The sequence below is a fragment of the Nocardia sp. NPDC055165 genome (assembly GCF_053606985.1).
Window position 1 is genome coordinate 55,995 of record NZ_JBSGSS010000020.1, and the last position, 86,009, is coordinate 142,003.

The window sequence follows — 86,009 nt, forward strand, 5'->3', positions numbered from 1 at the left end:
CCGGCCGACACCGAACGAGCGCGCGAGCTGCGCCTGCCACGCGGTGGCCACGGTGATCCCCCACGATCCGGCCACGAGCTGCTCGCGCCACAGCTGCGGCGCCATCGTCGTCTTGCCGTGCGGGGCGAGCGCGACGCCCGCCGTGGCGGTCCACTCGGCCATGAGGTCGCGGTTCGCGTCGAGCCTGCCGCGGTCGAGGGTGAGCAACGGCGTCTGCCACTGGTCGAGTCGCGGTGCGCCGGCGAGATATTCGCGCACGGCGCTGCCCCACGCCGCAGGCGGCGCACTCTTGTCGTGGGGTCCGAGCAACTCGTCGGCGAGGGCGTCCACGACGTCGTTGTCGATGATCACAGCATCCCTTTCTGTCGACCGAGCCCGGGATGGCGGCTCGATCAGTCATATCGAACAAACATTGCACAGTATGCAACGGTGGTTGCGCTGAATGTTTCTGCTCGTTATTGTGCATCTCGAAGGCAGTGACCGCAAGCACGAAAGGGCGAACAAGGTGACCCAGGCAACATCCACTCCGCCCAGGGCGGTCACTGTCGGCGAGGGGCTGGCCGTGCTGATCGCGGGCGCGGGACCCCTGGAACTGTCCGCGCGGTTCGATAGGGGCGCGGGCGGCGCGGAGGCCAATGTGGCCGTGGTGCTCGCCCAGCTCGACGTGTCGGCGGCCTGGCTGTCGCGGGTCGGCGACGACGGATTCGGGCGATATCTGGTCGCCGAGCTCAGCGCGCAGGGCGTGGATGTCGCGGCGGTCGCGGTCGACCCGATGCGGCCCACCGGCCTGTACGTCAAGGAACGTGGTGCGGGCTCCGGCCTGGCCAACGATCTGGACGCCGATGCCAGCCGCATGCACTACTACCGCACGGGTTCGGCTGCCAGCGCACTGTCGCCCGCCGATCTCACGGACCGGGCGGAGTTGCTCGAGGGCGCCGATCTCGTGCACTTCACCGGCATCACCCCGGCGCTGTCGGAATCGGCGACCGAACTCACCCGCGCGCTGCTCGCCAGGCCGCGTCGCGCGCTGGTCAGCTTCGACCTGAATTATCGTCCGGCAGTGTGGGGTTCGCGCGTCGACGAGGCCACCGACGAACTCGCCGCGCATCTTCGCGGCGCCGATGTGGCGTTCCTCGGCGCCGACGAGGCCGAGGAGATCTTCGGCACCGGCGAACCGGCCGCCCTGCGCGCGTTGTTTCCCGAACCCGCCCAGCTGATCGTCAAGAACGACAAGCACACCGTCACGGGATTCGACGGCGATTCCTCGATCGAGGTGCCCGCGTTGACACTGGAGATCACCGAGCGCATCGGCGCCGGCGACGCCTTCGCCGGCGGTTATCTCGCCGCCCTGCTGCACGGCGCCGACCTGCGCACCCGGCTTCGATACGGCCATCTGTGCGCGGCGGCAGCGCTGACCGCGACCGGCGATTCGGCGAAACTGTCACCGCCCCAAGATATTCAGCGCCTAGCGCTGCTTCCTGACGATATCTGGGCCACGCTGCGCTATCCGGCGGCACTGGATGAAACGATCAGCGCATGAGTCAAAGCGTGTCGCGGGCCCTGTCCATTCTCATCGCCCTCGGCGAGAACTCGCAGTCCCTCGACGAGTTGGCTGTCCGGCTCGGCGTCCACAAGTCGACAGTGCTGCGCATACTGCAGACCATGCAGGCCGATCGGTTCGTCGTGCGCGACAACGCGCACCGCTACTCGCTCGGCACCCGCATGTTCGAATTGGCCAGTCGCGCACTGGAGAACCGTGACGTGCGCACCGTAGCCCGCCGGCATCTGAGTGCGCTGGGCGCGGCCACCGGGCAGACCGTACACCTGGCGGCCTACGAATCGGGCGACGCCGTCTACATCGACAAGGTCGACGCCGAGCAGGCGGTGCGGATGTACTCGCGGATCGGCAGGCCCGCGCCCCTGCACTGCACCGCGGTCGGCAAGGTGCTCGTCGCCGCGCTGCCACGCAGCGAATGGGCGGCAGTGGCAGCCCGATTGGACTACCACCCCTTCACCACCCGTACCCTGCGCACCCCCGAGCAGTACCTGGCCGAACTGAAACTCGTTGCCGCGCAGGGCTTCGCCGAGGACCACGAAGAACACGAGAGCTTCGTCAACTGCGTCGGCGTCGGCGTCCGCGACGGCATCGGCGCCGTCGTCGCCGCCGTATCGGTCTCCGTTCCCGACGTGCTGCTCGACCATGACCAAGTGCTGGCACTGTTGCCGCAGCTCAGGGCGACGGCCGACGCCATCTCCACCGAACTCGGCTGGGACCCCCGCCGAGACGTCACCGCGAGGAAAGGCTGAACCCATGTCCGACAAGACCGCCGTGCGCACCTCCGACGCCCCGGCACCCGCCCACACCTTCTCCCAGGGTGTACGCAAGGGCCCGTTCGTCCAGGTGTCCGGCCAGGGACCCGTGGACCCCGAGACCAACGAGTACCTGCATCAGGGCGATGTCGCCGCCCAGACCACGCGCACCCTGATGAACGTCAAGGCGATCATCGACGCGTCCGGCGCCACCTTCGACGATGTGATGATGCTGCGTGTCTACCTCACCAAGCGCGAGGACTTCGCGATCATGAACGAGGCATACGGCGAGTTCGTCACGAAACACACCAGCAACGGCGTGCTGCCCTCGCGCACCACCGTTTTCACCGGCCTGCCGCGCGCGGAGATGCTGGTCGAGATCGACGCGATCGCCGTCGTAACCGGCTGAGCCACCGCGAATCCCGCCATGTCGTGGACGCCGTCGGCGCATCGTGTTGAGATGGGGTCGCCCCCGCACGGGGGTGTTCACCCCGTTCTACCCGAGGATCAGCCTATGTTCGCCAAGATCGCCCGCCCGCTCGCCGTCGCCGCCCTTGCCCTGTCCGTGACCGGGATCGGCGCCGCAACCGCATCGGCCGCCCCCGCACAGCCGGTCGTCGGCTCGGTGTCGATCTGCACCGGCATCCCGGTCGGACCCTTCACCATCAGCGTCTGCCTGTAGCCGCTCACCCGAGTTGCCGCTACCCCGAGTTGCGCAGCGCGGTGGCCAGGCCGTTCATGGTGAGCAGGATGCCCCGCTTCACCAGTTCGGAATCGTCACCGCCGCGCAGCCGGGCCAGCAGGTCGACCTGGAGCTGGTTCAGCGGCTCCAGGTAGGGGAAGCGGTTGTGGATCGACTCGGCCAGCGACGGGTTGTCGCTGAGGAGTTCGGCGTGGCCGGTGACCGCGAGGTACATGCGGACGGTGCGGGCGTGTTCGTCGGCGATCATGGCGAAGATCTTCGCGCGCAGTGTTTCGTCGGTGACGAGCTCGGCGTAGCGGGCGGCGATGTCGAGGTCGCTCTTGGCCATCACCTGGGCCAGGTTCGACAGCACGGTATTGAAGAACGGCCACCGCTGGTAGAGGTCGGTGAGACGCGCGAGGCGGGCCGGATCGTCGCCGACCCAGTCTTCGAGCGCGGTACCGGTCCCGTACCAGCCGGGCAGCATGACCCTGGCCTGGCTCCAGGCCATCACCCAGGGGATCGCGCGCAGGTCCGAAACCGAATTGGTGGGTTTACGGGAGGCGGGGCGGCTGCCGATATTGAGGTCGCCGACCTCGGCGACCGGGGTGGATTCGCGGAAGTACTCGACGAAGCCGGGGGTGTCGTGCACCAGGTTCGCGTAGGCGGCGCGAGCGCGGGCGGCGAGGTCGTCGAGGAGTTCATAGGCCGGTTCGGCGTCGTCGCCGAGACCTTCCACGTCCAGTAGCGTCGACTCCAGGGTGCCCGCGATCAGCGACTCCAGATTGCGGTGTGCCGCACCGGATTCGGAGTATTTCGCGGCGATCACCTCACCCTGTTCGGTCAGTCGCAGCGAACCACGCACCGCGCCCGCGGGCTGCGCCAGGATGGCGTCGTAGCTGCGGCCACCGCCGCGACCGACGGTGCCGCCACGACCGTGGAACAGCCGCAACCGGATACCCGACTTCCTGGCCACCTCCACCAGGTCCAGTTCCGCGCGGTAGAGCGCCCAGTTCGCGGCGAGATATCCGCCGTCCTTGTTGGAATCGGAGTAGCCGAGCATCACCTCCTGGCGCATGCCCGCCGCCTCGACCAGCTCGCGATAGACCGGAACCTCCAGCACCGCGGCCAGCGTCGACGCACCGGCGCTGAGGTCCTCGATGGTTTCGAACAGCGGGACGATGCCGACGGGACAGCTCGGCGCGGTGTCGGCGGTGCCCGGATCGAGAATGCCGGATTCCTTCAGCAGCAACGCCGCTTCGAGCATGTCACTGACCGAGGTGCACATGCTGATGATGTAGTTCGGGACGGCGGCGGCACCGAAGGTATCGATGACCTCCTTGGCGGCGCCCAGGACCCCGAGTTCCTTGGCAGCGAGTTCGCTCAGCTGCGCGTTCGGCCCGAGAAGTGGTCGGCGCGTGCGCAATTCCGCGGCGAGCAGCTCCACCCGCTGGGCTTCGGACAGGCTCGGATAGTCGGGATGCACGCCCGACCACACCAGCAGTTCGGTGACCACCTGCTCGTGGACCTCGGAGTTCTGCCGCATGTCCAGGCCCTGCAGGTGGAAACCGAAGGTCTCGATGGCGTGGCGCAGCGCGGCCAGGCGATCGTCGGCGAGCAGTCCGTCGCCGCTGGCACGCATGGACTCGTCGATCGCGTCGAGGTCGTCGAGGACCGATTGTGGCGTCGGATACGGCGCGGCGCCGGTGTCGAGGCCGTGTTCGGGCAGTTCACCGAGCGCGAGCTCGGCAGTGGCACTGAGCCGGGCCCGAATCGCATGCAGCGCACGGCGATACGGCTCGTCGGCGAACAGGCCGGGGTCGGGGTAACCCGCTGCCGCGAGTTCCGCGACCCGGGGTGTCACCCGCACCAGGCGGGCCGATTGCGACAGGGTCTTCTCGAGTTCGACCAGCTCGTCCAGGTAGCGACCGAAGGCGTAGGCGGCGGCCTGCTCGGCGGCGGTGTGCACGACTTCGGCTGTCACGAACGGGTTTCCGTCACGGTCGCCGCCGATCCACGAGCCGGGGCGCAGGATCGGGCGCGGCAGGAGGTCTTCGGCGGGCCAGCGCGTCCGCAGCGCCGCGCGCACCTGCGCGTTGATCGCGGGGATCACGTCGTAGAGGGTCAGGTCGTAGTAGCGCAGACCGACGGAGATCTCGTCCTGGATCCGCAAGCGCGCCAACCGGATCAGCGCCGTGCGCCACAGGGTGAGCACTTCGCGGCGGATCCGCTGTTCGGATTCGTCGAGGCCGGGCTCGCCGGGTTCGAGGCGCCGGCGCAGGCGCATCAGCTCGGTGATCTTGGACTGCACGTCGAAGACGGTGCGCCTGCGGGTTTCGGTCGGATGCGCCGTGATCACCGGGGAGACGAGCGCGTCGGTGAGCAGGTCGGCCACCACGGTGCCGTCCAGGCCGGCCGCGTCGAGTTTGTCGTAGGTGGCGGCCAGGGAGGAGTCCTGGGGTGGCTCGCCCGCCGCCACGTGCACGGCGCGGCGTCGATCACGCTGGATGTCCTCGGCCAGGTTGGCCAGCAGCACGAAGTAGCTGAACGCCCGGATCAGCGGGATCGCGACCTCGGTGGGGGTGCCGTCGAGCATGTCGGCGACGGCGCTGCGCTCGACCTCCTCGCGGCGCACCCGGAACGCCTCGATGCGGACGCGCTCGATCAGGTCGAACACCTCGGGACCTTCGTGGTCGCGGATGGTGTCGCCCAGGATGCCGCCGAGGAAGCGGATGTCCTCGCGCAGCGGCCGGGTAGCTTCGGGTTCCATCTCGATTCGCGATTCGCCCATGGTCAAACAGTATTGCCGCCGGGCCGCGGGCGCGACCCGACGCCGCACCCGCACCGCATGTCGCGCTCAGCCGTGGTGGCGAGCGGTGAAGCGGATCTGATTGCCCCACGGGTCACGGAACGCGCAGTCGCGGCCGTATTGCTGGTTCACGATCTCCTGGGCGACTTCGGCCCCGGCGTCGCGGATACGGGTGAAGGTGGCGTCGATGTCGTCGGTGGCGAAGATGACGGTGGACTGGGCGCCGCTGTCGATGCGCGCGAGCGCGGCCGCCCGGTAGGCGGGGTCGGGGGCCATCTCCGGGACCTCGAGCACGAATTCCAGGTTCTTCTGGTCGACCGGGCCGACCGTCAGCCAGCGCGTGTTGTCGCCGAACGGCATGTCGGTGCGGACCTGCAGGCCGATCAGGTCCCGATAGAAGGTGAGGGCCTGGTCTTGGTCGCCCACGAGCAGCATGACGTGGGTGAGGGAGAGATCTTCGCCGTGGCGCATCCGGTCTCCTTCGGTCGGGCGTCAGCGGTGCGCAGGCGCCTGCGTTCCAGCGTAGCCAGCGAACCTAGAGTTGCCGGATCACCCGCGCCGGATTGCCCGCCGCGAACACCCGGTCGGGCAGATCGCGGGTCACCACGGCGCCCGCGCCGACCACCACGTCGTCGCCGATGGTCACACCCGGGCACACGATCACCCCGCCACCGAACCAGGCATTGTTCCCGATCCGGATCGGCGCCGCCGATTCCCAGCGCTGCCTGCGCTTTTCGTGATCCTGCATCGGATGCAGCGCGGTGAGCAGCTGACAGCGCGGCCCGATCGAACAGTCGTCGCCGATGGTGATCGGCGCGCAGTCGAGCAGGATCGCGTCGTAGTTGAGGAAGCTGTTCGCCCCGATCTCGACCAGGTATCCGTAGTCACACTGGAACCGCGGCATGATCCACGAACCCTCCCCCAGCTTGCCGAGGAGATCACCCAGCAACTCGGTGCGCCGCCCGGTCTCGTCGGGCCCGGTGCGATTGAACTCGTCGCACAACCGTTGTGCCCGTTGCCGTTCGGCCACCAGTTCCGGATCGTTGTCCTTGTACAGCTCCCCGGCCAGCATCCGTTGCTTCTGTTCGCCCACCCCGCCGAGTGTAGGGGTGGGCGAACACGGCGGGTTCGACCTACTTGGCCGGGTCGACCTCGAAGGTCTTGGCGATGTCGTCGAGGACCGCGTGGGCGCCGGTGAGGCCGACCGAGGTCAGCCAGACCAGGTCGTCGACCGGGGTGACCTTGCCGCGCAGCTGGTTCCACAGCGGGTTGGCCTCGGCGGCCGCCTTGCGCTGTGCGGCGGCGTCCTCGCCGTTGCTGGTGAGGAAGACGTAGTCGGCGTCGGCGTCGAGAAGCCGCTCAGGGCTGAGGGTGATCGAGAAGTCGTTCTTGGGGTCGTCGGACTTGTCGAGCTGGTTCAGACCGGCGTCGGCGAAGATGTCGCCGACAAAACTGACCCGCTGCATCAGCCGGTCTTCCTTGGGCAGGAAGCGCAGTAGCGACACGGTCGGCGCGTTGCCGCCGTTCTTCGCCTTGATCGCCGCCCCGATCTTGGTGGCACGGTCCTGGTACGCCGCCAGCTTGGCCTGCGCCAGGTTCTGCTTGTCGACCGCCTTGGCGAGCAGCAGCAGGTTCTCCTTCCAGGTGGCGCCGGTGGTCTGGCTGAACACGACCGGCACGGTGCCCGAACCGAGCTTGATGCCCTTGAACTGCTCGTACTGCTTCTCGTGACGCACCTTCGCCGACACGATCAGATCCGGCCGGGCGCCGGCCAGTTTCTCGATATCGGGGGTCTGCAGATTGCCGATGTTCACCGCTCGCCCGCCGCAGGTCTGGGCGGCCGCGCCGAGGAACGCGGGCAGCTTCTCGCCCATGGACTGGTAGGTCGTGTACGCGACGACTTCGGTGTTCAGCACCAGGGCGGCGTCGACGAACGTCTGATCCAGCGCCGCGACCCGAACCGGTCGGGTGGTGATGGTCGCCGGGTCGACGACCGTGCCGACATTCGTGCCTGCCTTGTCCTTGACCGCCCCGGCCTCGATGGTGCGCGGGTACGCGCCGCCGTCGAGGTTGCTCGCGGTATCGCAATCGCTGCTCGCGGCGCCGGTGGCCGACCGGTCCTGGCCACACGCGGACAGGCTCAGTACGGCGGCGGCGACTGCCGCGGCGGCGGCGAGCCGACGGCTCAGTGGGGTGTTCATCGAGGTCTCCCGAGTGGTTCAGAGTTCTTTAGGGTTGCTAACCTAGCGAAGCCTTACCTAATTACCAACTATGAAGAGGGACAGTGCCCGCATCGCCGCCCGGAGTCGTGTTCGCCAACACACGGTCTCGCCGGTTGCTACTCATCGCCGGACTCTTGGCCGCGGTGTTCGCGACCGTCCTGCTCAGTTTGGCCATCGGTTCCAAATTCATTGCTCCCCTTGATGTTCTGCACGCACTCGGCGGCACGACCGACACCGAGACCGGCGCCATCGTCAACGGTCTGCGCCTGCCACGCACGCTGCTGGGGGTCCTCGCCGGTCTCGCGCTCGGCATCGCGGGCGCGGTCATCCAGGGTCACACCAGAAACCCTCTCGCCGACCCCGCGCTGCTCGGCATCACCCAGGGCGCGGCGCTCGGCATCGTCCTGGCGGTGATGATCGGCGGCATCTCCAGCCTGTTCGGCTACGTGTGGTTCGGCTTCGCCGGCGCGCTGATCGCCACCATCACCGTGTTCGTCATCGGCGCGACGGGCCGCGGCGGACCGACCCCGGTGACCCTCGCGCTGGCAGGCGCCGCCGTGAGCTACCTGTTGCAGGGCCTGATCTCGGCGGTGGTGCTGTTCGACACCGACGTCACCGACATCTACCGCTTCTGGAAGGCCGGTTCGCTGGTCGGATCCAACCTGGACCTCCTCGGTAAGGCCACCCCGTTCATCCTGGTCGGGATCGTCCTCGCGCTGGCCAACACCTCCGCGCTCAACGCGCTCAGCCTCGGCGAGGACACCGCCCGTGCGCTGGGCCATCGCGTTTCCCTGGCACGCGCCGTCGGTATCGGCTCGATCGTGCTGCTCACCGGCGCGGTCGTGGCGATCGCGGGACCACTCGGCTTCGTCGGGCTCGTCGTCCCGCACCTGGCCCGCGGTATCACCGGGCCCGACTACCGCTGGCTGGTCCCGGTCGCCGGGTTGCTCGGCGTGGTCATGGTGCTGGTCGCCGACATCGCGGGGCGGCTGGTGCTGGACAAGGGCGAACTTCCGGCGGGCATCATGCTGGCCTTCGTCGGCGTCCCGTTCTTCATCGTGTTGGTCCGCCGCCGAAAGCTGGTGAGCATATGAGTACCGTCCGGGCGGTCCGGCTGGGACCGGTGTCCTGGCAACTGCGACTGCGCACGACGGCGGTCCTGGTCGTGGGGCTCGCGATTCTCGGCGCCGCGAGTTGCGTCGCGCTGGCGCTGGGCACCTACACGATGCCCGACGGCGGTCCGGTCACGCCGTGGGACGTGCTCGCGGTGCTCGGCGGTGGCGGCGACGACGGCCTGGCCTATGTGGTGTGGGATCTGCGGCTGCCGCGGATTCTCACCGGGGCGCTGGTCGGCGCGGCACTGGCGCTGTCCGGCGCGATCACGCAGGGCATTGCCCGAAACCCGTTGTCCAGTCCCGATATTCTCGGCGTCACGGCGGGCTCGAGCGTGGCCGCGGTCGCGGTGATCGCGCTGTCGGGCAGCCGTGGCCAGATCAGCGGTGCCGCCGCCGAGATCGGGGTGCCGGTCGCGTCCATGCTCGGCGGCCTGCTCGCCGCGCTCGGCGTTTTCCTCCTGGCCTGGCGCGGCGGTATCGAGGGCTATCGGCTCGTGCTCGTCGGTCTCGGCGCCGGTTCGCTGCTGTCCAGCGTGACCTTCTGGCTCCTCAGCGTCGGCGACGTGGACATCGCGACGCGGGCGGTGACCTGGCTGACCGGCAGCCTCAACGGCAGCAGCTGGATCCAGGTGACACCGGTGGCGATCGCCCTGGCTGTCCTGGTGCCGGTCGTCCTCGGGGGCACCCATCTGCTCGGCGCGCTGCATTTCGGCGACGACACCGCCCGCTCACTCGGCGTGCGGCTCAACGCCGCCCGGCTGACGCTCCTGGTGCTGGCCGTGTTGCTCGCCGGAGTCGCCACCGCCTCGGCGGGCGCCATCATCTTCATCGCGCTCGCAGTGCCGCAGGTAGCACTGCGTCTCACCGGTTCGGCACAACCACCGCTGCTCACCTCGGTGGTGCTCGGCGCGGCCTTCACGGTCGCCGCCGATCTGGTCGCGCGCACTCTGCTGCCCGCCGGCGAACTGCCCGTCGGGGTGATCACCGCTGTCCTCGGCGCGCCCTATCTGATCTATCTGTTGATGCGGCGCAATCGCGTCGGGAAAGCGGGCGTGTGATGACCGTTCGGCTGCAGGCCAGCGAGCTGACCCTCGGCTACGGGCCGACAACCGTCGTGGACGGTCTGGATCTGGACATCACCGGTGGCACCGTCACCGCGGTGATCGGGCCCAACGGGTGCGGCAAATCCACCCTGTTGCGCGCGATGGCCCGGCTCCTGCGGCCCGCCGGTGGTCATGTCCACCTGGACGGCAAACGGATCGACCGCATGTCGACCAAGGAAGTGGCACGCGTGCTGGGCATCCTGCCCCAATCCCCGCTGGCTCCGGAGGGTCTCACCGTCACCGACCTGGTCGCCCGCGGCAGGCACCCGCACCAGCGCTGGTACCGCCAGTGGTCCGACGACGACGAAGCCGCCATCACCGAGGCGCTGACCTGGACCGACATGGTCGAGTTCGCCGATCGCTCCCTCGACGAGTTGTCCGGCGGCCAACGCCAGCGCGCGTGGATCTCGATGGCGCTGGCCCAGAACACCGACCTGCTCCTGCTCGACGAACCCACCACCTTCCTCGACCTCGCCCACCAGATCGAGGTTCTCGACCTGGTCCGGCGCCTGCACGCCGACGCGGGCCGGACGGTGGTGATGGTGCTGCACGACTTGAATCTCGCCGCGCGGTACGCGCATCGACTGGTCGCGATGCGCGCGGGCCGGGTGGTTGCCGCGGGTACGCCCGCCGAAGTGCTCACCGAGGACGTGGTGGCGCAGGTGTTCGGACTGCGCGCCAAGGTGATCGACGACCCGGTCACCGGCACTCCGCTGGTGGTCCCGATCGGCCCCGTCGACGCCGGCGCCTCGACCGAATCCTGAACAGTAGGGTCATGGGGTGACCTCTGGGCGGACTCGACACAACTACACCGGCACCTCGGTCGCCGAACGACAGGTCGAGCGCCGGGCGCTGTTCATCGACGCGGGACTCACTGTGTTCGCGGAGAAGTCGTACGCCAACAGTTCGCTGACCGATGTGTGCGCGGCCGCGGGGCTCTCGCGTCGGCAGTTCTACGAACAGTTCGCCGGGCGCGAGGAACTGCTCGTCGCGGTGTACGACTCCGTGCAGGACAAGGCCGGGGCGGCGGTGGCCGCCGCGCTGGCAGCGGCGGACTCCGACGAACTGCGCACGCTGATCGACGCGGCCGTGCGGGCGTACACGACGGCGATCACCGACGACATCCGATGCGCCAAAGTCGCTTTCGTCGACATCGTCGGGGTGAGCCCCGAGATCGAGGCGTATCGGGCGCAGGTCAGGGATCGGTGGGGCGAGGTGGTCACCGCAATCGCGGCCGGTCGCGACGGGGTGCGGATGCCGCCCGGCGGCTGGCGGGTGCCGATGGCGGCGTTCATCGGGGCGGTGAACGGCGCCGTGCACCAGTGGAGCCTGGACGACCCGAGACCACCCGTCGACGAACTGGTCGACGTGTTCTCCACCATCCTGAACAGCCTGATCTCAGCGACGCCCCCCGGCGTGTGATTGCGATCTGCGCCACACCCATGTCATAGTTGCCGCTATTGAGACGAAGGCGTCTCAATTCATGTGAGGACTGTGCGCGATGAGATCTCCCTTCGTTCAGCGATGGCTTGCCCTTGCCACCGGTGTGCTCGCGGCGGCAACGGTGATGACCGCCGGGCCGGTCGCGGCCGAGCCGCCTGCGGCGCCCCCGCCGGTGATTCCACTACCGCCCGAATGGGATCCGGGCTTCTACCTACCGCCCGCGGACGTGGTGGCGGCGACCGCGCCGGGTGCGATCATCGCGGTCCGGCAGGTACGGATCGCCGATTTCGGTCTGCTGCCGATCGATGTCGACGCATGGCAGGTGTCGTATCGCTCCAACAACAGCCGTGACGAGGCGATCCCCGCGGTCGCCACCCTCATCAAGCCGCGTGGGCAGGCGCCGAACCCGCGCAAGCTGCTGTCGGTGCAGCTGGCCGAGGACTCGACCGCGGGCTACTGCGCACCCTCCTATGCGCTGCAACATCTCTCGGCGGCCGCGGTAGCGGGCCAGATCGTGGTGCCCGCCGAGTTCCTGTTCGCGCAGGCAGCGCTGTCACAGGGCTGGGCCGTGGTCGTTCCGGACCATCAGGGCCCAGATTCGGCCTACGCGGCCGGACCGCTGGCGGGCCGGATCACCCTCGACGGCATTCGCGCCGCGACCAACTTCGCCCCGCTCGAGGCGGGACCGACCGCACCGGTGGGCCTCTACGGCTACTCCGGCGGTTCCATCGCGACCGGTCACGCCGCCGAACTGCACAGCAGCTACGCGCCCGAACTGAACATCGTGGGCGCGGCAGAGGGCGGGGTCGGGGCCGATCTCGGCGCCGCCTTGAGCATGGCGAACAACCAGGCGACCTCGGGTCTGGTGTTCGCCGCCGTGCTGGGACTCACCCGCGAATATCCCGATTTCGCCGCCTACCTCGATCAGCGGCTCGATCCGCTCGGCAAGGCCCTGTTCGCGATCAAATCGCCGCTGTGCGTGCAGTATCAGTCGGCGCTGCTGCCGTTTCTGAATCTCACCGGCATGATCGGTTCCGACGGTAATCCCCTCGACGATCCGCCGGTCGCGGCGATGCTCGACGACACCCGCATGGGCAAGTCCGTCCCCGGCATGCCGCTGTTCGTCTGGCATTCCGCGTGGGACGAGATCCTGCCGCTGGCCGCCACCGACACCTTGGTCGACACCTACTGCCGCGATCCGAACACGTCGCTGACCTACACCCGCGACCACGCCAGCGAACACATCGTCGCGGAGGTGGTCGGCGGTCCGGCCGCGCTGATCTGGCTGCGCGACCGCCTCGACGGCGTCCCGGCCACTGCCGGCTGCACCACCTCCGACGCGGGCACCATGGCCGCGACCCCCGGCGCCCTGGACTTCCTCGGAGACTCGCTCGCCGCGAAGTTCGCGTCCCTGTTCGGCATGCCGCTCGGGAGCCGCTGACTCGACGAATCGGCGAACTCGGCGATACACATTGACGTTCGATGTTGATTTGTATCATACTCGCCGAGTTCGTCGATCATGAGCAGGAGGTGCCCCGTTGACCGACAACGCGCGGGCCGCGCTGGAGATTCTTCGCGATGCGAGCCAGTTCAAGTGGTATGTCATTCCGCTGTTACTGGTGGTCATCTACATCTACGCGGTCGAAGTCGAGCGGCGTAACTGGAATGTACTGTTCGCCGGGCTCGCACTCTGGGGCATGGACTGGTTCAACGAGATCTGGAACGCGCTGGTCTTCCACTTCACCGAGCGGGCGCCGGTCTGGGCGGCGAGCGGACCGACGGCCTACCAGATCCTGATCGGGCTGAACATCGAGATCTGCTTCATGTTCGCGATCATGGGCATCGCGGCGGCGAAGATGCTGCCGCCGAAGGAAACCCGGATCTTCGGGCTGCCGAACCGGCCTGTGCTGATCGCGGCCAACTCGATCGCGGCGGTGGGTGTCGAGATACTGCTCAACAAGGCCGGCGTGCTGACCTGGGATTGGTCGTGGTGGCAGCCGAGCTTCCCGTTCCTGATCTGGATCATCGGGTACGTGCCGTTCTTCGCGGCCTGCTTCTTCGTGCACGATCTACCGAGCGTGCGGAGCAAGGCGCTGGTGGTCGGCACGATCTTCGGGATCGACGCGATCGCCCTGATCGGTTTCGGTGCGGCGGGATGGCTGTGAGGCGCGGGCACGCCGTCCGGCGTACAGCGCTGATCGCGGCAGCCGGACTGGTATTCGCCGGAGTGACAACACAATCGGCGGCCATCGCCGATCCGGGGTGTCTGCCGGTGGGTACGGTCGGCACCCCGGAGGTGAGCGTCGACGCATCCGACGCCGGACTGGCGGCGTTCGCCCCGGCAACGGTCGCGCTGCCCGAGCAGGTGTATTTCCGCACCACCACCGAGTCGTTCAACCGCCGCTGGACCTTCGCCACCCGCGACGGTCAGGTGTACGTGAAACCGGCTGCCGCGCCGGGTGGTTGGCGCATGATCGCGCTGCCGGGCTGCCTGGCGGGCACGATCGCCGGTGTCTCGGCCGACGACGACGAAGTGATGATGATCGACCGCGACGGCCGGTTCGTCACGATGGATCACGCACTCAGCGCTCCCGCGGACTGGAACTGGAGCAGCCGCTACGGCGCCCCGCTGTGGACCGGGCCCGGCAACACGCTGCCGCCGGGCGCGCCGGCCTGGTCGTGGTCGGTGTTGTCGCCCACCGAGGATCACGTGTGGACAGATACCGCGGGCAACGAACACCCCGTCGGCGGGGCGAAGGTGTCGCACGTCTTCGCGCTGACCCACGGCGGTCAGCGGATCCAGTACGTCGACCCGTGGCTGCCGGTGGACCACAGCTACGAGATGAGCACTCCGCTCGGTGGGCGGTTCCAGGCTGTCGCGTTGTCCACCAGCGCGTCGACCTCGCTGGTCGTCAACCGGTACGGCGACTTCTACACGCGCCTCTACGATTTCGACATCTCCGGCGCGGACAAGGTCTTCTTCCGCTACTCCTACGAGGACCAGCGCGGCCTACCCGAAGCGCCGGACATGCTGTCGGAGCGCATCGATCCTCGCTACGCCGCCATCCAGCTGCCCGCACCGGACTGGGTCGCGCAGCCGAAGGTGCCCGGTGAGATCACCGACCGCATCTCCGTCCACCGGACCGGGCCCGGCTCGGCGGCGCGAGAGCTGCGCGTCGAAGGGCGCGACGGTGGCCGGACCGGGTTCTGGCGCAAGATGCTCACCGACGCGTCGTGGACCTTCGTCGTCACCGATCAGCCGCTTTCCGGTGCGGCACTGGAGAACTCGCCGGTGCACCGCGCTCACGAGACGCTCGGTCCTGTGTCCGAGTACGACTACCAGGGCGTTTCGGCCCAGGGATGGACCGCACGCATCCAGTCCTTCGATCCGGCCGTCTCCCCCACACCGCTGCGGATCGAATTCGGTGACGGGAGCGGGCTTGACGTCGTGCTGCACACCGTCGACGGCTTGCGGCAGACACCGCAGCAGCCCGGAATCACCGCGCAGCCGCGGTTCTTCGACGGGACCATCGAAGTGCCGCGGGAACTTCTCGCCTCGGTAGACGCGCAGCCGAGCACCGTGCGCGACTTCCTGCGGAACACGCTGGGCGCCAAGCGATTCACCGACACCTCGATCGATGTCACCGACACGCGGTTCCACCTGGCCCTGTCGGACCTCACACTGCATCGACGCTGACCGGTGCGACGGGAGGTGGGCTCAGCTCACCTCCCGCTGTCGGGGTTGGACGCGGTGCAGCAGGACCTGCTCGAGCAGCGCGACCAGGACATCGCGCACGGAGTCGCGGTCGCGGGCATCGCAGTCCAGCACCGGGATCCAGTCGTCGAGGCCGAGCGCTTCACGGACTTCACCGAGATCGAAGCGGGTCGCGTCGGCGAAGCGGTTCACCACCACGACGAAGGGCGTGTGGTGTTCTTCGAAGTAGTCCAGGACCGGGTAGCAGTCTTCGACCCGGCCGGTGTCGACGACGATCACCGCGCCGAGGGCGCCGTCGACCAGGTCGTCCCAGAGGAACACGAACCGATCCTGGCCGGGAGTGCCGAAGAGGTAGAGGATCAGCGACCGGTCGAGGGTGATCCGGCCGAAGTCCAAAGCCACTGTGGTCGCGGTCTTTTCGGCGCGGCGACCGGGGTCGTCGACACCGATGGAGACCTCGGTCATCGACGCTTCGGTGACCAGTGGCTCGATTTCGGAGATGGCGCCGATGAAGGTGGTCTTACCGACGCCGAAGCCGCCGCTGATCACGATCTTCACCGACGACGGCATGGCTGGTGCCTCAAAGTGCGCGGACAAGGTCGCGGATCCTCTCGATGGCGGCGGTCGACAGTTCCGGCGCGTCACGGACGGTCACATGCCCCGCCGCCGCCAGATCGCTGACGATCACCTTGGCGATGCCGACCGGAACCCGCAGGGCGGCACCGATTTCGGCGATGGAGTGCGGCGTCAGACACAGCTGCACCACGGTGCGTTCTTCGAACCGCAGCGGCGCCGACAGTGCGGACGGCGGTGCCTGGACGAGGGTTTCGATGCGCAGGCCGTCCAGCACCGGGACGGTGCGGCCCGCGGTGACCACGAACGGGCGAACGAAGCGGTCGTCGACATCGTCGTGGTCGGTGGGGGTCACCGGCACCGACGGGACGAGACCACGCCACCCCGCCGGCTGGTTCATCGGGATCATGCGCGGGTCCGGCAGCCGCGGGAGATCGAAATCTCTCATCTGCGCAACGACTCTCGCAATTCGCTGATCAGCAGCGGGTCCAGCAGTGATCCGGCGCGTTCGGCGAGGATCGCCATCTCGTAGCCGACCAGACCGACATCGCAACCGCCGTCGGCGATCACGCCGAGGCAGCTGCCGTCGCCCAGCGCCGACACCAGCAGGAAGCCGCGCTTCATCTCGATCATGATCAGTTTGAGGCCGTCGAAATCGTAACTGCGCGAGGCGCTCCGGGCGAGGCTGGACAGGCCCGACACCATCGCGGCGAGCCGGTCGGCGCCGGTGCGGTCGAGTCCGTCCGACATCGCGATCAGCAGCCCGTCGGAGGAGACGGCGACGGTGTCACGCACGCCGTCGGTATTGCGGACGAAGTTGCCGAGCAACCAGTTGAAGGTGTGTGGATCGGCGGTCGGTAGGTGGGTGGTCACCGGGTCTCCTGGGGTCTTGTCCGATCGGTCAGCGGGTGGGATCGAGTGGAGCGGAAGGGGATTCGGTCTCGCCGCCGCGTTCGTGGCCGGTGCGGAACGAGGAGAGCATGCTGCGGGTCTGGTCGGGGGTCCGTTCGACAACCGGGGGCCGGGCCTGGCCTGCGGCCGGATCGCGGCGGGGCCGCTCGGGCGCACCGGTGATCTTGGCGCGCTTGCTGCGTTTGACCAGGCCGTTGCGGGTGCGTTCGACGGCGGGTGCGCCGATGGACTCCACGGCGGGCAGTTCACGCGATGGCGGTACCGGCGAGCTGGTGTGTCCTCGGGCCTGCCCCTCCGAGCGTTCCGGGGCTACCACGCCGTAGTGGTCCTCAGCCGACGCCCCGTTGGGGGCCGCACCGTTGCGCGGACGCGCGGAATCGGTGGAACTGCTGAGGAACTGCGCGTAGACGGAGCCGGTGGACGAATGGTTCGCCGCGGCCGGACCACTGCCGTTGGTGCTGTTGCCGGCTCCCGATTCCGGATTCCGGCTGTGCCGCGACCGCCCGTTGGTGCCGGTCGGCGACGCCGAGCCACCGCGGATGGCGTGCGACGTCTCGCCGAGGAAGCCGACCGGTCGATCATCGCTGCGGTCCGCACCTGGCACGCCGGCCGGGGTCACGTGGTGTCCCGATGTCGCCGAACCGATCGTGGCCCCAGCGCCCGCAGGTGCCACCGCGTGACCCACGGCGACGGAGGTGTCCGTGCGCTCCAGGGTTGCGGGTTCGGCCAGATCCTGACTCGCGGGGCCGCGGGCGGCGCCCTCTCGCGGATCCGCTGCCTGCCCGGCTTTTCCGTCGGCGAGCAGCGACGGCGGGAGGAGCAGGCGGGCGACAATGCCGCTGACCGGTGACGTGTTCAGTTCCACGTCAATGCCGAGGCGCCCCGCCAGCCGACCGACCACGTAGTGGCCCAGGTAGCGGGTGGAGGCCACGATGAAGTCCTGCTCGCCGCGCAGCCGGGCATTGGCTTCGGCGAGTTGCTCGGCGGGCATGCCGACGCCGTGATCGACGACGGCGAGCAGGTAGCCGCCCGCGACCTTGCGGCCGTACACCTCGACCTCGAGATCGGGCGGCGAGAAGGCCAGCCCGTTCTCGATGAGTTCGGCCAGGATGTGCGCCAGTTCGCTGACGACGGCGCCGGTCACCGCGATGTCGTCGATCCGGCGCAGCACCACCCGCCGGTAATCGTCGACCTCGGACAGCCCGGCCCGGATCACGTCGGTGAGCGCGATCGGCTCGGCCCATCGACGCGGACTCGCCTCGCCGACCAGCACCAGCAGACTTTCGGCGTTGCGCCGCATGCGGGTGGCCAGGTGGTCGAGTTCGAACAGGTTCGACAGTGCCTTCGGGTCGAGCTCCTCGCGTTCGAACTCGCTGATCAATCCCAGCTGACGGCGCACCAGGTTCTGATTGCGGCGGGCCAGATTCGCCATCGATTCGGTAGTGTTGCGACGCACCAGCGCCTGCTCGGAGGCGAGGTCGAACGCGGTGGTCTGCACGCGATCCAACGCACCCGCGACAGCGGCGATCTCCACGCTCGCGCCGGGAGGCGTGCGCACGGAGGCGGGCGGATCGGGTTGGGCGTCGGCGGCACTGTGCCAGGCCGCGATCACCTCGGGTAGCCGGGTGGAGGCGACGTCGTCGGCTTCGGTCGCCAGCTGGGCCAAGGGGCGGACGATGGCCCTGATGCTGGCGAAGACGAGCGCGAACTCGGCGGCGATCGCCAACAGCGCGGCCAAGGCGAAGGCGGCCAGCATCAGCGCGGCGTCGCGGCGCAGTGTCTCGGCCCGCGCGCCGACGTCGTCGCCGATGACCTGCTGGACCCTGCGTTGCTCGTCGATGACCGCGGTCATCTGCGTCCACCACACGGCCGGGTCGACCGGCTGAACCAGCGGTCCCAGCGTCGAGGCGATCGCGACGTTCTCCGATTCGGTTGCCCGCGTGGCGTTCTCGCTTGCCAGCACCGCGTCCAGACGTGCCTGCTGGGCGGGCGTCGCGTCGTGGCCGAAGGCGGTGAGCGCGGCATTGCGGGCAGCGCGGATGTCGAGGAACTGCACGTACTCCCCCGGCGCGAATTCCCCCGCGGCGAAAACGCCGTTGAGGAAACCGCGTTCACGAGCCGCGAATTCCTTCGCGTCACCGAGCGCGTAGAGCGCTTGCAGGCCGTGCCGGACGGCCGGGTCACGCGCCTGGTCGAGACCGAGCGAGAGGCGGTTCAGCGCGTCGATGCCGTCGGTGTAGAACTGGAACGCCGCCTGCCGGGTGACATTGCGATTGTCGACCTGAGAGCGGATCGCGGGCAGACCCGCCAGATGACCCAGCGCCGAGCGCACCTCCCCCGCACCGGGCGGGTTCCCCACGACGGCGTTCACCAGGGCATGCAGGGCGGCGTCGGTACCCGTGCGCTGGTCGGTGACGGGTTGGCGCAGGCGCTGATCACCGCCGAGCAGACCGTTGCTCAGACCGCGTTCGCGCTGCGCCTGCTGCACGAGGTCCTGCGCGGCCAGCGCGACCGCCACCGAGTCCACGGTCTCCCCGCTGCGGCGGTAGGCGCTGACCTGTGTCGACATGGTCAGCCCGAGCAGTGCGAGCACCAGTACCAGCGACACCACCAGGATCCGGGCGAGCTGTCCGGAGATGGTGCGCGGCCGGATCAGCCCGGCGCCGGCCCGCTGCCCTCGAGCGCCGCCATCCGATCGGGTTCCGGTCGGGTTCGGCCGGGAACGTGCACGCACACCTACTCCTTGGCAATGCCACCGCAACGTCGGTCACGGTGGCTCACGGAAAGTCAGGTGCAAACTTGCACTCCGCGCAGTGCGCGGTCAATGCGGAACGGTGTAAAGCAGCAATTCGTGCACTGATCTAAACATGCCGGAAATCCAGCGGGCTTTGTGTAGCCGAATGCTCACAGCCGCACCGGCGGCGAGTTGGTCGGCCGGTTCACTGCCGGATACATACAGGTCACCAGAGAGCGTGACACACAGCACATTTGATGCGACCGATCAGAAGCGGCAATTCGAATGCTCGACATCACTACCGGTTGCGGCGATGTCACGCAAATCGAGAAGCAAAGTCGTATCGATCAATTCGCGTTACCGAACGGTATTCGAGAGAATTACTCGCCGCCGAGAATTCCCAGCACCTGATCGGAGTAGAAGAACGGCTCGAGCCGCTCCCGGATCAGCCCGGCCAACACACCGTTGCGCTTGGCCGCCTCGATGACAGCCGGCCCGTAGCGCAGGATCTCGGTACTGATGTCGTCGGCATCGAGACCGAGTTCGGGCAGCATCGCCGAGAGCGTGTGGTCGCTGTACCTGGCGTAGAACACCTCGACGCACTCGCGCACGAGCAGGCCGAAGTACTCCTTCTCCCTGGTCGTCACCGCGATCTCGTAGCAGATCTGGACCAGCTCGTTGAGGTCCTTCTGGGTGAGGTATTCGCGCAGGCCCGCGACGGGTTCGTCGGCGTGCAGGTCCCAGAATTCCATCGCCGCCGAGTGCACGGGCGCGTCGCGCAGCATGTCGCGGATGGCGTTGTTGGTGCGCTTGAGCGCGAACAGCGCGCCCTTGCCCGCGAGGTCACCGACGAAGGTGCTGTCGGCGGCGACCTTCTTGGCCCGGTTGGCAGCGGACTGACCCAGCGACATCAGCGAGGAGACGCCCGGAATCTTCTCGGCGCGCTCGCGATTGGCCTGCATGAAATCGCCGATCAGCTTGTCGACGAAGCGCGAGGCCACCGTGGCGACGAGCGGGCTCTCGGTGAGCCGGTCCAGGATCCGCTCCTGGGCCTGGTGCATGCCGAAGATCTTCTCCAGCAACGCTTCCACCGGTTCGCGGTCGACCACGTCGCCGAGGGTGTATTCGGTGTTCGAGGCGATGTGGTCGTAGATGGCGTCGGAGAAGATACCGACGGTATCGGCGATCACGGGGCTGCCGCCGATGCGGTCGAACACGGTGGCCACCGTCTGCTCGCCCTGTTCCAGGGAAACCACGTCACCGAACCTGATCGACTCGCCGACGGCCAGCACGGCGGCCACATCGCGGGCGATCACCTCGGCGAACCGTTCACCGGTCACCTCGGCGAGCAGGAATTCCACCTGCGCATCGAGCAGTCGGTCGGCGATCTGGCGCGCCTGCGTCATCTGTGTATCCACCCATCACGTCGTTACCGGAAGGGAGGACGCGTGGCTACTTCTCGCCGGAATCGTTGCCCTGCACCGATTTCCGGATCTGATCCAGCCGCTCACGCGCGGCCTTCTCCCGCGCCTCCCATTGCTCGTCGACGCTGCGACCCGCGGGAGTCTGCCGGTCGAGCTCGTCCATTCCCTGCGCGGTGCCGAAACGCTGCTCGACCTTATCCCGAACCGAGTCGAATGTCGGCACTCCGGAAGTGGAATATCCGCCGGTGGCGGTGGGTGCGCCGGTCACCGGTAGCCCGGACGGTACCGGCGGTACCGGCATCGCGCCTCCGACCTGCCCGGATGCGACGGGCACCACATCCGCGTCGATGACGTTCGTGTCCAGAGTCACAGGCGATCCGGTTTCGGCATGACCGATCTCAGCCTGGGCCAGCGCGGCGGCGACCGCGCCGAGCCCGGGGCGTCCGGCGACCGCGGCGCGCAGCACCGACACCAGCTCGTCGTCGGGCAGCGCAGCCAGGCGGCCGAGGAGTTCGCTCGTTTCGCTCATACCGCCAGGCTACGCAGAATCAGCGACCCTCGACGACGACCGGGCTGCGGCGTTATCGAGCCGCCCAGTCGGCGATGATCTTCGGCCACTGGGCGCCGAGCGTGTCGATCACATCGTTGTGACCCGCGCCGGGCACCACGATCAGCTGTTTCGGTTCCCGCGCCGCCGCGTACAGGCGTTCGGCGTGGCGCAGCGGGAGGAGTTCGTCGCGGTCACCGTGCATCATCAGGACCGGGACGCGCAGGTTCGCGATGTGCCGCAGGCTCGGATACGCGTTCGGGATCAGCGGCGCGGGCAGGAACGGGTAGACCGAACGCGCGGCGGCGCGCATGCCGCTGAACGTCGACATGAGGATCATGCCCGCGGGCGGATATTCGCCCGCAAGTTCGAGCAGTACCCCGCCACCGAGAGATTTGCCCAGGTAGTAGACCCGATCGGGATCGACTTCGGGTTGCTCGAGCAGGGCTTGGCGGGCAGCTCTGGCGTCGAGGTAGGTGCCCTGTTCGCTCGGGGTGCCCGTGCTGTGGCCGAAGCCTCGGTAGTCGAAGGCGAGCACGTCGAAGCCGGCGTCGACCAGCAGCGCGATGATCGAGACGCGGTCGCCGATGGTGCCCGCGTTGCCGTGCGCGTAGAGGATGTGACCGCGGGGGCGCTCGGCCCGCACGAACCAGCCGTGCACATCGACGCCATCAGCGGTGCGCATGGTCAGATCGCGATAGTCCAGGCCGAGCGCCGCCGGGGTCTGGGCGACGTGCTTGTCGGGGTGGTAGACCAGCGCGTTGAGCACGCGCGTCGCGGGATGCCGGATCATTTGCCGCGGCCCGCCTGGAAGCCGAAGTCCCAGTTGTACAGGCGCGCGATCTCCACGACACCGCCGCCCGGTTGCCCGGCGGGCGGGCGGACGAAGCTGCCCTCGCGGCGCACTACGAACTCGCCGTCGACGTTCTCCAGCGCGAACAGCACCGCGTCGCGGGAGTTGTCGGTGCAGCCGTCGAGCGTCATCTCGATGGGCGCGGAATTCACCGTGTGCAGGGTGACGGTGGCGTGCACATTGCGGAAATCGCTGGCACCGTCGTAGATCGAGGCGAACACGAGGATGCGGCGGATGAACTGGGTGTAGTCGAGATTGACCGACAGGTTCTCGCCGGTGATGCTGGCACCGGTGCGGTCGTCCTGATCGAGGTGGATGAACGGCGGTTCGTAGAGGGCGCCGAAGCGGCGGTCGAGGGCTCGCACGGAACCGATCGCGCCGTTGACCAATTCGAAGAAGCAGCACAGGTCGAGGTCGATGTTCTTGCCGCGGAGTTTCCCGAAGAGGCGGCCGGTGGCGGCCATCGAGGTCCAATTGAGGTTCACGCGCATGACGCCGCCGGTGGCGCCGTGTTTCGTCAGGGAGACCGACGGGGCTTCCTTGGTGAGCGAGACCTTGGCGAGGTCGACCGGAGGTGGTGTGGGCGGAGCGAACTGGGGGTTGCGCTGGGGTGGGATGCCGGGCTGGTTCGGCGGCGGCGCGTACTGCTGCTGATTCGGCGGGAACACCGGGGTCGGCGGGCTCGGCGGCGGGGTGTGGGGCCGGTTCGGCTGAGGCGCGGGGATGAAGGGCTGTGTCGGCGGGGCGTACGACTGTTGCGGAGTCGGCTGCCCCGAGCCGAACGGCTGCGGAGGCGCGGGAGGCGCGGGAGCATCGTCGACGGAGATGCCGAAATCGGTAGCGAGCCCGGCCAATCCGCTGTCATAACCCTGGCCGACCGCGCGGAACTTCCACGCACCCTGGCGGCGGTACAGCTCGCCGAGCACGAACGCGGTTTCCGTGGTCGCCCCGCTGCTGTCGAACCGCGCGACCTCGGCGCCGTTCGCGGTGTCGATCACCCGGATGTAGAGCCCGTGGAACTGACCGAAGGTCCCCCCGTCGGCGGACGCGGCGAGCACGATCGTCTCGATCTGCGGCTCGACCTGCCCGAGATTCACCGAGAGCGCGTCGACAACGATGTGTCCCTGCTGTTTTCCTTCGTGCCGCACCGCGCCCGAGGGATGCACGGCCTGGTTGTAGAACACGAAGTCGTCATCGGAGCGCACCTTCGCCCCGGCGAGCAACAGCGCGGACGCGTCGGCATCGGGCACACCCGGCCCCGACTGCCAACCCAATTCGACGCGGACCGCGGAAGCAGGCACCGCGACGTTGGCACCTTTCATCATCGACACACCCTCCAACCTAGCCCGCCCCCGGTCCGAGCCCAACCGCTCGCCCCCACTCCCCGCACACCACCGCCGAATTCCGGCGTCGTGCCGCGAAGGTGGATCCTTGCGCCGACCGCGCGTGCCGGTCGTGATCGGCGGCGCGCCACCGGTGAGCGACAGCAGCCGCACTCGCGTCGCAGCGCAGGGTTCGGGTTCGGGTTCGTCAGACGTGAAACAACCTGAGGGACAACCGCTCACGACGAAGGCCGCCCGGCGGAACCGGGCGGCCTTCGGATGTCGGGTGAGGATCAGCCGCGCAGTTCGGCGCCGACCGCGGTGGTGGCCGAGGCGACGGCGGCGTCGCGGGCGGCGCTGGCCTCGTCTTCGGTGAGGGTGCGGTCGGGGGCCCGGAAGCGCAGGGCGTAGGTGAGGGATTTGCGGCCCTCGCCTGCTTGGGCGCCTTCGTAGACGTCGAACAGAGCGATGCTCTCGAGCAGGTCGCCGCCGCCGGTGCGGAGCGCGGTTTCGACCTGCGCGGCCGGGACGGTCTTCTCGACGCTGATCGACACGTCCTGCAGGACTGCCGGGAACGCCGAGATCGTCGGCGCGGGCAGGGATTCACTCAGCGGCAGGGCGTCGAGGTCCACTTCCAGCGCGCAGGTGCGCGGCGGCAGACCGGCGCGCTCCAGGACGGCGGGGTGGAGTTCGCCCGCGTGGCCGACGACCACACCGTCGACGAGCAGTTCCGCGCAGCGACCGGGGTGCCACGGGAGGTAGGCCGCGGCCCGGCGTTCGATGACCACACCCGCCGCGTCGGCGATGTCGTCGACCAGCGCGAAGGCATCGGCGGCATCGGCCGCACGGCCGGGGCCCCACGGCCCGCGCGGATCGTGCTTACCGCTGAGCACCGCGACGACGTGCACCGGCTGAGCGGGCAGCGACGCTTTGAGCTCGGCGATCTGCTCGTCGGTGGGACGACGGTCCACCGGCAACGCCTCGACCGAGTGGGTCTGCGCGCCGGGCTGCACCACCTGGGCGATGCCGTAGATCGTCAGGTCACGCGCACCGCGCGAGATGTTGCGGGCGGCCACTTCCAGCAGACCCGGCAGCAACGTGGTCGCCAGTTCGGGGCGGTCGCTGTCGAGGGGGTTCAGGACGCGGGTGGTGTTGCGGCGCGGGTCGTCGGCGTCGAGCCCCCACACCTCGAACACGCCACCGGGCAGGAAGGCCGGCGGCGGCACCTCGACGGCACCGGCGAAGGCCAGCGCCCGGCTCACCGCACGACGACGCTGCTGCTGCGCGGTCAGACCGCGACCGCCGGGCGCGGTCGGCAGCACGGACGGGATCTGCTCGAGGCCCTCCAGCCGCAGGACTTCTTCGACCAGGTCAGCGGGCTGCGAGAGATCGGGGCGCCAGCTCGGCGGGGTCACCAGCAGCTGGGTCTTGCCCGCGTCGTTGACCTCGATCTCGACGCCCGCGCCGATCTGGGCCAGCCTGCGCACGGAGGTGCCCGCCGGGTAGGTGACGCCGGCGATGCGGTCGGGCAGGTCGATGTCCATCGCGATCGGCGCGACCGGCTCCAGCGGCACCCGGATGTCGGTGAGCGCGGATTCGATGGTGCCGCCGGTGATGTCGGCGAGCAGGGTGGCGGCGCGGTCGAGCGCGACGATGTTGATCTCGGGATCGACGACGCGTTCGTAGCGCTTGCCCGCCTCCGAGGAGAGCTTGTGCCGACGCGAGGTCCGGTACACCCGCAGCGGATTCCAGACGGCGGCTTCCAGCACCACGTCGGTGGTCTCCGCGCCGACCTCGGTGCTCGCACCACCCATGACACCGGCGAGGGAGATGACGCCGGAATCATCGACGATCACCACGTCCTCGGCGTCGAGGGTGCGCTCGGTGTCGTCGAGGGTGCGCAGGGTCTCGCCCTTGTGCGCCGAGCGAACCACCAGACCGCCGTGCAGCTTCGCGGCGTCGAAGGCGTGCAGGGGCTGACCGAGTTCGAGCATCACGTAGTTGGTGACGTCGACAGCCGGGGAGATCGGCCGCATGCCCGACAGCATCAGCCTGCGCTGCAACCACAGCGGGCTCACCGCGTTCGGGTTGATCCCGGTGACGCGGCGCACGCCGAAGCGGGTGCAGTCCGCATCGTCGTCCAGGCGAACGGGCCAGGCCTCGGAGTCGGCCTCCGGCAGCGTGCGCACGGCGGGGTCGGCGTATTCGAGGTCGAACCCGCAGGCCAGCTCGCGGGCCAGGCCTCGCACCGAGAAGCAGTAGCCACGATCGGGGGTGATGTTGAGTTCGATGATCGTGTCATCGGTCCCGAGCAGCACGTTCGCGTCGTCGCCGGGCTGCGCGGAACCGGGCTCGAGCACCAAGATGCCGTCGTGATCCTTGCCGATGCCGAGTTCGGCGACCGAGCAGATCATGCCGTTGGAGGTGTGCCCGTAGGTCTTGCGCGAGGAGATCGTGAACCCGCCGGGCAGCACGCCACCGGGCAGCACGACCACAACGAGGTCGCCGACCGCGAAATTGCGCGCGCCACAGACGATTTCCTGCAACTCGGGGTTGCCGACGTCGACCTTGCAGAAGCGGATCGGCTTCTTGAACTCGGTCAGTTCGGTGATCTCGGCGACGCGGCCGACGACCAGCGGCTTGTCGATACTGCCGCCGATCGGCTCGAGCTTGTCGACCTCTTCGACTTCCAAACCCACCCGGACGAAGCCCGCGTCGAGCTCTTCCGCCGACACCGACCACTCGGGGGTGGTGCGCTGCAGGATCTCGGTCAGCCAGGACTGTGCTACTCGCACTTGACGTTTCGCTCTCTCTCTAAGACCGGATACCGAAGGGCAGGGTGAACCGCACGTCACCCTCGACGATGTCGCGCATGTCGGCGATGGTGGTCTGGAACTGCAGGGTGCGCTCCATGCCCATGCCGAACGCGAACCCGGAATACACCTCGGGATCGATGCCGCTGGCGATCAGGACCTTCGGGTTGACCATGCCGCAGCCGCCCCACTCGATCCAGCCCGCGCCGCCCTTCTTGTTCGGGAACCACACGTCGACCTCGGCCGACGGCTCGGTGAAGGGGAAGTAGTTGGGGCGCATACGAGTACGGGTCTCGGGGCCGAACATGGCCTGAGCGAACGCGTCGAGGACACCGCGCAGGTGCGCCATGGTCAGGCCCTTGTCGATCGCCAAACCCTCCACCTGCGAGAACACCGGGGTGTGGGTGGCGTCGAGCTCGTCGGTGCGGAAGGTGCGACCGGGGCACGCGACATAGATCGGCACCTCGCGCTCGAGCATGGACCGCACCTGCACCGGTGAGGTGTGCGTGCGCAGCACCTGGCGCGAACCCTCCGGGGCGATGTGGAAGGTGTCCTGCATGGTGCGCGCCGGGTGGTCGGGCAGGAAGTTCAGCGCGTCGAAGTTGAAGTGCTCGGTCTCCACCTCGGGACCCTCGGCGACCTCCCAGCCCATGCCGACGAAGAAGTCGGCGATCTGCTCGGAGATCACGGTGATCGGGTGCCGGGCGCCCACGGGCCGACGACGGGCTGGCAGCGTGACGTCGATCTTCTCGGAGATGAGCACCGCCTGATCGCGCTCGGCCAAGAGCGCGGCACGGCGCGCCTCGAACGCGTCCGATACCCGCTTACGCGCGACGTTGACCCGCTTACCGGCCTCGGCCTTCTCCTCCTTGGGCACACTGCCCAGACCGCGCTGCGCGAGCGCGATCGGCGACTTACCGCCGATGAAGTCGGTCTTGGCGACCGCCAGCGCATCCAGATCAGCCGCCGCGGCAAACGCCTTCTCGGCCTCCGCCGCCGCTGCCGCGAGTGCCTCCTCGGTCAAAGAGGCGTTTTGCTCGACTCCACTGTTGTCGTCGGCCACGATCTTCTCGACTCTCCCCTGGGGATCGGTTCGCGGGCGCGTCATTGCCATCCCGCATCGGTGCTGCGTAAATCCTATGGGATGGGGTTGACGCGATTCATCCGGATTACTCGCGACGCGATCAGCGCAGGTCGGCAGGGTCGCGAGACAGACCGATCAGCGCACTGGAGGGCGCGGATCCACAGCGCGGGTCGCGCGAATTCTCGCACCCGGTTCCGGCGCGGGTTGTCGTCGACCGCGAACCACATGGATGCCACTCGAACATCCTGTGCGGGAAGTTCAGTGGCTCGCGAGCAAACTCGCGCCGACGTTCGTCGGTGAACCAATATCGATGCCGCCCCGTATCCGCGAGAACCGGTTGGGAACAAGCTTTTCCGACCTCACACCCGGTGCCCATGAGGTCGGTGTCGGCGGCATCCACGCCGACGCGCCGGTCACGACCGTCACCCGCACAGACCTCGTAGGGGATCCCGCAATCGCGGACTGACCGATCTGGTCAGGGGTCGTGGCGCGGCTACTGGTCGTATCGGGGCAGGCAGGCAGTGTCGAGGGACAACCCCAGGGGATCGAGGAGGCTGATCGGGTCGCCGTATATGCCTTCGATCAGTTCGGCGTAGCCGCCTGCGGCGGGACCGGCGAACAATGCCCAGCGGCCGACGCGAGGGTCGATGACGAGCAGGGCGCGCACGCCCGCCGCGGCGTACCAGCCGTTCTTGCCGTTGATCTGCGCCGCCCGCTCCGACTTCGAGATCACCTCGACGGCGAGTTCGACATCGAGGGGGTCGGCGAGCCAGTCATCGTCGGTGTCCCAGGTATCAGGGAGGATGACCAGGTCGGGAGTGCAGTAATCGTCGTCATCATCGGGCATCGCGATCGAGGTGACCTCATATGCGGCCAGCCCATTCGGCATCGATGCCTCCAACTGCTGACGCAGTCGGCGGATGGAACCCGCGTGTTTTCCACGTGGGGTCGGTGACATCACGAGCGCCCCTCCCAGAATCTCGACACGCAGACCGGTCGCGCGTTCGATCTCCTCGGCGACCTCACGAAGGTTGCCTGGCCGAGGATGCATCGCGGGAAGGGTCATGCGGTCGCTCCATTCGTGCGGACTGCTGTGGTCAACGATACCGCGACCTGGTCGAGCCAGTGATCAACCGGCTCACCGCGGTGACCTGGCAACGAATTCCTCCACGGTCCCCACGGAGCGCTCCGTACCGCGCGATATCGGAGCTGCGCGCGGCGTCGGGTGTTGTGCCTGAAATCGGCTGTTTCCCAGGGCAATCGGAAAGCAGTCCGAATTCGAGGGAACCGAATGGGATCGGGGCGCGTCCAAATGAGCAAACACACCAGCGTGTTCGACTCGAGAACAGGACGACTCGATGGCTGAACAGACCGGCGATCCGACGTCTGCGCGGGGGCGGCGTGCTCGACTCACCGCTGCGGGGAGCGGGCTTGCGTTGTGTGGCTTCGGGATTCGGCCCGTGGGGCGGCGTCCGTTCCCGCGTGCGGCGGGGTTGTGCGCGCACCGGCCCGAACAGCAGGCGGCGCCCGAGCAGGGCCAGCACCCGGACAGTGTCGGATGACAGGGCCGAGCGGCCGTCGGGTCACGTCGGCGAGCGCACTGTCCTACGTTCGATTCCAGGCTGCGCAGCCCAATCGACACGGTCGACATCCGGGCGTGTTCGGCCTGGTGAACGGGCTGTGGACCGCAGGGCACCTGAGTGCCGGGGAGGTGCGGTTCCGCCGGGGCGGCAACGATTGGTTCAGCGAGAATCTGACGAATCCGAGTGACGTCGACCCGGGGGTGTACGACCTCGCACGGCATCCAGGTGCCGCCTCGTGGTTCAAGGCGAGCGCGGTGTCGATGATCGAGCGGGTCGAGGGATACCTCGCGATCCTCGACGCGCACGGCGTCGAATGGGAGCGGTTGGACTCCGCCGCACCGGGCACCATCATCTATGACGATGCCGAGCAGGTGGTTGTCGTGCCGTTCGCCGACAACCACCTGCTCAGGGAACCGATCAGCGGCTATCGCGCGGGCTGAGTGTGCCGGGGCAGGAACGCTGCCACCACCGCTGCGCAGGCGACCAGGGCGGCACCCACCCACACCGCAGGGACGAGGCCGTCCACATAGGCCTGGGGGTCGGTGTAGGAGCCGTGGGAGGCGAAGACCGAGGCCAGGACGGCGATGCCCATGGCGACGCCAACTTCGCGAACGGTGCTGCTGATGCCCGACGCCATGCCCTGGTCGGCGGGGGAAGCGCTGGCCATGACGATGGTGGACGAGGGCGCGAAGGTGAGGCCCATGCCGATGCCGCCGAGGACGAACGGGGCGACGAAGGCGAGATAGGGGACGTCGGCGGTGGTGATCATCGCCATCCAGCCGAGGGAGACGGCCAGGCAGAGCTGGCCGATCGCGATGAGGGTGCGGGCGCCGACGCGGTCGACGATCAGGCCGGCCAGCGGTGCGACGACCATCGGGACCATCGTCCACGGCATCGTGCGGATGCCCGACTCCAGCGGTGAGTAGCCCTGGACCACCTGGAAGAACTGGGCGAGCAGGAAGATCGAGCCGAAGACGCCGGACGAGAACCCGAAGGACACGATGAAGCTCAGGCTCAAGCCGCGGGATCGGAACATGCGTAGCGGGAGCATCGGATCGGTGGCATAGGTCTCCCAGACGACGAACGCGACGAGCAGCACGGCGCCGCCGATCAGCGCGGTGAGAACCTGCGGTGCGGTCCAGCCGTCATCGGCACCGTGGATGACACCCCAGACCAGCGCCAGCACGCCACCAGCCGAGAGCAGCACGCCCAAGTAGTCGAGTTTCCGTGCGGCGCCCCGTGATTCGGACAACATGCGGGCAGCGAAGGGCAGCGCCAGCAGACCGATCGGGACGTTGAGCCAGAAGATCCACTGCCAGTTCAGGCCGTCGACCACCGCACCGCCGACGACCGGCCCGACGGCGACGCCCAAGCCGGCGATGCCGCCCCAGATCCCGATCGCGGCGCTGCGCATCTTCTCGGGTACCGCGGCGGCCAGCAAGGTGAGCGACAGCGGCATGACGGCCGCACCACCGACGCCCTGCACCGCACGGGCGGCGATGAGCATCCACGGCTCGGTGGCCAGCGCGCACGCCGCGGAAGCGACGACGAAGATGCCGATTCCGGCCAGGAAGACCCGGCGACGGCCGATCCTGTCGCCCAGGGCCGACGCCGACAGCAGCAGCGCGGCGAAGGACAGCGTGTAGGCGTTGATGAACCATTGCAGGTCCGACAGTGACGCTCCCAGTTCGGTTTTGATCACCGGGAGGGCGTTCGTCACGACGAGATTGTCCAGCGTGACCATGAACATCGGAATGCCGACGGCGGCGATCACCGCGCCGAGCGGCTTGTTCTTCGCCCCGGAGTTCGGTGGCGTCACGGCGGCTCGCGCGCCGCCGGATTCGAGTGTCTGCGTCATGCCAAACCCTTAGTTGTTATTGACTGATAACTTCCTCGCTTATCGTTATGCATCGACTGATAACATGTCAAGAGGCATTCGAACGAGGAGGCAGTGACGCCCATGACGAGAACCCGGATGACCGCGTCCGAGCGCAGCGCCCAGGTGCTCGAAGCCGCGATCCATGCCTTTGCCGAAACCGGCTATGCCGCAACGAAAACCGATGAGATCGCCCGACTGGCGGGAGTGTCGCAGCCCTATGTGATCCGCCTGTTCGGAACCAAGCAGCAGCTGTTCATCGCCTGCCTGCTGGAGGTGTGTACGCGCATCGAGCAGGTGTTCCGTGACGCCGAGATCGCCCCCGGCGCCGACACCTCGGAGGCATTGCGCACCCTCGGCCACGGCTTCGATGTCTTCCTGGCCGAACGCGAACTCCCCCTCGTACTGCTGCACGGCGCCGCCGCGAGCGCGGACCCGGCGATCGGCGACCACATGCGGGAGCGATTCGGGCGCATCTATCGCCTGATCGGCGAACTCACCGGCGCCGACACACTGGAATCGCGCCGCTTCGTAGCCACCGGCATGCTGCTCACCATCATGACCGCGATGCAGGTCGCGGGCAGCGATGCGATCACACTCCCCTGGGCCACCGAAATCCTCACCGACCTGCGCAGTGCCACCACCCCCTCGTGCTGAGGCCGGTCAGCGCGCGAGCAGCGCGGACCAGTTCTGCGCATCGGCCCAGTCCGTGAACGAATGCCAGGCGACGTCGGGGTACGCACGACGCAGGCCGCTGACATCGACGTCGAGGCCGACGGTGGCGAAGTAGTCGAACATGGCGGCCAGATCCTCGGAATGGCCGCGAACGTAGTCGAGCGAAACTTCGTGGTGCGCGATCGGACGGCCGAGGGCGACAGCCAGGGCGGCGGCGAGCCGGTCCGGGGTGAGTTCGTCGGCGGCGATGTCGATGCGGCGGCCCGCGAACTCGGCGCGGCGATCGAGGGCGAGCGCGGCGAAGGCGCCGATGTCCTCGGCACAGATCAGCGTGAGCGGGCGATCGGCGGGCATCGGCCAGGCGAAGGTGCCGTCACGGAGGCCGTCGAGGGTCCAGCCGGTGGCGTAGTTGTCCATGAAGGCGGCGGGCGCGATGACGGTCCACGGGACGCCGCTCGCCCGCAGATGCTCTTCGATCGCGAATTTGCTGTCGTAGTGCGGGATTCCGGTGGCGCGGTCGGCATGCGCGGCGGAGGTGAAGACGATGTGGCCGACATGTGCGGCACCGGCGGCATCGATGAGGGTGACGCCGTGGCGGGTTTCGGCGGCGGTGTCGGTGCCGAACGGCGTGGTTACGGCGAAAAGGGAGTCGACACCGGCCAGGGCGACGCCGAGGGAGCCACGGTCGTCGAAGTCGGCGTAGTGGATCTCGGCGCCGAGATCGCGCAACGCCACCGCGGCGGGGCTGTCGGGAAATCGGGTGAGCGCGCGGACGCGGCGACCCAGGGCGAGCAGGGCGCGAGCGGTGGCGCCGCCCTGTGCGCCGGTGGCACCGGTCACGGCGATGGTGAGCATGATGTTTCCTCCGGTATGATTTGCTGTGTGACACATTAACTGTATGACACAGCAATCTATCCGTTTTAACTGCGTCGCGCAGCTGATAAGGAGTGTGATCCGGATTACAGAGCAGAGTCGACGTGCCCGCTACGCGGAGTTGTCGCGCGTCTCACGGCAATACATGGCCTCGTATGTCCTGTTCAATCAGGCAGTCGCCGACCATCTGGGCCTCCACCCCACCGATCTGCAATGCCTGAGCCTGCTCACCGCGGAGCCGCAGCCACTCACCGTCAAACAGATCGCCGATCTGACCGGACTCACCACCGGCTCCGCCACCCGATTGGTCGATCGACTCGAACGCGACGGCTATGTGATGCGCGAACCCGACGCCGAGGATCGCCGCCGAGTGCTGGTCTCCCCCGTGCCCGAGCGCGTCGCCCGCGTCACCGCCGTCTGGGACGACCTCGGCGAGGGCTGGGAGGCGCTACTCGACACCCATACCGAGGACGAGCTCGCGGTGATCACCGATCACATGCGCAAGGCCGAGCAGCTCAGCCACACCCAGATCGACTATCTCCGGGCCCGCACCGCACCGGCGTGAGAACTACCTCGCGTGCTGGACGCGGGCGCTCGCATAGAGGCAGATAGCCGCTGCCGCAGCCAGATTCAGGCTTTCGGCGCGGCCGTGGATGGGGATGCGGATGCGGTGATCGGCGCGGGCGGCGACGGCGGGGTCGAGGCCATGGGCCTCGTTGCCGAAGAGCCAGGCGACCGGTCCGCGCAGGATGTCGTCGGCGGCGTCGAGGTCGACTTCGCCGTTGGCGGCGGTCGCGAGGATCGTCACGCCCGCGGCGGAGATCGCGTCGAGAGTCGCGGTGATGTCGCGGCTGCGGGCCACGGGGACGTGGAAGAGGCTGCCCGCGCTGGCGCGCACGCATTTGCCGTTGTGCGGGTCGACGGTCTCGCCCGCCAGCACCACCCCGTCGGCGCCGACCGCATCGGCGACCCGGATCAGGGTCCCCGCGTTGCCGGGTTCGGCGATCTCCACCGGGACGGCGAGCATCCGTGGGCGACCATCGAGAATCTCACCGAGCGGCACGTCGATGAGTTCGCACACCGCGACCAGGCCGGGCGCCGTGACGGTTTCACCGAGATGTTCGGCGGCGCGATCGCTGACCAAGGTGGTACGGACGCCGTCGGCGGTGGCACCGGCGATCAGCGCGTTCTCACGACCGGCGGCCGCGAGCGAATAGAAGATCTCCCGGACGCGGCCGGTCTCCAGAGCGGCGGACACCGCGTTGGCCCCCTCGGCGAGGAACAGGCCGGACTTGCGGCGCTGGGCCGCGCGCTGGAGCTTGACAGCGGAAACGACCCGCGGATTGCGCTCGGAGAGCGCGTCCACGGGCCGTTCCGACAGATCGCTGTGTGTTGTCAAGCTCAGGCAGCGGTGGCCGGGGCGTTGACGTCGGCCGGCAGCGCGGCCTTGGCGACAGCCACCAGGCCGGCGAAGGCCTCGGCGTCCGAGACTGCGAGCTCGGCGAGGATCTTGCGGTCCACCTCGACACCAGCGGCCTTGAGGCCCTGGATGAAGCGGTTGTAGGTGATGTCGTTCAGACGCGCGGCGGCGTTGATACGAGCAATCCACAGCTTGCGGAAGTCACCCTTGCGCGCCTTGCGGTCACGGTAGGCGTAGGTCAGCGAGTGGAGCTGCTGTTCCTTGGCCTTGCGGTACAGGCGCGAACGCTGGCCCCGGTAGCCCTTGGAGGCCTCGAGGATGGAACGGCGCTTCTTCTGAGCGTTGACGGCCCTTTTGACGCGTGCCACTGTGATAGTCCTTGATCATCTGGGGGCGCGGCGGCGCCCGAATTCGGTAGTTGTCGGCGTCCGGTTATCCCGGCCGCGGAATCGTCGGGTTGCGACGGTCGAGCTGACCGGAAAGGTCAGGCGAGACCGAGCAGCCGCTTCACGCGGGGGACGTCGACGGAAGCGACGGACTCCGTGCCTTCCAGACGACGAGTCCGGCGAGAGGACTTGTGCTCCAGGAGGTGGCGACGGTTCGCCTGCTCGCGAAGCAGCTTGCCCCGGCCGGTCACCTTGAATCGCTTCTTGGCGCCGCTGTGGGTCTTGTTCTTCGGCATGGATTCCTCTATCTAGTCGTTGAAATCGTTTTACTGCGGGTCGGCCGGCGCAGCCTGCTCGGCAGGCGCGGCCTGCTCGACCGGTGCGGCCGGTTCGACCGGCGCGGCCGGGTCTGCACTCGCGGGACCGGTCGGCAGCGGCTGACGTGTCGCCGCCGGCGCCGAAGAGTCCTGCTGGGCCTTCACCCGCGTCTTCGCACCCTTGTGGGGAGCGAGGACCATGGTCATGTTGCGGCCGTCCTGCTTGGCCGAGGTCTCGACGAACCCGAGATCGGCCACATCGGAGCCCAGACGCTGGAGCAACCGGAAGCCGAGTTCGGGACGCGACTGCTCACGACCGCGGAACATGATCGTGACCTTGACCTTGGACCCGGCTTCGAGGAAGCGAACCACGTTGCGCTTCTTGGTCTCGTAGTCGTGGTCGTCGATCTTCGGACGGAGCTTCTGCTCCTTGATCACGGTCTGGACCTGGTTCTTACGGGACTCGCGCGCCTTCTGCGCGGTCTCGTACTTGAACTTGCCGTAGTCCATGATCTTGCAGACCGGCGGACGGGCATCGGGTGCTACCTCGACGAGGTCGAGGTCGGCTTCGAGCGCGACGCGTAGTGCATCTTCAACACGCACGATCCCAACCTGTTCGCCGCCGGGTCCGATGAGACGAACCTCGGGAACACGGATGCGATCGTTGATGCGGGTCTCAGTGCTGATGGGGCCTCCTAGGTCAAGCGGTGTCGTCTTAACGACCGCACGCAATAACTGCAACCCCTGATTCAACACGAAAGCCCCGCTGCGGTATTTCTCCGCGACGGGGCCCGATGTCGACCGATCGCCCACAGCCGATGCCCTCACGAGCTCGGTTGTCGACCCCCGCGCGCCAGGCACACGGGAAACCCACCACAATGAGCGGGTGACCGGGACCGTTTATCCGAACGATGGATCGCCGGTAACGGTGGGAGTCGGGCTCCACTTATCTGCCCCACGGATGCATGACACATCCAGGGGCGGTCGTCAGCGGAAAGTCTAGCATGGCGTTGGGCTATCACCGAATCGGCCGGGCGCGAGCAACCGCGATCGGGCTCGCTATAGCCTGATCAGCATGACTGACGAGCTCGATCCTCCTGTGCGCGACCTGGCCGACATCCCCGCTGTCGAGGTGATCAGCCGGGCCGCCGTGATGCTGATGAGTTCGGCCGCGGAGAAGCTGGGCCTGGCAGGCGAGAACCCGGATTCGGGCGCGGGCGTCGACCTCGACGAGGCGCGCCGGGTGATCACCGCACTGGCCGGACTGGTCACGGCCTCGGTGGAGTACCTCGGCCCGCACGCGGGCCCGATCCGCGAGGGTTTGCAGGCGCTTCAGCGCGCGTTCCGCGAGGCATCCTCGGTACCGGACGCGCCGGGGACGGGACCGGGCGAGAAGTACACCGGTCCGGTGCACTGAGTTCCGCACAACGAAAAGATCCGCCGGCGCAGTGCGTCGGCGGATCTTTTTCTGTGCTGCGAGCGAACGTCGCGACTCAGACCACGGGGGTCGGAGTGGGACCGCCGGGGGTGACCGAGACGGCCGAGCCGGAGGAGATCATGTTGGCGAGTGCGGTGAGCAGCGCCGCGCTTCCGGTATCCATTACAGGCGTTCCTTTCGAATCCAGGTCAGACGGTCGGCTTGGTGGGCTCGTAAGCCAACGATGACCCGCCGGCGAGGAAACCGAGAATCTGGGCGATGAGCGCCGTGGTGGCTTCATCCATGAGGACGTTCCTTTCGAACTACACGACGATCGAGCCGTCGACAAACCGCTACTACCCGGCATTCCGGGGACGGTGAGGCGAATGTTACCCACGGCTGTTTCACTTCGTGGCGCTTTCGGAAAGTCCCTGCCGGAACGTCTCGAAAGGACGGTAGCCCGGCTCAGCGCAGCGCGGCCGCCTTTCGCGCCAACCGCTTGGCCGCGGTCGTCTCCGCCGGTGCCTTCTTCGCCGGGGCGGCTTTCTTCGCCGCCTTCTTCGCGGCGGGCTTCTTCGGCGCCGGCGCTGCCAGCACCTCCTTCAGGAACTGACCGGTGTAGCTGTCCGACACCCCGGCGATATCCTCCGGCGTGCCGGTGGCGACCACCGTACCGCCGCCGGAACCGCCCTCGGGGCCCATGTCGATGACCCAGTCGGCGGTCTTGATGACGTCGAGGTTGTGTTCGATGACGATCACCGTGTTGCCCTTGTCGACCAGTCCGTTGATCACCTTGAGCAGTTTGCGGATGTCCTCGAAGTGCAGGCCGGTGGTCGGCTCGTCGAGGATGTAGACCGTCCGGCCCATGGACCGTTTCTGCAGCTCGGCGGCCAGCTTCACGCGCTGGGCCTCACCGCCGGACAGGGTCGGCGCGCTCTGGCCCAGCCGCACGTAACCCAGGCCGACCTCGACGAGGGTCTTGAGATAGCGGTGAATCGAGGTGATCGCCTCGAAGAAGTCGGCCGCCTCGTCGATCGGCATGTCGAGGACTTCGGCGATGGTCTTGCCCTTGTAGTGCACCTCGAGGGTTTCCCGGTTGTACCGAGCGCCGTGGCAGACCTCGCACGGGACATACACATCGGGCAGGAAGTTCATCTCGATCTTGAGCGTGCCGTCGCCCGAGCAGGCTTCGCAGCGCCCGCCCTTGACATTGAACGAGAACCGCCCGGGCTGATAGCCGCGCACCTTGGCCTCGGTGGTGGAGGCGAACAGGGTGCGGATCTTGTCGAAGACGCCGGTGTAGGTGGCCGGGTTCGAGCGCGGGGTGCGCCCGATCGGCGACTGATCGACCTGCACCAGCTTGTCGAGGTTGTCGAGGCCGTTGATCCTGGTGTGCCGGCCCGGCACCTGGCGGGCACCGTTGAGCTTGTTCGCGAGAACGGTGGCCAGGATGTCGTTGACCAGGGTCGACTTGCCCGAACCGGAGACACCGGTGACCGCGGTGAGTACACCCAGCGGGAACGCCACGTCGACATTGCGCAAATTGTGTTCGGTGGCGCCCACGACGGTGAGCTTGCGCTTCTTGTCGATCGCGCGCCGCACCAGCGGCAGCTCGATCTGCTCGCGGCCGGAAAGATAAGCGCCGGTGAGCGATTCGGGCTCGGTCAGCAGCTCCTCATAGGGACCGCTGTGCACCACGCGACCACCGTGCTCGCCCGCGAGGGGACCGATGTCGACCACCCAGTCCGAGGCGCGGATGGTGTCCTCGTCGTGCTCGACGACGATCAGCGTGTTGCCCAGCTTCTTCAACCGCAGCAGCGTCTCGATGAGCCTGCGGTTGTCGCGCTGGTGCAGACCGATCGACGGCTCGTCGAGAACATAGAGGACACCGACCAGACCGGAACCGATCTGGGTGGCCAGCCGGATGCGCTGGGCCTCACCGCCGGACAGGGTCGCGGCCGCCCGCGACAGCGTCAGGTACTCCAGGCCGACGTCGAGCAGGAAGCCGAGCCTGGCCTGGATCTCCTTGAGCACCTGTCCGGCGATCGCGGTCTCGCGCTCCCCCAGCGTGAGCGCGTTCAGGAAGTGCGCGCAGTCGCCGATGGACAGTTCACTGACCTCGGCGATCGACTTGTCGGTGCCGTCCGAGGCCAGGGTGACGGCCAGGATCTCCGGGCGCAGCCGGGAACCGTTGCAGACCGGGCACGCCACATCGCGCATGTACCCGTCGTAGTGCTCTTTCATCTGCTCGGACTCGGTGTTCTCCATGCGCCGCTGCAGGAACGGCATCACGCCTTCGAAATCGGCGTAATAGGAACGCTTGCGCCCGTAGCGGTTGGTGTAGGACACGTGCACCTGGTCGGAGCTGCCTTCCAGCACCGCCTTGCGTGCCTTCGCGGGCAGATCGCGCCACGGAGTGTCCATCGAGAAGCCGACCGCCTCGGCCAGCCCGGAGAGCAACCGGTTGAAGTACTCGGCGGTCTGCCCGCGCGACCACGGGGCGATCGCGCCGTCGGCCAGGCTCAGGTCGGGGTCGGGCACCACCAGTTCCGGATCGACTTCCTTGCGGATGCCGAGGCCGGTGCAGTCGGGGCAGGCGCCGTAGGGCGAGTTGAAGGAGAACGAACGGGGCTCGAGGTCCTCGATGTCGAGGGGGTGGCCGTTGGGGCAGGCCAGACGTTCGGAGAAGCGGCGCTCCCGGTCGTGGGCGTGCTCGTCGCGGTCGACGAAATCGAGCACCACGATGCCGTCGGCCAGGCGCAGCGCGGTCTCGATCGAGTCGGTGAGGCGCTGCTTGGAGGCCGCCTTGACCGAGAGGCGGTCGACGACCACCTCGACGTCGTGCTTCTCCTGCTTCTTCAGCTTCGGCGGATCGGTGAGCGGGTACACCACGCCGTCGACCCGCACGCGCGAGTAACCCTGGGTCTTGAGCTGGTCGAACAGGTCGACGAACTCGCCCTTGCGGGTGCGCACCACAGGCGCCAGCACCTGGAACTTGAGGCCGTCGTCCATCGCGAGCACCTGGTCGACGATCTGCTGCGGGCTCTGCTTTTCGATCAGCTCGTGGCAGACCGGGCAGTGCGGCGTGCCCGCGCGGGCGTAGAGCAGGCGCAGGTAGTCGTAGACCTCGGTGATGGTGCCGACCGTGGACCGCGGGTTGCGGTTGGTCGACTTCTGGTCGATCGACACCGCGGGCGAGAGCCCCTCGATGAAGTCGACATCCGGCTTGTCCATCTGCCCGAGGAACTGACGCGCGTAGGCCGACAGCGATTCGACGTAGCGACGCTGTCCCTCGGCGAAGATCGTGTCGAACGCCAAGCTCGACTTCCCGGAACCGGACAGACCGGTGAACACGATCAGGCTGTCGCGCGGCAAATCCAGGTCTACACCTTTCAGGTTGTGTTCCCGAGCTCCGCGCACAGTGAGGCGTTCCGCCACCTGGTGAATCCCTTCTCCATCGTCATCCGCCGACCGGACATATTCCCCCGTCGTCAATGCTAGGCCGGGGGTCCGACAAGTTTCGGTCCGCAGGCGAGCGTCCCCGTCGACCCAGGGCTCTGCGCAGGGGGCGTGACATTTCTCGTTCGCCGACAGGCCCCACGACCGAGATACGCGGATTATGTTGGACCACAAGGGGGGATCGCTCGACATGATGAAGGAGCCGGCGTGCTCGAGGTGTTCCTGGTCGACGACCACGAGATCGTGCGGCGAGGGTTGATCGACCTGCTGGAAGGTGATCCAGAACTCACTGTGATCGGTCAGGCGGGCGGTGTCGCCGAGGCGATGGTGCGCATCCGCGAGGCCCGCCCCGATGTCGCGGTCCTCGACGTGCGGTTACCCGACGGCAACGGCATCGAGCTGTGCCGCAACCTGCTGGCCGAATTCGACGACCTGCACTGCCTGATCCTGACCTCGTTCTCCGACGAGCACGCCATGCTCGACGCCATCCTGGCCGGCGCCAGCGGGTATGTGGTGAAGAACATCGACGGGATGAAACTGGCCGACGCGATCAAGCAGGTGGGCGCGGGCCACTCGCTGCTCGATACCCGCGCCGCCGACGCCCTGCGCGCCCGGCTGCGCCGCAGCGCCGAACCCTCCGGGCCGCTGGCCGGGCTCACCGACCAGGAACGCCGGCTACTCGAACTGCTCGGCGAGGGTCTGACCAACCGGCAGATCGCCGCGCGCATGTTCCTCGCGGAGAAGACAGTCAAGAACTACGTCTCGCGACTGCTGGCGAAACTGGGTGTCGAACGCCGCACCCAGGCGGCCGTCCTGGCGACGAAACTCCGCGAGCCGTGACGGTTCAGGACGGGACGACGATGGTGAGGTTCCCGTCGTAGCGGCGGTAGAGCAGGTTGCCGCGGCCGGTGTGGCTGTCGGTGAAGAACAGGTAGGGCAGCCCGGCGGCGCACAGCGCGTCGGAGGCCTCGTCCTCGGCGAAGACGGGAGCCGCGTCCTGCACCACCCGGACCGGCATCGCGCTCGCGGTCAACGGCAGCTCGACCGAGGAGTCCGCCGCGGCGGTGAGCCGCTGCCTGGCCAGCGCGACGCCGTGCGGGTCGGCCCACGTGACGATGGCGTCCTCACCGGTATCGGCGTCGGTGAACAGGTAGGCGTCGTAGTCCATCGCGTCCAGCACGGTGCTGGCTTCCAGCGGCGTTCCGGTCATCAGGGCACAGTCCTTGCGACGGATGATCGGCCGCGTCTCGGTGATCTGGGCCAGCGGCCGACGGGCCGGGTCGGGCCACGCGCCGCGCGCTTCCTTGCCCGCGCGGCGGGCGAGCTGACGGTCGAGCCGTTCGGCGGCGAAGGTGACCGCGAAACCGCCGGGGCCGGTGACCTGGACACGGGTGAAGGTGTCGTTGGTACGGATATTGGCCTGCACCAGGGTCGGCTCGTCGTACCCCTGCGGCGCGGTGACGCGCACCCTGGCCGGACTGTCGAGATGATGCCTGCGCATCACGCGGGTGATGGCCCGAACAGCACGGGTGACGTCCTGGGCCGGCACTTCGCCACGCGTGGTCACGGCGAGCTCCGGGTCCGCGGCGGTCGTCCAGTGCTGGGTGCTCGACAACGAATTCATCATGTGCCCCACTTCTCGATCCCAATTCCCGGTGCCCAATGCCACCACTACCGCCGGTGCGAGTGAAGGGCCGAAAGTCCCCTCATTGCGGACTAGACTTTGCTTCGACTCACTCGAGGAGCTGCGAAGACGGGGTACTGCGATGGCGAACGACGGTCGGGGCGGCCGCTATTCGGCTGACCAGACGGTGTCGCGGCAGATGTTGCGCAGCCTGCTCGGCGAGGTCGCCGATCGGGTCGAAGTGATGATCGGTTCGCGCGATCGGATGGACGGCCTCGTCGAGGCCATGCTCACCGTCACCGCGGGTCTGGACCTGGACGAAACCCTGCGCACCATCGTGCGGACCGCGATGAGCCTGGTCGACGCCCGCTACGGCGCGCTGGCGGTCCGCGGCCACGATCAGCAGGTCGCGCAGTTCATCGACGAGGGCATGCCGGATCAGATCCGCGACCGGATCGCGCGATTACCCGCGGGCCACGGCGTACTCGGCGCGGTGTTCGCGCACAAGGCGCCGCTGCGGCTGGCCGATCTCACCCAGCACGAATCCTCGATCGGGTTTCCGGCGGGACATCCGCCGATGCACACGTTCCTCGGTGTGCCCGTACGCATTCGGGACGAGGTGTTCGGCAGTCTCTATCTGACCGAGAAGTCCGACGGTCAGCCGTTCACCGAGGAAGACGAAGTCCTGGTACTGGCGCTGGCGGCCGCCGCGGGCATCGCGGTCGACAACGCGCGACTCTACGAGCAGGCACGCACCAGGCAGGCGTGGATCGAGGCGACGCGCGATATCGCGACGGAATTCCTGGCCGGTACCGAATCCGATCGGGTGCTCGGTCATGTGGTCGATCACGCGCGCGGGCTCACCGGATCGCATCAGGCGTTTCTCGCCTCGGTGCCGGTGCCCGACGAATTGCCCGGCGAGATCAGCGAATTGGTGGTCACCCAGTGGACCGGCCCCGATGCGGGCCAGGACTGGCAGACCATCCCGATCGCGGGGACGGTGGTGGGCGACGCCTTCAGCAGACGCACACCGCTGCGCTTCGACGACGTGTCGAAGGTGACACTGGGCGTCGAGTTCCCCGTGGCCGAATTGCCCGGCGCCGGACCGGCTCTCGTGCTGCCGCTGTGCACCCCCGATGCCACCCTCGGCGTCCTGGTGACGTTCCGGCCGCCGGGTTTCGCGCCGTATTCCGACGAGATGCTCGAGCTGACGGCGGCCTTCTGCGATCAGGCCGCGCTGGCGGTGCGGCTGGCCGACGCGCAGCAGCGGATGCGCGAACTCGACCTCGTCGCCGACCGCGACCGGATCGCGCGCGACCTGCACGACCATGTGATCCAGCGCCTGTTCGCGATCGGCCTCACCGTGCAGGCGACCCTGCCCAAGGCAGTGGTTCCCGAAGTGCGGCAACGGCTTTCGACGGTGATCATGGATCTGCAAGAGGTGGTGCAGGAGATCCGCACCTCCATCTTCGATCTGCACGCCAGCGGCTCCGGTCACAGCGAAGGGCTGCAGCAGCGCCTCGAGGTGGCGATCCGGCGCCAGACCTCCGATATCGCCCTGCGCGCGACGATCCAGGTGTCGGGCCCGCTGTCGGTCCTCGATCCGCAGCTGGCCGACCACGCCGAGGCGGTGGTGCGCGAGGCGGTGAGCAACGCGGTGCGCCATTCCGGCGCCGACACCGTCGCCATCGTGATCGAGGTGGCCGACGATCTGGTGATCACGGTGTCCGACAACGGCTGGGGCATCCCGAACCACGTCATCCGCAGCGGGCTGCGCAATCTCGAGCAGCGCGCGCAGGAGGCGGGCGGGTATTTCGAGGTCGGTCCGGCCAAACGCCCCGACGCCGACGGCAACCACCCCGAGATGCCGGGCACACAGCTGCGCTGGGCGGTGCCCCTGCCCCAGGACGCGCCGACGACCGGCGGGTTCGCCCTCGCCGCCGGACCCGAGACGGGCGAGGATTGAGTCAGGCCGCGGCCAGGACCACGGCGGCGTTGTTGCCGCCCATTCCCATCGACAGTTTCAGCGTCGCGCCGTCGAGCAGCGGGGTCGGGCCGTTGAGCAGTCGCGGGTGCGCGGTCGCCACAGCCGGCGCCGAGGCGACGATGCCGCGCTCGTAGGACAGAGAGATCGCGGCGACTTCGACCGCCGCGCAGGCGCCTTGACAGTGCCCGGTGAGCGGTTTGAGCGCGGCGATGGCGGGCCGGTCGTCGAAGACGGTGCGCATCACGTGGCGTTCGGCGGCATCGCACTGCCTGGTCCCGGTGCCGTGCGCGTTGTAGTACGCCACGTCGCCGGCGTCGATCCCCGCATCGGCCAGAGCGCGCCGGACACACGCGATGATCTGGGCGTGGCTGGGATCGACCGAGACGACATGGAAGGCGTCGTTGGTCATCGCACCGCCGAGCAGCCGCGCATAGGGCCGCTCGACCGCGTCGGTGAGCAGCAGCGCCACCGACGCCTCGGCCATCGTGAAGCCGAGGGTGCCCTCCTGGAAGGGCCTGCAGGCGGTGAACGGGTCGGCATCGGCGATCGCGGCACCCAGACCGACGAAATGTTCGAGCATGTCCGGGGTAGCCGACAGGTCGGTGGTGATGCACAACACATCGTCGACCAGACCCGCGTCACGCCACATCTTCGCCGTCAGCAGCGCGACAGTGCCCGAACTGCACGCCGCCGACACGTTCATCGCGGGCCCGTGGAAACCGAACTCCTGCATCACCACCGAAATGGGTGTCGACGGCAGCATCCGCAGATAGTCGCGTGAGCGCCGGTGGCCCTCGTCACGACGGTAGAAATCGCGCCAATCGGCGACATCGCCCAGGGTGAACGCGTGCACGAGGCCGACGGTGCGCCCCTCCCGGCGCCACCCGCGTTCCTGCGCGTCGGCGATCGCCTCGGCGGCCGCGGCGAACACGGCACGCCCGAACAGACCGGTTCCGTAGGCTGCGTCACCACCGTCGGGAATCAGCCCGACCCAGGCGTGCTGATCACGTCCGGGCCCGTAACCGGGGTACAAACGGGCTGCCGGTTTGCACCCCAACAATCCCTGCCACAGCGATTCCCGACCCCACCCGTAACCGGAGACAACACCCATGCCGGCGATCGACATAGAATCGAGGCGGTGGGTCATGCCGCCCGTGAGCACATCCAGTGTCACATCGCTCCTCGCGGATCTTCATGAAGGATCACCAGACTAGTCCGGTATGCCGTTCGCAGACCAGGCCGAGATCGGGGGTTTCGCAGTGGGAGAAGGAAGGACCGACGCGGCGAGCGCCGAGCAGCTCGCGCAGCGCTACCGGTCGCTGGTCGAACACACTCCCGATGCCATCTGTGTGCACGAGTCGGGGACGATCGTCTACGTCAATCCGGCGATGGTTCGCCTGCTCGGCGCCCGTTCGGTGGACGACCTGCTCGGCTTGTCGATCACCGACTTCGTCCATCCCGATTCCGTCGCGGCCATGCTCGAACGGATCGATCAGCTCACCGCCGAGGGATCGGCCTCGCCGCCGACCGACATGGATCTCGTCCGGGTGGACGGGCGCACGGTGCCGGTGCAGACCGTGTCGGTGCTCACGGTGTGGCAGGAGAAGCTCGCGTTCCAGGTGGTCGTGCACGATCTCACCGCCCAACGCGCGGCGGAGGCGTCGGCGCGGCAGGCGGAGGCGTATTTCACCACCGTGGTGTCGCAGCTGGAAGAAGGCGTGCTCGTCGTCGATCGGCGCGGTCGCCTCGAATCGATCAACCCCGCAGGCAAACGCATACTCGGCATCGCCGCGGAGGCCGAGCCGGTACTCGGACTGCACATCGACGAACTGCCCATGAAAATGCTCGACCGCGACGGCCGGCCACTCGCGCCCGACCAGCATCCGATGGCGCGCACCCTCGCGACGGGAGAGGCGGTGACCCAGTTCATTTTCGGGGTCGAGCGCACCGACGGGCAGCTGGTATGGCTGTCGTGCAACTGCCGATTACTCAATCCGGACAGCCCGGAGTCGGCGGGGGTGTCCTCGTTCGCCGACATCACCGCGTTCCGGGCCAGCAAGCGCCAGCTCGAGTACCAGGCCACCCATGACGCGCTGACCGGGCTCGCGAATCGTTCCCTGATCCTGTCGCAGCTGTCCACGGCGCTGGCCGACGACGGCGGCACGCTGATCACCACGGTGCTGTTCATCGACCTCGACGGCTTCAAAGCGATCAACGACACCCTCGGGCACGCCATCGGCGACACGGTGTTGCAGATCGTCGCCCAGCGGTTGCAACAGGCGTTGCGCACCGAAGACCTGGTCGGGCGGCTGGGGGGCGACGAATTCCTGGTGCTGCTGGCCGGTCATCCGCAGCGCGCCGACCTGCCCGCACTGGTGGAGCGCCTGCGCGTGAAGATGGCGGAACCGATCATCGCCAGCGGTCACCGTCTCGAGGTGAGCGCCTCGGTCGGCATCACCGAACTCGGCCCGCACGAGCGGCGCACGCCCGAAGCCGTGCTGCACGACGCCGACCTGGCGATGTACCGCGACAAGCCGTCGGCCCATCGTGAGCTCGGTCTCGGTCAGAATCGACGCTCGAACAACACCCACGCCTCCTGACAGACTGGTCGGCGTGATCGTCGAACACGCGCTGTTACCCGTTCGCCCCGGCGCCGCCGCCGCTTTCGAAGCGGCCTTCGCGCAGGCGTATCCGATCATCGCGGGAATGCCCGGTTTCGGTGGGTTGTCGTTGTCGCGCTGTGTCGAGCGGCCCGACTGCTTCCTGTTGCTGGTGCGCTGGGAGCAGCTGGCCGACCACACAGTGGGATTCCGCGAGTCACCGGAATATCAGCGCTGGCGTGCGCTGTTGCACCACTTCTACGAACCTTTCCCGGTGGTCGAACACTTCACGCCGATCCTCGGCAACGAAGTGTTCCCGGTCGCGGCGGCCCTGCCCGCGGACACGTAGACTCGACAACTCTGTTCTCAACGCGGTGACAAAGGAGTCCTGTTTTGCCCGACCGCCTCGCCGACGCCTCCCCGGCCGCGCACAACCGCGAGATCGAACAGGAGCAGCAGTACCTCTCGGTGCTCTACGACCGGCTCGACGGCATGCGCGACTACGCGCAGAACCGGCTCAAGACTGTGCTCCTCGAATCCGGTGGCACACCGCAGGCGCGCAGTGAGCGCGAGTCCTTCACCCAGCTCTACAACGAGGACCTGTCCAAATACGACGCCGCCGAGCACGGTCTGTGCTTCGGCCGGATCGATCTGGAAGGCACCGAGGACGCGGCGCGCTACATCGGCAGGCTCGGCATCCTCGACGAGGACAACGACTACGAGCCGCTGCTGCTCGACTGGCGCGCTCCGCTGGCCCGACCGTTCTACCTGGCCACCACCGCCAATCCCGAGAACGTCACCCGGCGCAGGCACATCCGCTCGCGCAACCGCGCGGTGACCGCGATCAACGACGAGTACCTCGATCTCGATGCCGCCGAGCGCGACGGTGTGGTCGGCACCGACGACGGCGTCGGTGGCGAGAGCGCGCTGCTGTCGGCGCTCAACGCCGCCCGCACCGGGCACATGAACGACATCGTCGAGACGATCCAGAGCGAGCAGGACGCGATCATCCGCTCCGAGCACAAGAGCGTGCTCGTGGTGCAGGGTGGGCCGGGCACCGGCAAGACCGCCGTCGCGCTGCATCGCGCGGCCTTCCTGCTCTACACCTATCGGCAGCAGCTGGCCAAGAGCGGCGTGCTGATCATCGGCCCGAACGCCACCTTCCTCGACTACATCGGCCAGGTGCTGCCCTCGCTCGGCGAGACCGGCGTGCTGCTGTCGACCATCGGCGACCTGTACCCGGGGGTGAAGGCGGTGCGCGAGGATTCGCTGCGCGCCGGGGAGATCAAGGGCTCCCTCGACATGCTCGAGGTGCTCAAGCAGGCGGTGCGCGACCGTCAGGAAGTGCCGTCGGAGCCGGTGCGCCTGGCGTTCGACGGCTACCCGGTGACGCTGGACCGCAAGATCGCGACCAGGGCGCGTGGGCGGGCCCGCTCCTCGCGCCGCCCGCACAACCTGGCCAGGCCGATCTTCGCGTCGTCGGTGATCGACGCGCTCACCGATCAGCTCGCCGCCACGATGGGCGCCGACCTGTCCGGTGGCACGAGCCTGCTCAGCTCCGCCGACCTCAGCGAGATCGGCGACGAGATGCGCGCCGACCCGCACGTGCAGGCCGCGATCAGCGCGCTGTGGCCGGTGCTCTCGCCCCAGGAAGTGCTGGCCGACCTGCTCGCCGACCCGGCGCGTCTCGACCGCGCCGCCAAGACGTTGAGCCCCGAGGACCGCGCCGAGCTGGTGCGCTCCGACGACGGCACCTTCGGCGCGGCCGACGCCCCGCTGCTCGACGAGCTGGCCGAGCTGCTCGGGGTCGACGACACCGAGGAACGCGAACGCTCGCGTCGCCGGTGGCGAGCCCAGATCGAGGAGGCCCAGGACGCCCTCGACATCCTCACCGGTTCCGCCCCGCAGGACATCGAGGACGAGCTCGATCCCGAGATCCTGATGGCCTACGACCTGATCGACGCCTCCCAGCTGGCCCAGCGCCAGGAATTCGGCAACCGCCAGACCACCGCCGAACGCGCCGCGGGCGACCGGACCTGGACCTACGGGCACGTGATCGTCGACGAGGCACAGGAGCTTTCGGAAATGGCGTGGCGCATGGTGATGCGGCGCATCCCGAATCGCTGGATCACCGTCGTCGGCGACGTCGCCCAGACCGGTGATCCGGCCGGCGCGTCGTCCTGGCAGCGGGTGCTGGAACCGTATGTGGCACAGCGCTGGAAGCTCACCGAGCTCACGGTGAACTACCGCACTCCCGCCGAGATCATGGCGGTCGCGGCCGATGTGCTCGCCGAGATCGACCCGGGTACCAAGGTGCCGCGTTCGGTGCGCGAGACCGGCAATCCCCCACGCGCCTACCGGGTGTTGCCCGCCGACGTCGCGGGCGAGGTGGCGCGGTTGCTCGAGGTCGAGCACGGTCCGGGTACCTCCGCGGTCCTCGCTCCCGCGACCCTGGTACCCGAATTATCCTCGCTGGCAGGTGAATCCGTTCAGGTCCTCACCGTGCACGACGCGAAGGGCCTCGAGTTCGACCGGGTGTACCTGGCGGAGCCACAGGCGATCCTGGACGAGTCCCCCCGCGGACTCAACGACCTGTACGTCGCGCTGACCCGCGCGACCCAGCGACTGGCCGTGGTGCACACCGAGGACCTCCCCGAGGTGCTGTCCGCGCTCGAACCGGCCTGAGACACAAGGAAGGCCCCTGACCGCAGTCGGTCAGGGGCCTTCCTCGTCGAACTAGCGGACGGTGTGCACGATCAGCACGTCCGAACGGGACTTGCGGGCCACGTCCGAGGGGACGGAGCCGAGCAGGCGACCGGTGAGGGTGTTGAGGCCTCGGTTGCCGACGACGAGCAGGTCGGCGTCCACTTCGTTGACGAGGTCGAGCAGCGAATCGACCGGCTCGCCGACGATCGCGCGGTCGACGATGTTCTTCGCACCGGCGGCCAGCGCCTTCTCCCGGGCGACGTGCAGGATCTCGTTGGTCGGGGCCGAGCCACGGACCTGGTAGGCCTCGTCCTTGAGCACATCGGCGGCAGCGGCGACGTCGCGGTCGTCGGTCGGGAAGTAGGCGCAGGCCAGCACGAGAGTTGCCTCAGCGTCCCCGGCGAGCGCCGCGGCCTTCTCCACCGCCACGTACGACGAATCCGAGCCATCAGTACCGACGACAATGGTCCGGTAGGCGGTCATCTCTCCTCCAACTTGGTCGGTGCCAGCACCGAACCACTCGGGAATCGAGCGTCAGCGCGGCAATTGGCTCGACCCTAACGCCAAATCAGGCCGATTTATCAGAAATCGCAACAGATCACACCGGGAGTGTTGGCGCCCCTGCCCGATGTCACGGTGGCCTTCGCAACAATCGAGAAGATTCACCTGCGGCAACAAGACCGCAGTTCGAAGAAATTGTGGCCTATCACAACACGATCAACGACGTAGTGCGGCTGGGACTTTGATCACATCAACCGGAGAAACTGGGGAACCCGCAGGCCGCGCTTCCGGTGCCGGTATTCGCCGCCACGGTCACCGTGGCGGGGGTGATCCACCAGCTGTTGAGATAGCTGTCGACTTTCGCCGTCAACTGGTGCGAGCCGGCGGCGGCGGGACGCCAGGAGGTCTTGGTCTCGCCGATCGCCGGGATCGCGACCGTGTCGATCACGTCACCGTTGTCGTAGAAGGTCACCGGTGCGCCGGCGTGGCCCGAGCTGTAGCCGACGACGTTGACCGCGACCACCGTGTAGGAACAGCCGACCTTCGGATCGGCACTCGATACGCTGACCCGCTGGCCATCCGAGATGTCCGCGTGCGCGCCCGGCGCGAGCAGAGCCGTGGCGGCCAGCGCGGTCGCGAGGGCGGCGCCGAGACGGGCGGTCCGATCGAATGATGTTGTCACTGTTGATGTCCTGACTTCTCCACGCAGCAACGGCCGCTGCGAATGCGGTGACACTATCGACGAACACCGCTGTTCCAAGGTGGAACGCTAATATTTCAGACCCCCTACTTCTCGGGTCTGGACGCACCCGGTCAGCACGCCGTGGGGACAGCGCTCACCGCCTGTGCGCTGCGCGCGTATTCCGTCGGCGACATCCCGATCTCGGCGGTGAATTCACGGCTGAAATGCGCCTGGTCGAAATAGCCGAGCTGGGCCGCGAGTACCGCGAGATCAGGGCGGCCGTGCGCGAGCAGATCGGCGGCGTCCTGCAATCTGAACCGGCACAGCACCCACTTCGGGCCTGCCCCGATATAGCGGCGGAACAGGCGTTGCAGGGTGCGGATCGGAACGGCGAAACGATCGGTGACCTGGTCGACCCTGGTCAGCTCCGGATCGTTCGCCATGGCGGTGACGATGCGGGTCACCAGCGCGTAGTGCGGATCGTCGGTGCGACCACGGCCCGCGAAGAACTCCTCGACGATGTCGCGGCGGCGCTCGTCGGACTGTTCGGCCAGCACTCGGTCGGCCAGGCCCGCGGCCTCGGGCAACACCGCACACAGCGGGGCCGAATCATCGCGCAGCGCGCCGACATCCATGCCGGTGAAGGCACCGAATCCGCCGGGGGCGAACCGGATGCCGAAGGTCTCGCCTTCCCCGGCGAGCTCGCGCACGTACTTCGTCGTGCACACCCCGGTGACGAAGCCGCCGGTGCGGATGGTGCTGCGTTCGAAGGTGACGTTCACACACGGGAACGACAGCACCTGCGCCGAATAGCTGGGCCGGCCGCGCAGATCCCACCGCACCACCCAGTACCGGTCCGCGAACTCGGCCAGCGCGGGCCCGACCCCCAGCCGGTTCAGCGACCGGTGTCTCGCCTGCTCCTCCGGGTGCAGGATTCCTTTCACATCACCGGGATCCGGCGCCGCCGTCATCATCGGCCGATCTGTCGCGTTCTTACAAGACGGGCCGTCGGCAGCGGAGCAGGATCGTAGTCATGACCAATCCCGTTGCGCCCATTCCGGAGGGCTACCACTCCATCACCTGTTTTCTGGCCGTGCCGGACGGAAACGCGGCCATCGACTTCTACACCGCGGTCTTCGAGGCGAAGGTGCTCAGCCGCGCCGATCTGCCCGACGGCCAGCCCGCGCACGCCGAACTGCTCATCGGGGATTCCACCCTGCAGCTCGGAATGCCCATCCCCGACAACAATGTTCGCGCCCCCGAGGACTGGGTGCACACCTCGGTGGTGCACTACTGCCCCGACGTGGACGCGGTGATCGCCCGCGCGCTCGCCCACGGTGCCCGCAGCGCCGAGGAACCGCAGACCTTCGTCACCGGAGATCGCTTCGGCGTGGTGATCGACCCCTTCGGCCACCGCTGGGCGGTGATCACCCGCGTCGAGGACGTCTCGAAGGAGGAGGCGGACCGCCGCGTCGCCGCGTGGATGGCCGAGCAGGCGTAGCGCCTCGCCGGGCCGGGTCCGCAGCGGCCTCGCCTCCGAGCAGCACCCGCGCGATCGGTCGCGCGACTCGGGGGCGGGGTCGCCCGGGGACCGTGGCGCCGGCATGGTCAAGAAATCCCCGCGGCGTCCATCCCGCGCAGCTCCTTCTTCAGGTCGGCGATCTCGTCACGCAACCGGCCCGCCAGCTCGAACTGCAATTCGCGGGCCGCGTTCATCATCTGCGCGGTGAGTTCGGTGACCAGGGCGGCCAATTCGGCACGTGGCATCGACTTCACATCGCGTTCGGCGTAGATACCCGAGCTGGCCCGGCCCGGTTCGCCCTGGGCGCGCCTGCCGCGGCTGGCATTGCGGCCCGATCCGCCGACGGCCACCTCGTCCTCGGCCTCGGTGTACACCTGATCCAGGATGTCGGCGATCTTCTTGCGCAGCGGCTGCGGGTCGAGGCCGTTCTCGGTGTTGTAGGCGATCTGCTTGGCACGGCGACGGTCGGTCTCCTCGATGGCGTGCTGCATCGAGTCGGTGATCTTGTCCGCGTACATGTGCACTTCGCCGGACACGTTGCGCGCCGCGCGGCCGATGGTCTGGATGAGGCTGGTGCTCGACCGCAGGAAGCCTTCCTTGTCGGCGTCGAGGATCGCGACCAGCGACACCTCGGGCAGGTCGAGGCCCTCACGCAGCAGGTTGATGCCGACGAGCACGTCGTATTCGCCCAGGCGTAGCTGCCGGAGCAGTTCGACGCGCCGCAGCGTGTCGATCTCGGAGTGCAGGTAGCGGACCTTCACACCGAGGCCGAGCAGGTAGTCGGTGAGGTCTTCGGACATCTTCTTGGTGAGTGTGGTGACCAGAACCCGCTCGTCGCGCTCCGACCGCTCACGGATCTCGTGCACCAGGTCGTCGATCTGCCCCTTGGTGGGCTTGACCACGACCTTCGGATCGACCAGGCCGGTCGGGCGGATGACCTGCTCGACCACCTCACCGCCGACCTGACCCAGCTCGTAGTTGCCCGGTGTCGCCGACAGATACACCGCCTGGCCGATTCGACCGGCGAACTCCTCCCAGGTCAGCGGCCGGTTGTCGACCGCCGACGGCAACCGGAAACCGAAATCGACGAGGTTGCGCTTACGCGACATGTCACCTTCGAACATGCCGCCGATCTGCGGCACCGTGACGTGCGATTCGTCGATCACGAGCAGGAAGTCGTCGGGGAAGTAGTCGAGCAGCGTCGCAGGCGCCGAACCCGCCGGGCGCCCGTCGATGTGGCGCGAGTAGTTCTCGATGCCCGAGCAGAAGCCGACCTGACGGATCATCTCCAGGTCGTATTCGGTGCGCATGCGCAACCGCTGAGCCTCGAGCAATTTGCCCTGACGTTCCAATTCCTCGAGCCGCGCGGCCAATTCGGCCTCGATGTCGCCGACCGCGCGCTCCATCCGCTCCGGACCGGCCACGTAGTGGGTGGCCGGGAAGATGCGCGCCGAATCGACCTGGCGCACCACGTCACCGGTGAGCGGGTGCAGGTAGTAGAGCGCCTCGATCTCGTCACCGAAGAACTCGATGCGGATCGCCAGCTCCTCATAGGACGGGATGATCTCCACGGTGTCGCCGCGCACCCGGAAGGAACCCCGGGTGAACGACATGTCGTTGCGGGTGTACTGCACGTCGACGAGCAGCCGCAGCAACGCGTCGCGGTCGATCTCGCCGCCGACCTCGAGCTGCACCGACCGGTCCAGATACGACTGCGGGGTGCCGAGACCGTAGATGCACGACACCGAGGCGACCACCACGACATCGCGACGCGAGAGCAGACTCGAGGTCGCCGAGTGCCGCAGCCGCTCGACGTCGTCGTTGATCGAGCTGTCCTTCTCGATGTAGGTATCGGTCTGGGCGATGTACGCCTCGGGTTGGTAGTAGTCGTAGTACGAGACGAAGTACTCGACCGCGTTGTTGGGCAGCATCTCGCGCAGCTCGTTGGCCAGCTGCGCGGCCAGGGTCTTGTTCGGTGCCATCACCAGCGTGGGGCGCTGCAACTTCTCGATCAGCCAGGCGGTGGTCGCCGATTTACCGGTACCGGTGGCGCCGAGCAGGACGACGTCCTTCTCCCCCGCGTTCACCCGGCGCTCGAGCTCGGCGATGGCCGCGGGCTGGTCGCCGGCGGGCGAGTACTCGCTGACCACCTCGAATCGAGCGCCCGAGCGCTCGATCGTGCCGACGGGGCGGTGTTCGGAATGGGCGATCGGGTGACCCCGCTCTTCGTACCCTTCCGTCGGGATCTCGGTTGCGAATGCCATGGATCCAGCTTAGGCGCGACCACTGACACGTTTGCGCTCCAAGCGAGCCGCCGCCCGTCCGCCACACCCCGCGCCGCGCCGAGCGCCGCCGGTCGGGTCGTGGTCGTTCTGGTGAACTTCTGCTCATCGATGCCGTCGCGGCACTGCGCGACTGTGACGACAGCCACCGGCAAGCAAACCGTCGGCGACCCCCATTTCGCCTGGTCGAGGGGACCGCCCACGAACGCGGCGAATGCCCGGCACTTCGCGCGATGTCCGAAAAGTCCCTTGCGCCAAGGATATTCGACGATCGAGGCGCCGAATCGACCACGCCACAACTCCCGATGCGGGCGTACCCTGAGTTGATCATCGGACGTGGTGAAGGACAAGGCCATGAGCGTTCTACTTCCCCTGCTCGTCGCGGCTCCCGCGGTAACCGGATTCGCCGGCTATTTCGCCAGAGAGATACGCGGCCCGCTAACACCGACCACCGTCACCACGACCGTCGCCCCCTCTGCCAGACCCCGGGTCGAATACTTCGACCTGGCCGAGCTGACCAGCACCGACGCCAAGGGCTACATCCGCCCGGTCGACCGGTACGAAGTGCAGCCGTGGGGCATCTACCTGGCCCGCATCCTCGACCGGCCGCACGGTCGCTACGAGGAGTCGTGGATGCTGCCCGGCCAGGCCATTCGCGCCACTATCAGCCACGACCGGCCCGGCCATCACCGCAGCCACGACTACGTGCTCGACATCATCGAGTGCGTCCAGGTCGGGCCGAAACGGTGGCGGGCCACCGACTACTTCCTCGACATCGCGGTGCGGCGCGGCCGGTCCTCGACGCTGTCGGGGTCCAGCGAACTGCTCGCCGCGCACGCCGCGGGCCATGTCGGCACCGAGCACGCCGACCGGGCGTTCGAGCGTGCCGCGCGCGTGCTCGACGGGCTGGCGGCCAACGACCACGATGTCGAACAATGGTTGCGGTCGCAGGAGATCACCCTGACCTGGATGTGACCGGCGACCGGGCGCGGGTCGGCACGCGCCGGTAGATTCTGCGCTCATGACGCAGGCATCCACCGTGCACGTGCATCCACCCAAGGTCGAGTACTTCGACGTCGCGGCCGGAACGAACACCGATCCCAAAGGTTTCGTCCGGCCGGTGGAGATCTATCGGGTGGAACCGTGGGGCCTGTACATGGGTCGCCAGTCCGATCACGCGCACTTCCACTACCTGGAATCGTGGGTGCTGCCGGAGCTGTCGCTGCGGGCGTCGAAGCTGCACTACAACCCCGGCGTCGAGCAGTGGCAGGACATCTATGTCGATGTGGGCGCGTTCACCAGGGAGTCGCCGACGCTGTGGCGCTCGGTCGACCACTACCTCGACGTACTGGTCCGCACTCGGCGTGATGTCCGGCTCGTCGACGTCGACGAGCTGCTGGCCGCGCACACCGACGGCCTGCTGGACGCCGCGCAGTGTCAGGCAGCGATCGAACACGCCACCGCGGCGATCGACGGGATCGCCGCGCACGGCTATTCACTCGAGGAGTGGCTGAGCACCTTCGGGATGACGCTGACCTGGCGCCGAAACGACGAACCGCCCGGACCTCGGTAGGCGGGTCCGGGCGGTGCGGGGAGTCGGTGTCAGCCGGCCGACAGGCTCGGGAACAGATCCGCGAGGCCACCGCCGCACGACGCGCTTCCGGTGCTGCCCGCCGCACCCACGGTGACGGTGATCGAGTCGCTGATCAGCAGCTGACGCGCTTCGAGCTTGTGCTGGCCCGCCGTGGTCGGCTTCCAGGTGATGCTCACGGTGCCCGAGAGCAGCGACGGCGACACCGGGCTGCCAGGAATATCCACGCCGTTGTCGGTGAACTTCACCGAGGTCAGCCGGTCGACCTCGACGCTGGCGGTCAGCTTGTAGCTGCAACCGACCTTGTGGTCGGTTCCGGCCACGCCGAGATTGCCGACCCAGGCCGAGGCCTGCGGAGCGGCCAGCACGAGGCTGGCGGCGACGGCGCCGAGTGCGGTGATGCCGAAGCCCGCACGGCCGAACTGACGGTGATGTGTTGTCATACGCGCTACAACTTCCCTGTGAATCGAGTCACCCTGTAGTGACTTCGCACAATTTACACAGCGCGCGACAGCGTGCGGACAGTTTCCGAAACATTGATGTTTAACAGATTGGTACGCGGTTCACGCGCGGGCGGTGGCCCACTCGGTGACCACCGGATAGACCGCGTCGAACCACGGTTCCTTCACCACGTAGTAGGCGTCACCGGCCGCGTCGCCGGTCAGATCCGCCGCCGCGAGCTCGGCTCCGCGCTTGACCGCCAGGTACTCCGACCGCGCGCTCTCGTTCGCGCGCAACCAGTCACGCAGATCGAGCGCGAACCGCTGGCCGAGCGAATCCCGCACGCGCAGATGGATATTGGCCGGCCTTCCCGGATCGGCGTTGCCGTGCAGACGCTTTCCCCACCGGGCGAGGTCGGTTCCCTCGGGATCACTGTGGCTAGGTTTCGGATTGTCGTGCGTCACCTGGGGAGCGAGCGGGAACCCGGCGGCCGTCAAGGCATCAGTCAGCGATTCGGCCGTGGCCATGTCGGCCACCGTCACCTGGATGTCGATGATGTCCTTGGCGGGGAGCCCGTGCACCGCGGTGGATCCGACGTGATCGATGCGCACCGCCGACGCACCGCAGGCCAGGTGCAGCCGGGCGATGATCCTGCGCGCCTGCATATCCCATTCCGGGTCGGTGACGAGAACGTAGCCGGCTCGCGCCCGGACGCCCTCGCGCTGATTGCGCTCGAACGGCACCAGCCGTCGCGTCCACAGGTCACGAACCTGCGCCTCGACCACCTCCGGCGCACCGTTGTTGTCGAGCCACACATCGGCGACCGCGCGGCGCTGGTCGTCGGTGGCCTGGGCCGCGATCCTGACCCGCGCGTCGGCTTCGGCCACGCCGCGGTGTTCGACCAGCCTGCGCAGCCTGGTCTCCTCCTCGGCCCCCACCACCACGACGAGCTGCATCAGCGGCGCGAGCCCGTTCTCGACCAGGAGCGGAATATCCTGCACCACAACGGCATCGGTGGCCGCCTCGCCGATCAGATCCGCGGTGCGGGCGCCGACCAGCGGATGGGTGATGGCGTTGAGCTTGCCCCGCGACACATCGTCGGCGAAGGCGACCGCGGCCAGCGCGGGCCGGTCCAGGCTGCCGTCGGGGCTCAGAATGCCCTCGCCGAACTCCTCGACCAGCGCGGCCAGACCCGGTGTCCCGGGGGCGACGACCTCGCGGGCGATCGCATCGGAGTCGATGAGCACCGCCCCGAGTTCGACCAGCGTCCGCGCCACTGTGGATTTACCCGCTCCCATGCCTCCGGTGAGGCCGATCCGCAACATGGGCCCAGTCTCGCATCCCCGCCGCCGCGCCGTGGCACCTGCTCCGACACGCCCATGCCCGGAGCGGCGGAAGATCCCGGGCCGGGCGCGTCGCGTGGATTAATCTTCCGCGCAGGCGAGAAGGCCGCACGACTACCGGAGGATGATCATGAGTACCAGGAACCACCGGGCGGCTCGCCACCGCCTCGGTATGCCGGGCGGTGTGCACTGCATCGAATTCCCGGCTGTCGCAGCGACTCTCGCCGAGTACCGGCGCTCCTGGTTCAGTACCCTGCTCTCCCCCGCCAGACACAGCTTCGCCGCGATGCGCAAACGCCCGAGCATGGGCACCGGATACTGGTCGCCCGCCGCCGCAAGCTGACAGTGGGCCCGGCGCGATGCCGAGCCCACCCCCGGCTCAGACGCCGACGAGACCGCTCGGCGCGCGCCGCGCCCCCGGCTGCTGCGCCGGCATCGCATTCGGCGGCACCGGGTACGGCACACCCTGTCCGAGAGTGCCCGCCGCGATATTCGGACCGCACTGCGCGATCGCCGCGTCGGCCTTGTGGCGGGGGTCGGGCAGCACCGGTTTCGCGGCATCAGGCGCCGCGGCAAAGTCGAACGTGGACGTCATATCGCCGGTGACGCTGCGCCGCCACGCGGTCAGATTCGGCACATCGACACCGAATCTGGTTTCCAGCAACCGCAATTGGGACGTGTGGTCGAAGGTCTGCGAGGCGACCAACCCACCGCGGCTGTACGGCGAGATCACCATGCACGGCACCCGGTAACCCAGTCCGATCGGGCCGGTGATCCCGCCCGCGGCGGGCACCCGATCCAGTGGCACCGTCAGGAATTCGCCCGTGGTGCCGGGCGGCGGGGTCGGCGGCGTGACGTGGTCGAAGAAGCCGCCGTTCTCGTCGTAGCTGATGATCAGCGCCGTCTTCTCCCACACCGCCGGATTCGAGGTGAGGATATCGAGGAGCTGCACTATCCCGAGCGCACCGAAAGCCGCGGGCAGCGCGGGGTGTTCGCAGTGCAGCAGCGACGGCACCACCCAGGACACCGCGGGCAACGTGTTGTTGGCTACGTCGGCCTGGAAGTCGTTCGGGTAGGTCGGTGCGATACCGCGTCGTGCCAGTTCGGAATTCGGGTCGGCGGCCTGGGTGAAGCAGCCCATCATGCCGTCCAGGATCATCGACGAGGCCGGGCCGACATCGCGATTGCTGTAGATCTTCCACGGCACCCCACCCTCGGACAGGTTCTCCGGGTAGGTACGCCAGCTGTAGACGTTCTTCGGAAGCAGGGTCGGCGTCTCCACCAGCGGACCGCCCGCCAGACCGTCGGGGTCGATGCTCGCGCTCATCCAGTACAGCCGATTGGGGTCGGTGGGGCCGAGCACCGAGCAGTGGTAGTTGTCGCACAGCGTGAACGCCTGCGCGAGCTCGGTGTGGATCGGAATGTCTTCCGGCAGGTAGTAACCCATCGCCGCGGGCGCGTTCGCCGGCCCGACCGAGGCCACCGACATCGGCATCCAGCCGTCGTTGCGGCCGTTGTTGAATGCCTTGTGCATGCCCGGCCAGGTGTGGTCGGGGTCGTTGATGCACTCCCCGTCCAGTGTGGCGCCGCGGGTGGTGTCGAGCCGGAACGGTTCGACGAAACCGTCTGCGGTGGGCCCGATTCCGGGCGACCACCCGTACTGACGCCACGACGCGGAGGATTCGCCGAACCCACGCACCCCCGACAGGGTGCCGAAATAGTGGTCGAAGGACCGGTTTTCCTGCATGAGCAAGACGAAGTGCTCGATATCGCCGAGCCCGCCCATCCCCACCGGATCGGCGGCGAAAGCTCGGTCGATAATCGGATTCGCCCAGGTGGCAAGCGTTCCCACCGCACCGGCGGCCATCGCTTTCGCGAGGAACTGTCGCCGGTTGAGGCCGGCGAAGGGACCAGAACTCATCGGAGTGGAGCACCTTTCCCGTAGGGGATGGAGCAATCGCGCACACGCTACACCCACCGGAAAAGGCCGAAGGCCCCGGTCCGTATGGACCAGGGCCTTCGGTAGTGCAAAGGGTGATTCAGCCGTTACCGGTGAATCAGGCGTTGCCGCTGAGCTTCTCCCGCAGAGCCGCGAGCTGGGCATCGCTGGCCAGCGAGCCGCCCGTGGACTCGGCCGGACCGGAGGTGGACGCAGCCGCGCTGCCACCGGTCTCGGAGGAGTAGTTGCCCGCGACGGGACCACCAGCGGCGGCCTCGGCGGCAGCGTCGGCTGCCATCTTCTCCATCTGAGCAGTGTGCATCTTGTGGCGACGCTCGGCCTCGGCGTAGCGGCCTTCCCACTCTTCACGCTGCTTGTCGAACCCGTCGAGCCACTCGTTGGTGTCGGGGTCGAAGCCTTCGGGGAAGATGTAGTTGCCCGCATCGTCGTAGCTGTCGGCCATGCCGTACTTCGACGGGTCGAACTCGGCGTTGTAGTCCTCGTTCGCCTGCTTCAGCGACAGCGAGATACGACGACGCTCGAGGTCGATGTCGATGACCTTGACCATGGCGTCGTCGCCGACGGCCACAACCTGGTCCGGGACCTCGACGTGGCGCTCGGCCAGCTCGGAGATGTGGACCAGGCCCTCGATGCCCTCTTCGACGCGCACGAAGGCGCCGAAGGGAACCAGCTTGGTGACCTTGCCGGGCACGATCTGGCCGATGGCGTGGGTCCGGGCGAACTGACGCCACGGGTCTTCCTGAGTCGCCTTGAGCGACAGGGAGACGCGCTCGCGGTCCAGGTCGACGTCGAGAACCTCGACGGTGACCTCGTTGCCGACCTCGACAACCTCGGACGGGTGGTCGATGTGCTTCCAGGACAGCTCGGAGACGTGCACCAGGCCGTCGACGCCACCCAGGTCCACGAAGGCACCGAAGTTGACGATGGAGGACACGACGCCCTTGCGGACCTGGCCCTTCTGGAGCTGGTGCAGGAATTCGCTGCGGACCTCGGACTGGGTCTGCTCGAGCCAGGCGCGACGCGACAGAACCACGTTGTTGCGGTTCTTGTCGAGCTCGATGATCTTGGCCTCGATCTCCTTGCCGACGTACGGCTGGAGGTCGCGGACACGACGCATCTCGACGAGCGAGGCGGGCAGGAAGCCGCGGAGACCGATGTCGAGGATCAGGCCGCCCTTGACGACCTCGATGACGGTGCCCTTGACGGCCTCGTCCTTCTCCTTGAGCTCCTCGATCGTGCCCCACGCGCGCTCGTACTGCGCCCGCTTCTTCGACAGGATCAGGCGGCCTTCCTTGTCCTCCTTCGTGAGGACCAGGGCCTCGACCGCGTCGCCCACGGAAACGACCTCGTTCGGGTCGACGTCGTGCTTGATGGAGAGCTCGCGGGAGGGGATGACGCCTTCGGTCTTGTAACCGATGTCCAGCAGGACCTCGTCACGATCGACCTTGACGATGGTGCCTTCGACGATGTCACCATCGTTGAAGTACTTGATCGTTGCGTCGATGGCGGCCAGGAAATCCTCGGCGGAGCCAATGTCGTTAATGGCTACCTGCGGCGAGGTGACGGTGGTGGGCATATGTGGGTTTGCTCCGGACGGATTGTGGTCGGTTGCGGACATTGGATCTTTCGGTACGCTGCGAGATCACCGCGACGACGCGACGAAGGGATACCGGTAAAGTATCGCACGGACCGTCGCACTTGCCGCTGATCAAATTCAGCGTCCCTCTACAGCGTGCATCAGCCTACGCGACCCGCGCCGAGCCGGGCAAACCACCCCCCGCACCACGCCGATACCCTGTTGGCCGTGTCCGACGACGAACGCCACGCGCAGGCCAACGCGCTGCTGGGTACCTCAGCAACCACCCGAACCAAGATCGATTCGCGCGACAGCGAGCGCGCGAATCGCCGCTGGTGGGACGCCGACGCCGAGCAGTACCACCAGACCCACGCCGACTTCCTCGGCGTCGACTCCCCGGGCGGCGAGTTCGTGTGGTGCCCGGAGGGCCTGCACGAGGGCGACATGGGTTTCCTCGGCGACGTGACCGGCAAGACGATCTTGGAGATCGGCTGCGGGTCGGCGCCGTGCTCGCGGTGGCTGGCCGGGCACGGCGCGTTCCCGGTCGGGCTCGATGTGTCGAAGGGGATGCTGGAGCGTGGCGTGGCCGCGATGGATCAGGGCGGACCGCGCGTGCCCCTGGTTCAGGCGGGTGCCGAGGCGCTGCCCTTTACCGACGCGTCGTTCGATCTGGCCTGCTCGGCGTTCGGCGGGGTGCCGTTCGTCGCCGATTCGGCGCTGGTGATGCGCGAGGTGGCTCGGGTGTTGCGCCCGGGCGGGCGCTGGGTGTTCTCGGTGAACCATCCGATGCGCTGGATCTTCCCCGACGATCCGGGCGAAGCGGGTCTGACCGCCACGATCCCGTATTTCGACCGCACTCCTTATGTAGAGGTGGACGGCGACGGTGTGCCGACCTATGTCGAGCACCACCGCACGATCGGTGACCGGGTCCGCGAGATCGTCGGCGCCGGTCTGCACCTGGTGGACATCGTGGAACCGGATTGGCCGGAATGGCTCGACCGCGAATGGGGTCAGTGGTCGCCGCTGCGCGGGCAGATCTTCCCCGGGACCGCCATCTTCATCGCCGAGAAGCCCTAGAACTCGGGCAGCGCGGCGAACGAGGGGTCCACGCGCACGTTCGGCACGGTGTCGGCGACCCAGCGGCGTGCCCTGGTGAGCGCGTGATCGGGGAATTCGACATCGAAGCGGACGTCATCGGACAGCAGATAGGGCAACCGGCCGCGCAGACCGGGCGCGTACGGGTGGGGTGGGCACATCTCGTCGCGCCGAACCTGCCGGCCGATCAAGGTCTCACGCGCACCGGGCACCCCGGTCTCGGGGCAGATCACCTGGAACACCGCCGAGCACCGGTCCTTGGGCACCACGATCGACGCCGCGAAAACCAGCTCACCGTGCGGGCCCGGCAGTTGGGTCTTCTCCACCCGCAGCAGGGCGGGCAACTGGTCCACCCACACCACGAAGGCCTCGATCAGGCAGCCGGTCCGGGCGTGGTGCTCGGCCAGCCGCCTGCGCAGCCGTTTCAGGTCGTGCAGGCGGGCGGGCAGGTCGGGCGTGCCGTTGACATAGGTCAACGCGACGACGTCACGAGTGGCCGGATTCCCCCAGGTCGTGTCGTCCAACTGTTGCATTCCAGGAATGTCGAACGAGATGGGCACCGGATCAATTTACCGGCGGATTCGAGTTCGGTTGTCCCCGTGGGGCGCCCGGCGCGTCGATCAGGCCGAAATCCGCTCGTCGACCACGTCGACGAGCCAGGCTTCGTGACTGATCACCATCGCGCGGCTGCGCGGGGTGGCGAGCACGGTCGCCAACGCGGCGCGGAACGCCTCGGCGGCCGCCCGATCGTCGAAATCGAGGTCGATGAGGACGCGGGGTGGTGTGCCCTCGACGCGGCCGACGCGGTAGGCGCGAACGCCGTTGTCGGCGCGGAAACGCTCGAACTGATCGAACGCGGCCTTCCAGTCGTCGTAGTCGCGAACGGTGTTGTCGATGTGCAGGGTGACGGTCATGGTGACCTCCGTGGTCGTGCTGGATGGGTAGCTCAATGGTCGGCCCGTTCCGGGCGCCGGAACATCCCTGATCCTGGGGGTTTTCCGCCGTAGACTGGGTGCGTGCCGAGCACCTTGGCAGACCGGATCGGCCGTCTGTGCCGCGCCGGGCACTCCGCCAAACGATTGCGTGAACTCGTCCTGGTCGAGATCCGCGCGAGGATCCCGTTCACCGGCCATGTCTTCGCGCTCACCGATCCCGTCACCGCGGTCGCGACGGCGCCGCTCGCCGACGTCCCCGGCCTCGATCTCGCGCTGTTGCCCGACTTGATCCGCGCCCGGTATCTCACTGCGCTCAATCGCTGGGACACCGTGCGCGGCACCGGCGCCCACTCTTTGCTGGGCGCCACCGACGGCGACCCGGAACGCTCCCTGCTCTGGCGCACCGCCCAGCACGATCTCGGCGTCACCGACTCCGCCACCGTCACCTTCGCCGACCGCTACGGCTGCTGGGGCTTCCTCGAACTGCTCCGCTACAGCGAACCCCCGTTCACCACAGCAGAACTCGGTGAGCTGAGCACGCTGACAGCACCGGTCACCGCAGGCCTGCGCCGTACCGTCGGCGCCACCTTCGTCGAATCCGACGCCCAGCTCGCGTCACTGGGCCCCGCGGTCGTCCTGCTCAACGACACCCTGCGCGTGCGTTCCCAAACGGCAGCCGCCGCGGATTCCCTCCTGCGCCTGCTCCCCCCGGACGAACCGATTCCCCCCGTTCCCGCCTCGGTCTACAACGCGGCCGCCGCCCTGCTCGCCACCGAGGCCGCCGTCCCGCTCGGCCCCGCCGTCTCCCGCATCCACCTGGGTGGCAACCGCTGGCTCACCGTCAAAGCCGACCGCATCGGCCCCGACATCGCCGTGGCCCTGGAACCGAGCACCGCCACCGAACGCCTCGACCTGTTCGCCCGAGCCCACGCCCTCTCCACCCGGGAATCCCAGGTCCTGACGCTGCTGGCCACCGGCCTGGACTCCCACGAACTGGCCGCGGAACTGTTCCTCTCCGAACACACCGTCAACGACCACGTCAAAGCCGTCCTCGCCAAATCCGACACCCGAACCCGCCAACGCCTCCTCACCCGCGTTCTCGGAGTCGGCTGAGCCAGTCAGGCAGAGCTCGAGTCCGACGTTGGTGGGCATGCGGATCGTGCTCGGCCGACTCCCGCAGTCGCCACATCGGCACGCGGACGGCATCCCACCGCTGCGACGGAACCTTGCGCAGGTCTGTGTGTTGCAGCATCAGTCGCAAATGCCGATCCGCCGCGTTGGCGCCCGCACCACGATCGACCACCACGCCCCACACCGAGCCGTCCGGACGCCGATCGATCGCGTCGGTGTAGTGGCCGGCCATCGGAGATCCGAAGGCGAGGTCGGTCGCCCCCCGGCGAATCATGTAGCGGTGCAGTCGATTCAGCACAGGGTCAGCCTCGCCGACCGCCGCCGCCGGTTCGGCAGCAGCGGCGAGCGCGCTACCGATGCGGCGCGACTGCCAGACGCGGCTGTCACCCACGACGAACAGGTGCGCACGGGCGCGGGTTATCGCCACATTCCACAGGTTCGGTTGCCGGTCGAGCCATTCGATCGATCGGCGGGGCATTTCCGGCGAGGCCACAAGGGAGAAGATGATGATGTCGCACTCACCGCCTTGGAAGGTGTGCACTGTGCCGACAACGACCCCATCGGAACCGTCGAGCCGGCGTTTGATCTCGTCGGACTGCGCCTTGAACGGCGTGACCACACCGATCGTCGTTCCACACGGCAATCGTCCCGGCTGCTGGAGTTGCGCGATCAGGCTGAGCACAACATCGATCTCTTCGCGGTTGTACCAAGAACTCTGAGCTCCGCGCTGCGCGATTCCGGCGACATCGCGCCATACGACCGGCGCCTGGTCGGTGCCATTCTGCTTGCGCACATCGGTCAGCACCGTCAGTTGACCGCGGTAGAACAGGTCGTTGGCGACCCCAGCGATGTCGGGATGGCACCGAAAGTGTTCGTCCAACAGCAGGCTCTCGCCGAACGACTGTTCCGCCGCCTCGAACGCGGAATGTCGCAAATACGACATCCGCCGCCGTTCGAGCCACGCGGCTGAAATCTGTGCGGTCGCCGCCGCGGCGATCTCGCCTCTGCCGTCCAGGGTGGTGATATGTGTCAGCTGCATCGGGTCACCGATGATCAACGCCCGCTTCGCCCGGAACAGCAACGGCAGGACCGCAGCGATGGAGCACTGCGACGCCTCGTCGATCACGACCAGATCGAACAACGCGGCGTCGAGCGGAAAGGCACGCGCCGATTGTGCCGTCACCGCCCATGCTGCAGCTCCGGCCAGCGCCGCACGTTTTGCCGGCCAATCGGGACCGGACTGGTGCCGCAACAGCGCGTCGATCTGTCGCCGCCCGCGCACGGCGTTGGACCGCACCACGGCATCGAGCAGTTCCGTCGAGGCTGTCTGCAGTGTGTCCGTCGAGTGGGTGAACCGTGCGAAGAGCTCGGCATCGCTGGGCCGGGCGGACTCCGAAGCATGGAGTCGGCGCCAGGTGAGCTCGGCTGCGGCCAGTTCGCTCAGCAGCTCGCACTGACGCTCAACTGTTTCCGGACTTTCGGCCAGCCCGAGCCGACGGACCAGTCGTCGACACCTCCAACCTGCGATCAGGGAGAACCGCCGTACCGCGACAGCTTTGCGGATGAGCGCGGCAGGATCGATGCGCTCGAACAGCAGGGCAATCTGTTCGACACGCAGGCCGAGTTTCGCGGCAACCGCTTCCCGGACGTCCGCGACGTCGAGCAATGTCACCTCGTCTCCCGCAAGGTCGGCGAGCTCGCGGCGCTGACGGTCGAGCTCGGCGGTGGCGGCATCGACCATGACCGTCAGTGTCGACATCGACTGGACGGCGGGTCGGAGACCGGCGAGGTGGTCGAGACCCGCCTGTTGGTTCGCCTGATAGGCCTGACTGCCCGTTCGGATCACCGTGCCAGGAATCAGCTTCTCGCAACGACTCCACACTTCGTCGACCGCTTTGTTGTTGGTGGATGCCACAAGTACCGTTTCGCCCGCGCACACCGCGGTGGCCACCAGGTCGACCACCAGCTGACTCTTGCCGGTGCCCGGCGGGCCGGTCGCAACCGTCAGCGGACGAGCCATCGCCGAGCGGATGATCTCGGCCTGGGCCTCGTTGCACGGCAGCGGCGTCACCAATCGCCGAGTCGACACCGGCACGGGGGCGGGTACGGCATCGGCGGGGCCGAGGCAGGCCAGCGCGGTACGCGGGATCTGCGAGACCCGCTCCGCGAGCGCGGCGAGATCGGCGAGGAGTTTCTTGTTCGGACCGCCATCGGCTGCCGACATGCGGAACAACACTGCGACGTTACGCGCACCGACCGCGCCGGTAGCAGCGGTCAGCGAGTCATCGAGAAATTCCGGCTCGGGTTCATCGACGGTGACGACGCCGAGCTCGTTGCGCAGAATCTGGCGTACCTCGGCGGCTAACGCTGTGTATTCGCCCGCGTGCCAGGTGGGTTCGTAGCCCTCGTTGAACGCCGACGCGGCCTCGGATTCCAGATATTCTTGCAGCAGAATCGGATTCACGATGGGCGGCCCGACCGGGACGAGCCGGTCGGCGGCCCCGCCGAGCTCGAGGCGCCGGATCAACAGCGGAGCGAATTTGCGAGTCGCGGTCGCACGCGCCGAACGACCACCCGGCCGCACGACTACCGCCGGATACCCGGTCCAGAGCTGTTCGTTCGCGTCGGCGACCTGAGCGACGAACTTTTCGAGTTCCGTCGGCACCTCGATGGCGTGATCGTCGTCGAGATCGCCCACCAGCAGCCGTTCGCGCCCCGGGATGCAGGCGTACGTGTCGTGGTCGTCCAGTGACAACCAGGCGAGTTGCTCGGCACGCAGACACGTCTCGTAATAGGTCAGCAGTCGCTTCCAGTCCGGAGTAAGTGACTTCGACGGCGATGCGCCGATCTCAGCGCCCGATCTGGGGCTGGCCGCGACGTCGAGCTGGATGGGCGACAACGGTGATGCCGCCAGAATGATGCGGCCGTCCACTCCCGATGCCGAGATCACCGGCGTCTGCCCGGCATCCTGACGACGAAGTCGGTCGTTGACAAATTCGAACAGCGCCGCCACCGAAAGCTCCGACTTGCCACCCGCCGCCGCACCGGTTCGCATCGCCTCGACGAACACCCCGGTGAACACCGACGGCTGTGTCGCGTCGCGACCGACGAACGATGCCTCACCTGCCCGCGAGGACGACACCACGTAGACACCTCGGCTCGCCAGGGCGGCAGGGTGACCGTCCACCGCGCCCTTAGGGACGGCATCGGAGGTGCGTAGGCCAACCGAGAACCCGCCACTACGGCAGCTGTCGATGATCACCACCTTCTGCGGTGCCACGCACTGTTCGAGCAACTGGTTGACGAATCCGGCGCGCATGCTGGTCTCGCCCAACCGATCCGGGTCGGAGTCGGTGCCGATGAAATGGAATTCGCCGTCGGACCGAACGCTTCGCGCCCCGTGTCCCGAGAAGTAGAAGACCATCAACTCGTCTTCTCTGCTGTCGGCGACGAATTCGTCTACTGCCGTTCGCATCTGGTCGGTGGTCAAGTCGATCAACGACTCGACATCGGAGAAGGCTCCAACGCGGCGGTCGCGCAGCACCTCTTCCACCATGGTCAGGTCGGTGCGCACCGACGGCAACGGCGCGAAGCCCGGGTGGGTGTAGCTCTCGTTACCGATCAACAACGCGCGACGACGGGCCAGCCGACTCACGATGACACCGCCTGGTCCTCGCCCGAGCCGGAATCAGCTGCGGCCTGGTGGACCGGCACCGCCGTTTCGACGAACTTCTCGATGATCGCAAGCTGATCGTCCGGGTTGCCGTCGATCACGAGCACCCGGTCCGGCAACCGCATTTCGACCCGCCGGTGACGGTCTCGTCGGCACCATTCCTTGACGATCGTCGTGACCGCCGTGGCTGTTCCCGCTGAGGAGGCGACGCCCACAACCAGCACCAGCGCGTCCCCAACCGCACCTTTGTGTCGCGCGAGCGGCTCAATCGCTTCGGCGAAACGAACCTCGACCTCGTGTCCTGCCAGATGTCGGGCGAGATCGCGGGTGAGCCGCTCTGTCAGCAAACTCCCCGAGCCGGTCAATACCTCGACATAGACGAGCTCTTTCGACATCCAACCCCCGTAGTTCAGTCGAGCACCGCTGTAAACGATCCTCGAATTTCCCTCTGAATGCTGGATTCGATTGTGTCACAAGGCTTAACGCGAGGTTGCTCAACGCGGCTTTCGGCCTGCTCGGTCGAGGGCAAGGCGGAGGGCGTATTCGATTTGGGAGTTTATGCTGCGCAGGTCGTCGGCCGCCCACTTGGCTATTGCCTCGTGGACGGCCGGGTCGAGCCGTAGCAGGATCTTTTTGGGGTCCTTCTTCGGCTGGGTCATCGGGCGGCTCAGGAGTAGAGGGATCCGGTGTTGACCACCGGCTGGGTGGCCCGGTCGCCGCACAGGACGACGAGCAGGTTGGAGACCATGTTGGCCTTGCGCTCCTCGTCGAGTTCGACGGTGCCCTGTTCGGCGAGGCGGTCGAGGGCGAGAGCGACCATGCCGACGGCGCCTTCGACGATCTGGGTACGGGCGGCGACGACCTGGGCGGCCTGTTGGCGGACCAGCATGGCCTGGGCGATCTCGGGGGCGTAGGCGAGGTGGGTGATACGGGCCTCGATCACCTCGATGCCGGCGGTGAGGGTGCGTTCCCGCAATTCGACGGTGAGTTCCTCGGCGACTTCGGCCCCGTCGCGAAGGCTGGTGCGGGAGTCGTCGTGGGCGTCGTAGGGGTGGGTGGTGGCGAGGTGGCGCACCGCCGCCTCGGACTGGGTCTCGACGTACTCCTCGTAGTCGTCGACGGCGAAGGCGGCCTTGAAGCTGTCGACCACCTTGTACACGACGACCGCCGCGATCTCGACGGGGTTGCCGTCGGCGTCGTTGACCTTGAGCTTCTGGGTCTCGAAGTTACGCACGCGCAGCGAGATGGACTTGCGGTCGGTGAGCGGGACCACGGAAAAGAACCCGGGCTCGCTCACCGAGCCGATGTAACGGCCGAAGAAGGTGACGACCTTGGCCTCGTTGGGGTTGACGATGATCAGCCCGGTGGCGAGCAACCAGACGACCAGGATCACGACGACGGCGGCCACCGCGCCGATCCAGGCCAGTGCGCCACCGTTGTGCTGGGTGGCGGCGATGAACGCGAGAACGGCGGCGGCCCCGAACAACAGGGTGAACACCAGCCACCCCAGCACGACGACGAATCCATTGACGCGGAATGCGGACCGCAGCTCCATGACATCCTCCCGATATCTGAGTGATATCACTAAGATAGTAGATATCGAGAGGCCGAGCAAGCGGCGCTAGGAACCGGGGGCGATATTGCGGTTGGCGCGGAACATGTTTCGCGGGTCGTACTTCGCTTTCGCCGCCGCCAGCCAGCGGTAGGTATCCGGGGAGTAGCCTGCCGCGGTCTGGGCCTCGTCCGCCGCGCCGCCCGCACCGTAGAGGAACGCGAGACTGTGCCCGATCGTCCACGGCGCCAATGCTTCTCGCACCTTCGCAAGCCCTTCGGGTGCGGAGTCACCCTCGCCGGGGCCGGTGATCACCCGCACGATGTACTCCGCATCGCGATGATCGATCGAGGCCGGGCCACCGTGGCGCAGGGCCGCACCGAGATGGCGGATGTCGATGACCGCGTCGACCGATCCCCCCGGGGCCGTCAACGCGCGCAGCGCGGACAGACCCTGCGGGGTCAGCTCCGAGAGCAGCGCGTTGGTCGCGGCGTAGGCGTGCGGAAAAGGCGGGTCACTGTGGATGGTGTGTGATTCGGCGTAGGGCATCGTGCGCAGGTCCTCGTGCAGTCGAGGTCCGATCCGCCGCAACGGCGCGACCCACCGTTGCCCCTCCTCGTCCGGCCCGTCGAAGGCGATTCGGATCGAAGCGACGTGGCGGCCTCGCAAGGATTCCGGCACGGGCGGGATGTCGGGATAGGTCACCAGCGCGATCGTGGAGGTGAGCGCGCTCGGTACGGTCTCGGTCCAGGTGCGCCATGCCTCCAGCGCCGCGTCGACCAGGGGCGCGTCGAAAACCAGCTGACCACCATAGATTTCGGCGACGGGCACGAGATCGAGTTCGAGACCGGTCACGACGCCGAAGTTCCCGCCGGAGCCCAGTACCGCCCCGAACAACTCGTCGTCCGGGCCGAGCGAGCGCATCCTGCCGTCGGCGGTCACCAGTTCGACGCGGCGCACATGATCTGCGGCATAACCGAATTCACGGGCCAGCAATCCGAGCCCGCCGCCGAGCACATACCCGACGACGCCCACCGACGGCGACGACCCGTTCAACGGCGCCAGCCCGTACCGCGCGGCCGCCTCGACCAACGCGCCCGCCCGCACCCCGGCCCCGATGTGAGCGGTACGAGCCTGCGGGTCGACGGTGATGGCGTCCATGCGTCCGGTCGTGATGAGCACCCCGCCGTCGGTGGCTACCGACAGACCGTGTCCGGTCGCCTGCACGGCCACCGACAGCCCGCGCCGTGCGGCGAATTCCACGGCGGCGCGCACGTCCTGGCCGTGCTGGGCGCCGACCACGAACGCCGGACGGTGGGTGTAGGCGGTTTGGAAGCCGGCGATCTCCTCGGCGTACCCGGGGTCGTCCGGAGTGAAGACAGGACCAGTGAACTTCGTTGCGATATCGGTCATGTCTTCGACTCTGCTCGCCGAAGATGAATAAGTACAAGAGATAGATCTTCTATTACCTATAATCAATAGTTATGGAACTGCGTCAGCTGCGCTACTTCGTGACGGTCGTCGACGAGGGCGGGTTCACCAAGGCCGCCGAACGGCTGCACTTGTCCCAGCCCGGCCTCAGCACCCAGATCCGCCAACTCGAACGCGAACTCGGGCAGCGTCTGCTCGACCGCGGTGCGCGCACGGTGACACTGACCGACGTCGGCGCCGCGGTGCTCACACACGCCCGCGCCGCCCTGGCCGCCGCCGACCGGATCGGCGACACGGTCGGGGAGTTCACCGGATTGCTGCGGGGTCAGGTCCGGCTCGGCATGATCTCCGGGGCAGCGTCGGAGGTCTTCGATGTCGCGGGCGTCCTCGCCGATTTCCACCACGATCATCCGCAGGCCGGGATCAGCCTCACCGAGGACACCGCGGAAAGGATGCTCGCCGCCGTCGAACACGGTGAACTCGACATCGCGTTGACCGGATTGACCGGCGCGCCAATAGATTCCGGCATCGGACTCGAGGTGATCCTGGAGACCGCGCTCGTCGCCGCCGTCGCCCACGATGCGCCCATCGGCCCCGCCGAATCGGCGGGCTCCATCACCTTGGGAGCCCTCGCCGATCGCCGCCTCATCTGTCTCACCCGGGGCACCGGCCTTCGCGGGGTATTCGAACGCTCCTGCGCCGCCGCCGGTTTCACCCCGAACATCGCCTTCGAAGCCGCCGCTCCCCCGCTGCTCCTCGACCTTGCCGCACGCGGGCTGGGAACCGCCATCGTCCCAGCCCTCACCACCGCCGAAGCTGACGCCTTCGGCGTCCGATCCCTCGACATCGTCGACCCCACCATCCACGGCCGGCTGGCCCTGGCCTGGCGCACCGATCCCCCGCCCGGCCCGGCGGCGAAGGTGCTGCTCGGGCAACTACGGATCGCCTTCGGCGGCCACACCGCTGCCGGCGATCGATAGGCACGGACGGTCAGGGGGAAGACTTCAGGCGGGCGATTTCGGCTTCGAGTTCGGCGTTGCGGTGTTGTAGACGCTCGATTTCGGCTTCGAGAGGAGCGCGGCCCGCGCGCAGGTAGTCCTGGATCCACTCGGTGCGGTAGCGCGGGGTGATGTTCTTGGTGCAGTTCCGGTCGAACGCCTCGACCCGCACCACGAACGCCCGGTCCGAGCGTGCGTCGATCGGGCCCGCCGACGTGGTCAGGAGGCGGTCGAGCAGGCCGGGATCGTCGGCGCGTTCGACGACCTCGACCCGACCGAAGATCTTGACCCTGGTGCGCGTCGGGTAATCGATGAAGAACAGGGACACCCGATCGTCGATGTCGAGATTGCCCACAGTGACGAACTGGTTGTTACCCGCGTACTCGGCCCACGCGATCGTCGACGAGTCGAGTACGTGCACGAAACCTTGTGGGCCGCCGCGATGTTGGATGTAGGGCCAGCCGGATCCGGTGACGGTAGCGAGGTAGAACGAGTCGGCCTGCCGGATCAGGCCCGCCACTTGGGGCTCCAGTTCTTCGGGCTCGCCGATGTCGGCGCCGTCGGCCATCCGCCTGCCGTGGACGGTGAAACCACCACCGCTGCGCTGGCGGCGCTCGGTGGCCGAGGAGAAGGCGATCGCTCCGTATCGGGTCGGCTTGTTCACCCCACCCACGGTACGACGCGTGATTCGTCAATGATCGGTCCGCCGTGCCGCTGATATCGGCGCGGACGTCAGCGCTACGCTTTGGCTAACCGATGAAGGAGAGCTCGACCAGGACGAGGAAGGGCGTGCGTGGTGGAGTCGACTACTGCTGCGAAACTGCAAGAGCTGCGGGACAATCTGAGGGCGGCGCGGGAACCCGCGGGGGATGCGGGGATAGCCAAGCGTGCGGCGAAAGGAATCCCCGGTCCACGCGAACGCATCGAAATACTTCTCGACCAGGGCAGTTTCACCGAAATCGGGGCGCTGGTGAAGCAACCAGGCGCGGCCGACGGACTCTACGGCGACGGTGTGGTCACCGGGCACGGCAGGATCGACGGGCGCCCGGTGGTGGTGATCGCCCACGACCAGACCGTGTTCGGTGGATCGGTGGGTGAGATGTTCGGACGCAAGGTCGCGATGGCGATGGATCTCGCGGCCGATATCGCCTGCCCGTTCGTGGCGATCAACGACTCCGGCGGCGCCCGGGTGCAGGACGCGGTCACCTCGCTGGCCTGGTACGCGGAGATGAGCAGGCGCCAGACCCGGCTGTCCGGGGTGGTGCCGCAGGTGTCGGTGATGCTGGGCAAATGTGCTGCGGGCGCGGTGTATTCGCCGATCAACACCGATGTGCTGATCGCGACCGAGTCGGCGTACATGTTCGTGACCGGTCCCGAGATCATCCGCGAGACCACCGGCGAGGAAGTGACCCTCGACGAGCTCGGTGGCGCGTTCAACCAGGCGCACAACGGCAACATCCATCACGTGGCGGCGGACGAGAAGGCCGCTTTCGAGTGGGCACGAACGTATCTGAGCTTCATGCCGTCGAACTGCTACGAGCGTGCTCCCCTGATCAATCCCGGTCTGGAGCCGGCGATCACGGACTCCGACCGCGAACTCGATTCGCTGATACCGGATTCCGATCGCCGGGGCTACGACATGTACGAGATCCTGCTCCGGATCTTCGACGACGGGGAGTTCCACGAGATCGGCGACGGCGCCGCCCGCAATCTGATCACCGGATTCGCCCGGGTCGACGGGCGCAGCGTCGGTGTAGTCGCCAATCAGCCGCTGGTGGCCAGCGGCGCGATCGACGCGCGCGGGTCGGACAAAGCCGCGCACTTCATCCGCCTGTGCGACGCGTTCGACATTCCGCTGGTGTTCATCGTCGACACCCCGGGCGTGCTGCCGGGTGTGGAGGAGGAGAAGATCGGCGTCATCAAACGCGGCGGGCGCTTCTTCTACGCGGTCGTCGAGGCCACCGTTCCGATCGTCACCGTCGTGGTCCGCAAGGCCTACGGCGGCGGCTACGCGGTGATGGGGTGCAAGCAGCTCGGCGGCGACATCAACCTGGCGTGGCCGACGGCCCGGATCGCCGTGATGGGCGCCGAAGCCGCCGTGGGCCTGACCCAGCGCAAACAGCTGGCCGCCGTCCCCGAGGCAGACCGACCGGCCGTACGTCAGCAGATGGTCGACTTCTACAACGCCGCCGTCGCCACCCCGTGGATCGCCGCCGAACGCGGCTATATCGACGCGGTCATCGAACCGTCCACTACCCGGCTGGAAATCCGCAAAGCGCTGCGCCTGCTCGGCGACAAACACATCGAGCAGGCACCGCGCAAACACCGCCTGATGCCGTTGTAGAGCCGCGTCACCGCGCGGTGGCCAGCACGCACGCTTCTACATAGCCGGCGACGAGTGGACGGTTGTCGTCACGTCGCCAGGCCAGGGCGAGTTCGCAGGGACTCACGCCGGTGACCGGCCTGGTCACCACGCCGTCGTGGGCGACCAGCGCGGCGTTGCCGGTGGCGAGCAGGACGATGCCGTCGAGGTTCACGAGTGCCTCGTAGGTCTCTTCGGTGCTCGACACCTCGGCGCCGATGATCGCCGGTCGCCCGGCGCGTTCGTCGACGGCGAGCCAATAGTCGCGCAGGGGGCCCGCCGAGCGGGGCAACGCGAGGAAAGGCTCGTCGAGCAGGTCGGCGAACTCGATCCGGTCGCGCGCGGCGAGGTGGTGCGACTGCGGAAGGGCCACCAGCCGCGGTTCGGTCGCGACCACCAGCCAGCGGTAGCGGTCGCTGTCGGGCAGCGGCAGCCAGACGAAGGCCACGTCGCTGGCGCCGTCGGCCAGGCCGGCGGTCGGGTCGTCCCAACCGACCAGGCGCAGCACCGGTTTCGCGTGTGGAAACGCGGTGCTGAATCGGGAGCGCACGGCCGGCAGGATGCCTCGACCAGAACTGGTGCTGATGCCGATGGCCAGCGCGGCCTCCTCGGTGGCTTTCGCCGACTCCACCGCGGCCTCGGCGGTTTCCCAGGTCGCGAGGAGGCGCAGCGCGTGCGGCAGCAGCGCCGCGCCGACCGGGGTGAGGGTGACCGAGCGGGAATCACGCACGAACAGTGCCGCACCGAGGTGACTTTCGAGTCTGCGGATCTGTTTGCTGAGCGCGGGCTGCGAGATGTACAGCACCTCCGCGGCGGCGGTGAAGCTCAGGCGGTCGGCCACCGCGACGAAGTACCGCAGGTCGCGTCCGTGGACATCCATAACTCCTGGTTATCACAAAGGATCTTGGACTTCCATCTCGTCCGGGCGGAAGTATTGCTCACGAAACATCAACGGACACAGGAGAACCTGATGAGCATTCCGAAGATCTGGCTGGTCACCGGCGCGAGCAGCGGGTTCGGCCGCGCCATCGCACAGGACGCCGTCGACGCGGGCGATATCGTGATCGCCGTCGCTCGCCGCACCGCCGCCCTCGACGATCTGGTCGCCGCGCATCCCGATCAGCTCGAGACGATCGCGCTCGACGTCACCGATACCGCTCGCATCGACGAGGTCGTCGCCGATGTCGTCGCCCGCCACGGCCGCATCGATGTGCTGGTCAACAATGCCGGTCGCACCCATGTCGGCGCGGTCGAGGAAACCACCGAGGCCGAATTGCGCGGACTGTTCGACCTGCACCTGTTCGGCCCCGCCGCCCTCACCCGTGCGGTGCTGCCCCACATGCGCGCCCAGCGCGGCGGTGCGATCGTGCAGATGAGCAGTGTCGGCGGGCAGCTGTCCTTCGCGGGGTTCTCCGCGTACAGCGCCACGAAGTTCGCGCTGGAAGGGTTGTCGGAGGCACTCGCCGAAGAGGTGGCGCCGTTCGGCATCAAAGTACTGATCGTCGAACCCGGCGCCTTCCGTACGGGACTGTTCGGCCCCGGAGCCGCTGCGTTCAGTCCCGAGTCCGACGTTTACGCCGACACCGCGGGCGCCACCCGCCGCATGGTCGAGGGCGGCGACGGCACCCAGCCCGGCGACCCGGCCAAGGCCGCCGCCGCCATCCGCGTCGCCCTGTCCGCCGAGAAGTCGCCGCTGCGGCTGCCGCTGGGCGGCGATTCCGTCGACGCGGTCCTGGGCCACCTCGATGCCGTCCGCGATGACGTCCTCGCGTGGGAAAAGGTCTCCCGCGCGACCACTTTCGACGAAAGCTGAGGGCACACGCGCACCACACCGTGACGCACCGCTGCCGCGGCGGCGCTGCTCGAGCTGGAGTCTCCGAACCGGACGGTCATGGAGCTCTACTTCACCCCGCCCGGCGAACCGGAGCGCCTCGCCGACCGGGTAGTGCTCACCCGCCGCACGTGAACCACGTCTGCCGGACTCCTCGGAGTCCGGCAGACGGCACTACGCGCTGACCGCGCTCGCCCGCGGCACCGGCGAACTATCGCGTCGGGCGACCGCACGGACCAGCAGGTAGATCGGAAAGGCGATGGGCGACAACAGAATCGTGCCGACCAGCAGTGGGCCCATCAGCAACGGGTGGACGTTGCGCTCGCGACTGTCGAGGTAGATCCAGCGGCCGAGGAACAGGTCCCACGCGATGATCTGCGCCCACAGCGCGGTGAGCACGGCGGGGTCGGCGGCGGCCTCGGTGATGGCGGCCAGGGACGGCGATGTCACCAGCGACCACATCGCACCCAGCACCGGCATCGCGACGATCGCCCACACCACCAAGGGCACCAGCACAATCCACGGTGCGGAGATGATCGTGCGGGTCCAGCGCCACGTCGGGGCGAAGATCATCAGCGCCCAGAACGGCACCGTGACCCAGAACGACAGGTCGAACAACGTGCTCATGCAGTAACCACCTTTCGGGTACCGGCCGCGCTCGCGACCGAAATCATTGCTCCGACAACTACTCCGGTGACGATCGCGGCCGCGGCAGTCAGCGTGGCCTGATCGGGGTGGATCAACGGCTGCCCCCGCAACGCCTGCCAGGTGACCAGCGCGAGCACCGCCGCGTACCCGGCAGACGCGGTGATGATCAGGCCGAGCCGAACGCGCACCGACCGCAGCAACGGGATCCGTGGCGCCAGCACCACCAGCAGTGCCGCGAGCAACGGCAGCGCCTGGAGCGCGTGCATGCCGAAGAAGTGTGGAATGCGCAGGTCACCATCGGTGGTGCTCCACCCCGTGAGCGGCATGCCGGGCGTGCCGTCGGGAGCTCCGACCGTGTGTGCGCCCGCGATGCCCTCGACGCCGGATTCCCGCTGGGGCATCAGATTTCCCAGCGCCAGCCCGACCAAGGTGATCGCGATGCCGCAACGAATCGACCAGGTGATCGAGGCGTCGCCGAGGCGTGCGCGCATCAAGCCGATCCCGATCACCAGGGTTGCCAGGAACAGGATGACGATGGTGGACCCCATGATCACCCAGAGGGTGCCGTCCAGGGCGGTGGTCATGTTGTAGTGGCTGCGGGTCCCGCGGATCACCTGCCCGAAGATGATCGCCTGTTCGATCACCCCGGCGACCACGATCACGGTGGCCATTCGCGACGCGAGCCGAGAAGGGTTGGGCCGCAACGACATCAACCATGCCAGCGCCACGCCGTAGAACACGAACGAGATCGCGAACTTGGTCGGCTTGAACCAGGCCGCCGACCCGGCGATCACCCGGTCGTCGACCAGCATCCCGATCAGGCCGACCACGACGAGCGCGGCATTGACGGCGGCGAAATACATCAGCGGGCGGTGCAGGGGGGCGTTGGGGCGGGGCAGCGAGGGGACGGTCAGGACTGACATTCGAATCTCCCAGAGATAGATAGCTATACTATCCGTTATGGATAGCTAGACTATCCGCTATGGGTGACGTAGGCAAGGGGTAGGAACAACACGGAGGTAAGAGTGCGAATCTCGGAGTTGAGTGATCGCAGTGGCATCGCGGTGGCGACCATCAAGTACTACCTGCGCGAGGGACTGCTGCCGCCGGGTGAACGCACCAGCCCCAACCAGGCCAGCTACGGCGAAGACCACCTGCGCCGACTCCGCCTGATCCGCGCGTTGATCGAGGTGGGCGGGATACCGGTCGCCACCGTCTCCGATGTGCTCGCCGCGATCGACTCCCCCGACATGCCGCTGTTTCATGTGCTCGGCGTGGCGCAGGACAGCCTGTCCACCCCGGTCCCCGCCGCCCATGACGTCGAATGGGATCGCGCCTACGAGGCCGTGCGCGCGGAGATGGACCGACGCGGCTGGGACATGAAACCCAGCCCGCCGGCCGTCGACACGCTCACCGGAGTGATCGTCCGACTCGCGCAACTCGGCTACCGGGACTGGGCCACCACCACCCTGCCCACCTATTTCGACAGCTCGCGGGCAGTCGCGGAAACCGACGTAGCGGCCGCCCTGTCCGCGGGCGGGCGCGACGACATCATCGACGCGGTCGTCGTACTGACCGTCCTGGGCGACACCGCACTGGCCGCCATCCGCCGCATCGCCCAGGCCCAGGTCTCCCTGGAACGCCTGAAGAACCCAGAAACCCCGTAACGCACAGCGGCCCCGCGAGAATCCGCGGGGCCGCTGTGTCGTCTCTCAGAGCAGACGTGACAGGAAAGCCTGTGTCCGCTCGTGTTGCGGGTTGGCCAGCAGCTCACGCGGCGGGCCCGATTCCACCACCACACCGGCATCCATGAACACCAGTTCGTCGGCGACCTCGCGGGCGAAGCCCATCTCGTGGGTCACCACCAGCATGGTCATGCCCGAATCGGCCAGCTCCCGCATCACCGCGAGCACCTCACCGACCAGCTCGGGGTCCAAGGCCGAGGTCGGCTCGTCGAACAGCATCAGCTTGGGATCCATCGCCAGCGCTCGCGCGATGGCGACGCGCTGCTGCTGACCACCGGACAGCTGCGCCGGGTAGGCGTTGCGCTTGGCCGAGAGCCCGACCCGCTCGAGCAGCTCCTCGGCCCTGGCGACGGCCTCGGACTTACGGATCCCGCGCACCTGGATGGGCGCCTCGATCACGTTCTCCAGCGCCGTGCGGTGCGGGAACAGGTTGAAATGCTGGAACACCATGCCGATATCGCGACGCTGGATCGCGGCATCGCGCTCGTGCATCTCGTAGAGCTTGCCGTTCTTCTCCCGGTAGCCGACGAGATCGCCGTCGACGTAGAGCCTGCCCGCGTTCACCTGCTCGAGGTGATTGATACAGCGCAGGAAGGTCGACTTGCCCGAGCCCGACGGCCCGACCAGGGTCAGTACTTTCCCACGCTGGACCTCGAGCGAGATGCCCTTGAGCACCTGCAGCGCGCCGAAGCTCTTACACACCCGGTCAGCCAGCACCATCGGTGGGACTGCCACAACTGGTTCTGTCATTTCGCCTTCACCGCCGCCTGCGCTGTGGCCAGTTCCTGAAGCTGCTTGGCCGTCAGCTGCCGGGTGGCGCCCCGCGAGTAATAGCGTTCCAAGTAGTACTGGCCGACCATGAGCACGCTGGTGATCGCCAGGTACCAGGTGGCACAGACGAGCAGCAGCGGGATCGGCTGGAAGTTCACGCCGTAGATGTCACGGGCGCGGCCGAACAGGTCGGTACTCAACGGAATCGCGGTGACCAGCGAGGTCGTCTTGAGCATGCCGATCAGCTCGTTACCGGTGGGTGGGATGATCACCCGCATGGCCTGCGGCAGCACCGTGCGGCGCATGGTCTGCGTCCACGACATGCCCAGCGCCACCGAGGCCTCGCGCTGCCCCTCGCCGACGGAGTTGATACCCGCGCGCACGATCTCGGCCATGTACGCGGCCTCGTTGAGGCCGAGGCCGATCACCGCGAACAGGAACGCCGCCTGCAGGTGCTGCACATCGAAGTGGAAGAACTGCGGACCGAACGGCACACCGAGATCGATCTGCTTGTACAGCGAGGGAACCAGGCCCCAGAACACCAACTGCACGAACACCGGGGTGCCACGGAAGATCCACAGGTAGATCCACGCGGCGGTGCGCAGCACCGGGTTCGGCGACAGACGCATCACCGCGAGGACCGTGCCGAGCGCCACCGCGATCGCCATCGCGAGCACGGTGAGCTCCAGGGTGACGATCGCGCCGGCGGTGATCCGGCTGTCGAACAGGTACTTGCCGTAGGTATCCCACCGGTAGGCGGGATTCGTGGCGGCGCCGTAGACGAACAATCCCACCAGGATCAGGATGATTGCCGCCGCGATCCAGCGGCCCGGCCTGCGCAGCGGGACCGCCTTGATCGGTTCGGGTTCGGTGCCCGGTCCTGGCACCTCCACCGTGTCTTTCGCGTCGGTCACGTCAGCTCACTGCACCGTTGATCACCGAGGTCTTGATCTGACCGTCCTGCACACCCCAGTTGGTGGTGATCTCGCCGTACTTGCCGTTGTCGATCAGGTGCTGCAGCGCCTTCTGCAGCGCCGCCGCCAGCGGGGAGGTCTTCTGCACGGCCCAGCCGTAGGGCGCGGAATCGAACAGCGGGCCCGCGGCCTCGATCTTGCCTTCGCTCTGCTTGATCGCGTACGCGGTCACCGGGGAATCGGCCGACATCGCGTCGACCTGGCCGAGCACCAACGCGTTGGTCGCGGCGCTCTGCTCGTCGAATGCCTTCATTTCGATGGCGGGCTTACCTTCGGCGACGCACTTGGCGCTCTTGGCGGGAATCTCGTCGGTGTGCTCGACCGTAGTGGACTGTACGGCGACCTTCTTGCCGCACGCATTGTTCGGATCGATCGCTTTACCGGTTTGCTGGGCCCACTGGATACCCGCGGAGAAATAGGTCGTGAAATCGACCTGCTGTTCGCGTTCGCGCGAATCGGTGATCGAGGACATACCCACGTCGTAGGTCCCTGCCTGAATGGCGGGAATGATCTTCTCGAACGAGGATTCGACATAGTCGACCTTCAGTCCGAGGGTGCTCGCGACGGCGTCGAGGAGGTCTACATCGAAGCCGACGATCTTGCCGCTCGCGTCCTTGTACTCGTTCGGCTGGTACGGCACGTTCACGCCGACGACCAACTTGCCTGCCTGCTTCACCTTGTCGGGGACCGCCGCGGCGAGCGCGTCGACCTTCTCCGCCGACACCTTGTTCACCGAGGCGCCGTCGCCCTCGGTGTTCTCGGCGCAGCCGGTCAACAACAACGCACCGCCGGCGACGGTACACAGCAGCCGCACGGCGCCACGGCCGAGGACAGTTCGAACAGACAAAGGAGCCTCCACATTTCACGTCGACGCCGGCCACGTGTCAGCGCCTGTTTGGCAATGTATGCGAACCGGACACAGCGTGGTGCGACAGTAACCGAAGATTAATCAGCCGATGTGAAAGGGGTCCCTTCACCTCCGGTGCACGCGGGCCCGCACCTGCTCGGTGAATTCGCTGGTGGAAGCCAGACCGCCGAGATCCGCCGTCGCGATTCCGGCGGCCAGCGTCGCCGCCACCGCACGGGTAATTCGGTCGGCGGCATCATGGAGCGGACTATTGTCGTCACGAACTGCCAACCAGCGCAACAGCATTGCCGCCGACAATTGCAACGCGGCGGGATTGGCCCGATTGTGCCCCGCCAGACCGGGCGCCGCGCCGTGCACAGCCTGTGCCATCGCGCGCGTGTCGGAGCAGTTGAGCGAGGCGGCCATGCCGAGTGAGCCACTGAGTTCACCGGCCAGATCCGAGAGGATGTCACCGAACAGGTTCTCGGTGACGATCACGTCGAACTCGGCGGATGAGCGAACCAGGTGCGCCGCCATCGCGTCGACGTGTTCGTCGTCGACCGTCACGTCCGGATACTGCTCGGCCACTGCGTAACAGACGTCACGGAACAGGCCGGTCGTCATCGGCAGCACATTGGCCTTGTGCACCACGGTGACCCGCTTGCGCCTGCCCTGCGCGAGCCGCAGCGCCTGATGGGCGATCCGCTCGCACGCCGTGCGGGTGATCACCGCGACCGCCATCGCCACGTCCTCGGTGGGACGGAACTCCCCCGACCCGGCGAACATATTGCGGTCCGCGTAGAAGCCCTCGCTGTTCTCCCGGACGATCACCAGATCGATGTCGGGCGCCATCGCACGCACGCCGGCGAAGGCGGCGGCAGGGCGGATGTTCGCGTAGAGCTCGAGCCGTTTGCGGATGATGCCGCCCGGTGCCACGCGCATGTCCGACGGGTAGGAGGCGTTGTCGTGCGGACCGAGAATCCAGGCGTCGAGATCCTCGAGAGCGGTCAGGGTCTGTTCCGGCAGCGGGTGGCCGTAGGCGGCGATCGCCTCGTGCCCGATCAGCAGCGGCACCCACTCCACCGGCGCGAGCCCGGCCGCGCCGATCGCTTCGTCGACCACCGCCCGGGTCGCGGCCACCACCTCGGGGCCGATTCCGTCGCCGTCGATCACACCGAGTCGCAGGTTCGCCTTCACACCGTTCACTCCCCCATCCTCGCGCGTGTCCGGACCGGATCGAGCGAGTGGGCGGTGCGGACACGCCGCAGCGACTAGTTTCTGCAGATCATGGTGCAGTCGGTGGAGTTGCTCCTCGACGAGGGCGGCGAGACAGAGATCCGCAGGCAATGGGCGGTTCTTGCCGAAGCAGGCCTGGGCAATCGCCACCCCGGGACCGCTCGGCCGCACATCACCGTCGCGGTGGCGCGCGAGATCTGGCCGCGCATCGACCACGCGCTCGAGCGGCTCGCGTTCGAGCCGCTGCCGATCCGTTTGGGCGGGCTGCTCGTCTTCGGGGCGCGCCGGCCGATCCTGGTCAGGGCGGTCGTCGTCACCGCGGACCTGCTCGCCCTGCATCGCCGGGTCAGCGAGGTGGTCTCACCCTGCCCCGGCGTACCGGCGACCATGGCTCCCGGCGCGTGGACACCGCACGTGACCCTGGCGCGGCGCGTGCCCCCCGAACGGCTCGGCGACGCGGTGCGGACGGTCGCGGCCGACACCGATTTCCGGTCGCTCATCGTGGGGATTCGCCGCTGGGACGGGGAGGCGCGGCAGGAGCGAATCGTGATCGGGGGAAGATAGTAGGACGCCCCGGCGTTACAGCCGAGGACACCGACAAGGAGAGGACGTCATGGCCACCCAGACGCTGACCCAGCAGAACTTCGACGAAGTCATCACCGGAAACGACGTGGTCCTCGTCGATTTCTGGGCTTCCTGGTGCGGTCCGTGCCGCAGTTTCGCACCGACCTACGAGACCTCGTCGGAAAAGCACACCGACGTCGTCTACGGCAAGGTCGACACCGAGGCCGAGCAGGGACTCGCCGCGGCCGCCAACATCCAGTCGATTCCGACCATCATGGCCTTCCGCGAGGGTGTACTCGTCTTCGCGCAGCCGGGCGCGCTGCCGCCCGCCGCGCTCGAGGACCTGGTGACCCAGATCAAGGATCTGGACATGGACGAGGTGCGCAAGCAGATCGCCGAGCAGCAGGAATCCTCTCCCGCCGAATAGTCCGGCGCCGAGAACACACAGGGCCCGTTCACCTTTCGAGTGAACGGGCCCTTGTGCGTGTTCGGGTGGTGTCAGCCCGCGAGCAGGTTGACGCCGGCGATCATGGCGCGCACGGTCGATTCCGCGCTGCCGGCGGCGGTGGCCACCGCCCAGCCGCGCCTGCCGTTGAACTCGCACTGCATGAAGGTGGCGGTGCCGTCGGCGGTCGGGCGCTGATGGAAGTGCAGGATCTCGAGGGGGTAGCCCTCGTCGTAGAGCGCGGAGGTCATCGCGGCAACGGGGCTGCCGGTGGCGATGACGGTGCGCAGGTGGTCGGCGAATTCCAGGGTGGCGGTGAAATCCGTTCCGGAACAAGACCATTCGCGCAAGGCGATGGATCCGTCGGCGCGGGTGTACCGGTCGAGGAAGGCGGCGGGGTCGAGGTCGGTGAGCTCGGCGCGCAGGCCCTTGGGGGCAGCGGCGAACAGGGCATGGTCCAGTGTCAGCGTCATTGCAGGTGAGGTCTTCCCGAAGATGTCTTCGTTGGCAGGTGGGACCAGCAGAACGATGAAAAGCAGCCCGCAGCGTAGGGGCTGGTCCGAATCAGACCCCGCTACGGCGGGTTACTACGAGAAGAATTCGCCGTGAGGCTGCCTGCGCGGTCTGCGCAGCAGCGACCGCGAGGTCGCGGTCAGCGACTAGCAGCGCGGCACAGCGGGCGGGATTCGGCACGCAGTCGAGAATAGGGCGATCGTCGCGAAACCGCAACCTGGTTCACTGCCCGGAGTGTCTACCGGTGAGTACCATCACCGCAGCTCAGGATCGGTAACGTCGGCCCCGGCGACGGCGATGGGTACCGGATCGAGTTCGAACAGCGGCCGAGCACGCTGATGCACCGGGAGGACCCTTCGGAGGGTGCCCCGCCGCGGGATCGGGTGGATCTGGCGGGCGGGTCGGCGCGGCTCGTCGCCCGCGAGCGCTGAATCCGGTCAGCGCCGCGACGCTGCACCGGTCAGGGGTTCCACCGAGGCGAGGGCGCGGGCCGAACCGTCGACGTCGACCTGGACCCGCAGGCGCTCGGGTTGCGAACTCGTCCGCAACACCACTTTGTCGCCCATCATCACCGGGCCGACGTGTTCGACGATCGCGCGGTACGGCAACCGATGACGGTCCGGGTGCGCGGCGAGCGCTTCCTCCATGGCCTCCCAGTACACCGCGTTGTTGACATGGCCGAGCCGGTCGACGTCGGTGACGCGCAGCGGGAACGGCACCTCCTCCACCTCCGCGACGTCGAGTTCGGTGAGCGCGGCTTTCCAGCGCAGGCGATGTTCGGTGGTGCCGGCCAGCATCGGCGCCATGAACGCGTCGCTCATCCGCGCGGGACGGCCGGCGACGGGGTCGATGTGGATCAGGAACGCCGCGGCCTCGATGTGCCCGCCCTTCTCCCCGCGCAACCGAATGCGCATGTCGCACCAACGATTCGAGAGCGCGTCGGCCCAGCGGCGGAGCTGGACGCGGTCGCCGAACATGATCGGCTCGTACACGTCGATCACCGTGCGCCGCACGATCCAGGCCTGATGGGTGTCGCCGTCCTCCACCGCGTCGAGATGATCGAACCCGATGTCCTGCAGGTAGCGCGCCACCGCGTCGAGCCGCAGCCGGTCGTCGCCATCGGTGTCGCCGAGTCGTACCGGCCACGACATCGCGAAGGCCTGCTCGATATCGGGGCAGTCGGGCAGCGGGGTCGCGATGACGGGCTCGGTCATAGGGCCGATGCTGCCACACCGGTGTCGCCAGTGACACGCGCCTCAGTACGGATCCGCCGAAGGCATTGAATCACTACGATTTTCGGCCGTAGGGTCGGTTCGACGCCGGACGACAGGATGGATGCGATGCTGATCGATTTCACGCCGGACAAGGCGCTGTACCCCTTCGAATCCCGCTGGTTCGAGTCGTCGGCGGGCCGGGTGCACTACATCGACGAGGGCTCCGGGATCCCCATCCTTTTCTGTCACGGCAGTCCCACCTGGAGTTTTCTCTACCGTAAGATCATCGGTCAGCTGGGCGACCGGTTCCGGTGCGTAGCAGTCGACTACCCGGGCTTCGGACTGTCCGAACGACCACCCGGGTACGGCTACACGATCGCCGAACATGCCGCGGTGGTCGGCGAGCTCGTCGACCATCTCGGGCTCGACCAGTTCGTCGTCATGGGCCAGGACTGGGGCGGACCGATCGGCGCCGCGGTCGGCGCCGATCGAGCCGATCGGGTGCGCGGGCTGGTGCTCGGCAACACCCTGTTGTGGCCGACGGATACCTGGCCGCAGAAGGCGTTCAGCCGGGTCATGAGCAGCTCGCCGATGCAGCGGCGGATTCTGCGCGACAACCTTCTCGTCGAGCGTTTCCTGCTCGGTGAGCTGCGGAACACGATCAGCGAGGCCGAGGCCGATCACTACCGTGCGGTGCAACCTTCACCCGAAGCCCGGCGCGGGATCGCCGCGATGCCCGGACAGATCCTGGCCGCTCGCCCCTTCCTCGAACAGCTGGCGATCGACGTGCCCGCCCGGCTCGGCGCCACACCGACGCTGCTGATCTGGGGCATGAAGGATATGGCGTTCCGTCCCGCCGCGTTCCTGCCACGAATGCGTGACACGTTCACCGACCACCGGGTCCTCGAGCTGCCCGACGCCAGACACTTCATCCCCGAACACGAGCCCGGCAAGATCGCCGAAGCTATCGTCCAGCGTTTTCGCTGACGCCGCCCCGACCGCTTCCTCGCGAGGCAGCGGGGCACTCCGTCGGCAGCGGGCGGTGCGCCGGTTTCCGCGATCGACCGTGAGCGAATCGCTGGCTAATAAAATGTGACCAGATTGTGAATCTCCCGCGAGTCGCCGCCGAGAACGGCCGATCGCACGGTAGCGTCGCGGCCGCTAGGCCAATTGTTACTGCGTGAAAGGAATTGTTCGACATGGCATTCGAAGTCACTGGGGCTATCGGCGATCACTACAACGAAGCCGGTGGCGCGTCCAGCCCGCTGGGTGAGCCGACCTCGGCAGAGCAGGACGCCGCCAACGGTGGCAAGTTCCAGGAATTCACCGGCGGAGTCATCTACTTCAAGCTCCCGACCGGGGCCAAGACCGTGTACGGCGCCATCCGTCAGGCATGGGAAGCCGAAGGCGGCGCGGGCGGCCGGTTCGGCTACCCGACCTCCGACGAGCAGGACATCGAAGGCGGCAAGATCAGCCACTTCGAGAACGGCTCGATCAGCTACTCGATCGCCGATGACGCTGTGACGGTCAACGCGTAACTCGCGTTCCCGCTACGCCACGAG

General features: G+C 67.7%; 85 protein-coding genes (1 of these 85 only partly in view). 35 read left to right on the forward strand and 50 right to left on the reverse strand.

The genetic code is table 11. The features are described 5' to 3' along the window. Nucleotides 1–348 carry the 5' end (the start) of an amino acid deaminase gene (locus ACWFRF_RS30975; RefSeq protein WP_452453730.1) on the reverse strand. Its footprint begins 945 nt before the window's first position, so only the first 348 of its 1,293 coding nucleotides appear in the window; its start codon is at nucleotides 346–348; its stop codon lies off the left edge, out of view. 157 nt (nucleotides 349–505) lie between these two features. Here ACWFRF_RS30975 and ACWFRF_RS30980 point away from each other — a divergent pair, with 157 nt between their 5' ends. From ACWFRF_RS30980 to ACWFRF_RS30995, 4 genes are all read left to right on the forward strand, one after another. Continuing rightward, nucleotides 506–1,540: a sugar kinase gene (locus ACWFRF_RS30980; RefSeq protein WP_452453661.1), complete on the forward strand. Its 1,035-nt coding sequence runs from the start codon at nucleotides 506–508 to the stop codon at nucleotides 1,538–1,540. Next, the gene (locus ACWFRF_RS30985; RefSeq protein WP_452453663.1) at nucleotides 1,537–2,307 is read left to right on the forward strand and encodes an IclR family transcriptional regulator; all 771 of its coding nucleotides are present in this window, start codon (nucleotides 1,537–1,539) and stop codon (nucleotides 2,305–2,307) included. The genes ACWFRF_RS30980 and ACWFRF_RS30985 overlap by 4 nt, the downstream gene beginning before the upstream one ends. Before the next feature lie 4 nt (nucleotides 2,308–2,311). After that, nucleotides 2,312–2,719: a RidA family protein gene (locus ACWFRF_RS30990; protein WP_378994188.1), complete on the forward strand. Its 408-nt coding sequence runs from the start codon at nucleotides 2,312–2,314 to the stop codon at nucleotides 2,717–2,719. Nucleotides 2,720–2,824: 105 nt separating this feature from the next. Beyond that, on the forward strand, nucleotides 2,825–2,992 hold the full coding sequence (locus ACWFRF_RS30995; protein WP_378994186.1) for a hypothetical protein: 168 nt from the start codon (nucleotides 2,825–2,827) through the stop codon (nucleotides 2,990–2,992). Nucleotides 2,993–3,011: 19 nt separating this feature from the next. On the opposite strand, the gene ppc is transcribed toward ACWFRF_RS30995, so the two are convergent. The 4 genes from ppc to ACWFRF_RS31015 form a co-directional block, all read right to left on the reverse strand. Then, nucleotides 3,012–5,783 carry a phosphoenolpyruvate carboxylase gene (gene ppc, locus ACWFRF_RS31000; protein ID WP_452453665.1) on the reverse strand — a complete coding sequence of 924 codons (2,772 nt, stop codon included), beginning with the start codon at nucleotides 5,781–5,783 and terminating at the stop codon, nucleotides 3,012–3,014. A 66-nt stretch (nucleotides 5,784–5,849) separates the two neighbouring features. Further along, entirely contained in the window at nucleotides 5,850–6,272 is a 423-nt protein-coding gene (locus ACWFRF_RS31005; protein WP_378994182.1) for a VOC family protein, read from the reverse strand. A 64-nt stretch (nucleotides 6,273–6,336) separates the two neighbouring features. After that, a complete protein-coding gene (locus ACWFRF_RS31010; RefSeq protein ID WP_452453667.1) occupies nucleotides 6,337–6,894 on the reverse strand; it encodes a sugar O-acetyltransferase in 558 nt (185 codons plus the stop codon). 40 nt (nucleotides 6,895–6,934) lie between these two features. Continuing rightward, nucleotides 6,935–8,002, reverse strand: a complete 1,068-nt coding sequence (locus tag ACWFRF_RS31015) for an ABC transporter substrate-binding protein (protein WP_452453669.1) — start codon at nucleotides 8,000–8,002, stop codon at nucleotides 6,935–6,937. A gap of 107 nt (nucleotides 8,003–8,109) precedes the next feature. Between ACWFRF_RS31015 and ACWFRF_RS31020 the strand changes: the two genes are divergently transcribed. The 7 genes from ACWFRF_RS31020 to ACWFRF_RS31050 all read left to right on the forward strand — a co-directional run bounded on the left by ACWFRF_RS31020 (nucleotide 8,110) and on the right by ACWFRF_RS31050 (nucleotide 15,381). Further along, nucleotides 8,110–9,117, forward strand: a complete 1,008-nt coding sequence (locus ACWFRF_RS31020; protein WP_452453671.1) for a FecCD family ABC transporter permease — start codon at nucleotides 8,110–8,112, stop codon at nucleotides 9,115–9,117. Further along, complete coding sequence (locus ACWFRF_RS31025) at nucleotides 9,114–10,196, forward strand: FecCD family ABC transporter permease (RefSeq protein ID WP_379314137.1); 1,083 nt, start codon at nucleotides 9,114–9,116, stop codon at nucleotides 10,194–10,196. The genes ACWFRF_RS31020 and ACWFRF_RS31025 overlap by 4 nt, the downstream gene beginning before the upstream one ends. Next, the gene (locus ACWFRF_RS31030; RefSeq protein WP_452453673.1) at nucleotides 10,196–11,005 is read left to right on the forward strand and encodes an ABC transporter ATP-binding protein; all 810 of its coding nucleotides are present in this window, start codon (nucleotides 10,196–10,198) and stop codon (nucleotides 11,003–11,005) included. Before ACWFRF_RS31025 ends, ACWFRF_RS31030 begins: the two co-directional genes overlap by 1 nt. A 16-nt stretch (nucleotides 11,006–11,021) precedes the next feature. Continuing rightward, nucleotides 11,022–11,663 (forward strand): TetR/AcrR family transcriptional regulator, encoded by a 642-nt coding sequence (locus ACWFRF_RS31035; RefSeq protein ID WP_387448133.1) that lies wholly within the window; start codon nucleotides 11,022–11,024, stop codon nucleotides 11,661–11,663. Nucleotides 11,664–11,742: 79 nt separating this feature from the next. Beyond that, entirely contained in the window at nucleotides 11,743–13,125 is a 1,383-nt protein-coding gene (locus ACWFRF_RS31040; RefSeq protein ID WP_452453675.1) for a lipase family protein, read from the forward strand. A gap of 97 nt (nucleotides 13,126–13,222) precedes the next feature. Next, complete coding sequence (locus ACWFRF_RS31045) at nucleotides 13,223–13,849, forward strand: hypothetical protein (protein ID WP_452453677.1); 627 nt, start codon at nucleotides 13,223–13,225, stop codon at nucleotides 13,847–13,849. Continuing rightward, the gene (locus ACWFRF_RS31050; protein WP_452453679.1) at nucleotides 13,840–15,381 is read left to right on the forward strand and encodes a hypothetical protein; all 1,542 of its coding nucleotides are present in this window, start codon (nucleotides 13,840–13,842) and stop codon (nucleotides 15,379–15,381) included. Before ACWFRF_RS31045 ends, ACWFRF_RS31050 begins: the two co-directional genes overlap by 10 nt. A gap of 21 nt (nucleotides 15,382–15,402) precedes the next feature. On the opposite strand, the gene ACWFRF_RS31055 is transcribed toward ACWFRF_RS31050, so the two are convergent. The 11 genes from ACWFRF_RS31055 to ACWFRF_RS31105 all read right to left on the reverse strand — a co-directional run bounded on the left by ACWFRF_RS31055 (nucleotide 15,403) and on the right by ACWFRF_RS31105 (nucleotide 28,727). Further along, on the reverse strand, nucleotides 15,403–15,969 hold the full coding sequence (locus tag ACWFRF_RS31055) for a GTP-binding protein (RefSeq protein WP_378994296.1): 567 nt from the start codon (nucleotides 15,967–15,969) through the stop codon (nucleotides 15,403–15,405). A 10-nt stretch (nucleotides 15,970–15,979) separates the two neighbouring features. Then, nucleotides 15,980–16,420: a DUF742 domain-containing protein gene (locus ACWFRF_RS31060; RefSeq protein WP_378994161.1), complete on the reverse strand. Its 441-nt coding sequence runs from the start codon at nucleotides 16,418–16,420 to the stop codon at nucleotides 15,980–15,982. Next, entirely contained in the window at nucleotides 16,417–16,845 is a 429-nt protein-coding gene (locus tag ACWFRF_RS31065; protein WP_378637023.1) for a roadblock/LC7 domain-containing protein, read from the reverse strand. The genes ACWFRF_RS31060 and ACWFRF_RS31065 overlap by 4 nt, the downstream gene beginning before the upstream one ends. A gap of 28 nt (nucleotides 16,846–16,873) precedes the next feature. Beyond that, the gene (locus ACWFRF_RS31070) at nucleotides 16,874–19,618 is read right to left on the reverse strand and encodes a nitrate- and nitrite sensing domain-containing protein (protein WP_452453681.1); all 2,745 of its coding nucleotides are present in this window, start codon (nucleotides 19,616–19,618) and stop codon (nucleotides 16,874–16,876) included. Nucleotides 19,619–19,998: 380 nt separating this feature from the next. After that, complete coding sequence (locus ACWFRF_RS31075) at nucleotides 19,999–21,024, reverse strand: hypothetical protein (protein ID WP_378994155.1); 1,026 nt, start codon at nucleotides 21,022–21,024, stop codon at nucleotides 19,999–20,001. A 46-nt stretch (nucleotides 21,025–21,070) separates the two neighbouring features. Then, complete coding sequence (locus ACWFRF_RS31080; RefSeq protein WP_378994153.1) at nucleotides 21,071–21,571, reverse strand: PspA/IM30 family protein; 501 nt, start codon at nucleotides 21,569–21,571, stop codon at nucleotides 21,071–21,073. Nucleotides 21,572–21,623: 52 nt separating this feature from the next. Beyond that, a complete protein-coding gene (locus ACWFRF_RS31085; RefSeq protein WP_387448119.1) occupies nucleotides 21,624–22,382 on the reverse strand; it encodes an alpha/beta hydrolase in 759 nt (252 codons plus the stop codon). After that, entirely contained in the window at nucleotides 22,379–23,767 is a 1,389-nt protein-coding gene (locus tag ACWFRF_RS31090; protein ID WP_452453684.1) for a TerD family protein, read from the reverse strand. Before ACWFRF_RS31090 ends, ACWFRF_RS31085 begins: the two co-directional genes overlap by 4 nt. A 290-nt stretch (nucleotides 23,768–24,057) precedes the next feature. Beyond that, nucleotides 24,058–26,559, reverse strand: a complete 2,502-nt coding sequence (gene pheT / locus ACWFRF_RS31095; protein WP_452453686.1) for a phenylalanine--tRNA ligase subunit beta — start codon at nucleotides 26,557–26,559, stop codon at nucleotides 24,058–24,060. A 19-nt stretch (nucleotides 26,560–26,578) separates the two neighbouring features. Beyond that, nucleotides 26,579–27,640, reverse strand: a complete 1,062-nt coding sequence (gene pheS / locus ACWFRF_RS31100; RefSeq protein WP_067457595.1) for a phenylalanine--tRNA ligase subunit alpha — start codon at nucleotides 27,638–27,640, stop codon at nucleotides 26,579–26,581. Nucleotides 27,641–28,154: 514 nt separating this feature from the next. Beyond that, the gene (locus tag ACWFRF_RS31105; RefSeq protein ID WP_452453688.1) at nucleotides 28,155–28,727 is read right to left on the reverse strand and encodes a Uma2 family endonuclease; all 573 of its coding nucleotides are present in this window, start codon (nucleotides 28,725–28,727) and stop codon (nucleotides 28,155–28,157) included. A 492-nt stretch (nucleotides 28,728–29,219) separates the two neighbouring features. On the opposite strand from ACWFRF_RS31105, the gene ACWFRF_RS31110 reads away from it, so the two are divergent. Then, on the forward strand, nucleotides 29,220–29,684 hold the full coding sequence (locus ACWFRF_RS31110; RefSeq protein WP_452453690.1) for a hypothetical protein: 465 nt from the start codon (nucleotides 29,220–29,222) through the stop codon (nucleotides 29,682–29,684). Here ACWFRF_RS31110 and ACWFRF_RS31115 read toward each other — a convergent pair. Continuing rightward, nucleotides 29,669–31,102, reverse strand: coding sequence for a DHA2 family efflux MFS transporter permease subunit (locus tag ACWFRF_RS31115; protein ID WP_378994141.1), 1,434 nt, complete (start codon nucleotides 31,100–31,102; stop codon nucleotides 29,669–29,671). The genes ACWFRF_RS31110 and ACWFRF_RS31115 overlap by 16 nt on opposite strands. Before the next feature lie 102 nt (nucleotides 31,103–31,204). Between ACWFRF_RS31115 and ACWFRF_RS31120 the strand changes: the two genes are divergently transcribed. After that, nucleotides 31,205–31,777, forward strand: coding sequence for a TetR/AcrR family transcriptional regulator (locus tag ACWFRF_RS31120; RefSeq protein WP_378994139.1), 573 nt, complete (start codon nucleotides 31,205–31,207; stop codon nucleotides 31,775–31,777). Nucleotides 31,778–31,783: 6 nt separating this feature from the next. On the opposite strand, the gene ACWFRF_RS31125 is transcribed toward ACWFRF_RS31120, so the two are convergent. Then, nucleotides 31,784–32,650, reverse strand: coding sequence for an NmrA/HSCARG family protein (locus tag ACWFRF_RS31125; RefSeq protein WP_452453693.1), 867 nt, complete (start codon nucleotides 32,648–32,650; stop codon nucleotides 31,784–31,786). 94 nt (nucleotides 32,651–32,744) lie between these two features. Here ACWFRF_RS31125 and ACWFRF_RS31130 point away from each other — a divergent pair, with 94 nt between their 5' ends. Continuing rightward, the gene (locus ACWFRF_RS31130; protein WP_452453695.1) at nucleotides 32,745–33,233 is read left to right on the forward strand and encodes a MarR family winged helix-turn-helix transcriptional regulator; all 489 of its coding nucleotides are present in this window, start codon (nucleotides 32,745–32,747) and stop codon (nucleotides 33,231–33,233) included. A gap of 3 nt (nucleotides 33,234–33,236) precedes the next feature. Here the strand turns inward: ACWFRF_RS31130 and ACWFRF_RS31135 are convergent, their stop codons facing one another. The 4 genes from ACWFRF_RS31135 to infC all read right to left on the reverse strand — a co-directional run bounded on the left by ACWFRF_RS31135 (nucleotide 33,237) and on the right by infC (nucleotide 35,532). Beyond that, entirely contained in the window at nucleotides 33,237–34,034 is a 798-nt protein-coding gene (locus ACWFRF_RS31135; RefSeq protein ID WP_378994132.1) for a TrmH family RNA methyltransferase, read from the reverse strand. A 35-nt stretch (nucleotides 34,035–34,069) separates the two neighbouring features. Continuing rightward, complete coding sequence (gene rplT, locus ACWFRF_RS31140; protein ID WP_019046423.1) at nucleotides 34,070–34,456, reverse strand: 50S ribosomal protein L20; 387 nt, start codon at nucleotides 34,454–34,456, stop codon at nucleotides 34,070–34,072. A 116-nt stretch (nucleotides 34,457–34,572) separates the two neighbouring features. Beyond that, nucleotides 34,573–34,770 (reverse strand): 50S ribosomal protein L35, encoded by a 198-nt coding sequence (gene rpmI / locus ACWFRF_RS31145; protein WP_056824456.1) that lies wholly within the window; start codon nucleotides 34,768–34,770, stop codon nucleotides 34,573–34,575. Nucleotides 34,771–34,800: 30 nt separating this feature from the next. Beyond that, nucleotides 34,801–35,532 (reverse strand): translation initiation factor IF-3, encoded by a 732-nt coding sequence (gene infC, locus ACWFRF_RS31150; RefSeq protein ID WP_378637346.1) that lies wholly within the window; start codon nucleotides 35,530–35,532, stop codon nucleotides 34,801–34,803. A gap of 334 nt (nucleotides 35,533–35,866) precedes the next feature. Here infC and ACWFRF_RS31155 point away from each other — a divergent pair, with 334 nt between their 5' ends. Beyond that, nucleotides 35,867–36,208 (forward strand): DUF1844 domain-containing protein, encoded by a 342-nt coding sequence (locus tag ACWFRF_RS31155; protein ID WP_378637057.1) that lies wholly within the window; start codon nucleotides 35,867–35,869, stop codon nucleotides 36,206–36,208. A 465-nt stretch (nucleotides 36,209–36,673) separates the two neighbouring features. Here ACWFRF_RS31155 and uvrA read toward each other — a convergent pair whose 3' ends face one another. After that, the gene (gene uvrA, locus ACWFRF_RS31160) at nucleotides 36,674–39,646 is read right to left on the reverse strand and encodes an excinuclease ABC subunit UvrA (protein ID WP_378994130.1); all 2,973 of its coding nucleotides are present in this window, start codon (nucleotides 39,644–39,646) and stop codon (nucleotides 36,674–36,676) included. 228 nt (nucleotides 39,647–39,874) lie between these two features. Between uvrA and ACWFRF_RS31165 the strand changes: the two genes are divergently transcribed. Beyond that, nucleotides 39,875–40,507 carry a response regulator transcription factor gene (locus ACWFRF_RS31165; RefSeq protein WP_056824462.1) on the forward strand — a complete coding sequence of 211 codons (633 nt, stop codon included), beginning with the start codon at nucleotides 39,875–39,877 and terminating at the stop codon, nucleotides 40,505–40,507. 4 nt (nucleotides 40,508–40,511) lie between these two features. Here the strand turns inward: ACWFRF_RS31165 and ACWFRF_RS31170 are convergent, their stop codons facing one another. Beyond that, complete coding sequence (locus tag ACWFRF_RS31170; RefSeq protein ID WP_378994128.1) at nucleotides 40,512–41,294, reverse strand: sigma 54 modulation/S30EA ribosomal C-terminal domain-containing protein; 783 nt, start codon at nucleotides 41,292–41,294, stop codon at nucleotides 40,512–40,514. Nucleotides 41,295–41,433: 139 nt separating this feature from the next. Here ACWFRF_RS31170 and ACWFRF_RS31175 point away from each other — a divergent pair, with 139 nt between their 5' ends. Further along, nucleotides 41,434–43,257, forward strand: coding sequence for a GAF domain-containing protein (locus tag ACWFRF_RS31175; RefSeq protein WP_452453698.1), 1,824 nt, complete (start codon nucleotides 41,434–41,436; stop codon nucleotides 43,255–43,257). A 1-nt stretch (nucleotide 43,258) separates the two neighbouring features. Here the strand turns inward: ACWFRF_RS31175 and ACWFRF_RS31180 are convergent, their stop codons facing one another. Next, nucleotides 43,259–44,404: a beta-ketoacyl synthase N-terminal-like domain-containing protein gene (locus tag ACWFRF_RS31180; protein ID WP_452453733.1), complete on the reverse strand. Its 1,146-nt coding sequence runs from the start codon at nucleotides 44,402–44,404 to the stop codon at nucleotides 43,259–43,261. A gap of 94 nt (nucleotides 44,405–44,498) precedes the next feature. Here ACWFRF_RS31180 and ACWFRF_RS31185 point away from each other — a divergent pair, with 94 nt between their 5' ends. From ACWFRF_RS31185 to ACWFRF_RS31195, 3 genes are read left to right on the forward strand one after another with little or no spacing between them, the layout of a single operon-like run. Beyond that, on the forward strand, nucleotides 44,499–45,878 hold the full coding sequence (locus ACWFRF_RS31185; RefSeq protein WP_379317105.1) for a diguanylate cyclase domain-containing protein: 1,380 nt from the start codon (nucleotides 44,499–44,501) through the stop codon (nucleotides 45,876–45,878). A 13-nt stretch (nucleotides 45,879–45,891) separates the two neighbouring features. After that, nucleotides 45,892–46,227: an antibiotic biosynthesis monooxygenase family protein gene (locus ACWFRF_RS31190; RefSeq protein WP_449970938.1), complete on the forward strand. Its 336-nt coding sequence runs from the start codon at nucleotides 45,892–45,894 to the stop codon at nucleotides 46,225–46,227. A gap of 44 nt (nucleotides 46,228–46,271) precedes the next feature. Then, nucleotides 46,272–48,563: a HelD family protein gene (locus ACWFRF_RS31195; protein ID WP_387448106.1), complete on the forward strand. Its 2,292-nt coding sequence runs from the start codon at nucleotides 46,272–46,274 to the stop codon at nucleotides 48,561–48,563. 51 nt (nucleotides 48,564–48,614) lie between these two features. On the opposite strand, the gene ACWFRF_RS31200 is transcribed toward ACWFRF_RS31195, so the two are convergent. The 3 genes from ACWFRF_RS31200 to ACWFRF_RS31210 all read right to left on the reverse strand — a co-directional run bounded on the left by ACWFRF_RS31200 (nucleotide 48,615) and on the right by ACWFRF_RS31210 (nucleotide 50,741). Continuing rightward, on the reverse strand, nucleotides 48,615–49,067 hold the full coding sequence (locus ACWFRF_RS31200) for a universal stress protein (RefSeq protein ID WP_378661184.1): 453 nt from the start codon (nucleotides 49,065–49,067) through the stop codon (nucleotides 48,615–48,617). A gap of 268 nt (nucleotides 49,068–49,335) precedes the next feature. Further along, nucleotides 49,336–49,767 carry a hypothetical protein gene (locus tag ACWFRF_RS31205; protein WP_378994117.1) on the reverse strand — a complete coding sequence of 144 codons (432 nt, stop codon included), beginning with the start codon at nucleotides 49,765–49,767 and terminating at the stop codon, nucleotides 49,336–49,338. A 131-nt stretch (nucleotides 49,768–49,898) separates the two neighbouring features. Next, nucleotides 49,899–50,741, reverse strand: a complete 843-nt coding sequence (locus ACWFRF_RS31210; protein ID WP_452453700.1) for a helix-turn-helix domain-containing protein — start codon at nucleotides 50,739–50,741, stop codon at nucleotides 49,899–49,901. 59 nt (nucleotides 50,742–50,800) lie between these two features. Between ACWFRF_RS31210 and ACWFRF_RS31215 the strand changes: the two genes are divergently transcribed. Then, nucleotides 50,801–51,268: a VOC family protein gene (locus tag ACWFRF_RS31215; protein ID WP_379317382.1), complete on the forward strand. Its 468-nt coding sequence runs from the start codon at nucleotides 50,801–50,803 to the stop codon at nucleotides 51,266–51,268. Nucleotides 51,269–51,375: 107 nt separating this feature from the next. Here ACWFRF_RS31215 and uvrB read toward each other — a convergent pair whose 3' ends face one another. After that, nucleotides 51,376–53,553 carry an excinuclease ABC subunit UvrB gene (uvrB, locus tag ACWFRF_RS31220; RefSeq protein WP_378994113.1) on the reverse strand — a complete coding sequence of 726 codons (2,178 nt, stop codon included), beginning with the start codon at nucleotides 53,551–53,553 and terminating at the stop codon, nucleotides 51,376–51,378. A gap of 372 nt (nucleotides 53,554–53,925) precedes the next feature. On the opposite strand from uvrB, the gene ACWFRF_RS31225 reads away from it, so the two are divergent. Further along, nucleotides 53,926–54,546, forward strand: a complete 621-nt coding sequence (locus ACWFRF_RS31225; protein ID WP_387448103.1) for a DUF402 domain-containing protein — start codon at nucleotides 53,926–53,928, stop codon at nucleotides 54,544–54,546. Between the two features lie 46 nt (nucleotides 54,547–54,592). Then, nucleotides 54,593–55,144: a DUF402 domain-containing protein gene (locus tag ACWFRF_RS31230; protein ID WP_452453703.1), complete on the forward strand. Its 552-nt coding sequence runs from the start codon at nucleotides 54,593–54,595 to the stop codon at nucleotides 55,142–55,144. A gap of 29 nt (nucleotides 55,145–55,173) precedes the next feature. Here ACWFRF_RS31230 and ACWFRF_RS31235 read toward each other — a convergent pair whose 3' ends face one another. Together ACWFRF_RS31235 and coaE are read right to left on the reverse strand one after the other, a co-directional pair. Then, nucleotides 55,174–55,605, reverse strand: a complete 432-nt coding sequence (locus tag ACWFRF_RS31235; RefSeq protein ID WP_378661173.1) for a hypothetical protein — start codon at nucleotides 55,603–55,605, stop codon at nucleotides 55,174–55,176. 120 nt (nucleotides 55,606–55,725) lie between these two features. Continuing rightward, a complete protein-coding gene (gene coaE / locus ACWFRF_RS31240) occupies nucleotides 55,726–56,928 on the reverse strand; it encodes a dephospho-CoA kinase (RefSeq protein ID WP_452453705.1) in 1,203 nt (400 codons plus the stop codon). Between the two features lie 148 nt (nucleotides 56,929–57,076). Between coaE and ACWFRF_RS31245 the strand changes: the two genes are divergently transcribed. Further along, nucleotides 57,077–57,289: a hypothetical protein gene (locus ACWFRF_RS31245; protein ID WP_452453706.1), complete on the forward strand. Its 213-nt coding sequence runs from the start codon at nucleotides 57,077–57,079 to the stop codon at nucleotides 57,287–57,289. 36 nt (nucleotides 57,290–57,325) lie between these two features. Here ACWFRF_RS31245 and ACWFRF_RS31250 read toward each other — a convergent pair whose 3' ends face one another. Then, nucleotides 57,326–58,867: a phospholipase C gene (locus ACWFRF_RS31250; protein WP_452453708.1), complete on the reverse strand. Its 1,542-nt coding sequence runs from the start codon at nucleotides 58,865–58,867 to the stop codon at nucleotides 57,326–57,328. 136 nt (nucleotides 58,868–59,003) lie between these two features. Continuing rightward, complete coding sequence (gene rpsA / locus ACWFRF_RS31255) at nucleotides 59,004–60,482, reverse strand: 30S ribosomal protein S1 (protein WP_067457490.1); 1,479 nt, start codon at nucleotides 60,480–60,482, stop codon at nucleotides 59,004–59,006. Nucleotides 60,483–60,710: 228 nt separating this feature from the next. Here rpsA and ACWFRF_RS31260 point away from each other — a divergent pair, with 228 nt between their 5' ends. Further along, entirely contained in the window at nucleotides 60,711–61,559 is an 849-nt protein-coding gene (locus ACWFRF_RS31260; RefSeq protein WP_378994100.1) for a class I SAM-dependent methyltransferase, read from the forward strand. Here ACWFRF_RS31260 and ACWFRF_RS31265 read toward each other — a convergent pair. Both ACWFRF_RS31265 and ACWFRF_RS31270 read right to left on the reverse strand, forming a co-directional pair. Then, entirely contained in the window at nucleotides 61,556–62,110 is a 555-nt protein-coding gene (locus ACWFRF_RS31265; protein WP_378994098.1) for a hypothetical protein, read from the reverse strand. The two genes, ACWFRF_RS31260 and ACWFRF_RS31265, sit on opposite strands and share 4 nt — an antisense overlap. Before the next feature lie 87 nt (nucleotides 62,111–62,197). Continuing rightward, complete coding sequence (locus ACWFRF_RS31270; protein ID WP_379314892.1) at nucleotides 62,198–62,491, reverse strand: hypothetical protein; 294 nt, start codon at nucleotides 62,489–62,491, stop codon at nucleotides 62,198–62,200. A 102-nt stretch (nucleotides 62,492–62,593) separates the two neighbouring features. Between ACWFRF_RS31270 and ACWFRF_RS31275 the strand changes: the two genes are divergently transcribed. Continuing rightward, complete coding sequence (locus tag ACWFRF_RS31275) at nucleotides 62,594–63,625, forward strand: helix-turn-helix transcriptional regulator (RefSeq protein ID WP_452453711.1); 1,032 nt, start codon at nucleotides 62,594–62,596, stop codon at nucleotides 63,623–63,625. On the opposite strand, the gene ACWFRF_RS31280 is transcribed toward ACWFRF_RS31275, so the two are convergent. The 5 genes from ACWFRF_RS31280 to ACWFRF_RS31300 form a co-directional block, all read right to left on the reverse strand. Further along, the gene (locus ACWFRF_RS31280) at nucleotides 63,600–67,298 is read right to left on the reverse strand and encodes a caspase, EACC1-associated type (protein WP_452453713.1); all 3,699 of its coding nucleotides are present in this window, start codon (nucleotides 67,296–67,298) and stop codon (nucleotides 63,600–63,602) included. The two genes, ACWFRF_RS31275 and ACWFRF_RS31280, sit on opposite strands and share 26 nt — an antisense overlap. Beyond that, nucleotides 67,295–67,711: an effector-associated constant component EACC1 gene (locus ACWFRF_RS31285; RefSeq protein ID WP_387448093.1), complete on the reverse strand. Its 417-nt coding sequence runs from the start codon at nucleotides 67,709–67,711 to the stop codon at nucleotides 67,295–67,297. The genes ACWFRF_RS31280 and ACWFRF_RS31285 overlap by 4 nt, the downstream gene beginning before the upstream one ends. 99 nt (nucleotides 67,712–67,810) lie before the next feature. Beyond that, a complete protein-coding gene (locus ACWFRF_RS31290) occupies nucleotides 67,811–67,975 on the reverse strand; it encodes a toxin-antitoxin system HicB family antitoxin (RefSeq protein WP_378994086.1) in 165 nt (54 codons plus the stop codon). Nucleotides 67,976–67,983: 8 nt separating this feature from the next. Continuing rightward, nucleotides 67,984–68,871, reverse strand: coding sequence for an SPFH domain-containing protein (locus ACWFRF_RS31295; RefSeq protein WP_387448091.1), 888 nt, complete (start codon nucleotides 68,869–68,871; stop codon nucleotides 67,984–67,986). A 66-nt stretch (nucleotides 68,872–68,937) separates the two neighbouring features. Continuing rightward, complete coding sequence (locus tag ACWFRF_RS31300) at nucleotides 68,938–70,281, reverse strand: FAD-binding oxidoreductase (RefSeq protein WP_449970913.1); 1,344 nt, start codon at nucleotides 70,279–70,281, stop codon at nucleotides 68,938–68,940. 71 nt (nucleotides 70,282–70,352) lie between these two features. Here ACWFRF_RS31300 and ACWFRF_RS31305 point away from each other — a divergent pair, with 71 nt between their 5' ends. Further along, nucleotides 70,353–71,279, forward strand: a complete 927-nt coding sequence (locus tag ACWFRF_RS31305) for a LysR family transcriptional regulator (RefSeq protein ID WP_452453716.1) — start codon at nucleotides 70,353–70,355, stop codon at nucleotides 71,277–71,279. Between the two features lie 10 nt (nucleotides 71,280–71,289). Here ACWFRF_RS31305 and ACWFRF_RS31310 read toward each other — a convergent pair whose 3' ends face one another. Further along, nucleotides 71,290–71,961: a pyridoxamine 5'-phosphate oxidase family protein gene (locus ACWFRF_RS31310; RefSeq protein WP_379318114.1), complete on the reverse strand. Its 672-nt coding sequence runs from the start codon at nucleotides 71,959–71,961 to the stop codon at nucleotides 71,290–71,292. A gap of 132 nt (nucleotides 71,962–72,093) precedes the next feature. Between ACWFRF_RS31310 and ACWFRF_RS31315 the strand changes: the two genes are divergently transcribed. Next, a complete protein-coding gene (locus ACWFRF_RS31315; protein ID WP_449971076.1) occupies nucleotides 72,094–73,641 on the forward strand; it encodes an acyl-CoA carboxylase subunit beta in 1,548 nt (515 codons plus the stop codon). A gap of 7 nt (nucleotides 73,642–73,648) precedes the next feature. Here the strand turns inward: ACWFRF_RS31315 and ACWFRF_RS31320 are convergent, their stop codons facing one another. Beyond that, the gene (locus tag ACWFRF_RS31320) at nucleotides 73,649–74,539 is read right to left on the reverse strand and encodes a LysR substrate-binding domain-containing protein (RefSeq protein WP_452453718.1); all 891 of its coding nucleotides are present in this window, start codon (nucleotides 74,537–74,539) and stop codon (nucleotides 73,649–73,651) included. Between the two features lie 90 nt (nucleotides 74,540–74,629). Here ACWFRF_RS31320 and ACWFRF_RS31325 point away from each other — a divergent pair, with 90 nt between their 5' ends. Continuing rightward, nucleotides 74,630–75,472 carry an oxidoreductase gene (locus tag ACWFRF_RS31325; protein ID WP_378994074.1) on the forward strand — a complete coding sequence of 281 codons (843 nt, stop codon included), beginning with the start codon at nucleotides 74,630–74,632 and terminating at the stop codon, nucleotides 75,470–75,472. 192 nt (nucleotides 75,473–75,664) lie between these two features. On the opposite strand, the gene ACWFRF_RS31330 is transcribed toward ACWFRF_RS31325, so the two are convergent. Together ACWFRF_RS31330 and ACWFRF_RS31335 are read right to left on the reverse strand one after the other, a co-directional pair. Continuing rightward, nucleotides 75,665–76,117 carry an ABA4-like family protein gene (locus ACWFRF_RS31330; RefSeq protein ID WP_379315341.1) on the reverse strand — a complete coding sequence of 151 codons (453 nt, stop codon included), beginning with the start codon at nucleotides 76,115–76,117 and terminating at the stop codon, nucleotides 75,665–75,667. After that, nucleotides 76,114–77,061, reverse strand: coding sequence for a hypothetical protein (locus tag ACWFRF_RS31335; RefSeq protein WP_452453720.1), 948 nt, complete (start codon nucleotides 77,059–77,061; stop codon nucleotides 76,114–76,116). The genes ACWFRF_RS31330 and ACWFRF_RS31335 overlap by 4 nt, the downstream gene beginning before the upstream one ends. A gap of 102 nt (nucleotides 77,062–77,163) precedes the next feature. On the opposite strand from ACWFRF_RS31335, the gene ACWFRF_RS31340 reads away from it, so the two are divergent. Then, nucleotides 77,164–77,805: a MerR family transcriptional regulator gene (locus ACWFRF_RS31340; RefSeq protein ID WP_452453722.1), complete on the forward strand. Its 642-nt coding sequence runs from the start codon at nucleotides 77,164–77,166 to the stop codon at nucleotides 77,803–77,805. A gap of 45 nt (nucleotides 77,806–77,850) precedes the next feature. On the opposite strand, the gene ACWFRF_RS31345 is transcribed toward ACWFRF_RS31340, so the two are convergent. The 4 genes from ACWFRF_RS31345 to ACWFRF_RS31360 form a co-directional block, all read right to left on the reverse strand. Further along, complete coding sequence (locus tag ACWFRF_RS31345; RefSeq protein WP_378994290.1) at nucleotides 77,851–78,603, reverse strand: amino acid ABC transporter ATP-binding protein; 753 nt, start codon at nucleotides 78,601–78,603, stop codon at nucleotides 77,851–77,853. A 26-nt stretch (nucleotides 78,604–78,629) separates the two neighbouring features. Beyond that, on the reverse strand, nucleotides 78,630–79,568 hold the full coding sequence (locus tag ACWFRF_RS31350) for an amino acid ABC transporter permease (protein WP_378994066.1): 939 nt from the start codon (nucleotides 79,566–79,568) through the stop codon (nucleotides 78,630–78,632). A gap of 1 nt (nucleotide 79,569) precedes the next feature. Further along, nucleotides 79,570–80,475, reverse strand: a complete 906-nt coding sequence (locus tag ACWFRF_RS31355; protein ID WP_378637131.1) for an ABC transporter substrate-binding protein — start codon at nucleotides 80,473–80,475, stop codon at nucleotides 79,570–79,572. A 126-nt stretch (nucleotides 80,476–80,601) separates the two neighbouring features. Continuing rightward, nucleotides 80,602–81,681: an isocitrate/isopropylmalate dehydrogenase family protein gene (locus ACWFRF_RS31360; protein WP_378994064.1), complete on the reverse strand. Its 1,080-nt coding sequence runs from the start codon at nucleotides 81,679–81,681 to the stop codon at nucleotides 80,602–80,604. Nucleotides 81,682–81,762: 81 nt separating this feature from the next. On the opposite strand from ACWFRF_RS31360, the gene ACWFRF_RS31365 reads away from it, so the two are divergent. After that, nucleotides 81,763–82,275 carry a 2'-5' RNA ligase family protein gene (locus tag ACWFRF_RS31365; RefSeq protein WP_378994062.1) on the forward strand — a complete coding sequence of 171 codons (513 nt, stop codon included), beginning with the start codon at nucleotides 81,763–81,765 and terminating at the stop codon, nucleotides 82,273–82,275. Between the two features lie 49 nt (nucleotides 82,276–82,324). Further along, nucleotides 82,325–82,702, forward strand: a complete 378-nt coding sequence (trxA, locus tag ACWFRF_RS31370) for a thioredoxin (RefSeq protein ID WP_056824580.1) — start codon at nucleotides 82,325–82,327, stop codon at nucleotides 82,700–82,702. 71 nt (nucleotides 82,703–82,773) lie between these two features. Here the strand turns inward: trxA and ACWFRF_RS31375 are convergent, their stop codons facing one another. Then, nucleotides 82,774–83,193, reverse strand: coding sequence for a 2-keto-3-deoxygluconate kinase (locus ACWFRF_RS31375; protein ID WP_387448075.1), 420 nt, complete (start codon nucleotides 83,191–83,193; stop codon nucleotides 82,774–82,776). Between the two features lie 348 nt (nucleotides 83,194–83,541). Between ACWFRF_RS31375 and ACWFRF_RS31380 the strand changes: the two genes are divergently transcribed. Further along, entirely contained in the window at nucleotides 83,542–83,664 is a 123-nt protein-coding gene (locus ACWFRF_RS31380) for a DUF6191 domain-containing protein (protein WP_452453735.1), read from the forward strand. 6 nt (nucleotides 83,665–83,670) lie between these two features. On the opposite strand, the gene ACWFRF_RS31385 is transcribed toward ACWFRF_RS31380, so the two are convergent. Continuing rightward, nucleotides 83,671–84,447 (reverse strand): acyl-[acyl-carrier-protein] thioesterase, encoded by a 777-nt coding sequence (locus ACWFRF_RS31385; protein WP_378994058.1) that lies wholly within the window; start codon nucleotides 84,445–84,447, stop codon nucleotides 83,671–83,673. Nucleotides 84,448–84,573: 126 nt separating this feature from the next. On the opposite strand from ACWFRF_RS31385, the gene ACWFRF_RS31390 reads away from it, so the two are divergent. Then, nucleotides 84,574–85,434 carry a haloalkane dehalogenase gene (locus ACWFRF_RS31390; RefSeq protein WP_378994056.1) on the forward strand — a complete coding sequence of 287 codons (861 nt, stop codon included), beginning with the start codon at nucleotides 84,574–84,576 and terminating at the stop codon, nucleotides 85,432–85,434. 212 nt (nucleotides 85,435–85,646) lie between these two features. Next, nucleotides 85,647–85,985, forward strand: coding sequence for an LGFP repeat-containing protein (locus ACWFRF_RS31395; protein ID WP_378994054.1), 339 nt, complete (start codon nucleotides 85,647–85,649; stop codon nucleotides 85,983–85,985). Nucleotides 85,986–86,009 lie beyond the last annotated feature (24 nt).

What these genes read in the sequence shown, in the direction of transcription:
- ACWFRF_RS30985 (WP_452453663.1), top strand. Translation starts at nt 1,537, where the DNA reads ATGAGTCAAAGCGTGTCGCGGGCCCTGTCCATTCTCATCGCCCTCGGC.
- ACWFRF_RS30990 (WP_378994188.1), top strand. Translation starts at nt 2,312, where the DNA reads ATGTCCGACAAGACCGCCGTGCGCACCTCCGACGCCCCGGCACCCGCC.
- ACWFRF_RS30995 (WP_378994186.1), top strand. Translation starts at nt 2,825, where the DNA reads ATGTTCGCCAAGATCGCCCGCCCGCTCGCCGTCGCCGCCCTTGCCCTG.
- ppc (WP_452453665.1), bottom strand. Translation starts at nt 5,783, where the DNA reads ATGGGCGAATCGCGAATCGAGATGGAACCCGAAGCTACCCGGCCGCTG.
- ACWFRF_RS31005 (WP_378994182.1), bottom strand. Translation starts at nt 6,272, where the DNA reads ATGCGCCACGGCGAAGATCTCTCCCTCACCCACGTCATGCTGCTCGTG.
- ACWFRF_RS31015 (WP_452453669.1), bottom strand. Translation starts at nt 8,002, where the DNA reads ATGAACACCCCACTGAGCCGTCGGCTCGCCGCCGCCGCGGCAGTCGCC.
- ACWFRF_RS31025 (WP_379314137.1), top strand. Translation starts at nt 9,114, where the DNA reads ATGAGTACCGTCCGGGCGGTCCGGCTGGGACCGGTGTCCTGGCAACTG.
- ACWFRF_RS31030 (WP_452453673.1), top strand. Translation starts at nt 10,196, where the DNA reads ATGACCGTTCGGCTGCAGGCCAGCGAGCTGACCCTCGGCTACGGGCCG.
- ACWFRF_RS31040 (WP_452453675.1), top strand. Translation starts at nt 11,743, where the DNA reads ATGAGATCTCCCTTCGTTCAGCGATGGCTTGCCCTTGCCACCGGTGTG.
- ACWFRF_RS31050 (WP_452453679.1), top strand. Translation starts at nt 13,840, where the DNA reads ATGGCTGTGAGGCGCGGGCACGCCGTCCGGCGTACAGCGCTGATCGCG.
- ACWFRF_RS31055 (WP_378994296.1), bottom strand. Translation starts at nt 15,969, where the DNA reads ATGCCGTCGTCGGTGAAGATCGTGATCAGCGGCGGCTTCGGCGTCGGT.
- ACWFRF_RS31060 (WP_378994161.1), bottom strand. Translation starts at nt 16,420, where the DNA reads ATGAGAGATTTCGATCTCCCGCGGCTGCCGGACCCGCGCATGATCCCG.
- ACWFRF_RS31075 (WP_378994155.1), bottom strand. Translation starts at nt 21,024, where the DNA reads ATGACGCAGGCGCGCCAGATCGCCGACCGACTGCTCGATGCGCAGGTG.
- ACWFRF_RS31080 (WP_378994153.1), bottom strand. Translation starts at nt 21,571, where the DNA reads ATGAGCGAAACGAGCGAACTCCTCGGCCGCCTGGCTGCGCTGCCCGAC.
- ACWFRF_RS31085 (WP_387448119.1), bottom strand. Translation starts at nt 22,382, where the DNA reads ATGATCCGGCATCCCGCGACGCGCGTGCTCAACGCGCTGGTCTACCAC.
- ACWFRF_RS31090 (WP_452453684.1), bottom strand. Translation starts at nt 23,767, where the DNA reads ATGATGAAAGGTGCCAACGTCGCGGTGCCTGCTTCCGCGGTCCGCGTC.
- ACWFRF_RS31105 (WP_452453688.1), bottom strand. Translation starts at nt 28,727, where the DNA reads ATGACCCTTCCCGCGATGCATCCTCGGCCAGGCAACCTTCGTGAGGTC.
- ACWFRF_RS31110 (WP_452453690.1), top strand. Translation starts at nt 29,220, where the DNA reads ATGACAGGGCCGAGCGGCCGTCGGGTCACGTCGGCGAGCGCACTGTCC.
- ACWFRF_RS31115 (WP_378994141.1), bottom strand. Translation starts at nt 31,102, where the DNA reads ATGACGCAGACACTCGAATCCGGCGGCGCGCGAGCCGCCGTGACGCCA.
- ACWFRF_RS31120 (WP_378994139.1), top strand. Translation starts at nt 31,205, where the DNA reads ATGACGAGAACCCGGATGACCGCGTCCGAGCGCAGCGCCCAGGTGCTC.
- ACWFRF_RS31125 (WP_452453693.1), bottom strand. Translation starts at nt 32,650, where the DNA reads ATGCTCACCATCGCCGTGACCGGTGCCACCGGCGCACAGGGCGGCGCC.
- rpmI (WP_056824456.1), bottom strand. Translation starts at nt 34,770, where the DNA reads ATGCCGAAGAACAAGACCCACAGCGGCGCCAAGAAGCGATTCAAGGTG.
- ACWFRF_RS31155 (WP_378637057.1), top strand. Translation starts at nt 35,867, where the DNA reads ATGACTGACGAGCTCGATCCTCCTGTGCGCGACCTGGCCGACATCCCC.
- ACWFRF_RS31170 (WP_378994128.1), bottom strand. Translation starts at nt 41,294, where the DNA reads ATGATGAATTCGTTGTCGAGCACCCAGCACTGGACGACCGCCGCGGAC.
- ACWFRF_RS31175 (WP_452453698.1), top strand. Translation starts at nt 41,434, where the DNA reads ATGGCGAACGACGGTCGGGGCGGCCGCTATTCGGCTGACCAGACGGTG.
- ACWFRF_RS31180 (WP_452453733.1), bottom strand. Translation starts at nt 44,404, where the DNA reads ATGTCGATCGCCGGCATGGGTGTTGTCTCCGGTTACGGGTGGGGTCGG.
- ACWFRF_RS31185 (WP_379317105.1), top strand. Translation starts at nt 44,499, where the DNA reads ATGCCGTTCGCAGACCAGGCCGAGATCGGGGGTTTCGCAGTGGGAGAA.
- ACWFRF_RS31200 (WP_378661184.1), bottom strand. Translation starts at nt 49,067, where the DNA reads ATGACCGCCTACCGGACCATTGTCGTCGGTACTGATGGCTCGGATTCG.
- ACWFRF_RS31210 (WP_452453700.1), bottom strand. Translation starts at nt 50,741, where the DNA reads ATGATGACGGCGGCGCCGGATCCCGGTGATGTGAAAGGAATCCTGCAC.
- ACWFRF_RS31215 (WP_379317382.1), top strand. Translation starts at nt 50,801, where the DNA reads ATGACCAATCCCGTTGCGCCCATTCCGGAGGGCTACCACTCCATCACC.
- uvrB (WP_378994113.1), bottom strand. Translation starts at nt 53,553, where the DNA reads ATGGCATTCGCAACCGAGATCCCGACGGAAGGGTACGAAGAGCGGGGT.
- ACWFRF_RS31225 (WP_387448103.1), top strand. Translation starts at nt 53,926, where the DNA reads ATGAGCGTTCTACTTCCCCTGCTCGTCGCGGCTCCCGCGGTAACCGGA.
- ACWFRF_RS31230 (WP_452453703.1), top strand. Translation starts at nt 54,593, where the DNA reads ATGACGCAGGCATCCACCGTGCACGTGCATCCACCCAAGGTCGAGTAC.
- ACWFRF_RS31235 (WP_378661173.1), bottom strand. Translation starts at nt 55,605, where the DNA reads ATGACAACACATCACCGTCAGTTCGGCCGTGCGGGCTTCGGCATCACC.
- coaE (WP_452453705.1), bottom strand. Translation starts at nt 56,928, where the DNA reads ATGTTGCGGATCGGCCTCACCGGAGGCATGGGAGCGGGTAAATCCACA.
- ACWFRF_RS31245 (WP_452453706.1), top strand. Translation starts at nt 57,077, where the DNA reads ATGAGTACCAGGAACCACCGGGCGGCTCGCCACCGCCTCGGTATGCCG.
- ACWFRF_RS31250 (WP_452453708.1), bottom strand. Translation starts at nt 58,867, where the DNA reads ATGAGTTCTGGTCCCTTCGCCGGCCTCAACCGGCGACAGTTCCTCGCG.
- rpsA (WP_067457490.1), bottom strand. Translation starts at nt 60,482, where the DNA reads ATGCCCACCACCGTCACCTCGCCGCAGGTAGCCATTAACGACATTGGC.
- ACWFRF_RS31265 (WP_378994098.1), bottom strand. Translation starts at nt 62,110, where the DNA reads ATGCAACAGTTGGACGACACGACCTGGGGGAATCCGGCCACTCGTGAC.
- ACWFRF_RS31270 (WP_379314892.1), bottom strand. Translation starts at nt 62,491, where the DNA reads ATGACCGTCACCCTGCACATCGACAACACCGTTCGCGACTACGACGAC.
- ACWFRF_RS31285 (WP_387448093.1), bottom strand. Translation starts at nt 67,711, where the DNA reads ATGTCGAAAGAGCTCGTCTATGTCGAGGTATTGACCGGCTCGGGGAGT.
- ACWFRF_RS31290 (WP_378994086.1), bottom strand. Translation starts at nt 67,975, where the DNA reads ATGACCCAGCCGAAGAAGGACCCCAAAAAGATCCTGCTACGGCTCGAC.
- ACWFRF_RS31295 (WP_387448091.1), bottom strand. Translation starts at nt 68,871, where the DNA reads ATGGAGCTGCGGTCCGCATTCCGCGTCAATGGATTCGTCGTCGTGCTG.
- ACWFRF_RS31300 (WP_449970913.1), bottom strand. Translation starts at nt 70,281, where the DNA reads ATGACCGATATCGCAACGAAGTTCACTGGTCCTGTCTTCACTCCGGAC.
- ACWFRF_RS31305 (WP_452453716.1), top strand. Translation starts at nt 70,353, where the DNA reads ATGGAACTGCGTCAGCTGCGCTACTTCGTGACGGTCGTCGACGAGGGC.
- ACWFRF_RS31320 (WP_452453718.1), bottom strand. Translation starts at nt 74,539, where the DNA reads ATGGATGTCCACGGACGCGACCTGCGGTACTTCGTCGCGGTGGCCGAC.
- ACWFRF_RS31325 (WP_378994074.1), top strand. Translation starts at nt 74,630, where the DNA reads ATGAGCATTCCGAAGATCTGGCTGGTCACCGGCGCGAGCAGCGGGTTC.
- ACWFRF_RS31330 (WP_379315341.1), bottom strand. Translation starts at nt 76,117, where the DNA reads ATGAGCACGTTGTTCGACCTGTCGTTCTGGGTCACGGTGCCGTTCTGG.
- ACWFRF_RS31335 (WP_452453720.1), bottom strand. Translation starts at nt 77,061, where the DNA reads ATGTCAGTCCTGACCGTCCCCTCGCTGCCCCGCCCCAACGCCCCCCTG.
- ACWFRF_RS31345 (WP_378994290.1), bottom strand. Translation starts at nt 78,603, where the DNA reads ATGGTGCTGGCTGACCGGGTGTGTAAGAGCTTCGGCGCGCTGCAGGTG.
- ACWFRF_RS31365 (WP_378994062.1), top strand. Translation starts at nt 81,763, where the DNA reads ATGGTGCAGTCGGTGGAGTTGCTCCTCGACGAGGGCGGCGAGACAGAG.
- trxA (WP_056824580.1), top strand. Translation starts at nt 82,325, where the DNA reads ATGGCCACCCAGACGCTGACCCAGCAGAACTTCGACGAAGTCATCACC.
- ACWFRF_RS31375 (WP_387448075.1), bottom strand. Translation starts at nt 83,193, where the DNA reads ATGACGCTGACACTGGACCATGCCCTGTTCGCCGCTGCCCCCAAGGGC.
- ACWFRF_RS31385 (WP_378994058.1), bottom strand. Translation starts at nt 84,447, where the DNA reads ATGACCGAGCCCGTCATCGCGACCCCGCTGCCCGACTGCCCCGATATC.
- ACWFRF_RS31390 (WP_378994056.1), top strand. Translation starts at nt 84,574, where the DNA reads ATGCTGATCGATTTCACGCCGGACAAGGCGCTGTACCCCTTCGAATCC.
- ACWFRF_RS31395 (WP_378994054.1), top strand. Translation starts at nt 85,647, where the DNA reads ATGGCATTCGAAGTCACTGGGGCTATCGGCGATCACTACAACGAAGCC.